The organism is Streptomyces tsukubensis (assembly GCF_003932715.1).
Lineage (GTDB): Bacteria > Actinomycetota > Actinomycetes > Streptomycetales > Streptomycetaceae > Streptomyces > Streptomyces tsukubensis.
In genome coordinates, this window is the sequence record NZ_CP020700.1 from 5003284 (window position 1) to 5117641 (window position 114358).

Consider the following 114358-nt stretch of genomic DNA (forward strand, 5'->3'; position numbering starts at 1 on the left):
CTCAGGAAGACATCGAGGCGGTCGTCCGGGAACTCAACGAGAACCCCGAGTGCACCGGCTACATCGTCCAGCTCCCGCTCCCCAAGGGCATCGACACCAACCGGGTCCTGGAGCTGATGGACCCGGCGAAGGACGCCGACGGGCTGCACCCCACCAGCCTGGGCCGACTGGTCCTCGGCGTGCCCGGGCCGCTGCCCTGCACCCCGTACGGCATCGTGCAGCTGCTGCGCCGCCACGGTGTGGAGATCAACGGCGCGAACGTGGTGGTCGTCGGCCGCGGCATCACCATCGGGCGGCCCATGCCGCTGGTGCTCACCCGCAAGTCGGAGAACGCGACCGTGACGCAGTGCCACACCGGTACGCGTGATCTGTCCGCGCATCTGAAGCAGGCGGACATCATCGTCGCCGCCGCCGGGGTGCCGCATCTGGTCAAGCCGGAGGATGTGAAGCCGGGCGCCGCGGTGCTCGACGTCGGCGTCAGCCGTGACGAGAACGGCAAGATCGTCGGAGATGTGCACCCCGGGGTCGCGGAGGTCGCGGGCTGGGTCGCCCCGAACCCTGGCGGCGTCGGCCCGATGACCCGCGCCCAGCTGCTGGTGAACGTGGTCGAGGCGGCGGAGCGCGCGGCCGACGCGGGGAACTGAGAGCGGAGGAGACCGGCCATGGCCGTACGGACGAACGACGACCGGGAGACGGGCGCGGGCACCGGCGATGGTGAGCGGCCGCCCGCGGCCGCCGACGGCCCGGCGCAGGACATCGGCGGCGACGGCAGCGGGGCGTCCGCCGCCGGCTCCGGGAGCAGCGGTACGGATCCGGGTCCCGGCCCCGATACGGACCGGGACGCTGCGGCTGCGGACGCCCCCTCCGGCGAGAGCCCGGACGGGACCTCCGGCGAGAGCGGCGGGACCTCCGGTGAAGCTTCCGGCGGGCCGTCCGGCGCAGGTGGCGAGGCCGCCGGGGCCGATGCCGATGCCGAGGCCGATACCGGGGGCGATTCCGATTCCGCGTCCGATTCGGGTTCCGGATCGGGGGCCGGGGGCGACAGCACCGGCAGCGGTACGGGCTCCTCCCGGCGTCCGCCCGCGCTGACCACGGACACCGCGCGGCCGGAGGGCGGCGGCCGGGCCGCACCCGGCGACGCCCCCGCCCCCGCCCGGCAGTGGCCGCTGCTCACCGTGCTCGGTCTGGTCGGTCTCGGTCTGGTGATCGTGGGCCTCGACCCGTTCCCCGAGGCCTCCCGGGTCGGCATGCTGCTGATCGGTCTCTCCCTGATCGGTGCCGCCGTGATGCGGCGGATGATCCCGTCGGTCGGCATGCTGGCGGTACGGTCCCGCTTCACGGACATGGCCACGTACGGCGTGCTGGGCACGGTGATTTCGCTGCTCGCGCTGATGGTGCAGCCCGAGCCGTGGCTCCAGGTCCCCTTCCTGGAGGACGTGGTCCACTTCCTCGTCGGCCGCGAGACCGACTGAGCGGAAGCCGCCGCCCGCGGTGCGGCGAAGACGCAGCCCCCGGCGCCCGCCGGCCTCGACGCGAGGACGGCGGGCGCCGCCGTGTTCCGTCTCCTCGCGGGCCGTTGCGACCTGTGGCAGGGCCGTGACGGTCACACCCCGGTGTGATCGTCGGTCCGGGATGGGAGACTGGAGCGCCGGACCGGAGGGCGCGCGGTACGGGGAGCCGCGCCGTCGCCGCGGGCGAGCCGCCGCCCGTTCCGGACCGCGACCGTGCGGGAGTGCCGGGGAGTAGGGGGTAGGACATTGCCTCAGTGGAAGGCGCTGCCGGAGGGGCTCGACCCGGACATCCGGGAGCTCACCGAGCAACTGCGCCGGATCGTCGACGGCAGCGGGCTCGATTTGGCCGGGCTCTCCGTCGCGACCGGCTTCGGCGTCACGTCGTGGGAGCGGTATCTCGACGGGCGGATCCTGCCGCCGCAGCGGGCCGTCGCTGCGCTCGCGGAGCGGACCGGAACCGGGATCGACGGGCTGACCTCCCTGCGGGCGCGGGCCGAACGGGCCTGGCACCGGCTGGAGGCGGGCCGGGACCGGGCGACGGAGCAGCTGAGGGTGGCGCGGACCCGGGAGTGGGCCTCGGTTCCCAAGCCCAAACCGGCGGCGGCATCGCCGTCCGTACCCGGGGCGCCCGCCGCCCCGGCCGCTGACCGGTCCGGTCCGGACCCGCTCGGCCCCGACCCGCTGGGCATGGACCCGCTGGGCATGGATCCGCTGGGCATGGATCCGCTCGGGCCGGAGCCCCTCGGATCGGGGTCTTCCGGCCCCGAGTCGGTCGGCCCGGCGACGACGAGTACCGGCATGCCCGCCGCGGGCGCGCGGTCGGCCGAGCATTCCGGGTCCTCCGGGAGTGCAGCGGGTGCCGGTGCGGACTCCGGGCCGTCCCCCTGGAACGCCGTGCTGATCGACGACGGCGGACCGGCGACCCCGCCGCAGGCCTTCGTCGTGCCCGAAGGAGGCGGCCGGGCGGCCGCGCGCCGGGCCCGGCGCGCCGCGGAAGCCGCCGCGGCGGCCGCCGCCGGAGGCCCCCCGCCGTCCGAGGCCGAGGCCACCACGCCCACCAGCGCGCCCGGTTCGGGTTCCGGTTCTTCCTCCGCTCCTGCCTCCGGCTCCGGTTCGGGTTCGGGTTCCGGTTCTGGTTCCCGGCCGGGCTCCGGGTCCTCCGGGCTCGACAAGCGGCGGATCGTGCTGTTCCTGTCCGGAGTCGCCGGGGCACTTGCACTGATCGTGGCGGCCGTCCTGTTCACCGATCTCGGTGCGACCGGCGGCAAGCCCACCGCCGGGGACCGCGACCGGACCGAGCCCGTGGCCAAGGTCCCGCCCTCGCCCTCCCGGAGCGCCGGCGGCAGTCCGTCCGCGCCCCCGGCGGGCGTCAAGTGCACCGGTGCGGAGTGCACGGGCAAGAACCCCGAGGACATGGGGTGCGGGGGTAACTACGCGCGGACGGTGTCCCAGGCGACCGTGGGCAAGGCCCGTATCGAGGTCCGGTTCAGCCAGGTCTGCCAGGCCGCCTGGGCCCGGCTGGTGGACGCGTCGACCGGCGACTCCGTCAATATCAGCGTCGGCGGGAAGGGCCGCCAGACCGGCACGGTCAACGGCGAGAGCGACGCCTACACCCCGATGACGGCGTCCGGCAGGGGCTCGGACGCGAAGGCGTGCGCCGAACTGACGAACGGCACCACGGCCTGCACGGTCGTCCAGTAGCCGGACCGGGGACGGAGCCCACCCGGACGGAGTGAGCAAGGCAACGAGGGGCTGGCGGATCGCGGCGGCACGGGTCGGATAGCCTGACCGCGGAGATGTCTCTTCACATCAAGATTCGTGCGGAGCGGCCCCGGCGGACCCCGGTCCGGTGCGTGCCGCCGACGCGGAGAAGGGTGTCGGGGAGGGATCCGACCCAGGGGCAGGACCCCCCACCGCCAGATGTCTTACGGAGATCGCCATGACCCGCACTCCCGTCAACGTCACCGTGACCGGCGCGGCCGGCCAGATCGGCTACGCGCTGCTGTTCCGCATCGCCTCCGGCCACCTGCTCGGCCCGGACGTGCCGGTCAAGCTGCGCCTTCTTGAGATCACCCCGGCCCTCGGCGCCGCCCAGGGCACCGCGATGGAGCTGGACGACTGCGCGTTCCCGCTGCTGCGCGGCATCGACATCACCGACGACCCCAACGTCGCCTTCGACGGTGCGAACGTCGCCCTCCTCGTCGGCGCCCGCCCCCGTACCAAGGGCATGGAGCGCGGTGACCTGCTGGAGGCCAACGGCGGCATCTTCAAGCCCCAGGGCCGGGCGATCAACGACCACGCCGCGGACGACATCAAGGTCCTCGTGGTCGGCAACCCGGCCAACACCAATGCGCTGATCGCCCAGGCGGCGGCGCCGGACGTACCGGCCGAGCGCTTCACCGCGATGACCCGCCTCGACCACAACCGGGCGATCTCGCAGCTGGCGGCGAAGACCGGTGCCGCGGTCTCCGACATCAAGCGCCTGACGATCTGGGGCAACCACTCGGCGACCCAGTACCCGGACATCTTCCACGCGGAGATCGCCGGCAAGAACGCGGCCGAGCTGGTCGACGACGAGGCCTGGCTGGCCGACACCTTCATCCCGACCGTCGCCAAGCGCGGTGCGGCGATCATCGAGGCCCGCGGCGCGTCCTCCGCCGCGTCCGCGGCGAACGCGGCCATCGACCACGTCCACACCTGGGTGAACGGCACCGCCGACGGCGACTGGACGTCCATGGGCATCCCGTCCGACGGCTCCTACGGCGTCCCGGAGGGCCTGATCTCCTCCTTCCCGGTCACCACCAAGGACGGCCGGTACGAGATCGTCCAGGGTCTGGAGATCAACGACTTCTCCCGCGGCCGTATCGACGCCTCGGTGCAGGAGCTGGCGGAGGAGCGCGACGCGGTCCGCGCCCTCGGCCTGATCTGAGCCTTCCCCATCGCGAACGGACCCCGGGTCCGGCACCGTCCCGGTGCCGGACCCGGGGTCCGCTGCGTACGGCCCCGCCACCCGTCGCGGCGGCGATCCGGAGCCGTCCGTTACGCGCCGTAGCCCTCGGGTGCCGGTACGGCGCGTTCCGCCGCACGGCTCGTGGACTCCCAGGCCCGCCAGGTCTCCAGGCGGGCCTCCGTGGTGCTCATGGCCACGTCGAACGCCAGGCCGCCCAGCAGCAGCCGCAGCGGCGGATCGTCGGACGCAACCAGCTCCATGACGGCCTCCGCGGCGAGTTCGGGAAGGCTGTCGCGGGAGGCCTCGGCGAACTGCTCCTGGAGTTCGGTGCGGAGGTCCGCATAGACGTCCAGCGGCTCCGTCATGGTCATGCCCTTGGTGTAGAGGCCGGTCCAGTAGCCGCCGGGTTCGACGATCGTCACCTTGACGCCGAACTGCGCGGTCTCGGCCGCGAGGGATTCGCTCAGTCCTTCCAGCGCGAATTTGCTCGCGCTGTACAGGCCGGTCAGGGCGAAGCCGCCGAGGGCGCCGATGCTGGAGATCTGCAGGATGTGCCCGCTGCGGCGGGCCCGCAGATGGGGCAGGACCGCCTGGCTGACCCAGAGCGCCCCGAAGAAGTTGGTCTCCAGCTGGGCGCGGGCCTGGTCCTCGGTGAACTCCTCGACCATGCCCATCGCCAGGAATCCCGCGTTGTTGACGACCACGTCGAGCCGGCCGAAGTGGGCGACGGCGCGGTCGACGGCCGCCACGACGGCGGCGCGGTCGGTGACGTCGAGGGGGAGGGCGAGCAGACGCTCCGGCCCGTACTTCTCGGCCAGTCCGTCCAGCGGTGCGATATCGCGGGCGACGGCGGTGACCCGGTCGCCTGCGGCGAGGGCGGCTTCGGCGAAGGCCCGGCCCAGGCCACGGCCGGCACCGGTGACGAACCAGACGCGGTCGGGGGAAGTGGTCACAGCGGGCTCCTTCGCGGTACACGAACCGACACCGAGACGGGGCGTCTCGTTTCGTGAGGGAGACGGTACGTCACGATCGGAAAGAAGGCAAGACGGATCGTCTCGTCTCGTCATATCGGCCGGGTGTGGACCACTCGCGGGAGGTGAAAGTTCTTTCATCGGGGGGCCGTGAGGGGAAGATCCGGCCGCCCCTTGTGGCCGGTCAGGCCCCCTGGCGTGCCCAAATGCCCCGGGATGGCAAAGAGGTGGGAATCACGGAGTAAAGGTCCAGACCTATTGACGGGTTGGTCTAGTCCTCTTAATGTCTCGTTCACCTCTACGGATCCGGCCCCGGCGCTGTGTGCACCCCGGGGCCAACGAGCCCACCCCCCATGCGAGTTGTGCAAGGCCGAACACCCTGCGTCCCCCGGAGGGATGCGGGCCCCCCACCAGGAGGATCCGAACGTGCTGTCCCCCCGACGAACGAGAGCGACGCTGTTCGCTGCCGGCGCCGCCGCCGTCGGCGGCCTGCTGGCGACGACGCTCTCGTCAGGCGTGTCCCAGGCCGCCTCACAGGAGAACTGTCGCCCCGAAGGGCTGTACTCGACGCCCGGCGTCAACGTCCCGTACTGCACGGTGTACGACACCGAGGGACGCGAGAAGATGGGCGCGGACCACCAGCGCCGCATCATCGGCTACTTCGCCAACTGGCGTACCGGCCAGGACGGCAGGCCCGCCTACCTCGCCAACAACATCCCGTGGGACAAGATCACCCACATCAACTACGCCTTCGCCGGCATCGACTCCGCCAACAAGATCAGCATTGGCGCGGCCGGACCGACGAACCCCAACACGGGGATGACGTGGCCGGGTGTGGCCGGTGCCGAGATGGACCCGGCGCTGCCCTACAAGGGCCACTTCAACCTGCTCAACAAGTTCAAGAAGCTCCACCCCGACGTCAAGACGCTGATCTCGGTCGGCGGCTGGACGGACAGCGGCGGCTTCTACAAGACCACCACCAACGCCGACGGCACGGTGAACACGGCGGGGATCAACACCTTCGCCGACTCCGCCGTCGAGTTCATCCGGCAGTACGGCTTCAACGGCGTCGACATCGACTACGAGTACCCGACGTCGATGAAGGACGCGGGCAACCCGGCCGACTGGACCGTGGCCAACGCCCGCCGCGCCGGGCTCAACAAGAGCTACAGCGTGCTGATGAAGACGCTGCGCGAGAAGCTCGACCGGGCCAGCGCCGCCGACGGCAAGCACTACCTGCTGACCATCGCGGCGCCGTCCTCCGGCTATCTGCTGCGCGGCATGGAGACGTACGAGACCGCGAAGTACCTCGACTACGTCAACATCATGTCGTACGACCTCCACGGCACGTGGAACGAGCACGTCGGCCCGAACGCCGCGCTGTACGACGACGGCAAGGACACCGAGCTGGCGCCGGTCTACGGCACCTCCCAGTACGGCGGCATCGGCTATCTGAACACCGACTGGGCCTACCACTACTTCCGTGGTTCGATGCCGGCCGGCCGGATCAACATCGGTGTGCCGACCTACACCCGCGGCTGGAAGAACGTCCAGGGCGGTACCGACGGCCTGTGGGGCAAGTCGGTCGCGAACTCCTGCCCGCCCGGTTCCGGTCTGACCAAGTGCGGTGACGGTGCCGTCGGCATCGACAACATCTGGCACGACAAGGACACCAACGGGCAGGAGGCCCCGGCGGGCTTCAACCCGATGTGGCACGCCAAGAACCTGGAGAAGGGGATCGTCCCCGACTACCTCCCCAAGTTCGGTCTGCCCGCGAACTCCACGCTCACCGGCACCTACGTCCGCAAGTACGACTCGACCCTGGTCGCGCCGTGGCTGTGGAACGCCCAGAAGAAGGTCTTCATCTCCACCGAGGACGAGCAGTCCATGACGGCCAAGGCCGACTACGTGGTCAACAAGGGCCTCGGCGGCACGATGATCTGGGAGCTGGCGGGCGACTACGACTACAACACCGCCAAGGGCCAGTACGAGCCCGGCTCGTCGCTGATCTCGCTGATGTACAACAAGTACAAGGCGGCCACCCCGTACGGCGTGAAGAAGTCCAACACCGCGCTGCCCACCGAGGCGATCAACCTCGGTGTCGAGTTCGGCGGCTTCCAGCTCGGGGACAACAACTACCCGCTCAGCCCCAAGCTGAAGATCACCAACAACACCACGGCCACCCTGCCGGGCGGTACGGAGTTCCAGTTCGACTACGCGACCTCCGCGCCGAGCAACGCCAAGGACCAGTCCGGCTTCAACTCCCGGATCGTCAGCAGCGACCACACGGGCAACAACGTGGGCGGTCTGAAGGGTGACTTCCACCGGATCGCGCTGAAGCTGCCGGCCTGGCAGACGGTGGCCCCGGGCGCCTCGGTCGAGCTGGACTTCGTCTACTACCTGCCGACCTCGACGCCGTCCAACTGGACCGTCACCTTCGGCGGCAAGACCTATGCGGTCGCGGGCGACCTGGCGCGCGGGACGACCGTCGTCGACCCGGGCAGCGGCGGCACGACCGGCACCACGGGCACTACGGGTACGACCGGCACCACGGGCACCACGGGTACGACCGGCACCACCGGAACGACCGGTGCGAACGGTTCGACCACCGGCGGCTGCACCGCCCCGGCGTGGGACCGGAACACCGAGTACCCCGCCAATTCGCAGGTCTCCCACCAGGGCAAGAACTGGAAGTCCAAGTGGTGGACGAAGGGCGACGAGCCCGGAACCAGCCAGTGGGGCCCCTGGCAGGACCTCGGTGCCTGCTGAACCCCTCCCCGTATGACAACTGAAGAGCTCCACTGATCAGCCCGGCGGCGCAGTCCCTGACCCTGCGCCGCCGGGTTTTTTCCTGCCCGCTTTCCAGGAGCGGGGACGGGGGCGGGGACCCGGGCGGGAACGCGCCGCCGGAGCTGCACGGAAGGTCAACTATCTGTGCACAAAAGGTCAAGTCGGCGCCGCGTATAGTCCGTAGACTATTTTCCGAACGGATCTCCACTGTTCGCCCGGGGAACGCCGGTCGTTCCCGGTCCGGTCACCCGTCGACCGGAACCGGGCCCGGGCCGGTGTTCCACGGTCCCCGTTCTCCGCCGACCGCGTTCGGCGGAGAACGGGCCACCGGGCAGTGGGATCCGTGCCGGGCGGTCCCGTCCCCGGCGGGGCATCAGCCGGAGAGCACCGACCTGAACTGGTCGAGACCCCAGTCGAGATCCTCCTTGGAGATCACCAGGGGCGGGGCGATCCGGATCGTCGAACCGTGGGTGTCCTTCACCAGCACACCCCGTTCCATCAGCTTCTCCGAGATCTGCCGGCCGCTGCCGTGGGCCGGGGCGATGTCGACGCCCGCCCAGAGTCCGCGGCCGCGCACCGCCTCCACCGCGCCGCCGCCGGTGAGCAGCCCCAGCTCGTGATGGAGGTGCTCGCCCAGTTCGGTGGCGCGCTGCTGGTACTCGCCGGTGCGCAGCATGGCGATCACCTCCAGCGCCACCGCGCACGCCAGCGGATTGCCGCCGAAGGTCGAACCGTGCTCACCGGGGTGGAACACCCCGAGGATCTCCCGCGACGACACGACCGCCGAGACGGGGACGATCCCGCCGCCCAGTGCCTTCCCCAGGATGTACATATCGGGGACGACACCCTCGTGCTCGCAGGCGAAGGTCCGGCCCGTGCGGCCCAGACCTGACTGGATCTCGTCGGCGATGAACAGCACGTTCCGTTCGCGGGTGAGCCGGCGGACGGTCGGCAGATAGCCCGGGGGCGGGACGAGTACCCCGGACTCGCCCTGGATGGGCTCCAGCAGAACGGCGACGGTGTTCTCCGTCAGGGCGTTCTCCAGCGCGGTCGGATCGCCGTACGGGACGATCTCGAACCCCGGGGTGTAGGGGCCGTAGTCCGCCCGGGCCTCGGGGTCCGTGGAGAAGCTGATCACCGTGGTGGTCCGGCCGTGGAAGTTGCCGGCGGCCACGACGATCTTCGCCCTGTTGTCGGGGACGCCCTTGACCCGGTAGCCCCATTTACGGGCCGTCTTCACCGCGGTCTCCACGGCTTCCGCGCCCGTGTTCATCGGCAGGACCATCTCCATGCCGCACAGTTCCGCCAGTCCGGTGCAGAAGTCGGCGAACCGGTCGTGGTGGAAGGCCCGGGAGGTCAGCGTGACCCGCTCCAGCTGGGCCTTGGCCGCATCGACCAGCCGACGGTTGCCGTGGCCGAAATTGAGCGCGGAGTACCCGGAGAGCAGGTCCAGATAGCGGCGGCCCTCCACATCGGTCAGCCAGACGCCGTCCGCGGTCGCCACGACGACGGGAAGAGGGTGGTAGTTGTGCGCGCTGTACGCCTCCGCGGTGGCGATGGCGGTCTCCGAAGCAGTCACGGGATCTCCGTTCTCCTGGCGAGCCGGGCGGCAGTACATCCGGACTTCCGGTACATCCGGTGGCGGGTGGGGTCGCCACCCCTCCTTCCTATGGTCACTCGCCGGTCGCCCCGGGAAACCTTTCACCGAGGTCATGCCTCGGGGGGTGTCCGCCGGGCCCGGTCGCTGCCGTCCGGGGGCGCTCTGGCATAGGCTGGCGTCAAGCGCGGCGACTGGCGTACGGGGAGCTCACCCCGAGGGAGCCGTGTGCGCAGGAGCATCACGAGGGTGCCGACCGCCTGGGTACCCCGGACCACTCGTGAGCCCGGAGGACACCATGACTCTTCCCCTGCCCCATCCCGCCCTTGCCGCGGCCGATCCGGAACTCGCCGGACTCGTCGCCGACGAGGAACTGCTCCAGGCCGCCACCCTGCGGATGATCCCCAGCGAGAACTATGTCTCCGGCGCGGTCCTGGAAGCCTGCGGCACCGTTCTGCAGAACAAGTACAGCGAGGGCTATCCGGGCCGCCGCTACTACGAGGGCCAGCAGATCATCGACCGGGTCGAGCGGCTGGCCGTGGACCGCGCCAAGGCCGTCTTCGGCGTCGAGCACGCGAATGTCCAGCCCTACTCCGGCTCCCCGGCCAATCTCGCCGTCTATCTCGCCTTCGCCGAGCCCGGCGACACCGTGATGGGCATGGCCCTGCCGATGGGCGGCCATCTCACCCACGGCTGGGGTGTTTCCGCCACCGGCACCTGGTTCCGCGGGGTCCAGTACGGAGTGCGCCGGGACACCGGGCTCGTCGACTACGACGAGGTCCGCGAGCTGGCCCTCAAGGAACGGCCGAAGATCATCTTCTGTGGTGGTACGGCTCTGCCGCGGACGATCGACTTCGCGGCCTTCGCGGAGATCGCCCGGGAGTCCGGGGCGCTGCTGGTGGCCGATGTCGCCCATATCGCCGGGCTGATCGCCGGTGGGGCGCACCCTTCGCCCGTGCCCCATGCGGATGTGATCTCCACGACGACCCACAAGACCCTCCGTGGTCCGCGCGGGGCGATGCTGATGTCCCGCGAGGAGCACGCCAAGGCCCTGGACCGCGCGGTCTTCCCCGGACTCCAGGGCGGCCCCCACAACCAGACCACCGCGGCGATCGCGGTCGCCCTCCACGAGGCGGCCCAGCCCTCCTTCCGCGACTACGCCCATGCCGTGGTGGCCAATGCCCGGGCCCTTGCCGATGCCCTGCTCACCCGGGGCTTCGATCTGGTCTCCGGCGGTACCGACAACCATCTGATCCTGATGGACCTGACCGGTCGGTCCGTGCCCGGCAAGGTCGCGGCCAAGGCTCTCGACCGGGCGGGGATCGTCGTCAACTACAACACCGTCCCCTATGACCCGAGGAAGCCTTTCGACCCCTCCGGGATCCGTATCGGTACTCCTTCTCTGACCTCCCGGGGTCTGGGGACCGAGCACATGGCGACGGTCGCCGAGTGGATCGACCGGGGGGTGACCGCGGCCGGGTCGGGGGACGAGGCCGCGCTCGCCGCCGTCCGCGCGGAGGTCGCCGAGCTGATGTCCGCCCATCCCGCGCCGGGTCTGACCGTCTGACCCCGGCTGCCCCGTTCCGCCGAGGGGCGGTGGGGCGCGGCGGCCGTCCGGTCCCCCGGACCGGGCGGCGGCCCGCGCTCCTTCGCGGACAGGGCCGATGGCAGGGCCCACGGCCGGGTCTACGGCTGGCCCTATGACCAGGGCTACTCCCCGGACTTCCCGCGACCCGGCAGTTTCCTCGGCACCACCGGCAGCGGCGACACCGGGGAGGGGCGCAGCAGCAGGGTCAGTGCTGCACCGACCGCCAGGCCCGGTATGGACCACCACCAGTTCTCCCCGATGCCCGGCGACGCCGAGGAGGACAGGGTGAGGGAGCCGGAGGGGGAGAGCGTTGTCGACGACGGGGACGGCTGGGTTGTCGGGGTCGGCTGGGTCCTTGAGGAGCCCGGCACCGCGCCCGCGCCCTTCGCCGGGCCCGTCGTCTCGGCCGGGCCGCTGCCGAGGCTCAGTCCCAGGGCGCGCAGCAGCCGACGCAGCCCGGGCCCGTCGTCGGGCCGGTGCCAGATGCCTTCGGCGGCCAGCCAGTCGCCGGTGTCCTTCGGCGTACCGGATGCGGATGCGGTACCGGCCCGGTCGACCTGGCTGTGGATCCACACATCCTTCGGGGCGGAGCCGAAGAAGACCCGGTCCGCCCGCCAGGCCCGCACATCGTGCAGGAACCAGGTCACCTGGACCGAGGGCAGTGACGGCTCCTCCGGATTCAGCCGGGGCGGCTGCTTCGTGGTCCCCCGGGGTGGGGAGTCCGCCCGCATCAGCCGGTGCAGATCCTCGTACTCCGTGCTGTCCATCCGCAGTGCCGTGGCCCGGCCCTGCGGATACTCGATGATCATGACGCTGGTCGGGCCGCCCGCGACCGCCGCCGGGGCGAACACCAGCCCCAGCGCCAGCACGGTCAGCAGCGCGGCGATGCGCCGCGCCCGTCGCAGTGCTCCCATCAGTCCCCCAAACGATGCGCCGGAGCGGCCGCTCCGCACCGGCTGTCGACTCTGATACACCGCCCGTCACCGATGCGTTCCCCTCTCCGGGAAGGAATTCCGGGCACTTCCCGGAGCGCGCCCACGGGCACCTGCGCTCATGGGGGAACCCGGAGGCCTCAGGTCACTAGGGCAGGGACTCCGCGATTCCGAGGGCCCGCTCCAGCGCGTCCGCTCCTTCCAGCCGGAGCGTGGTCCGTTCGTCCGGGGACATCCAGATCAGTGTCGGGCCCGCTGTCCGCCGCTGTTCCTCCCAGCGGTCGCTCTCCCGGTCGAGCAGGACGAGCCGGAGCAGATGCGGCCGGGCGAACCAGAGCCCGGTGCCGGATTCCCCGCCTCCGCCACCCACCTGCACCCACTGCGGCAGCTCGGCGCTCGTCTTGGCGAAGCCGGGGTCGAGCCGGGCCGGGAACTGGTCGAGCCGGGTGACTCGGCCGTCCGGTCCGCTCCAGCAGAGCGTCAGCACCGACCGGCCACCCGCGCCCGCGGTCACCGAGAACGCGTCCGGGGCCCCCAGCTCTTCCGGCACCAGTGCTTCGAACCCGGCCTGCCGCTCCGCCTCCGTCCGCGGCAGGGGCTGTCCGCATCCGGGCACTTCCGGTCTCCGTCCGCCGTCCGGCGAGCGGCTTCCCGGGTCGTACCGCACGTCGATCCCGCCGAAGTCGAAGCGGTCCACCCACTCCACGACCGAGGCCCGCACCGGGGGAGTGAGCGCCAGCGCCACCAGGGTCCCGGAGAGCGTGACCGCCAGGGCCCGCCGGTGCTGCCGCAGCCATCCGCGCAGCGGCCGGGCCCGCCCCGGCGGCTCGTGCTCGTACTCGTACTCCGGCTCGGCATCGGTATCGGCATCGGGCTCCGGATCGCGCAGTGTGCCGGGCAGGGCATCGGGCGCGAGGCCGGGAGACTGCCCGGCCAGGATGCTTGCCACCACCCGCTCCGCCATCGTCTCCCCGTCGACATCGGGGATCCGGATCGACCGGCCCAGGGCCCGCAGCTCGGCCTCCAGCAGAAGCTCCAGCCCGCTCCGCTCCGCACCGGACCCGCCCCCGGACGCCGTCCCGTCTCCGGAAAGGTCCCCGGAAAGGTCCCCGGTCCCGTCCCCGGAACGGCTTCCCGGCACACCACCCGCCGCGCCGTCCTCCCTGCCGTCATCCCCGCCGTCCGCCATCTGCCCCGGCTCGTCGTCCGGCATCCCGCTCACCTCCCCTCGCCCCGATCCGCTGCGCCTATCAGCCGGCCCAGCTTCGCCAGCGCCCGGCTCAGCCGGGATTTCACCGTGCCCCGCGGCCAGCCCAGCGCCTCCGCCGTCTCCGCCTCGTCCATTTCCAGCAGATAGCGGTACGTCACCACCTGCCGCTGCTCCTCGCTCAGCTCGCCGAGCGCCGCCGTCAGCTCCGCCCGCCGCTCCTCCGACTCCGCACTCACCGCCGGATCCGCCGATTCCGGTATCACCGGCCGGGGTCCCAGCAGCTGCGCCTCGCGCCCGGCCAGCGCCTGTCGCCGACCGGCCGAGCGCAGGGTGTTCCTCGTCTCATTGACCACGATCCGCAGCAGCCACGGACGGAATTCGGCGCCCGGCCGGAAGCCGTCCAGCGACTGGTAGGCCTTGAGGAACGCGCTCTGCACCACATCCTCCGCATCCGCCCCGGCGCCGAACGCCACCGCCGCACGCAGAGCGGCCTGCGTATGGGCGCGGACCAGCACCGCATACGCCTCCGGCTCTCCGGCGCGCACCCGGGCGATCACCGCGGTCGCGTCCAGGGCAGCCTCGTCCCCGCCCGCGCTCACGGGTCCCCGGCCTCCGGACGCGGACCGGTCGTCGGTTCCGACGGCGGTCCGTCCCCCCTCCCGTACGGTCACATCTTTCATACACCGGAGGCCGGAGATCGGTTCCGCACCTGAGAGAATGAGCGACATGGCATCCGTCCGACCTCGCGCCCTGTCCGGGATCCAGCCCACCGCAGGCTCGTTCCACCTCGGGAACTACCTCGGGGCGATCCGCCAGTACGTGGCGCTGCAAGAGACCCACGACGCCTTCTACATGGTCGTCGACCTGCACGCGATCACGGTCCCGCAGGATCCGGCCGAGCTGCGGGCGAACACCCGGCTCGCCGTGGCCCAGCTGCTGGCCTCCGGCCTGGACCCCGACCGCTGCACCCTCTTCGTGCAGAGCCACGTCCCGGAGCACGCCCAGCTGGGCTGGGTGATGAACTGCCTGACCGGCTTCGGCGAGGCGTCCCGGATGACCCAGTTCAAGGACAAGTCGGCCAAGCAGGGGGCCGACCGGGCCACGGTCGGCCTGTTCACGTACCCGATCCTCCAGGTCGCGGACATCCTCCTCTACCAGGCCGAGGCCGTTCCGGTCGGCGAGGACCAGCGGCAGCACATCGAGCTGACCCGCGATCTCGCCGAGCGTTTCAACGCCCGCTTCGGGGAAACGTTCACGGTCCCCGCGCCGCACATCGTCAAGGAGGTCGCCAAGATCTACGACCTCCAGGACCCGACCAGCAAGATGAGCAAATCGGCCTCCACCCCCAAGGGCCTGGTCAATCTGCTCGACGAGCCGAAGACCACCGCGAAGAAGATCCGGAGCGCGGTCACCGACACCGGGACGGTCATCAGCTTCGACCCCGTGGAGAAGGCGGGCATCAGCAATCTGCTGACCATCTACGCCACGCTCACCGGCCGGTCGATCCCGGAGCTGGTGAAGGAGTACGAGGGCCGGATGTACGGGGCCCTGAAGACGGACCTCGCCGAGATCGTCGTGGACTTCGTCACGCCGTTCCGGGAGCGTACGCAGGCATATCTGGACGATCCGGAAACGCTGGACTCGATTCTCGCCAAGGGCGCGGAGAAGGCCCGGGCGGTTGCTGCGGAGTCGCTGGCGACGGCGTACGACCGGATCGGCTTCCTGCCCGCAAAGCACTAACGGGCGCTGGCGGGCGCTGACGGGCACTGCCGGGCCGGCAGGCGCCGACGAGTCCTGACGGGCGCTGACCGGCCCCGACGGCCGCCGTCACCCGGGGCCGGGTCCGTCGGGACCCGGCCCGGCCGGAGCGCGGACGGGCCGGTACGGGCGGCCGGAGGCGGCTGCGCGGGCGGGTGCGCCGAGCAGGTGGTGGCCGTCTTCGGGGGCCGTTCGGCCCAATCGGTGGTGTGTTCTGCGTCTCTGGCCACATCCGCCGCACACCGGCCACACTGGCGGCGGAAACCACCGTGCCCACAGCGGTACGAAGCAGACATGCAGTCACGATGCGACGATGGACGGGAGAAAGACGTGGGGACCGTAACGCTCGGCGTTTCGATCGCGGTCCCGGAGCCGTACGGCAGCCTGCTCCAGGAGCGGCGTGCGGGCTTCGGAGACCCCGTCGCGCACTGCATTCCCACCCATGTCACCCTCGTCCCGCCGACCGTGGTCGACCGGTCCGCGCTCCCCGCGGTGGAGGCGCATCTGCGTGAGGCTGCGGCGGCGGGCCTGCCGTTCGTGATGCGCCTCTCGGGGACGGGTACGTTCCGCCCGGTGACCCCGGTCGTCTTCGTCCGGGTCGTCGAGGGCGCCGCGGCCTGCACCCGGCTCCAGGAGCGGATCAGGACCGGTTCGGGCCCGCTGGCCCGTGAGCTCCAGTTCCCGTACCACCCGCATGTCACGGTCGCCCATGCCATCGACGATCCGGCGATGGACCGGGCGCACGAGGAGCTGGCCGCCTTCGAGGCGTCGTGGACCTGCGGTTCGTTCTCGTTGTACGAGCAGGGCGGCGACGGGGTCTGGCGTCAGCTGCACGAGTACGCGTTCGGCAGCGGTATCGGATCGGTGCCGGCGCAGGGCTCGCCGGTGGACGAACCACAGCAGGTCGAGCCCGCGTCCAGCTCCTGAGCGGAGGGGGAGGGGGCTCGCGCCCCGAAAGCGCCCCGGAGGCGAACCGAGCCGCTGTCAAACAGGCAGCCGGCGGAACAGCGGGCGGGGTACGTGCCGGAGTGCCGACATCACCACGCGGAGCGTCCCCGGCACCCACACCAGCTCCGATCTGCGCCGCAGCCCCTGTTCCACGGCGAGTGCGACGGCTTCGGGCGTGGTGGACAGGGGTGCGTCCGGCAGTCCCGCCGTCATTCGGCTGCGGACGAACCCGGGGCGGACGACCATCACATGCACTCCCGTGCCGTGCAGTGCGTCCCCCAGCCCCTGCGCGAACGCGTCCAGCCCGGCTTTGCTGGAGCCGTAGATGAAGTTGGTGCGGCGGGCGCGCTCCCCGGCGACGGACGAGAGCACCACCAGCGATCCGTGCCCCTGGTTCTGGAGCGCGGTGGCGCAGACCAGTCCGGCGGAGACGGCTCCGGTGTAGTTGGTCTGGGCGACGCGTACGGCCGCGGCGGGGTCGCCCTCGTCGTTGGCCTGGTCGCCCAGCACTCCGAAGGCGAGCAGGACCATGTCGATGTCGCCGTCCGCGAACACCTTGCCGAGGATCTCCTCGTGCGCCGCCGGGTCCAGGGCGTCGAAGGGGACCGTGGTGACGTCGGCGCCGAGTGCGCGCAGCGAGTCCGCCGCCGTTTCGAGGTCGGGGGAGGGCCGGCCGGCCAGCCGGACGGTCCGGGTGCGGCGGGCGATCAGCCGCCGGGCGACGGCGAGACCGATCTCCGACGTACCGCCGAGGATCAGCAGGGACTGAGGGGCGCCGAAGGCGTCTTTCACGGGCGTGCTCCTTGAAGTGCGGTGCGGTGCGGTGCGGTCTCGTCGGAAAGAAACTCCCTAGAGGGAGAGGCGGCGGGACAGGTCCGAGGTGAAGACCCGGTCCGCTCCGGTACGGGCGCGCAGCGCGCGGAACTCGTCGAGCCGCGGGTACATGGCCGCGAGCGCCTCGGGCCGCACCCGTGAGTCCTTGGCGAGGTACACCCGGCCGCCCGCGCCCACCACCTCCTCGTCGAGTTCGTCGAGGAACGCTCCGAGCCCCGGCAGTCCGGCCGGGATGTCCAGCGCCAGCGTCCAGCCGGGCACCGGGAACGACAGCCAGCCCGGGTCGGATGCGCCGAACCGCTTGAGCACGGCGAGGAACGACGGGCAGCCGCGGCGGGCGATCCGCCGGACGATCCGGCGCAGTGTCTCCTCCTGTCCGTGTCCGACGACGAACTGGTACTGGACGAAGCCGTTCCGGCCGTAGACCCGGTTCCAGTGCGGCACCCCGTCCAGGGGGTGGAAGAACGCCGTGAGCCGCTGGAGCCGGCCGCTGCCCGCGCGGGGCGAGGTGCGGTACCAGAACTCGTTGAACAGCCCGACGGTCGCCCGGTTCAGCAGTCCGGGCGGTACGGCTGCCGGAGCCGGGGGCAGGGTCCCGGGGCGGAAGGCGAGCGGGGCGCGGCGGGCGCGGGCGGGCAGCGCCGCGAGCGGGGCGTGGTCGCCGCGGGTGATCACCGAGCGGCCGGTGGACCGGCCGCGGGCGAGCAGGTCGATCCACGCGACCGAGTAGCGGTGCCGTTCGGCGTCGGCGGCGAGCCGGGCGAGCACATCGTCGAGGTCGGTGGCGCGTTCGGTGTCGACCAGCATGTACGAGGTCTCCACCCGGTGCAGCCGGATCACCGCGGCGAGCACCACCCCGGTCAGTCCCATGCCGCCTGCGGTGGCGTCGAACAGGTCGGTGCCCGGGGTGACGGTCCGTACGCTGCCGTCGGGCAGGAGCAGGTCGAAGGCGCTGACGTGGCGGGTGAAGGCGCCGCTGACGTGGTGGTTCTTCCCGTGGACTGAGGCGCCGATCGCGCCGCCGACGGTGATGTAGCGGGTGCCCGGCGATACCGGCACGAACCAGCCCAGCGGCAGCAGCACTTCCATCAGCCGGTGCAGGCTGACCCCCGCGTCGCAGACGACGGTGCCGGCCGTCACGTCGATGGAGTGGATGCGGTCGAGGCCCGTCATATCGAGGACGCAGCCGCCCGCGTTCTGTGCCGCGTCCCCGTACGCCCGGCCGAGCCCGCGGGCGATTCCGCCGCGCGCCCCCCATTCGCGGACGGCGGCGGCCGCCTGCTCATGGGTGCGGGGGCGCCAGAGATAGGCCGTGGAGGGGGCGGTACGGCCCCAGCCGGTGACGGACACGAACGGGTCGTCGGCGTCGGTGGTGGGGGTGGTGCGGGTGTCGGCAGCCATACTCGTGACCGTATCGCCGCTTATGCCCGCATTTTTGGAGTGCCTCAGGGACTCGCCGGAACGGGTGATTAAACGAGTGTCAGCTCAGATTGACGTGAAAGTCGGCCCGCGGCCCAGAAGAGTCCCCCGTGCCTGCTGCGGCTCACGGGACCAGGAAGACAGGACCACGGGACGAGCGACGGGAAGGGGCGGCGGAGATGCGGTACGGGGACTCCCACGCGGACGGTACGGGCGGCGAGGCGCTTGGGGACCGTACGGACGGTGAGGCGCTCGCGGGCCGTACAGGCGGCGAGGCGCTGAGGGGCCGTACGGACGGTGAGGCGCTCGCGGACCGTACAGGCGGCGGAACGGCCGCGTACGGTACCGGAGACGCGTCCGCGGACCGGCGGCTGCTGGCCGCGCTGCGCGACTGCGGCGACCGTCCGGCCGTCGCCGCCGCGGCCCGCTCCCTCTCCTACGCGGGTGAGCACGCCGCGCTCTGGCTGGCCGCCGGTCTGACCGGCGCCGCGGCCGACCCGGCCCGCCGCTCCGCCTGGCTCCGGGCCACCGCCGCCGTCGCCGGGGCGCATCTGGCGAGCATGGCCGTGAAGCGGGTGGTACGGCGGCCCCGGCCGCCCGATGGCGGCGGTCGCGCGGCCCTCGTCCGTACCGCGGGACGGCACTCCTTCCCTAGCTCGCACGCCGCTTCGGCAGCGGCGGCAGCGGTCGCCTTCGGGGCGCTGCTGCCCCGTGGCGGCGGCCGCCGGCTGCTCCCGGCCGCCGTGGCGGCGGCGATGTGCGTGTCCCGGGTCGTCGTCGGTGTGCACTATCCGACCGACGTCCTCGCGGGAGCCCTGCTCGGCGGTCTCACGGCCCGCGTGCCCACCGTCACCCGCCCGCGCACCCCCACCAGCCGGAACGGGAGGCCCGTGTGACGACCGAACAGCAGGCCGTACCGGTGGCGCGGCCGGAGCCGCCGCGCGGCGGACCCGGGCCGTCCGCCGCCCGCGCGCCGGGCGCACGCACCGGGACCGCCGTCGGGCTCCTGCGGACCGCGCGCCCCCGCCAGTGGGTCAAGAACGTGCTGGTGGCCGCCGCGCCCGCAGCGGCCGGACAGCTCGCGTCACCCCGTACCGCCGGACAGCTCGTCATCGTCTTCACCCTCTTCACGGCCGCCGCCGCGGCCGTCTACCTGGTCAACGACGCCCGCGACGCCGAGGCCGACCGGGCGCACCCCGTCAAACGCCTCCGGCCGGTCGCCGCCGGAGACGTCCCGGTGCCCCTCGCCTATGCCGCCGGGGGGCTGCTCGGCGCCCTCGCCGTCGCCGGGGCGGCCGCGCTCTGCAATCCGATGACGAGCGCCCTGCTGGTCGCCTACCTGGCCATGCAGCTCGCCTACTGCATCTGGCTGAAGCATGTCCTCGTCGTCGATATGACCGTGGTGACCACCGGTTTCCTGATGCGGGCGATGATCGGCGGGGTCGCGCTCGGCATTCCGCTCTCCCGCTGGTTCCTGATCACCACCGGCTTCGGCGCGCTGTTCATGGTCGCGGCCAAGCGCTATTCGGAGGCCGTGCAGATGGAAGGGGCGGAGGGCGGCCGGGGGGCGTCGCGGGCGCTCCTGGGCGAGTACACCACCGGCTATCTGCGGTTCGTCTGGCAGCTTGCGGCCGGGGTCGCCGTGCTCGGCTACTGCCTGTGGGCGCTGGAGAGCGGCGGGGTCGCGCATTCGGCGCTGCTGCCGTGGCGCCAGCTGTCGGTGATCGCGTTCATCCTGGCGGTGCTGCGGTACGCCGTCTTCGCCGACCGGGGTGCCGCGGGGGCGCCCGAGGACGTCGTGCTGCGGGACCGTGCGCTGGCCGTCATCGGGCTGGTCTGGGCCGCGATGTACGGACTTGCGGTCGCCGACCTGTGACGGGGTAGGCGTAGCCCATGGATTGGTTGATCAGGCTTCCCGTCATCGGCCCGCTGGTCGTCCGGCTGATGCGGACGCATACGTGGCACACCTACGAGACCCTGGAGCGGGTGCACTGGACGCGGCTGGCCGCGGCCATCACCTTCCTCAGCTTCCTCGCGATGTTTCCGCTGATCAGCCTGGCGGTGGCGATCGGTGCCGCACTGCTCAGCCAGGACCGGCTGACCCGTCTCGAAGAGCGGATCGGCGATCAGGTGCCGGGCATCTCGGACCAGCTCGACGTCGGGGCCCTGGCCGCCAACGCGGGCACGGTCGGCCTGGTCTCCGGCGCCCTGCTGCTGTTCACCGGCATCGGCTGGGTGACCGCGATACGGGACTGTCTGCGGGCCGTGTGGGCGCTCGACGACGAGGACGAGGGCAATCCGTTCGTACGGAGGGCGAAGGACGCCGTCGTCCTCCTCGGGCTCGGCGCCACGGCCCTCGCGTCGTTCGCCGCCTCCGCGCTGGGAGCCTCGGCGGTCGGCTGGTCGGCGGACCGGCTGGGAGTCGACGGGGGCGGCCCCGGGAGCGTACTCCTGCGGATCGCGGCCATCGCGGTCGCGGTCGCCGCCGACTTCCTCATCCTGCTCTATCTGCTGACGCTGCTGCCGGGGGTGCAGCCGCCGCGCCGCAGGCTGGTGGTGGCCGGACTGATCGGGGCGGTCGGCTTCGAGGCGCTGAAGCTGCTGATCGGCGGGTACATCAGGGAGGTCGCGGGGCGGAGTCTGTACGGCGCGTTCGGGGTGCCCGTCGCGCTGCTGCTCTGGATCAACCTGACGGCGAAGCTGCTGCTGTTCTGCGCGGCCTGGACCGCGACGCGGGAGCCGGACGAACCGGATGAGGCGGGCAAGCGCACTGAGCCGGATAAGCCGGATAAAGCGGACGGCTGATTCTCCGTCTCCCCGGGGAGCCCGGACTCCGGGCTCCCCGCGCACCCGCCCGTCACCCCCTCAGGCCCGGCGTCGCGGCCAGCGGCGGTTCACCACCAACGCCCCGAAGGCCAGCACGACGAGCACACCGCCCGCGATCGCCAGGGCCGTACCCACACCCCCCGACGACTGCTCCTTCTCCTTCGCCTTGGCCGCCGCGGCGGTCCGGGCCCGTTCGGTCTGGTCGGAGTGCTTGTCGGGACCGGCTCCCACCGGCGGCTTGGCCGACCGGGGCGCGACCAGTTCACCGACCGGAGTGACCTTGCCCGCCGCCGCGAAACCCCAGTCCAGCAGGCGCGAGGTCTCCTTGTAGACGGCGTGCCGCTCACCGGAATCCGGGTTCATCACGGTGACGAGGAGCACCTTGCCGTTGCGCTCCGCGACTCCGGTGAAGGTCGCGCCCGCCTGCGACGTATTGCCGTTCTTGACCCCCGCGACACCCGGGTACGGGGCGACTCCGTCACCCGTGAGCAGCCGGTTCGTATTGGCGATCTCGAAGGTCTCGCGCTTTCCGCCGACCGTCCTCCCCGGGAACTCCGCCTCGGAGGTCGCCGCGTACTCCCGGAAGTCCTTCTTCTGCAGACCGCTGCGGGCGATCAGGGTGAGGTCGTACGCGGACGACACCTGGCCCGCCGCGTCATAGCCGTCCGGCGAGACCACCTGGGTGTCCAGCGCCTGGAGCTCCTCCGCGTGCGCCTGCATCTCCTGGACGGTCTTGTCGATGCCGCCGTTCATCGCGGAGAGCACGTGCACGGCGTCGTTGCCGGAGACGAGGAACACCCCGAGCCACAGATCGTGGACGGAGTACGTCAGCTCCTCCTTGATGCCGACCGCGCTGCTGCCGGAGCCCACGCCCTCCAGGTCCTGCCAGGTGACCTTGTGGGTGTCGGTCTTCGGCAGCTTGGGCAGCAGGGTGTCCGCGAAGAGCATCTTCATGGTCGAGGCGGGCGGCAGCCGCCAGTGGGAGTTGTGGGACGCGAGGACGTCACCGCTCTCCGCGTCCGCCACGATCCACGAACGGGCGCTCAGCCCGGACGGCAGGACGGGGGCGCCCGCGCCCAGCTTGACCTGGGTGCCCGGCGTGCCGAGAAGGGTGCCGCCGACCGTGGACATCGCGGCCGGGGGAAGGGGCTGCTTCCTGACCGGCTTGCCCTGCTGTCCCTTTCTGCCCTTCTGATCCGTCCGGTTCAGTCGGTTCGTCTGGTTTTTCTGGTTCGACCGGTCCGCGCCGACGGAATGTTCCCCGACGGACCGTTCCCCGACCGCGGCGCCGGCGGCGGAGTGCGCGGTCGCGGACGCCGGAGCGGCGATGAGCGCGGGCAACAGCGTCGCGGCGGCGGCCGTCAGGGCCGTCTTCTTCAGAACAGACACGGACGAGAAATTACCTGTCAGACGGGAAAATATGCTTGTCGGGCCGGTGAGTCGCCGGTACGGCCCCGGATCCGGCGCACCTGCGCGTGCCACCCGCCCGGGCGCGCCGCGACCCCGGAGGTCCACCCCGGCGGCCGCTCCGGATACTGGTCGTATGAAGCTCAGCCGCCGCGCCTCCTGGTTCCTGCTCGCCTTCGGCGCGTGGAGCTGGTTCATCTGGGTCTCTTTCGTCCGCAATCTGTGGAAGGACGGCAGCGGGCTCGCCTTTGACGACGCCGGTGATCCCACCGGCTACTTCTGGGTCCATCTGGTGCTTGCCATCACGTCGTTTCTTCTGGGGACGGCCGTGGGGATCATCGGGTTCCGCGGGGTCCGAGCGGTACGGCGGGATCCGGACAGCACCGGAACCGCCGACCGGACCGAGCCCCGGGTTCCCGCCGCGGCGCCGTCCGCGCCCGGCTCCGGCGACGGCCGCTGACGGCGACCGACGGCTCCGTACGGGTTTCCGCACGACCTCCGGTGATGATCATCTTCGGTGATGACCGCCGCCGGGCACCAGAGGCGCCCGCGGCGCGTTGAGATGCCCGGAGGGGCGACCGGAGCCGACCGGTCCCCCGGGGGTACGTGGCACGTGATGCACGTGATGCACGTGAAGCACGTAAAGAACAAGGGGAGCAGTCTGTGATCGTGGTCGTCCTGCTCGCGGTGGTCGCTGTGATCGCCGTGCTTGCGGCAGCGCACTGGTACGTCTGGCGGAGACTGGTCCGCGATCTGACCACCGTCCGGAAGGCCCGGATCGCCGGGGCGGTGGTGCTGACCGCCCTGCCGCTGATCTCCGTCGCCGCCCAGTTCTCGGCCCGCTCCGGTGTCCCCTTCACCGTGCAGCAGGTCCTCGCCTGGCCCGGCTTCCTCTGGCTGGCGGTGCTGCTGTATCTGGTGCTCTTCCTGGTGGCGGGGGAGGTCGTACGGTTCGTCTGGCTGCGGATCGCCGCGCGCCGCGACGCCGGGACCGCGACGGCGGCCACAACCACAACCACAGCCACAACCACGACAACAACCACAACCACAACCGCCGAACCGGTGACCGCCCCGGTCCCGGCCGCCGCCCCCGAGCAGCCTGCCCCCGGGCCCGCCACCACCGCCGCAGCGGTGGAAGCGCCGGCTGCCGGGACCCTGACCGCCGAAGCGCCGCCCGCCGGATCCGCGGCGCCCAATACCGCGGACCGGTCCGCCGCGCGCCCGGGCGGTGTGTCGCGGCGCATGTTCGTCTCCCGGGTCGTCGGCGGGGGAGCGGCCGCCGCTGCCCTGGGGACCGTCGGCGTCGGTACGTACAGCGTCCTCAACGGTCCGACCCTGAAGCGGGTCACCGTGCCGCTGGCCAAGCTGCCCCGCTCGGCCCACGGCTACCGGATCGCCGTGGTCAGCGATATCCACCTCGGTCCGATCCTGGGCCGGGCCCACACCCAGCGGATCGTCGACACCATCAACTCCGCGAACCCGGATCTGATCGCCGTCGTCGGCGATATGGTCGACGGCAGCGTCGCCGACCTCGGCCCCGCCGCCGAACCGCTGACCCAACTCCGCGCCCGGCACGGTTCCTTCTTCGTCACCGGCAACCACGAGTACTTCTCCGGCGCCGAGCAGTGGGTGGACCACGTCCGGGAGCTGGGACTGCGGCCGCTGGAGAACGAGCGGGTGGAGATCGCGGCAGGCTTCGACCTGGCCGGGGTCGACGATCCGGAGGGCGAGCGCGAGGGCAAGGGGCCCGACTTCGGCCGGGCGCTCGGCGACCGCGATCGCGGCCGTACCGCCGTACTCCTCGCCCACCAGCCCGTCGTCATCCACGACGCGGTGAAGCACGGCGTCGACCTCCAGCTCTCCGGCCACAGCCACGGCGGCCAGCTCTGGCCCGGCGAATACCTGGCCGCGCTGGCGAACCCGACCGTCGAAGGGCTGGAGCGGTACGGGGACACACAGCTGTACGTGACGCGGGGCGCGGGCGCCTGGGGACCGCCGGTCCGGGTGGGCGCCGATTCCGATATCACCGTGGTCCAGCTCGCCTCCCGCCAGGCCTGACGGGCGCGGCAGCGGCCGTCACCGGCGGGCCGGTCCTTCGTCGAAAAGGGCCGGGGCCGGGGCCGCCGGGAGGGTCACCGTCACCGCCAGGCCCGCTCCCGGGGCGGTCCGGATCCGTACCGTACCGCCGTGGACCTCGGCCACCGCCGCGACGATCGACATGCCCAGACCGCTGCCGGGCCCGCCCGTCCCCGCCCGGAAGAAGCGGTCGAAGATGCGTTCCGCGTCCGCCGGTGCCATCCCCGGCCCGTCGTCCGCCACCACCAGCCGTACCGTGCCGTCCGGGCCCGGACCCGCAGTCACCCGTACCGGCGTCCCGTCGGGCGTGTGGACCCGCACATTGACCAGCAGGTTTCCGACGAGCTGACGCAGCGACGGCTCATCACCGAGAACGACCGCGCCGCCCGCTGCGGCCACCGTCACCGGCCGCAGCGGCTGCTGGGCGCGGAGATCACCGGCCGCGTCGTGCGCCAGCCGCCCCAGGTCCACCGGCCCGAACCGGACCTCGGGCCGCTGGTCCAGCCGGGCCAGCATCAGCAGCTCCTCCACCAGCTTCGCCATCCGGTCCGCCTCCGTGTGCATCCGCGACAGCGCCCGCGTCCGGTCCTCCGGCGCCCGCAGCATCCCCCGCTCGTGCAGCTGGAGATATCCCCGGATCGACGACAGCGGCGTCCGCAGCTCGTGCGAGGCGTCCGCGACGAACTGCCGCAACTGCGCCGCACTGCGCTCGCGCGTCTCGAACGCCGACTCCACCTGGTGCAGCATCGCGTTCAGCGCCGTCCGCAGCTGTTCGATCTCCCCGACCGGATGCCGGCCCGGCGGGACCCGCCGGGTCAGATCGCCCTCCGCGATGGCCGACGCCGTCTCCACCATGTGCTCCAGCGGACGCACCAGATGCTTCGTGCTCATCATCGTGGCCAGCGCGAGCAGGACCAGCAGCACCGCCCCGGCTGCGGCGTCGACCTTCAGCGCCCGGCGGGTCGCGTCCTTCAGGGACTCGACGTCGGAGGCGAAGAGCAGCAGGGAATCGTCCGGGAGCCGGGCGGCGACGACCCGGTAGTCGGCGCCCGCGACCTCCACTCCGACGACCTTCTTCTCCGCGGCGAGCCCGGCCGGGTCCTGCACGGCCGCCGCCAGATCCAGCTGCCGGCCGGTCGGCGGGTGCCGGGCGAACTTCGTGGGCCGCAGCCCGGGGTCCAGCGCCACCAGAACGGTGTTCGGCACCGGCAGCAGGGAACTCGACTTCCCGGCCCCGGCCACATGCTCCAGCAGGGTCGACATCTCCTGGAACGATTCGATCTCCGCCTGGGTGAGACCGGTGCTCAGAATGGCCTCCCGGCCTGCCATCAGCTCCTGGTCGACCCGCTGGAGCAGATAGTGCTGCATCGCCAGCAGGCTGACCCCGGTCGCCACCACCACCCCGATCAGCAGCAGGCAGAGCGTGACCTTGGTCAGCTGGGTGCGCAGGGAGTGCCGCCAATCGCGCCCGGCCCCGGCCCGGCCCCGGCCCGGCCGCCGGCCGGCGGCCCACCCCCGGACCCGCGCCGGATGCTGTATCCGCTCCCACTGGTCCTCTTCGGGTCCGGTCCTCATGCGAGCCCGTATCCGAGACCGCGCCGCGTGGTGATCAACGGCGGTCCGAGCGGGGCCAGTTTCCGCCGCAGATAGCTGATGTACGTCTCGACCACCGTCGACTCCGCCGGATGCTCGTACTGCCACACATGCCGCAGCAACTGCTCCTTGGGCACCACACGCCCCGCGTTGCGCACCAGAAACCGCAGCAGGGCGTACTCGGTCGGGGTCAGCCGGACCGTGAGATCGCCGCGCCGGACCGTGTACGTGGTCTCGTCCAGCTCCAGATCCCGGTAGCGCAGCGGCGGCGGCACCGGCAGCAGATCGGCGGGCCGGGTCCGGCGCAGTACGGCCCCGATCCGGGCGACGACCTCGTCGACGTTGAACGGTTTGGTGATGTAGTCGTCGCCGTACCGCAGCGCCCCCACGATCTCCGCGGACGCGTCACGGGCGGTGAGGAAGAGCACCGCCGTCTCCGGGCAGCGGGCGCGCAGCTCGCCGCCGAAGGTCCGGCCGTCGCCGTCCGGCAGCATCACGTCGAGCAGGGCCGCGTCGGGCCGGGTCCGTTCGGTCAGCTGCCGGGCCTGCCGGAGGCTGCCCGCCGCCATCACGGCGAATCCGTGGTGGCGCAGGGCGATCGACAGGACGTCGGCGATGCCCGGTTCGTCCTCCAGGACCAGCACGGTCGCCCCGCCCACCGCCCCCGTCCGCTGCGCGTTCATGCCCGTACGCCCCCTTCCGCCGGTACCAACCGCCCTCAGTATCGGCGCGCACGGCCCCCGGCGGGGCCGCACAAGCTTGGAGTTACTTGAGAGTCGGGCCCGTACACCGCCGCGGGCCCGCGGTCCGGCCGATGCTGAAGCCACCCGGGGGACCGACCGCGGGACAGCGGAACAGCAGGACGACGGAACGGCGGAGGGAAGAACATCGTGGAGTCTCTGGCGCGCTGGTGCTACCGGCACAGGCTGGTGGTTCTGGTGCTGTGGGTGGTGGCGCTGCTCGGCCCGGGAGTGCTGAGCAGTATGAAGGGGTCGGACTACACCAACGACTTCAGCCTCCCGGACACCGACTCCCGCCGGGCGTACGACCTGATGGTCTCCGCGTTCCCGCATGCTTCGGGCGACCCGACGACGATCGTCTGGCGCACCGACGAGGGCTCGGCCCGCGATCCCGAGGTACGGGGGAAGCTGGAGCCCGTGCTCACGGAGATCGCGGGCATGAAGGGCATCGGCAGGGTCGTCAGCCCCTACACCCCGGCCGGGGCGAACGCGATCAGTGCGGACGGCCGGTCCGCGTACGCCACCGTCGTGTTCACGGAGCGCGCCGAGCAGGTGCCGAAGGAACTCGTCGAAGCCGTCATGGAGCGGGCCGAGGACGCCCGCGGCGACGGGCTGCGGGTCGAACTCGGCGGCCAGCCCATCGTGCACGCGGCCGGACCGCCGGGCGGCACGGCCGAGCTGGTCGGCATCGTGGCCGCCGCGATCGTGCTCTTCCTCGCCTTCGGTTCGCTGTTCGCGATGCTGCTGCCGCTGGTCACCGCCCTGTTCGGGGTCGGCATCGGGCTGATACTCACCGGGCTGATCAGCAACGGCACCGAGCTGGCGACCGTCGCACCGCTGATCGGCTCCCTCGTCGGGCTCGGCGTCGGTATCGACTACGCCCTCTTCATCGTGACCCGGCACCGGCGGGGGCTGCTGAACGGGCGGTCGCCGGAGGAATCGGCGGTGACCGCGCTCAACACCTCAGGCCGGGCCGTGCTGTTCGCGGGCGCCACGGTCTGCATCGCCCTCGCCGGAATGCTGGTCACCGGAATCGGCTTCCTCAACGGCATCGTCATCGCCGCGTCCCTGACGGTGGTGCTGAGCGTGCTGGCCGCCGTCACGCTGCTGCCCGCGCTGCTGGGGCTGCTCGGTATCCGGGTGCTCAGCCGCAAGCAGCGGCGGGCGCTGCAGAACACCGCGGCCGCCGGTGCCCCGCCCGCGTCCGGGACCGCCGGGGACCAGGCCCCGAGCGGTACCGCCGCCCGCTGGTCCACGTTCGTCGAACGGCGGCCCCGGGCCGTCGGAGCCGTGGCGCTGCTGGTGATGGCGGTCCTCGCGCTGCCGGTCCTCTCCCTCCGCCTCGGCGCCACCGACCACGGCAACCACCATGAGAGCACCACCACCCGGAAGGCGTACGACCTGCTCGCCGACGGCTTCGGACCGGGCTTCAACGGCCCGCTCCAGATCGTCGTCGAGGGTGCCAAGCCCGCCGAGGTGACCGCGCTGGCCGAGCGGGCGAAGGCCATGAAGGGGGTCGTACGGGCGGAGGTCGTGCCGGTGCCACCGGGTACGGGGGTCTCGGTGATCGCGGTCGTCCCGGCCACGGCGCCGCAGGACGTGGCGACCTACCGGCTGATCGACGACCTGCGGTCCGACGTCGTCGCACCGTCCGGGCTGACGGGCCATGTCGGCGGAGTGACCGCCGTCTTCAAGGACTTCGCGGAGATCACGACGGACCGGCTGCCGTACTTCGTCGTCACGGTCGTCGGCCTGGGCTGTCTGCTGCTGCTGATCGCGTTCCGCTCGCTGGGCGTACCGCTGCTGGCCGCCGTGATGAACCTGATCGCCGCGGCCGCGTCCTTCGGCGTGCTGGTGGCGGTCTTCCAGTGGGGCTGGGGGTCGGAGCTGATCGGCTTCGGCAAGGAGGGCCCGATCTCCGCCTTCCTCCCCGCGATCATGCTGTCGCTGCTCTTCGGCCTCTCGATGGACTACCAGGTGTTCCTGGTCAGCAGGATGCACGAGGAGTGGGTGCGCACCGGGGACAACGCCCGGGCGGTGCGGACCGGACTCACCGAGACCAGCCGGGTCATCAACTCCGCTGCCCTGATCATGATCTGTGTCTTCGCGGCCTTCGTCTTCAGCGGTGATACGGAGGCCGCGATGGTCGGCGCGGGGCTGGCCGCCGCCGTCGCCCTGGACGCCTTCGTCCTGCGGACGGCCCTGGTCCCGGCCGCCATGCACCTGCTCGGCCGGGCCAACTGGTGGCTGCCCGGCTTCCTCGACCGGATCCTGCCCCACTTCTCCGTGGAGCCGGGGGACCCCGGGGAGAAGCCGGGATCCCCGGTCCCGCGGCCGCGGCCCGGGGAGAAGGGCGACGACGCGGCCACGGCAGCTGAGCCGATGACCGTGGCGGGTGCCGAACGGCGTTAGCGGACGCCCCGGTTCACCGCCGGTGGAGGTGCAGGGGTACGGAGACGGGGGCGCCCGTCTCCGTACCCCCTTGCGCATGTCCTAGGCCCCCGGCTCCCCGTCCTGTACCGCTTCCGTATCCGCTGGGGGCTTCGCGGCCGTCCGCCGCGGGGACTTCTTCCGGTCCGCGGCCTCCCTGCGCGCCGCCACGCCCTGGGCCATCCCCGGCAGCAGGTCCGTCAGCATCTCGTGCATATCGACGACCAGACCCCGGAGTACCCGGAAGCGGGCCAGGACGATGCCCCGCGTGGTCAGCCGCGCCCCCTGGTCCGCCAGCCGCCTGCTCCGCTCGTGGCCGTCGGAGCGGTCGAAGACCCAGCACAGCACCAGGCCCATCTGCGAGAGCCACATCATCTCCGGCAGCAGTTCCCTCAGTTCGGCCGGGACCTTGGTCTTCGCCCCGGCCAGCACCTCGCGGTGGATCGCGATCGCCGCCTCCCGCGCGTCCTCGGACTCCGCGGAGAAGGGGCTGAGCGGGGAGTCGGGATCGGCCGCGTTCTTGAAGAACTGGGCCGCGAACTCGTGGTACGGCTCCGCCACGTCCAGCCAGGCGTTCAGCACTCCCGACAGCCGGGCCGCCAGATCGGTCTCGGTGTCCAGCAGCGGGCGTACGGCGGCCCGGTGCTCGGCCCCGATCCGGTCGTAGAACCCCTGGACCAGGTGCTCCTTGGACGCGTAGTAGTAGTACGCGTTCCCCACCGAGACCCCCGCCTCCTTGGCGATGGCCCGCATCGTGGTCCGGTCGTAACCGCGCTCCTGGAAGAGCCGCAGCGCGGTTTCGAGGATCAGGGTGCGGGTCTGTTCGCTCTTGGGCGCGGTGCTGGGGGAGTTCTTCCGGTCGGTCACGCTGACCGAGCCTAATCGGGCGGCAGGCAGCGGTCGTCACAGGGCGACCCCTCGCCGGACCTCTCGCCCGGGCCCCCGGCCTCGCCCCCGTCCGGTCCGCCGCCCGGTCCGTCGAGCCTGCGGCCGGCCGCCCCCGTGGACTCCCGGTAGGCGGAGGCGGCGAGCACGGCGGCCCGGATGAACGGTTTCCCGGCGGGGGAGGCCAGCCAGGCCGCCTTGTCCCGGTGGTCGGCCAGCGCCCACAGGCAGACCAGGAACGCGGCGTCGTCCGTATAGACCTGCCCGCCGTCCCCGACGACCGTGATCCGGCGCAGGGTGGCCTGGTGGTCGAGGCCGGGGAACAGCTCCCGCGCCAGGGCCGATCCGGCGGGCACCAGGTCCAGCGGTACGAGTTGGCGCTGCCGTACCAGCCAGTCCCGGACATGGGCGCAGAGTCCGCACTCCGCGTCGAAGAGGACGGTGAGCCGGTGGACCGGGACGCCCCGGCCGCCCCCGCGGCTCACCGCTCGGCCGGGGGCGCCGGCGGTCCCCAGCCCATCGGCCGGTTGCCGTACCCCGTCCAGCCCTGGGCGGCGACCGGCGGGACCGAATCGCGCTCCATCAGCCCGCGCCGCCGGATCTTGTTGAGGACGTAGACATTGGTCAGATGCAGCACCCCCAGGGCGAGCAGCACCACACCGAGCTTCACCGACAGGGCGTCGAACAGCTCCCGGGCATCGCGCACCGACCGGCCGATCTTCAGATAGAGGGCGACGAACCCCAGGTTGACCAGGTAGAAGCCGACCACCAGCAGATGGTTGACCGCATCGGCCAGCTTTTCGTCGCCGCCCATCACGTCCGAGAGGAAGATCCGGCCGTTGCGGCTGAGGGTGCGGGCGACCCAGATGGTCAGCGCGACGCTGATGGGCAGGTAGATCAGGTATCCGACGACGTTGAGGTCCATCCCCCGACCTTTCTGAACGTGTTCAAAATTGCCGACGAGGAAAAGGTAGCCCTCTTTTTGAACATGTTCAACGCGGAATGGAGGCTTCCGGAAAGGGGAGTTGGGAACGGCCCGGCGGGAGGGCGCCGGCCGTTCGGAAATGCCCGGGACCGCAGACGCGGGCCCGGGTAGAGTCCGGCCCGATGATCACTTATGACACGACCGGTGCCCCGGGCTCCGGACAGAACATCGTCCTGCTGCACTCCACGGTCTGCGACCGCCGGATGTGGGACGCGCAGTGGGAGACCCTCGCGGCGGCCGGACACCACCTGGTCCGTGGCGACTTCCGCGGCTACGGCAACAGCCCCTGCGCGGACGCGCCCTACAGCGACGCCGAAGACGTACTCGACCTGATGGACGCCGTGGGCATGGACCGGGCCGTCCTGGTCGGCGCCTCCTACGGCGGCCGGACCGCGCTGGAGATCGCCGTCCGGGCCCCCGGCCGGGTCTCCGGCCTGGCCCTGCTCTGCGCCGGGCTGCCCGGAGTCCCGGACAGCCCGGAGATGACCCGCTTCGAGGAGCGGGAGGTCGAACTCGTCGAGCGGGGCGACGTGGAGGAAGGCGCCCTCCTGACCGCCCGGACCTTCCTCGGGCCCGAAGCGGACGAGGCGGCCCTCACGTCCGTGGCGGCGATGCAGGAGCACGCCTACGGGATCCAGCTCGCCTCGGGCACCGAGCACTGGGGCGACGGTGACTACGACCCCGGGGCGCTGACCGCCCTGGACGTCCCCGCCCTGGTGGTCTCCGGCGCCCACGATCTGCCCGAATTCCTGGAGGCGGCGGACCGCCAGACGGCGCTGCTGCCGCTCGCCCGCCGGGAACACCTGCCGTGGGCCGGGCACCTCCCGGGCCTGGAGCGCCCGGACGAGATCACCGCCCTGCTGACGGGATTCCTCGCGGAGACCGCCCGCCGGACGGACTGACGCCCCGGGCCCTTCTCCGGCCCCCGGCCCCGGCCCCGGCCCCGGTCAGATCGCGCTGATCGACCGCGCGTAGTTCACCTGGCTCATGATGTGCTGGAAGGTGTGGGCGTTGTAGGCCGGGACCACCGTGGCATGGTGCAGACCGCCGCCGGTGACGGTGGTCTGGATGTAGCCGGTGGTCTTCTTCTCCTTGATGAGCAGGAGGAACAGCGACAGCAGACAGGTGAAGAGGGCGAGGACGACCGCCAGTGCGATGGCGTACGGCGGGATCTTCTCCTCCGTCCGGGACATGTCCGTGACGTTCCAGACCGAGCCCCGCAGCGGCATGTTCCCCGACGGAGTGACGACCGTGTCGTGCAGGACCGTGATGTCACCGATCGACACCAGGGGCACCCCGGCGCCCGCCATCCCCGCGGCGGCCGTTCCGGCACCCGCGGCCGGCCCGGCCGGAACCGGCATACCCGGCTGCGTCGGGTCGTAGCCGAAGGGGCCCGGATAGCCGTAGCCGGGTGCGGGATAGCCGTAGGCCGGCGTACCGGGCGGGGTGTCGGGACCCCACTGGTACTCCGGCTCGCCCGAGACGGGCGCCGGGCCGGGGTACGACTGCGGATCCGGGACCGTGCCCGGGTGCTGGTTCGGATCGGGCAGGTTCATGTCCGGTTCCCCGCTTCCCAGTGTTCGACTCGGTAGGAATCCTCCCAGGGCCTCCCCTCCGGGTGAAGGCCGTCCGGGCAACATCCGGGACATTTCCGGGACGGGTACGACGGAAGAGGTACGACGGGCCCGCCTCGCCCCGCCCCGACCGCCCCGGACCGGGACGCGGCGGAGGCCCCGTACCGCCCGCGGAAACGGGGGTACGGGGCCTCCGGCCCAACACGCTGTCAGTAGCGGCGGGTGATCAGCGCCCGCTTCACTTCCTGAATCGCCTTGGTGACCTCGATACCGCGCGGACAGGCGTCCGTGCAGTTGAAGGTCGTACGGCAGCGCCAGACGCCGTCCTTGTCGTTGAGGATCTCCAGCCGCTGCTCCCCGGCCTCGTCACGCGAGTCGAAGATGAAGCGGTGCGCGTTGACGATCGCCGCCGGGCCGAAGTACTGCCCGTCGTTCCAGAACACCGGGCACGACGTGGTGCAGGCCGCGCACAGGATGCACTTGGTGGTGTCGTCGAAGCGCTCCCGGTCCTCGGCGGACTGGCGCCGCTCCCGGGTGGGCTCGTTCCCCTTGGTGATCAAGAACGGCAAGACGTCCCGGTACGCCTGGAAGAACGGCTCCATGTCCACGACCAGGTCCTTGAGGACCGTCAGGCCCTTGATGGCCTCGACCGTGATCGGCTTCTCCGGGTTGATGTCCTTGATCAGCGTCTTGCAGGCGAGCCTGTTCTTGCCGTTGATCCGCATCGCGTCGGAACCGCAGATGCCGTGGGCGCACGACCGGCGGAACGTCAGCGTGCCGTCGAGGTCCCACTTGATCTTGTGGAGCCCGTCGAGGACCCGCTCCTTGGGGTCGATCTCCAGCTCGAAGTCCTCCCAGACCGCGTGCTCGGAGATCTCCGGGTTGAACCGGCGGATCCGGAACGTGACGGTGATGAGGTCCGAGGAGGCGGCCGCCTCCGCCTCCACCTTGTCCAGGGTCGGGGTAGCCATCAGTACTTACGCTCCATCGGCTGGTAGCGGGTCTGGACGACCGGCTTGTAGTCGAGCCGGACGGTCTCGGAGCCGTCCTCGCCGACCTCGCGGTACGCCATGGTGTGACGCATGAAGTTGACGTCGTCGCGGTTGGGGTAGTCCTCGCGGTAGTGACCGCCGCGGGACTCCTTGCGCGCCAGCGCGGACACGGCCATGACCTCGGCCAGCTCCAGCAGGTTGCCCAGCTCCACGGCCTCCAGCAGATCCGTGTTGAAGCGCTTGCCCTTGTCCTGGACGGACACGTTCTTGTAGCGCTCGCGCAGCTCGGCGATCTTCTCGACGGCCGTCTTGATGGTCTGCTCGGTGCGGAACACCATGACGTTGGCGTCCATGGTCTCCTGCAGCTCGCGGCGGATGTCCGCGACCCGCTCGTTGCCCGTGGACTCGCGCAGGCTCTCGACCAGGCCCTCGACGAACGAGGCCGGGTTCTCCGGCAGCTCGACGAAGTCGGCCTTCGCCGAGTACTCGGCGGCGGCGATGCCGGAGCGGCGCCCGAAGACGTTGATGTCGAGCAGCGAGTTGGTGCCCAGCCGGTTGGCGCCGTGCACGGAGACGCAGGCGACCTCGCCGGCGGCGTACAGGCCCGGAACGACGGTGGTGTTGTCGGCCAGCACCTCGCCCTCGACGTTGGTCGGGATGCCGCCCATCGCGTAGTGCGCGGTCGGCTGGATCGGAATCGGGTCCGTGTAGGGCTCGATACCGAGGTAGGTCCGCGCGAACTCCGTGATGTCGGGCAGCTTGGCGTCGAGCTGCTCCGGCGGGAGGTGCGTCAGGTCGAGGTAGACGTGGTCGCCCTCGGGACCGCAGCCGCGGCCCTCGCGGATCTCCGTGTAGATGGAGCGGGAGACCACGTCGCGGGAGGCGAGGTCCTTCATGACGGGCGCGTACTTCTCCATGAAGCGCTCGCCGTCCTTGTTGCGCAGGATGCCGCCCTCACCGCGGGCGCCCTCCGTGAGCAGGATGCCCATGCGCCAGATGCCCGTCGGGTGGAACTGGAAGAACTCCATGTCCTCCAGCGGCAGCCCGCGCCGGTAGCAGGCCGCCTGGCCGTCGCCGGTGAGGGTGTGCGCATTGGAGGTCACCTTGAAGAACTTGCCGGTGCCGCCGGAGGCGTAGATCACGGCCTTCGCCTGGAAGATGTGGATCTCGCCGGTCGCCAGCTCGTAGGCCACCACACCGGCGGAGTGCTTGACCCCGTCGACCTCGGTGATGAGCTGGTCGAGCACGTAGAACTCGTTGAAGAACTCCACGCCCTCCTTGACGCAGTTCTGGTACAGCGTCTGGAGGATCATGTGGCCGGTGCGGTCCGCGGCATAGCAGGACCGGCGGACCGGGGCCTCGCCGTGGTTGCGGGAGTGCCCGCCGAAGCGGCGCTGGTCGATGGTGCCGTCCGGGGTCCGGTTGAACGGCAGGCCCATCTTCTCCAGGTCGAGGACGGCGTCGATGGCCTCCTTCGCCAGGATCTCGGCGGCGTCCTGGTCGACCAGGTAGTCACCGCCCTTGACCGTGTCGAAGGTGTGCCACTCCCAGTTGTCCTCCTCCACGTTCGCCAGCGCGGCGGCCATACCGCCCTGCGCGGCGCCCGTGTGGGAGCGGGTGGGGTAGAGCTTGGTCAGCACCGCCGTACGGCTGCGCTTGGTGGCCTCGATGGCCGCGCGCATGCCCGCGCCACCGGCGCCGACGATGACGGTGTCGTACTTGTGGATCTTCATGAGGTGTCGTCAGCCCCGGCTCTAGCGGATGTTCGGGTCGAAGGTGAAGATCACCAGCGTGCCCAGCAGGATGGTGAACACCGTGGCGGTGTACAGCAGGCCCTTGAGCCACAGTCGCGTGTTCGGGCGCTCGGCGTAGTCGTTGATGACGGTACGCAGGCCGTTGGCGCCGTGCAGCATCGCGAGCCAGAGCATCAGCAGGTCCCAGACCTGCCAGAACGGGGACGCCCAGCGGCCCGCGACAAACGCGAAGCCGATCTTGGAGACGCCGCCGTCGAGGACCAGCTGGATGATCAGGTGGCCGATGACCAGGACGACGAGCACCACGCCGGACAGGCGCATGAACAGCCAGGCGGCCATCTCGAAGTTGCCGCGGGTGGAGCGCGGGGTCCGGCCGGTCCGCTTGCGCGGCGGCTCGATGAGCGGCGCCGGGTTGTCGACGTCGTATCCGTCGGACTGCGGACCCGTCTCGACGGGACCGATCGCGGAAGAGGTGTCAGCAGACATACCGGCGTCAGCCTCCGAAGACTTCGCGTGCGGCGTGACCGAGGACGGGGTACAGGGCGCCCGCCATCAGCACGATCCAGATGCCCATCACGGTCCAGAGCATCTGCTTCTGGTAGCGCGGACCCTTCGACCAGAAGTCCACGGCGATGACCCGGAGGCCGTTGAGCGCGTGGAAGAGGACGGCGGCCACCAGGCCGTATTCGAGCAGGGCGACGATCGGCGTCTTGTAGACGGCTACGACCTTGTCGTAGTCCTCTGGCGAGACGCGGACGAGAGCGGTGTCCAGCACATGAACGAACAGGAAGAAGAAGATGAGGACGCCGGTGACTCGATGAGCCACCCAGGACCACATTCCTTCCCGGCCGCGGTACAGCGTTCCAGCCGGCACGGAAGAACCCTCCGGGAGCGGGGACTGGGGCCTGCCGGCTTGGGTTGTCGGTCTGGCCCGGCCGGGTACGGTCCACCGGCCCCGGCCATCGTAGCGACGCTTTGTCGGTTCGTTCGCGCGGGGTCCTCCGGTGTGATCAAACCGGCAATCAAAGAGCCACGGACGGACTACGCCGACGGGGGGTGCGGGACGGTCCCGGAAGCCCTCTCCGGACGGGCGGCCGGGGGCGCGGGGCGGTGCCGGACGGCGGGCTGCCGGGCGGCTTCGGTCCGGTCGGGCGGAGTGCGGCCGTCCGGGGGAGGGGCGCGGATGGGCTGGGGATTTACCGGGCTTAACAGGCTTACCGGGCCTGGTTCGGGCTGCTCGGCGGGGTCACGGGTTCCCCGGGCGCGGCGGATCCACCGGACTCACGGGACTCATCGGACTCAAGGCACTCATCGGACTGACGCGACTCACCGGGTGCGGCGGCCCGGCACCGCGGGACCGCTCCACGGCCGCGGCTCCGGTTCCGTACCTCCGGCGGCGAGCTGCCGCAGCCGGGCCCGGGCGAGTCTGCGGAGCTGCTCGGCCGCGATCTCCCGCTCGTGCTCCGGTTCATGGGTCAGGCGGAGCCGGATGCCCGCGAGGACCTGGTCCACCTGCTCGTCCGGCCGGTAGCCGTCGAGGCTGATCACGAACGTGTGCCCGAATCTGGTCTCGTAGGCGTCCTGGGCGGCGGCCAGCGCCATCAGGACGTGCGGCCCCGGGGCGGCGTCCGGATGCGGGCCGGTGGGGTACTCGTCGGCCAGCGCCTCGGTCAGATCGCCGGGTCCGAGGTCGTAACTCGCCTCGTCGGCGGCGGCCAGCAGGGCCCCGGTGTCCGGGTACGGGCGGTGGGCGGCCACCCGCTCGGCCCAGCGGGTGCTGCCGCAGCAGGCGAGCAGCGCGGCGACGGCCTCCTCCTGCGGCGCCTGGTTGAGCCGGGTCACCCCCGGTGCGGTCCGGCGCCCGTCCGGCGCGCTCTCCGGTGGCCGTACGCCCCCGGCCGTCCGAATCTGGTGCGGAGCGCCGCCCGTGCCCCGGGACGCCCCGGTGTCCCGCGGTCCGCCCGCGGCCCGGGGGCTGCCGGTGGCCTGGGCGGGTAAGACCGCCCGGGGCCCCCGCAGGGCATCCGGCAGACCGGTCCCGGTTTCGGCGTCGCTGAACAGCGTGGGCTCCTCGGGGCGGAGAACGGCAGGGGGTGCCGTGAGCGTCATCGAGTGCTGGTGAGGGAGGGGCGAATGGGACACAACGCTATCCAGGTGTACGAGTGGACGTCCGACGGATGCGCGATTTTCACCCGGACGGGAGGGTTTCAGACCATGTGATGGACGGAACATGGGCAGATCTTGACGCTCCTGACTGAATGGACGACGACGAATGAACGGCCGTGGCGTGCACGGGCGACGGAGCGGCTGAGCGGGGTACGGACGGACGAGGCAGGAGGCGGCGGAGTGATAGGCAACGCGGGAGCCCCACGGATACGCGGCACGGCCCTCGGGGCCGTACTCCTCACCCTCGCCCTGGGCGGGTGCACGGAATCCGGAACAGCCGGCCCGGACTCCGGTACCGGAACCGCACGGACCTCCGCTTCACCGGTCTCCTCGCCGACGGTGCCGGGGCCGCCGTCGCCCGGTACGGATCCCCGGCGGGCCCTGTCGACGGCGCCCGCGACCGTGCCCGCCGTCGCCCGGCACGATCCCGCCCGCGGCCCCGGCTGGAAGCCCGGCCCCGGTTCCCGGGTCGTCGTCGCCCCGGGGGCCGGGCGGCTCGCCGACGAGGCCGGACTGCTCGCCCGGGAGCTGGGAATCCCGTACGCGGGCACCGCCCCCGTACGGACCGGTGACATCGAACTCGCGGTGGACGCGGAAGCCGCGGCCGGACCCGAGTCGTACACCATCAGGACCGGCGGCGGCCGGACCCTGATCACCGGCCGCGACGAGGCCGGCGCCTTCTACGGCACCCGGACCGTGAAACAGGCGCTGCGCTCCGGGGGAGCGGTCCCGGAGGGCACCGTCACCGACGCCCCGGCCCGTCCCCAGCGCGGGCTGATGGTGGACATCGCCCGCAAGCCGTTCAGCGCACGGTGGATAGAGGACCGGCTGCGCGAGGCCGCCGATCTGAAAATCAACCAGTTCGGGCTCCACTTCTCCGACGACCAGGGGTTCCGCATCGAGTCCACGACCCACCCCGAGGTCGTCTCGGCGGAGCGGCTGACCAAGGCCGAGGTCCGCCGGATCCTGGCGCTCGCCGCGTCCCTCCACATCACCGTGATCCCGGAGATCGACTCCCCGGGCCATCTCGGCGCGGTGCTGAAGGCCTATCCCGGACTCCGGCTGAAGGACGCGGCCGGACGGCCGGTGCCCGGTGCCGTCGATATCGGGAATCCGGCGTCCGCGCGGCTCGTCGACGAACTCCTCAGGGAGTACGCGGAGCTGTTCGACGGCCGCTACTGGCATCTCGGGGGCGATGAGTACCAGGCGCTGACGAGGAAGAACCCCGAGGCGTCCTTCCCGGCGCTGGCGGCCCTGGCCCGGGAACAGTACGGCCCCGCGGGGCGGGTGGCGGATCTGGCCACCCGGTGGGTGAACGACCGGGCGGCCGTGGTGCGCGCCCTCGGCCGGGTGCCCAAGGCGTGGAACGACGGCTTCTTCCGCGGCGGCCGGGTCGCCGTCGACCGGGACGTCCAGGTGGAGTACTGGACGGGCAAGGAGATCGGGGCCCGCCCGCCGGAGGAGTATCTGGAGGAGGGGCGTCCGGTGGTGAACCTCAACGACGAGTACCTCTACTACGTCCTCGGGGAACCCAACGACTTCACCTACCCCACCGGCCGGCGGATCTACGAGGAGTGGACCCCGCTGGTGCTGCGCGGCACCCGGCCGGTGCCCGGACGGTACGAGGGGCGGATACTCGGCGCCCGGTTCGCCGTCTGGTGCGATCTGGCGGGCGCGCAGACACCGGAACAGGTGGCCCGCGGAATCGCGCTGCCGCTGGCGGCGACGGCCCAGAAGGTATGGGACGAGCGGGCCCCGGCACGGAGCTGGCCGGAGTTCGAGACCCTGGCCCGGCGCGTGGCCGGATCCTGACCCCTGCGGAGGTCTGCTCCCGCCCTGCCGTACGGCTCCGAGGGCGGGCCGCCTCCGCGGGAGACACCGGTTGCGGGCACGCAGCCCCAGGTACGCAGGCCTTGCCTTTCCGGGCCGGTGCAGGACCGGGGCCGGTTGATGGTGCAAACGTCCGCTGCGGTTCGCGGGGCGTTCCCCCACCGGACGGCGGGGACCTCGTTTGGACGCCGAGCCGACCGGAGGCGTACCGTCCGCACACGCCCGTGGCCGGAAGACGACGTGTCGTCAGGGGAAACGGACGTGGTGTCGTCGTACCGCTGTTGCTCTCTGGGGGCCGGATCCATGACTCTCTGCTCCAACTGCCGACGGAACACCGCCGCGACCGCGCAGCACCGGTGCGAGCAGTGCGCGGCCGCCGCCGCGGTCGCCGGACAGCCCGCGGCCGCAGCGCGCGGAGACGGCGCCGCCCCCGCGTCCGCGCCCCTGGCCCGCCCGGTCAAGGTGCCCCGGGCGCTGGCGTACGCGGTGATCGTGCTGCTCTGCATCGGCGTATTCGTCGACCTCTTCGCGATCCGCTCCTCGTTGCTCATGTGGGAGGCAGCCGATGGCTTCCGGAATGCACCCCTCTCCGTCACCGAGGCGGACGCCGACCACGCGGACGCTGTCATGGCCGTGGCGATCCTGCTCAAGGGGCTGGCGCTCCTGGGCACCGGCATCCTCTTCATCGTGTGGTTCGCCGCGGCCCGCGGCACCGCAGCCCTCCTTGAGCCCCGTCTCACGCGCTGGGGCCGCGGCTGGGCCGTCGGCGGCTGGTTCATCCCCCTGGCCGGCCTGGTCATTCCGCGTCTTGTCGCAGGCGCCATCTGGGAGGCGAGCCGACGGAACCCGGACGAGGCCGGCGGAGCCCAGCGGTCGACGATCCTCACCCTCTGGTGGATCCTCTTTGTGTTCGGACTGCTGACCTGGCAGGTCAGCTTCCAGCGCTACCGCGAGGCATGGACGATCGACGAAGTGGCCTCCGGCGCCGGGTGGCTGCTGGCCGCCGGCATCATCAATATCGCCGCGGCCGTCCTGGCAATCGTCGTCGTACGGAAGATCACGAGCATGCAGTCGGAGAAGGCGGCCGCAGCTGTCAGGGACCAGTACTCGCCTCTGCCGCCCTGGCCGCCGCTGTCCCGTAACCGCTGACGCACCGCCGCGAGGCCGGGCCGGTGCCCGGCAGTGCGGGCCCGCCCGGGGGAGTGCGGGCCCACACCGCGTCCCCGGGGGCTCGAACGGAGCGTCACAAGGCATCCGCAAGCCACTCTCCGGGTGGCCCGAATGTAACAGAGCTCCGGCGTAAGTGTGTACGATCCGGGCCGAGTTGGCGGAGGAACAGGGGGTAAACCATCACCCCGCCCTCACCGGAGCGCCGCCCCGGCCCGTCCGGGCCATGGCGTTTCCCCCTCCGAAGAGAGTAGTTTGCGCCACCAGTGCGCTGATGGAGTGAGCGGCCGATGCCGCGAGGGGAGGCGTCCCGTGACGTCCGAAGGCCTGAGTGACCTGAGAGAACTCATGGTGCGTGCCGATGAACGCGCCCTGGCCGCGAGCGGGGTGGCCTGTCTGGAACGCTGCCTTCCGCTGCTGGGTGACGGGGCCGCGGGCCCGGAGGCGCTGCGCCCGCTGTGGGCCGGCCTCGCCAACGGCCCGGCCCACTGGGCCGTACGCCTCGCGGAGGCACGGGAGCTGCTGAAGGGCCCGCCGGAGCGCGACACCGGGGCGGGTGCGGACCCGGCGGAGGCGGACGACGCGGCCGGTATCGACGCGGCCGACGCCGTACGCGCCATGCTGGACACCGCCCCCGCCGCATGGTCGGCGGCCCCGCTGCGGGCCTGGGCGGGCGACTGCTCCGTCACCGCCCTCGCCCTCCACCGCCGCCTCGGCGCCGGCCCCCTCGACGACCCCGCGACCCCGGCCGTCGACCCGCTCTCCACGGGCGAGCTGCGACGGCAGATCCGGATGCTGCAACTGCTGGCCGCGGGCGAGGGCCCGTCCGGACTCCGCCAGGCCCTGAACGCGGCCACCGAGGGCCGCCGCGTCCTGGCCGCCGCCCTCTCCCGCCGCGCCCGCGGCACCGGCCGCGCCTGACCGGAAGCGGGGTGCGGGGATTCCCGGGGCCGCTCTCGGCTCCCGGCGAGTAACTCCAGTACGACGGATTCCGTCGAAGTCGATGTGTACAGAGGAGTCGGGGAAGCCTGCTGGGTGAGCCGGATGACGTCGATGGGCCTCTTCCCGGCCTGGCCGACCGCCGTGACGACCTCCTCGTCGTCGTCGATCTCTGCACCCTCTGCAGCATCTGATTCACAGATCTCTGCGGTGTCTGAGCCAGGCTTGGGCCGCTGCGTCCACCCGGGCCGTCCAGGGGTCGGACTCCCCGGCGGTGATCTCGGCCCAGAGGTTGGCGTTGGCCACGGCGAAGGCAGTGACGGCGGCATCCGGTGCGTTACGGAACGCGGGAACCCGCCGGGCCGTCCGTTCCGCTGCGAATGGTCGGTGCCGGCCGGCCGCGATGAGCCAGATGACCCAGTACGCGGCATCCAGCCAGGCGGCTCCGCGGGTGGCCCAGGCCCAGTCGACCAGTCGGGCCCGTCCATCGGCGACGATGACGTTCTCGTTGTTGAGGTCGGTGTGGCACAGGGTGTTCCCGCGGAAATGATCGAGGTCCGAGGCCGATTCCGCGTAGCTGCCGAGCCGTTGCTCGGCGAGACGCAGCTCAAGCCCCTCGTCGGCCTGCACGGTGGACAGGTGGGTCAGGAGACGAGCCACCAAGGGGAGGTCGACCGAGCCCGGACGGTAGTCGGCATGGTGTCCGTCGATCGCGTCGAAAACGTTCAGGTCCCAGCCGTCCGCGACCTCGCGCCAGCGGAGGCCCGGCCCGGCGGACTCGGCGACCAGTGAATTGATCGACGCTTCACGGGCCTGGGTCCATACCCGTGGATGGTCCGTACGCATTCCCTTGACGTAGAAAGCGCCCTGGGACGTGAGGACGCGAGCAGCGACATCGGAGTTGAGCCCGCCAGAGGCGTTGGTGATGCCGATGATGGGCCCGAGCCGCTGGGCGAGTGCGGTCAAACGGCCGACGGGCAGCTCTTCGAGAGGGACGCGCGCGGTAGCCACGAAGGCACCGTGCCACAAAGAGGGGCGCCGGGCCCGCCTTCCTGACGGGCCCGGCGCTGGTTGTCACCTTCAGTTGTAGGGGTTGTCGTCGCCACAGCCGGTGGCCGCGTCGGAGGCAAGTGCTTCGAGATCGTCGACAACGACGGCCTCAAGTGGCTCCTCGGCAGGAGGTGGAGGACTGCTGATCTCTAGAGAGAATGCCGTCATGCTCGGTCGTCCTTCCTTCCGTGTTGGCAGTACTTTTCGAGTGGTGCCTTCGCAGCCTGGAAAGCCTTGGCCATGGGGCGGCAGACCCGGCAGGTTCCCGAGAGCGTGCAGCCCCGGCACTCTCCGGTGCGAAGCATTTGGGCATCAGCGATGCCGGGAAGGCGCATCAGGCCGTGGACGCCTTCGCGCATGAGGTCGATCGGATTCTCGCGTCCGACCTTGCACATGGTGGCCTTGCCCCAGGGGTCGGCATGGAAGAAGGTGTGCCCTGCCGGGCAGCCGGTGAAGACGGGAGCGCGGTCACCATGACCAGGAGCCTGGGTAGCCAGCGGATCGGCCCGGCCGTCGTAGGTCGGCGAAATGCTCGCGTACTCCTTGTACGACCGTGCATATTCATGGGCGATCTTGCGCATGGCATCGAGTTCGTGAGTGTTGTCCTTGGTGACGACGAGCGCGATCTCGACAGCGATGCCGGCGTTCCGTGCTGCGCTCAGCCCGCGCATGACCAGGTCGAACGCTCTGGGTGTGCGAGTGACCGCTCTTGCGGATTCCTTGCTCGCGCCGTAGAGGGAGACCACGACCTTCTGCGGAGGGTGGGTGCACAGGAGGTCGATGATCTTTGGATCGTGAAGCCGCGATCCGTTGGTGAGCAGGTCAAGGAGCAGGCCGAGCCGAGACGCGTACGCCCAGGCGCGGTGGAAGTCACGGTCGATGGTGGGCTCGCCGCCGGTGAACTGGAGCCACAGGGCGCCCGAGTCCCGAATGATGTGCAGGAGCCGCTTCTTGTCGTCCCAGTTCAGGCCCTCGAAGACACGCTGCGCGAGGTAGCAGTGCTCGCAGTTGAAGTTGCAGCCCTTGTTGATCTCCCATGTGGCCCGGCTGTACCCAAGCACGGAGGAGGGCCGGATCAGGACGGTCTCGGCGGTTGCCTGCCCGCCGAGGTCGAGCCCCCAGGCGGCCTCGGCCTTGTCGGACAGCCATGCCGGGACCGGAGCCCGGCTCTCCGCTGCTGACTTCAGCGTGTGGAACTGCGCGGCGGGGAGCAGAATACCGCCGGGTGCTCCGGGGCGAGCCACGATGTACCGAGGGCCCTGCTGGGCCGCTATGAGCTGATGCACCGTTCGGGCTTCCTCTCGTGCGGGTACAGGCGGTTACACGTTGCTGCACGCAGGTTCGGAAACTGTGGTGGCAGGGGATGGGGTCAAGAGTCGAGGGAATCGGTGCGCTCGACATCGCGGTCCACCATGAATTCAAGTTCGGCAATGCAGTGTCGGCATGCGTACATAGCGGCTGTCCTGCCTGCTGCAGACACGGGGCCTATCCAGATCACGGGTACGCCCGGACGGCGGCAGTAGAGCCAGCAAAGTCCTGATTCCCAAAGGCGGCCGTCGAAGTTCCGAGAGTTGCCTGGCGGATCCAGGGCGGTTGCTCCCAGTTCCTGTGAGCTGTCGCGAGATGGCACGATCAGCATTCACGCTCAGTGGTAGGGGACGCGACCAGATCCGCCCACACGATCTTTCCCCAGTGGTGTTTCTCGCAGCCCCAGGCGTGGCTCAACTCTCCAATGATGCGGAGGCCGCGCCCCGTCACATCGTCCTCGCAGGAGGCGCGCTCCTCCGGTAGAGCGTGGGACTCGTCGGCCACGCCGATCCTCACGGTGCCCTCGCCACGCCGTTCCACGTCGAGTGTCAACCGATGGCATCTCGTGTGGCGGACGACGTTGGCCACGAGCTCGGTCACGACTTGCTTCCCGTCTTGCTCCAGCCCTGACAGACCCCATGCGCTCAAGGCGGTGCAGACCAGGGAACGGGCCTGGTGCGCAACGGCCGGCGAGAGGGGAAGGGGCCGGCTGTAACCGGGAGTGCCTACCGCCTTCGCGCGGAAGGTATCGGCTGGCCCCTCGCCTAACGGCGGCAGTGGGGTACTGCTTTGGCGCGTTGTCATGTCGGCCTCGGAAAGGGTCGAAGGGGTTTTTCGCTCTCAGATGCGGCCGGAAGCAGGGCCTACTGGGAGGGCGCCCCGGTGTCGGGGTTGCCCGCACGGGGAATCCGGCGATTCCGCAGAGTTACGGACCGTCATGACGAGTGTGCACGCGCAGAACGAAGGTCGCAAGCTTGGGGTATCAATCCCCAAGTAAAGTATGGTTGTTCGCATTCATGGGGTGCCCGAATGGTCGAGCTCCCCACCCGAGTGAAAGATTGCCGACCCCGTTTGCTTGTCGCCCGCACCCGGATGGGGACGTTCCGCACCCTCAAGGGGGTGCGAGATACCCGCCGGTTGAGAGACCATCAACCCAGCGAGAGAGTGAGTCCGCGATGCCGACCATCCCCCTGGTTCCAACTGTTCGCAGGCGAAGGCTCGGAAGCCAGGTTCGGCGCTACCGCAACGACGCCGGCATGAGCGCAGAAGCTGCGGCCAGGGCCATGGGCTGGGATCCGGGCAAGCTGTCGCGGATCGAACATGCCAAGGCGGCGCTTCAGCCGAAGGACGTCGCGCCTCTGCTCGCGCTCTACGGAGTGACCGAGGAAGGAGCGGTTGTCGCACTGGTGGCGATGGCGAAGGACGCAGGCAGGAAGGGCTGGTGGACCTCGTACAGCGATGTGGTGGCATCGTCCTACGCGGACCTCATCGCCCTGGAGGCGGATGCCGAGAGCATTCGAGAATGGTCGCCCTATCTCGTGCCCGGGCTACTCCAAACCCCTGCTTATGCTCGCGAAACCATTGCGGCGCACGCTCTTACTCGGACTCCGCAGGAGGTTCATGCCCTCTCGGAGGTCCGAGTGGCCCGGCAATCGGTCCTCAGCCGCCCGGGCGGTGAACCCCTGCGCTACGTTGCGGTCATCGGTGAGGCGGCCCTGCATCAGAGGTTTGCCAGTCGGCCGGAGACGATGCGAGACCAGATCCGGCGCCTCATCGAAACGACCGAGGTCCCCGGAATCACCATTCAGGTCATGCCGCTCGACGCCACGCCGCACCCGGGTGGAGCGGGCGGCTTCAGTCTCTTCGGGTTCGCCCCGCCCCTGCCCGGGGTCGTACAGATTGAGAATCTGAAGGGAACCAGCTACGCCGAAGGTGACGAGATCCGGTTGTTCGACGACGCCTTCGGGCGCATCGTCGGCGCCGCGTTGTCAACCGATGATTCGCTGGCTTTTCTGCAAGGAATGGAGAAGAGGTACTACAGATGAACAAGTCCAGGCCGGTGCTCCTCGCGAAGGATTTCCCCGAAGCCAAGTGGCGCAAGGCGAGTGCCAGTGCAGGTGAGGGGAACTGTGTCGAGGTTGCAGAGTGTTCAGCGAGTGGCATCGACCTGAGAGGTGTCATAGTTCGCGACTCGAAGAATTCGACCGGCCCTGTGCTTCTCTTTGATTCCGTTGCCTTCGCGGCCTTCATTGCCGGTTTCGCTCAAACCGACTGCTGCTCGGTTCCGCGCTCGTAGTCCGTTCGGTTCGTCGCCGACGCTGCTGGTGGTGCGCCCGTGACACCGGGGTGGGCCACCGGCAGCCGCGTGACGCGGTGCAGCTGCCCGGTCCGGACCGGGCGGCATCGCCGGATCGTCCGGCGGGGAGAGCCGAACCATGCGCAGACGAAACGTCCTTGCCGCCTCCGGCACCGCCGCGGTCGCGCCGTCGTGTCCTCGACCACCGCGAACGCCGCTGCCGTCGCGCCCCCGATCAACCCGAAGCTCACGACCCGCGACCCCCAGGCGTCACTGAACGCCCGGGCCGTAATCCGGGTTCGTCGCTCAAGGACTTCAGCCAGGTCCTCACCCAGGTCACGGGCCGGCGCCCCGGCGATGTCGCCGGCTACCCGCCCGCCACGATCACCACCGACCAGGCGTGGTTCGATCTGGTCGTCGACCGGGCCGCCGACACCCCCCAGTACCGGGCGCTCCTGGCTGACCTGGAGATACTCGCGGCCAACCTCTCCTACTTCGCCGCCTACGACATCCTGGTGCTGCTGCGCCCGTACCACGAGATGAACGGCGCCTGGTTCTGGTGGGGCGGCAAAACGCCGGCCTCCTACAAGAAGCTGTGGGCCATCACGTACGACTACCTCGTCAAGACCAGGGGCCTCCACAACCTGATCTTCGTCTGGTCCCCCAACGCCTGGACACCCAACGGGAACAACGTGCCCTGGAACTACTACCCGGGCGCGGATCGCGTGGACGTCGTCGCCGTCGACGACTACAACGCCCGGTACGGCTCCGGGGGCGGTACGCCCGAGAGTCCGGACTACACCAACATCTACTACCGGGGGCTGGCCGACTACGCCAAGCCCCGCATGCTCGCCGAGACCGGGTACGTCCCGATCACCGCCCGTACGGACACCGTCCCCGCCACCAACGCGCTCGACGCCAGCCCATGGGTGTGGAACGTCTGGGGGACTGGCTCACTTCAAGGAACTCGAACGCGGACGTCAAGGCCACCTACTACGCCGGCGGCCAGGTCCGGACCGGGGGATCCGGCACGGGCCACGGCCAGAACTTCGACTGGGGTTCGATCCACGCCCACTGACCCGGTCCGGGTGCCCGTACGTGTGAGACACCCCTCACGCGGTCGCGCCGCCGAGCGGGCCCGGGGAGCCGCGCCGGGCGCGGTCGGGCGACAGCGGTCCCGGGAAGGCCGTGGACGGCGGTCGGCGCAGGGGTCGCGCGATTGCCCGCCGGGCTGCCGGACAGGGCATCGCCGCAGGCCGGAGCCGTAGAAACACGGAGACGACCGGGACCACCACCCCCCACAGGAGAGGCCCCGGTCGTCGTCCGCAGGGTCCGCGGTACGGCCCCGTAACCCACTCTGCGCCGGGCGGGCCATTTCTGTCACAGCCCTTCCGTACAGACTCGTCCGGAATATTGTTGCAAGTTGTACAAACCATGGACGGGGCGCCTTGCCACGACGTAGCGTGCTGGTCTCGTAGGAGTGCTCAGGGCAGAGCGGTACAGCACTGACCAGCGAATCCGAACAGGTACAGGTAGAGGTTGTGCTGGGGGACGACGCGGAGCTGACCACCGCGGTGCTCGCGGCGCAGAACGGGGACGAGTGCGCGTTCCGTTCTGTGTACCGCGCGGTGCACCCGCGGCTGCTCGGCTATGTACGGACGCTCGTCGGCGAGCCGGACGCCGAAGACGTGACATCCGAGGCATGGCTGCAGATAGCCCGTGACCTCGGACGGTTCAGCGGCGACGCGGACCGGTTCCGTGGCTGGGCCGCACGGATCGCCCGCAACCGGGCGCTCGACCACATCAGGATGCGGGGCCGGCGCCCCGCCGTCGGCGGCGACGAGTCCGAGCTCACCGGGCGGGCCGCCGAATCCGACACCGCCGACGAGGCGATGGAGGCGCTCTCCACCGGGCACACCATGGCGCTCATCGCCCAGCTGCCCCAGGACCAGGCCGAGGCGGTGGTGCTGCGGGTCGTCGTCGGGCTCGACGCCAAGAGCGCCGCACACACCCTCGGCAAGCGCCCGGGGGCCGTCCGAACCGCCGCTCACCGCGGGCTGAAGCGGCTGGCCGAGCTGCTCGGCGCCGACGATGCGGAGGGCGTCAGTCCGGACCCCTCGGGGCAGCCGTCCGTTCCTTCCCGCCGGGCCGGGAAACCGTCCCACGGCGCCGCGCGCGCTCCCGCGGACCCGGCCGGGTCCGACGGGCTGAGCGCCTCGGCCCGCTCCGCCCCCGGCCGCGCCGACGGGGCTGTCCGCAGCCTCGACGGCGTACCTCCGCAGCGCAGCCGGGACCAGGGGGCGACGGCGTCCGCCGGTGTGACGCATTCCTGGTGGCGGACGCAGAAGGACATGTGATGGCCGACGACCGGAACGAGTGGCTCGACCAGGTGACGGCGGAGCGTCTGATGCGCGGCGAACCGGTCTGTAATTTCGGCGAGCTCGGCGAGCTCGGCGAACCCGCACGCGCCGAGGCCGCCCGGCTGGCCGGGGCGCTGCGTTCGGTCGCCGCCCCGGAGACCCGAGGCGCACAGCACCCCGGTGTCGAACTGCCCGGCGAGGCCGCCGCCGTGGCCGCCTTCCGCGCGGCGACCGCCGCCGGATCCTCCGACTCGGGAGTCGTCCGGCTGGCGCCCCGGGCTCCGGGGGCCGCCCGGGAACCGCGCAGATCCCGCCGGGCCGGATACCGGGGGAAGCTGAGCGCCCCGTTCCGGCTCGGGGTCGTGGCCGTCGTGGCCGGTTTCGCCTTCGGCGGGGTCGCCGTCGCGTCGGGAGCGGACTTCCTGCCCTCTCCCTTCGACGGAGCCGACCCCTCGGCGACGGGTACGTCCGTGTCCGCAGGGCCGGGCGAGCTGCCCGACGCCACCCCCCGTACCCCCGGCGGCCCGGCACCCGAGGGCGTACCGCCCGGCGTCACCGGAACGCCCAGTTCGTCCCCCGCGCGGCCGGTCGAGGGAACGGGCATCGGCGCCCCGCCGAAACCCGGAGTGAAGGGCGCCTCCGCCCAGCGGATGGTCAAGGCCTGCCGCGAATACCGGGCCGGGGCTCCCCGGCCCCAGGTGCGGGCGCTGCTGGAGCGGATGGCCAAGGACCCGGCGCAGGTGCCGGCGTACTGCGGGGCGGTACTGGCCGCCGGCGCGGATACCCATCCGGGCGCGGGCAGCGGTGTGAGCCGCGGCAGCCAGGGCCAGGCCAACGGCGCCGGAAACGGAAACGGAGCCGGTAACGCCAACGGCGGCGGCAAGGGCAAGGGCAAGAACAAGGGGAACGGGAAGGGCAAGGGGAACGGCGGCGGTCAGGGCGGTGCCCCGGGCGGCCTCCAGGGAATCCAGGGCGGGGGCACCGGTGCCCAGGACTCCCGGCCCGGAAACGGCAACGGAAACGGAAACGCCAACGGGCACGGCCGCGGCAACGGCGGACCGCCCCACCACCACGGCCGCGGCGGCGATCTCAAGGCCGGGCAGGGCGCGGGCGCACAGAGCACGACGGAGCAGTGGGGCGGGACCCCCGGCCGGACGGATACGACGAGCGGATCCGGCACCGGTACGGACGCGACCGGCAGCCCCGGCACCACCATCGCCCCCGTCGAGCTGCCGCCGACGATGCTGGTCTGACGGCCGCCACCCCGGGACCGGGGCCCCAACAGCCCCACCCCTCAACGGGAGTGACCACCCCTCCCACACGCCCCCGAGCTGCGATTTTCCGATGATGTTCGTGGTGCTGTGACATTTCCGAGCACCGTGGCGCTGTAGAGAGTGAGCCGACTGGTCATCGGCGAGCGCCATAAAGCCGGGGGTTCCCCCCGTACCTACGGCTTGGCGCACCGGCGCGGGCGGGACACGTTCCCCCGGTCCCGCCCGCGCCCCTTCTTCTCCCCTCCCGGATCTACGGTCACCAGTGGACGACGACCTTGTCGCCGGTGCGGACCTGGTCGAAGAGCGCGGCAACGGCCGCCCGGTCCCGGACGTTGACGCAGCCGTGCGAAGCCCCGCGATAGCCGTCGGCGGCGAATTCGGCGGAGTAGTGGACCGCCTGGCCGCCGCTGAAGAAGAGGGCGTACGGCATCGGGGTGTCGTACAGGGTCGAGACGTGGTCGCGGGACTTCAGGAAGACACTGAACACGCCTTCACGGGTCGGGGTGTACTGCGAGCCGACGCGGACGTCCATCGTCGACCGGACCGTGCCGTCCACGATCCACGACAGGGTGCGGGCCGTCTTGCTGATGCAGAGCACCCGGCCGTCGAGGCACCGCGGGTCCGGCTTCGCCTTCGGCTTGTCGACGGTCCTGCCGTCCAGTTCGGCCCGGGTCGGCCGCTTGGTCATACCGAGCAGTCTGTCCCAGGTGACCGTGGTGACGGAGCCGGTCGACGGCAGTCCCCGTTTGCCCTGGAAGCCACGGACCGAGGCGGCGGTGACCGTTCCGTAGAAGCCGCTGGGCCTGGTGTCGAACCAGCCGATCTGCGCCAGCCGGGCCTGAAGCTCACGCACCCGGTCACCCCGGTCGCCCTGCCGCATCAGCACCGCGCCGCCCGTCTCCCGCCTCTCCCCTTCCCCTTCTTCCTTCTTCCCCTTCGTCTCTGTCGTTCCGGGGGCAGGAGTGGGCCGTTCGGACGGTGTCGCGCTCTCGTCTCGGGGGCGGCCGTCGTCCGAGGGCGACGGTACGGCGGAGACCGCGTCGCCCGGGCCGGTGCCGGCCGCACCGGGCGGCCCGTCCGCGGCCCGGGCCGAGCAGCCCGTGGCGAGCGCGAGCACCGCGGTCGCGGCCAGTGTCCTGCGTACAACGGTCCTGCTCGTCATCCCGTCCCCCTGCGTCGCCGTACCCCGCCGTGCCCGCTGTGCCCCTGTGGTTTCCTCTTCCGAGGATGCCCGCCCGGCCTGCCGGGTTGCGGGTTCCCCAGCATCATGGGGACGACGGGACGGAAACGACACCCCGCGACCACTGAGGAAGCGACTCCGACCGAATCCATTCGGAATTCGATCGCATCAGGACGGTGGCGGTGGTGAACGGACGACCTGCGGACCGGAGGCGAGACGGACCATGGCACCTGCACACGCATCGGAGTCCGGGCTGCCGTTCGAGCCGGTGTACGGCCCCGAGGCCCTCGCTGACTGGGACCCGGCGGCCAGACTCGGCGTACCCGGCGGCTACCCCTTCACCCGCGGGGTGTACCCGACCATGTACACCGGCCGCCCTTGGACCATGCGGCAGTACGCGGGCTTCGGCACCGCCGCCGAGTCCAACGCCCGCTACCGGCAGCTGATCGCCGACGGCACCACCGGCCTGTCCGTCGCCTTCGACCTGCCCACCCAGATGGGCCACGACTCCGACGCCCCCCTCGCGCACGGCGAGGTCGGCCGGGTCGGGGTCGCCGTCGACTCCCTCGACGATATGCGGGAGCTGTTCGCGGGCATCCCGCTGGACCGGGTCTCCACCTCCATGACGATCAACGCCCCGGCCGCGCCGCTGCTCCTGCTGTACGAACTGGTCGCGGAGGAGCAGGGCGTACCCGGGGACCGGCTCGACGGCACGGTCCAGAACGACGTGCTCAAGGAGTACATCGCCCGGGGGACGTACATCTTCCCGCCGGAGCCGTCGCTGCGGCTGACCGCCGACACCTTCCGCTACTGCAGCGAAAGGCTGCCGCGGTGGAACCCGATCTCGGTCTCCGGCTACCACATGGCGGAGGCCGGGGCATCGCCCGTGCAGGAGGTGGCGTTCACCCTGGCCAACGCCGTCGCCTACCTCCGTACCGCGCTCGACGCCGGACTCACCGCGGACCGGCTCGGGCCCCGGCTGTCGTTCTTCTTCGTGGCCCGCACCACCTTCCTGGAGGAGGTCGCCAAGTTCCGGGCGGCCCGCCGGATCTGGGCCCGGATCATGCGGGACGAGTTCGGCGCCCGGCAGCCGAAGGCCTGGATGCTGCGGTTCCACACCCAGACGGCGGGCGTCCAGCTCACCGCCCAGCAGCCGGAGGTCAATCTGGTACGGGTCGCGGTCCAGGCGCTCGGGGCCGTACTCGGCGGCACCCAGTCGCTCCACACCAACGCCTTCGACGAGGCCATCGCCCTGCCCACGGCCCACGCGGCACGGCTCGCGCTCCGGACCCAGCAGGTGCTGGCGTACGAAACGGACGTGACCGCCACGGTCGACCCCTTCGCCGGGTCGTACGCGGTGGAGAGCCTCACCGACGCGGTGGAGGAGGCAGTCGTGGCCCTGATGGGCCGCATCGAGGAGCTGGGCGGGGCGGTCGCGGCCCTCCACCAGGGCTTCCAGACCGGGGAGATCGAACGGAACGCGTACCGCATCGCCCGCGAGACCGACAGCGGGGAACGGGTCGTCGTCGGCGTCAACCGCTTCCGCCTCGGGACGGCCGACGAGGAGCGGTCGTACGAGCCGCTGCGCGTCGACCCGGCCATCGAGAGCCGGCAGAAGGCCCGGCTGGCCGAGCTGCGGGCGGCCCGGGACGGCCGGGCGGTCACGGAGTCACTGACGGCGCTGCGCACGGCGGCCGAAGGCTCCGCGAACGTGCTGTACCCGATGAAGGAGGCGCTGCGGGCACGGGCGACGGTGGGGGAGGTCTGCAACACGCTCCGGGAGGTCTGGGGAGTCCACCGCCCGGCCGCCGGAACCTGACCCGGAACCCGCCCGGGCCCTGCCAGACCACCCCCCCGACCAGCCCGAAGAGAGTTGTCCACAGCCCTGACCGAATTTCGGACCCGTGTGCGAAACTGCTCGGCATGCTGGGTGTAACCGATCTTCCGACCTTCCTGGCGGGACTCGTCCTGATCGTCCTCCTCCCGGGGCCGAATTCGCTGTACGTGCTCTCCGTCGCCGCCCGCCGGGGCGTGCGTACGGGCTACCGCGCCGCGGCCGGGGTCTGGGCCGGGGACGCCGTGCTGATGGTCCTCTCGGCGGCGGGCATCGCATCCCTGCTGAAGACGAACGACCTGCTGTTCGGCATCGTGAAGTACGCGGGCGCGGGCTATCTCACCTGGCTGGCGTTCGGCATGCTGCGGGCTGCCTGGTCGATGTGGCGCGGCCGCTCGGAGCCCTCCCCGGAGGAGACCCGCGAGGAGGCGTCCCCCCAGCCCGCGGAGCGCCCGTTCCGCCGGGCCCTGCTGATCAGCCTGCTCAACCCCAAGGCGATCCTGTTCTTCATCGCCTTCTTCGTCCAGTTCGTCGACCCCGGCTACGCCTACCCGGCGCTCTCCTTCGCGGTCCTCGGCGGACTGGTGCAGATAGCCAGCTTCCTCTACCTCACCCTCCTGATATTCACCGGCACCCACCTGGCGGACGCGTTCCGCCGCCGCCGCAGACTCTCCGCGGGCGCCACCTCGGCGGCGGGCGCACTCTTCCTGGGCTTCGCGGTGAAGCTCACGCTGAGCAGCGCCTGACCCGGAGCCCGGAAGAACGCGGTCCTACGGCGAGTACTTCCACACCAGCAGCAGATACCCGCCGTACGCGGAGGACAGCAGTACCACCGCCCCCAGCACCGTGTACGCAGCCCGGGGGCGGGCCGTGGCCAGGGCCCTTGCCAGGGGGAAGAGCAGCGGGAAGGCCGGGAGCAGGAAGCGGGCCTTCGAGTGGAAGTAGCCCCCGCCGTCGAAGGTGGAGCCCCACCGCTCCTGGAGGCGGAAGTAGCCGTCCCAGCGGCCCGCGCGGTAGCCGACCCGGACGAACCAGAAGAACCAGCCCAGCGGGGCGATGAGGATCGCGGCGGCGAGCGCGGTCCGGCCGCCGGTCCCCCTCCGTACCGCCGTGAACAGAGCCCAGGCCGCGCAGAGCACCACCGAAACGAACGGTGGGAAGTCGGTCAGCCGTCGAGGCGGGCACCCAGGTCCAGAACCCGTTCCGGAAGGTAGGGCGAGGAGACCGGGACCCGCCAGCCCATCCGGCGTACATGGCAGACCAGGGCCAGCGCGTCGAGGTCGAGCACCGCGTGGTTCGTCTCGGCCCGGTCGCCGGGCGCATGACGCTCGCGATGCGCCTCCAGGGTGTCCGCGAGGGCCAGGGCGAAGCCCTCCCGGTCGCCCTCCACCACCTGGGAGAGCAGGACCACGGGCGGTGCGGGCCAGTGGTGCGGGTCGTAGCCGCCGGACGCCAGCGCCCGGTCCATCGCCGGGACCGGATCCGCGCCCCGCAGATAGTCGTGGAGGGCGGCCCCGTACGCCGCGACGGTCGTTACGGGGTCCTCCTCGGTGAAGACCCCGGGCTCCACCAGCACACACGCCGCCAGCGCCGCACGGTCGCCCGTGACCAGCGCCAGCGCCACCGCCTGTTTCCAGAAGCCGGGCTCCCCGGCCGCGTCGGGCCGGGCGGGCAGCAGCCGGGTGGTCCCCGCGACGGTGACCGGCAGTTCGCTCCCCTCCGGCGCCCGCGCCAGCCGGAACGCCCCCGCGCCCGCCTCCGCCGCGATCCGCAGGACCCCCGGAAGGCCCGGGTGCCGGCCCGAGGCGTCGGCCGCGACCCGGTGCAGGAAGACCGAGAGGAAGCCGTGCGTCAGATGCTTCAGCGCCTGCGCCGCCTCCGCCGGATGCTCCCGGGGATCGCGGAACCGGGCCAACTCCCGCCCCAAATAGTCCTCGAAGGCCGAGATGTCCTCGTTCCGCGCGTACGGATGCTCCGGCCGGTCCACCACCAGGGGCCCGGCGGCCAGCGCCGCCACCGCGTCGGAACACTTGTCCCGGCCGTACGCCTCCACCCGCCCCCGCCGCGGCCGGAAACCCGACACCGGACCGTACGGCAGATAGGCGGACTCCACCGCGGGCACCCAGCCCTTCCAGCGGACCGCCATCGCCGCGAGCGCTATCGCCTCCAGCGGGAGCAGCCCGGCGAGTGTGGGGCTCGCATACGACGCCTCCACCGCCCGGTGCTCCAGCAACTGCGCCGCCAGCGCCCGGGCGAACCCCGCCTCGTCGTCCGCCGCCAGCGCCCGCAGTGTCACCAGCGCCGCCCGGTACTGGCGGCCGAGGGCGGGGTCCGGGTCGAGCCGGTCGCAGAGCGCGGCGATCAGCCGGGCCCGCTCCGGTCCGGGTCTCGCCTCCGGCCCGCCCTCCGTATGTCCGTGGACGTGGATCAGCAGGGCATGGGCCAGCGCCACGTCCGGCCGGGCCTCGTGACCGGCCAGCGGGGCGGCCGTGGCGACGAAGAGCGGGCCGTGCTCGTCGGCGGTGCCCGCGATGTACGAGAGCAGGAACGCCGTCAGCCAGACACCGGGCCGCGCTGCCGCCGGGCGGCCGGGACCAAGACCGGGACCGAGGCCGGGTCCGGGACCAAGACCGGGACCGGGTCCGTCACCGGAATCCGGCGGATCCCCGATCACCGAACCCGTGTAGCCGATCCGGAACCCGCCGCCCCGGCCCGAGGCCAGCGCGACCGACCCGACCGCCGCAGCCGCCGCCGACTCCACGGCGGACCGGGCGTCCCGGTCCGTCAGCCCCGGGTGGGCGACCGAACGCGCCGCCGCATAGCCGAGCAGCGATTCGGCGACCAGCCGCCAGCCGTCCGCCGGACGCGGGCCCTGCTCCACCGCCCGTACGTCCCGGGCTATCCGCTCCGCGAATCCATTGAGCACCCCGGCCACCGCCGCCGGCTCGACCTCATGACGCTCGATGCGCATGGCCGCCGCCCCCCTGGCCTCCCGGCCCTCTGCCCCTGTGCGTGCTGTGCTGCCCGCCGCGCTTAGTGGATCTTGGTCAACAGCATAGGAAGGCAGCCGGATCCGGTGTCATCACGGGTGGCGCCACGGTCCGCACCGGCCCTTCCGGTCGCGGTCCGGCCACGATTCGGCCGCAGGTCGTACGGGCGTCCCAGCGGCGCTGTCCGGACCCGGACGGCCGGGTCATCCTGGGCGCTCCGGTGCGAGCGTCGAGGGGGACGACATGAAGGTACGACGGGGAATCGCCGCACTCTGCCTGGTGATCGGAGTGGGACTGACGGCGGGCGGCTGCTCGATGCCGTTCAAGTTCCTGGTCGCCGTGTGGATCGGCGAGGACGGCAAGCCGGTCGCGGAGATCCGGCCGTGCGAGGGGGACCGGGCGTACTCCCTGGCCCTGGGGAGCCGTCCGGACGTTGAACCCGCCACCGCGGGGACGCCCTCCGGGCCGGTCCCCGACGCCCTCCGTGAGACGTCCTGGCACGTGGGCCATCGGGACGGCGTCACCTCCGCCGTCTTCCCGCTGTTCTCACCCCCGGCTTCCTGGCAGGTGAGGGCGCGCGGGCCGCAGGAGCTGCGGCCGGGCTACCGCTACTCCCTGAAGTTCCGGTCCATCGAGGGGCGACGGTCCGCCTACGACGCCCGAGCCCGCTTCACCGCCGAAGACCTCGCCGGCCTGAAGCCGGGAGAAGTCTGGGACGGCGATGCGGTCACCCGGAAGGAGTTCGAGGAGCGGGCCGAGGAATCGTGCTGACCGGCCCCGCTGCCGGACCCGCCCTCAGCCCTCCTGCTCCGCCACCCCCCACGCCACCGCATCCACCAGCGTCGCGTTCCCCCCGCACACCACAAGCCCGATCCGGGCCTCCGCGCCGACGCGGTCGACCACCCGGCGGGCCGCGGGCAGCAGACAGCCCGCCGCCGGCTCCGTCCACAGCTTGGCGTGCTGTGCCATATCGGCGACGCCCCGCACCGCTTCCGCGTCGGAAACCACGATCACGTCCTCGACCAGCGCGGCCACATGGTCGTAGGTCAGCCGGGACACCGAAGGCGCACTGAGCGTCGTCACCAGCGACGACAGCTCGACCGGCACGGGGCCGCCCGCCGCCAGCGCCCGGGACATCGACTCGGCACCCGCCGTCTCGACGCCCCACACCCGGACCTCCGGGAGCAGCGCCTTCAGCGCCACCGCGACACCCGAGATCAGACCGCCGCCGCCGATGCTCACCAGGACGTCCGTGGGGGCCTGCGCGCCGCTCGCCGGAAGGTCCTCGGCGAACTCCAGCCCGACCGTGCCCTGCGCCGCGATCACCAGCGGATCGTCGAAGGGGTGCACCAGGGTCATCCCCTCGGTGCGCAACCGCTCCATCAGCGCGAACGCCTCCGGCATCGTCTCCGTGAGCCGGACCTGCGCGCCCGCCGCCTCCGCCGCCGCGACCGAGCGGGCCGAGGCCGTACGGGCCATGCAGACCGTGGCCTTGATATCGAGCATCCCGGCCGCCACGGCCACCGCCACGCCGTGGTTGCCGCCGCTGACCGCGACCACGCCCGCCGCACGCTGCGCGGCATCCAGGGACAGCAGCTTCGCCAGCGCCCCCCGGGCCTTGAAGGAGCCGGTGCGCTGGAGGAGTTCCAGCTTCGCGACGACGGGGACCCCGAGCAGATCCGAGAGCCCGGGGGAGACCACGGTCGGCGTGCGGACCAGCCGCCCCTCGACGAGCCGGGCCGCCGCGCGTACATCCTCGATGCCAATCATGGCGCCATCCTCGCACCGTCGCACCGAACGGAACCCATCCGTCCGGGACAGGCGAGCCGTTACCGGGGCATTACGGAGTATTCCGGGGCCGGCCCCGGGCCGTTCCCCGGGCCATTTCCCGTACCGTCCCGTCCCCGGGACATTCCCCGTGGCCTCCCGAGGCCCCCTGACCGTCCCCTGGCCGTCCCCGGACCGCCCCCGCGCCGTCTCCGGAGGCGGCCCGGACCGTCCCCCGGTACCGTCGGAAAGAGGCGTGAGCTTACCCATACGAGTGCGTAACCATGCGTGCGCGACTCTTTTTTCTTCCCCTATCAGGTTGAACTTTTGTTGATCAGTGGTCAGTTGACCCCCTCCTGGGCCTACTCTTCAACAGGTGAACCAACTGATGTCCCGAGAGTCCGAAGCCGATCTGCCCGGGAGCGTCTCACTGCCCGGCACGCTGCCCGAAGCCCTGCGCGCCGAGCTGATCGCGTTCCGCCGCGACCTCCATATGCACCCCGAGCTGGGCAACCAGGAGTTCCGCACCACCACCGCGATCAAGAACCGGCTCGAAAAGGCCGGGCTCGCGCCGCGCGTCCTGAGCATGGGCACCGGACTCGTCTGTGACATCGGTTCCTGGGACGGCGTGACGCCGATGCTGGCGCTGCGCGCCGATATCGACGCCCTGCCCATTCCCGATACCAAGACCTCGGTGGCGTACCGCTCCACGGTTCCGGACCGGGCCCACGCCTGCGGCCACGACGTCCACACCACGACGGTCCTCGGCGCCGGGCTCGTCCTCGCCGAGCTGGACCGCGCCGGGCTGCTGCCCGCCCCGGTCCGGCTGCTCTTCCAGCCCGCCGAGGAGGTGCTGCCGGGCGGTGCGCCGGACGCGATCGCCTCCGGTGTCCTCGACGGCGTCGGACGGATCATCGCGGTCCACTGCGACCCCAAGGTCGACGCCGGATACATCGGTCTCCGGCCCGGACCGATCACCTCCGCCTGCGACCGGCTGGAGATCACCCTCGACGGGCCCGGCGGCCACACCGCCCGCCCCCATCTCACCACCGACCTGGTCACCGCCGCCGCGAAGATCGTCACCGAGGTCCCGGCCCTGGTGGCCCGCCGGGTGGACGCCCGCTCCGGGCTCGCCGTGACCTGGGGCCGGATCGAATCCGGCCATGCCTGCAATGTGATCCCGCAGCACGCCGAGCTCTCCGGAACCGTACGGTGCCTGGACCTCGCGGCCTGGCGCGAGGCGCCCGATCTGGTGCACGCGGCGATCGACGAGGTCGCCGCCCTCCACCGGGCCAAATCGCAGATCGACTACATCCGCGGGGTCCCGCCGGTGGTGAACGACCCGGCGGTCACCGACCTCCTCCGGGCCGCCCAGTCCGCCCGCCGCGGCGCCCACACGGTCGAGGACACCGAGCAGAGCCTCGGCGGCGAGGACTTCTCCTGGTATCTGGAGCACGTACCGGGCGCCATGGCCCGCCTCGGCGTCCGCCGCCCCGGCGACACCGTCCGCCGCGATCTGCACCGGGGCGACTTCGACGTCGACGAGGAGTCGATCCGGGTGGGCGTCGAGCTGTTCACGGCGGCTGCCCTGCTGAACGCGCGCGAGGAGAAGGACGAGGAGGAGGGCGGAGAGTAGGGCGAAGAGCAGGAGGAGTAAGGACGACCGAGCCCCGCCGGGGAGGCCCGGAGCCGTCGATTTCCGGACACGTTGCGATGTGCGCCCCTTCGGCCCCGGCGGCCCCCCCGGGGCCCGTACACCCCCTGTCACTCCTCCGGCGCTCGCCGCACCCCCGTACCCCGCTCCGTCACCGCTCCGTCACCCTCCCGACCAGTGAACGCGACGATCCGATAACGACTCATGAACGGGTCTTTAACCGGCATCTACGCGCGTTACGATCGCGGCGAAACCAGCGCCGGAAGAGGCGCTTTCGGTCAGTCTCGAAGGGACCCTCCTCTTGCGCCGGGTATCCAAGATCACCGCCGCGGGCATCACGGCCGCGGCCCTCGCCCTCACGGCCACCGCGTGCGGCGAGTCCTCCACCGATTCCAGCTCCTCCAGCTCGTCCTCCAGCGGGACCGCGGGCAAGCTGAAGGTCGGCGCGGCGTACGACGTCGGCGGCCGCGGTGACAACTCCTTCAACGACTCCGCCGCGCGCGGCCTGGACAAGGCCAAGGCCGACCTGGGCGCCGAGGTCAAGGAGCTGACCGCCAAGCACGGCGAGACCCCCGCCGACCGCGAGGCGCGTCTGGTTTCGCTGGCCGAGGGCGGTTTCAACCCGGTCATCGCCGTCGGGTTCGCCTACAAGGACGCCGTCGACAAGGTCGCCGCCAAGTTCCCGAAGACCACCTTCGGTCTGGTCGACTCGGTCTCCGAGGCCAAGAACGTCGACAGCATCGTCTTCACCGAGGAGCAGGGCTCCTACCTCGCGGGTGTCGCCGCTGCGCTGAAGTCGAAGGACGGCAAGGTCGGCTTCATCGGCGGTGTCGACCTTCCGCTGATCAAGAAGTTCGCGGCCGGCTTCGAGCAGGGCGTCAAGGAGACCAAGCCGAGCGCCTCGGTCCAGATCCAGTACCTGACCACCGGCACCGACCTCTCCGGCTTCGGCAGCCCGGACAAGGGCAAGGCCGCCGCGCAGGGCATGCTCGACAAGGGCATCGACGTGGTCTACGCGGCCGCGGGCGGCTCCGGCGCCGGCGCCATCGAGGCCGTCGCCGCCAAGAAGGGCACCTGGGCCATCGGCGTCGACTCCGACCAGGCCAAGGACCCGGCCCTGTCGAAGTACGCCGCCTCCATCCTGACCTCGGTCGTCAAGAACGTCGACACCGGTGTCTTCGAGCTGTCGAAGTCCGTCAAGGACGGCAAGCCGCTGGTCGGCGTCCACACCTACTCCCTCGCGGAGAACGGTGTCAGCCTCACCACCACCGGTGACCACCTGAAGGACATCCAGGCCCAGCTCGACGCCGCGAAGAAGAAGATCGTCGACGGCCAGATCAAGGTCAAGACCACCATCTGACCGAAGCCGCCGATCAGGGTCCGGGGATGCGGCCGCACCGTTCCTCCGGGCCCTGATCCACGCGGTGTCCCATGAACTCCGCGGTGTTCCCGGCCCCTCCCGGGAGCACCGCTCAGGGGCCCTCAACGATTTGGTGGCGCTACGCGCGTAGCATCTACCGGCCGCCGTAAAGCACGGTAGTTTTCGCCACCACACCCCCGCCCGTCCCGCCCCAGCTCCTCCTCCGCTCCTGCCCAGGGAGAGTGCGCCATCAACGCGTCCAGCAGCCCCCATGCCGTAGAGCTCCGCGGCATCACCAAACGATTCCCCGGAGTCGTGGCCAACCACGACATCGACATCACCGTGCGCCGCGGTACCGTCCACGCCCTCGTCGGCGAGAACGGTGCCGGAAAGTCCACCCTGATGAAGATCCTCTACGGCATGCAGAAGCCGGACGAGGGCACCATCACCATCGACGGCGAGCAGGTCTCGTTCCACAGCCCCGGCGACGCGATCGCCCGCGGCATCGGCATGGTGCACCAGCACTTCATGCTCGCCGACTATCTGACCGTGCTGGAGAACGTGGTCCTCGGCTCCGAGAAGCTGTACGGCATCGGGGACCGGGCGCGCGCCAAGATCAAGGAGATCTCCGACGCCTACGGCCTCGGGATCCGCCCCGACGCGTACGTCGAGGACCTCGGCGTCGCCGACCGGCAGCGGGTGGAGATCCTCAAGGTCCTCTACCGCGGCGCCCGTACCCTCATCCTCGACGAGCCCACCGCCGTCCTGGTGCCGCAGGAGGTCGACGCGCTCTTCGACAATCTGCGGGAGCTGAAGGCCGAGGGCCTGACCGTCATCTTCATCTCGCACAAACTGGGCGAGGTGCTTTCGGTCGCCGACGACATCACCGTCATCCGGCGCGGCACCACGGTCGGCACCGCCGACCCGGCGAACACCACCTCCAAGCAGCTCGCGGAGCTGATGGTCGGCAGCGAGCTGCCGTCGCCGGAGACCCGGGAGTCGACCGTCACCGATGTCCCGATGCTCACCGTGGACGGGCTGCGGCTGACCGCCACCGACCCGGACGGCGTCGTCCGTGCCGTCCTCGACGGCATCGGCTTCACCATCCACAAGGGCGAGGTGCTCGGCATCGCCGGTGTGGAGGGCAACGGCCAGTCCGAACTGGTCGAGGCGGTCATGGGCATGCGGACCGCCGACACCGGCACCGTCACCCTCGACGGCGCCGACATCTCCCACACCCCGACCCGCAAGCGGCGCGAGGACGGCATGGCCGTCATCCCCGAGGACCGCCACCGCCACGGACTGCTCCTCGAAGCACCGCTGTGGGAGAACCGGATCCTCGGCCATGTCACCGAGAAGCCCAACAGCAAGGGCCCCTTCCTCGACATCAAGGCCGCCCGCGCCGACACCGAGCGGATCGTGCGCGAGTACGACGTCCGTACGCCCGGTATCGACGTCACGGCCGCCTCCCTCTCCGGCGGCAACCAGCAGAAGCTGATCGTCGGCCGCGAGATGAGCCACGACCCCAAGCTGCTGATCGCCGCCCACCCCACCCGTGGTGTGGACGTCGGCGCGCAGGCCCAGATCTGGGACCAGATCCGGGCCGCCCGCAGGGAGGGCCTCGCGGTGCTCCTGATCTCCGCCGACCTCGACGAGCTGATCGGCCTCTCCGACACCCTGCGGGTGATGTACCGCGGCAGGCTCGTCGCCGACGCCGACCCCGCGACGATCACCCCGGAGGAGCTGGGCTCGGCCATGACCGGTGCCGCCACCGGCCGTCTGGAGCACTCCGAAGACGGCGGCGACCAGACCCCCGCCGACGAGACCCCCAGCGCCGGGCGCGACACCGACGGGGGAGAGGACCGATGAAGAAGTTCGACAAGGAGCGGGTGCTCCTGGGGCTCGCCGCCCCCCTGCTGGCGATCGTGGTCGCCTTCCTGGTCACCGCGCTGGTGCTGACCGCGACCGGCAAGGAGCCGTTCAACGCCTTCAGCATCATGTTCGACTACGGCTCGAAGTCGGACAGCCAGGTCTACATCGTCAACAAGGCCACGACGTACTACCTCGCGGGCATCGCGGTCGCCATCGGCTTCCGGATGAACCTGTTCAACATCGGAGTCGACGGCCAGTACCGCCTCGCGGCCTTCTTCGCCGCGGCCCTCGGCGGCGCCCTGACCCTGCCGGGTCCGGTGCAGATCCCGCTGATCATCCTCTGCGCGATGCTCGTCGGCGCCATGTGGGCCGGTATCGCCGGTCTCCTCAAGGTCACCCGCGGCGTCAGCGAGGTCGTCTCGACGATCATGCTGAACGCGATCGCCACCGCGATCATCGGCTATCTGCTCCAGCAGGGCCGGCTCGGCCACCTCGACCAGGCCGGTACCAAGGTCTCCACCAAGCCGATCCCGGAGTCCTCCCGCTTCTTCGAGTTCCCGACCCAGCCCGCGCCCGTATGGGGCTTCATCGTGATCGCCGTGATCGTCGGTGTGGCGTACTGGTTCACCCTCGCCCGTACCCGCTTCGGCTTCGACCTGCGCACCGTCGGCCAGTCCGGCTCGGCGGCCCAGGCCAGCGGCGTGAACGTGAAGAAGATGGTCATCACGTCCATGCTGATCTCCGGCGCCGCCGCCGGTCTGGTCGGCATGCCGACGCTGCTCAACGACAGTCACGAGTACAGCGGCGACTTCCCGGTCGGCATCGGCTTCACCGGTATCGCCATCGCCCTCCTCGGCCGCAACCACCCGGTCGGCATCGCGCTCGGCGCCCTGCTCTGGGCGTTCCTGGAGCGCGGCAGCGGCCAGCTGGAGTTCCAGGGGTACGACAAGGAGATCGTCGGCGTCATCCAGGGCGTCATCGTCCTGTGCGTGGTCATCGCCTACGAAGTCGTACGGCGCTACGGCCTCAAGCGCCAGCAGCGGCAGGTCGGCGCCAAGCTGGCCGCCCAGGCCCGGGCCAACGGCACCGGCAACAACGGCAACGGCAACACCGACAAGCAGGAGGTGTCGGCGTGACCGCCACGGCGACCACGACTCCGCCGCCCGCCGCCCCCCGGGTGAGCGGCGGCAAGGGCGGACGCACCCGCCTCTCCTTCCCCATGATCCTGCTGATCATCGCGGGCGCGCTGGTCGCGATCTCCGCGGTACGGGTCATCACCGGGGCCGACGACATCACCTCCTCCGGCCTGATCAGCGCCTCCCTCGCGCTCGCCGTCCCGATCGGCCTCGCCGGTCTCGGCGGACTCTGGGCCGAGCGGGCGGGCGTCGTCAATATCGGCCTCGAAGGAATGATGATCCTCGGCACCTTCTTCGGTGCCTGGGCCGGCTGGCAGACCGACCCGTGGATCGGCGTGCTCGCCGGTGTGCTGGGCGGAATGTTCGGCGGACTGCTGCACGCGGTCGCCACCGTCACCTTCGGCGTCGACCACATCATCTCCGGTATCGCGATCAACATCCTGGCGCTGGGCATCACGACCTACTTCGCCAAGCTCTGGTTCAACAGCGGCGAGGCCGCGGCCAAGGGCGGCAGCCCCAAGCAGTCGCCGCCGTCGGACGATATCGCCACGGTGACCCTTCCCGGCCTCTCGGACCTCTTCAAGACCATCGAGAACAAGGAGTGGTTCTTCGTCTCGGACGTGGCGGGCATCCTCGGCGGTCTGGTCACCGATGTGTCGCTGCTGACGATCGTCGCGATCCTGCTCTTCGTCGGCACCTTCGCGGTGCTCTGGAAGACCGGCTTCGGACTGCGCCTGCGCTCCTGCGGCGAGAACCCGATCGCGGCCGAGTCCCTCGGCGTCAACGTCTACAAGTACAAGTACATCGCCGTGATCATCTCCGGTGGTATGGCCGGTCTCGGCGGCGCCTTCCTCTCCCTGGTCACCTCGCACATCTACAACGAGGGCCAGACCGGCGGCCGCGGCTATATCGGCCTCGCGGCGATGATCTTCGGCAACTGGCGGCCCGGCGGGCTCGCCATGGGCGCCGGTCTCTTCGGCTACGCCGACGCCCTCCAGCTCCGCAACGGCGGCCAGTCCGTGCACGCGCTGCTCCTGCTGCTCGTGGTCGTCCTCGTCGGCCTCGCGATCTGGAAGTACTACCGCAAGGCGTTCGTCCCGGCCGCGGTCAGCGCCGTGATCGGCGCGGCGGTCCTGGTCTGGTACCTCGGTACGGACACCGTCCCGACCGAGTTCGTCACCGCGACCCCGTACATCGTGACGCTGCTGGTCCTCTCGCTCTCCGCGCAACGGCTGAGAATGCCCAAGGCGGACGGTATGCGCTACCGCAAGGGGCAAGGCAAATGACGGCTCCGGCCGCCGGGCCGGACACGTTCGACTGGGAGCCCCTGCGGGTGCGGGCGCGTGAGGCGATGGCCCATGCGTACGTCCCGTACTCGGACTACCCGGTCGGCGTGGCCGCCCGCGTCGACGACGGCCGCACGGTCACCGGCTGCAATGTCGAGAACGCCTCCTACGGCCTCTCACTCTGCGCCGAGTGCGGGCTGATCTCCCAGCTCCAGCTCGGCGGCGGCGGCAGACTGACCCACTTCACCTGCGTCGACGGCCGGGGCGAGAGCCTCGTACCGTGCGGCCGGTGCCGTCAGCTGCTGTACGAGTTCGGGGGCCCCGAGCTGCTGCTCGACACCCCCGGGGGCATCGTGACCATGGCCGAGCTGCTGCCGCAGCCGTTCGGCCCGGCCCATCTGGCCTGAAGCAAGCGCGGCCCCCTCTCCGATTCTCCGGGGAAGGGGCCGCGCGGCCTTTTCCGGGCCCGTACGGCTGCCCCTGCCACCCGGCCCGCTCCGGCCGGCACCCCCGGCCATCCACCGCAGGCGGAACCCCTACCCCCAACACCCTCTCCGCCCCGCACCATCACGCACCACAGGAGGAACACCATGGACGCCATCTCCGTCATCCGCACCAAGCGCGACCGCGGCGAACTCTCCGGTGAGCAGATCGACTGGGTCATCGACGCCTACACCCGCGGTACGGTCGCCGACGAGCAGATGTCGTCCCTGGCGATGGCGATCCTGCTCAACGGCATGAACCGGACCGAGATCGCCCGCTGGACCGCCGCGATGATCGCCTCCGGCGAGCGCATGAGCTTCGACTCCCTCAGCCGCCCCACCGCCGACAAGCACTCCACCGGCGGCGTCGGCGACAAGATCACCCTGCCGCTCGCCCCGCTGGTCGCCGCCTGCGGCGCCGCCGTACCGCAGCTTTCGGGCCGCGGTCTGGGCCACACCGGCGGCACCCTCGACAAGCTGGAGTCCATCCCGGGCTGGCGGGCGCTGCTCTCCAACGAGGAGATGCTCCGGGTCCTCGACTCCACGGGCGCGGTGATCTGCGCGGCCGGTGACGGGCTCGCCCCCGCCGACAAGAAGCTGTACGCGCTCCGCGATGTCACGGGCACCGTGGAGGCCATCCCGCTGATCGCCTCCTCCATCATGTCCAAGAAGATCGCCGAGGGCACCGGCTCCCTGGTCCTCGACGTCAAGGTCGGCTCCGGCGCCTTCATGAAGAACCTGGAAGACGCCCGGGAGCTGGCGTCCACCATGGTCGCCCTCGGCACCGACAGCGGGGTCCGTACGGTCGCCCTGCTCACCGACATGTCGACCCCGCTGGGTCTGACCGCGGGCAATGCCCTGGAGGTCCGCGAGTCCGTCGAGGTCCTCGCGGGCGGCGGCCCGGCCGATGTCGTCGAGCTGACCCTCGCCCTGGCGCGGGAGATGCTCACCGCCGCCGGACTGCCCGACGCCGACCCGGCGAAGGCGCTGGCCGACGGTTCCGCGATGGACGTCTGGCGGCGGATGATCAGCGCGCAGGGCGGTGACCCGGACGCGGAGCTGCCGGTCGCCCGGGAGCAGCACGTCGTGACCGCCCCCGCCTCCGGTGTCCTCACCCGTCTCGACGCCTACGACATCGGTCTCGCCGCCTGGCGTCTGGGTGCGGGCCGCGCCCGCAAGGAGGACCCGGTGCAGGCGGGCGCCGGTGTGGAGCTGCACGCCAAGCCGGGCGACACCGTCACCGAGGGGCAGCCGCTGCTGACCCTGCACACGGACACCCCGGAGAAGTTCGGCTGGGCGCTGGAGCCCCTGGCGACGGCGTGCGACATCGCCCCGGCGGGCACGGCCTTCACCGCGAGCCCGATCGTGCTGGACCGCATCTCCTGACGGCCGATGAATCCGGGCCAGGTCTCCGGTCCATACCAGCGTGAAAGCGCCGGACATCGACGGATCGGGGACCGTGACCCATGTGCCCAAGCACCTCCACCACCAGCAGCAGCACCGAAGGCCCGGTGATCGTGCGGATCGCCGGGCGGGTGCTCCCCGCCGACGTACCGAGGCTCTGTACGGAGCTGAGCACCAAGCTCGGTAACAGGGCGGCGGGGGAGGCGGTGTGCGACGTACGGGAGCTGACGGGCGCCGATCTGACCACGGTCGACGCCGTCGCCCGGCTCCATCTCACCGCCCGCCGCCTCGGCTGCCGGCTGGTTCTGCGGGGCACCCCGGCCGAACTGCTGGCGCTGCTGCACCTGGTCGGCCTGGGCGCCCTCGCGCAGACCGGCTAGCCCTCCTTCGCGGGCTCCGGCTCCAGCCGGGCCGGGAGGTCGAAGAGGGGGAACCAGCGGTCGGTGTCGAGGAAGGAGTTGATCCCCGCGATCTTGCCGTCCCTGATGTCCATGACCATGAGCGCCCACGGCACATGCCCGCTGCCGTCCTCCGCCTCGTGGTAGTGGGCGAAGGCGGGCATGCCGTTGGCCACGGTCGGAACGAGGCGGGAGCCGCGGCAGACCGAGCCGACGCCGAGCATCCAGCCCACGATGTTCTCGTGGCCCTGGAGCCAGAGGTCGTAGGGCGGCATGGAGAGCGTGGCGTCGTCGTGGAGGACGGCGGTCAGCGCCTCCATGTCGTACCCCTCGAAGGCGGCGACATAGCGCTCCAACAGCTCCCGCTGCTCCTCGTCGAGCGGATCGGCGGGATCGGAGGCGGCGGGCGGGGATTCGGCGAGCGTGGCCCGGGCCCGCTGGAGCGCGCTGTTCACCGAGGCGACCGAGGTGCCGAGCAGCTCGGCGACCTCGGACGCCTTCCAGGACAGCACTTCGCGCAGGATCAGCACCGCGCGCTGCTTCGGCGGCAGATGCTGGAGGGCGGCGACGAACGCCAGCCGGATCGTCTCCCGCTCGACGGCGGTGTCCGCCGGGTCCCCGGCGGCGGGCAGCACCCGCCCGTCCGGCACCGGCTCCAGCCAGGTGGCTTCGGAACGGGCGGTGAGCTGCGCCTGGGCCACGGGCGTCGGACCCGACAGGTCCATCGGCCGGGCCCGGCGATTGCCCGCGTTCAGCATGTCGAGGCAGACGTTGGTCGCGATCCGGTACAGCCAGGACCGCAGTGACGAACGTCCTTCGAACTTCTCGACGCTCCGCCAGGCGCGGACCATCGTGTCCTGGACGGCGTCCTCCGCCTCGAAGGAGGAGCCGAGCATGCGATAGCAGTAGCCGGTCAGCTCCCGGCGGTACCGCTCCAGATCCGCTTCCAGGGTCTTCGTCCCGCCCCGGGAGCTCTCCCCGTCGCCCTTGTCCGTCGTTGCCAGATCACTCATCGGGTCCACCCCTGTACCCATCGGCTCCAGTACTGCGGAACCTACAGGAGGGCACCGACACCGCGGCTCAGGTTCCGGGCTTCTTGCCCCAGACGAAGACGTCGTCGCCGTTCCTCAGCATCGTCCAGTACTTCTTCGCGGCCGCCGGGGTCATATTGACGCAGCCGGCGGAGCCGGGCGGGCTGTAGATCGGCTTGGTGACGGAGTGGAACGCCTGCCCGCCGTCGAAGAACTGGGCGTACGGCATCGGCACCTTGTAGAGGCTGGAGAAGTGGTCGATGTTCCGCCAGTAGATCTTCTTCAGGCCGGTACGGGTCTCGGCGCCGTCCCGTCCGGTACGGATCGGAACCGGGCCGTACGCCAGCTTCTTGCCGTCCTGGATCCAGCTGAGCTGACGGGTCAGGTCGACACAGGCGATCCGGCCCTTGTTGGTCGGGCACGCGCCGGCCTTGTTCGGGTTGGTGCCCGCGGCCTTCTGCGCCAGCATCGTACTCATCGTCCGCCAGGTCACCGGGCCCGCGACCCCGTTGTTCGGGGTGATCCAGTGCTTCTTCTGGAAGGCGGTGATCGCCTTGCAGTCCGCCGACGACTGCTTCCCGTCGACCTTCAGCTTGAGGAACTTCTCGACCTGCTTCTGGTACGGCCCCGGCTTCGTCGAACACGAAGCGGCCTGCGCGGTGCCGGTCCCCATCACCATCGTCAGCGGAACGATCATTCCCGCGAGTCCCAGTGCGACGCCCGCGCGCCTGCGTGTCCGGGCCATGGTTGGTCCCCCCTCGAAATCCTTTGCAGCCGGCCTTTTTGGGCGGCTCGCCTGGTATGACGAGGACCAAGGGGGAGTAGTTGTAGGGAAAATGTCTCGGTTCGGGTACAGCGGGAGGCATCGGCCCGGAGGCTGCGTCCACAGCCCGCCGGACCGACGCCCGTTGAGTGCCCGCTCGGTGCCCGTTCAGTGTCCGCCGGTGGCGACCACCAGCGTGCGCCGGGTCGCCACCCGCGCCGCCCAACTGCCGTACGCGGTGAGCGAGACGACCCCGGTGACCGCGAGCAGCCCGAGGGCGACCGTGCCCGCCCAGCCCCCGGAGTGGAAGGCGATCGCACCCAGGGTGCCGCCGACGCTGCTGCCCAGGTAGTACGCCGACTGGTAGAGCGCCGATGCCTGCGCCCGGCCCGTGGTCGCGGTCCGGCTCACCGCGGACGAGGCGACCGCGTGGCCCGCGAAGAACCCGGCGGTGATCAGCACCAGCCCCAGCAGGACCGCCGCGAGCGACGCGGAGAGCGAGAGCAGCAGTCCGCCGGTGGTGGTGACGACCGCGAGGTACAGGGCCCCGCGCCGCCCCAGCCGGGCGACCAGCCGTCCGGCGCCGGCCGACGAGACCGTACCGACGAGATAGACCAGGAACACGGAGCCCACGACGCCCGGCGGGAGACCGAACGGCTCCTCCGTCAGCCGGTAGCCGATCATCGTGTAGACCGCGCCGAACACGGTCATGAAGAGCGCGCCGATCGCGTACAGCCGCAGCAGCAGCGGGTTCGACAGATGCCCGCGGACGGTGGACGCCAGGATCTTCGGGCTCACCGGGGACGGGGTGAAGCGCCGCGGCCGGGGGAGCAGTACCCGGAAGACCACCGCGGCGATCAGCGCCAGCACGCCCACCGCAGCGAGCCCGGCCCGCCAGCCGCCGAACTGGGCGGCCCAGCCGGTCACGATCCGGCCGCTCATCCCGCCGATGCTGTTGCCTGCGACGAACAGCCCGATCGCGCCGATCAGCGCCCGGGGCCGTACCTCCTCCGCCAGATAGGCCATCGCGGCGGCCGGAACACCCGCCAGCGCGGCGCCCTGGAGGGCCCGCAGCGCCACCAGCACCTCCAGGCTCGGCGCCAGGGGCACCAGCAGACCGAGGACGACGGCGACCGTCAGCGAGACGGTCATCAGGGTGCGCCGCCCGAAGCGCTCGGAGAGCGCGCTGAGCGGCAGGACGAAGAGGGCGAGCGCGCCGGTCGAGGCCGAGACCGTCCAGCTCGCGGCCGATGCCGTCACGCCGAAGTCGGCGGAGACGGCCGGCAGCAGTGCCTGCGTGGAGTAGAGGAGTGCGAAGGCCGCGACCCCGGCGGCGAAGAGCGCGAGGCTCATCCGGCGGTAAGCGGGCTCTCCGGGGGAGAGGGGCTCGGGGGAAGGCGGCTTCTGGGGCGACTGGGGTTCGAGGGCGCCCGCTACGGGAGCGGACGCCTCGGTACTGGCAGCAGGCATGTTTCGAACCTACGACCGCGGATTTCATGCGTCCAATGCATGAAACGCCGATAATCGTTCCCATGGTGCATGACCACAGTTCAGAGCAGTGGCTGTCACAGGGCAGTGACACAGAAGACATCTCGACGCTACTCGTCCGGCTGGTGCCGAGGCTCGCGTACTTCGCGGAGGTCGCCCGCCACGAGCATGTGACGCGGGCCGCGCAGGAGATCGGCGTACCGCAGTCGACGCTGTCGCGGGCGGTGGTCCGCCTCGAACGCGACCTGGGCGTCACGCTGTTCGCCCGCACCGGACGTACGGTCTCCCTCACTCCGGCCGGGCGGACCTTCTTCTCCTCCGTCGAACGGGCCCTCGCCGAGGTCGAGCGGGCGGCCGAATCGGTACGCGCCGACGCCGACCCGCGCGCGGGCAAGGTCGCCTTCGGCTTCCTCCACACCATGGGCTCCGAGACGGTCCCCGGGCTGCTCCGCGCCTTCCGCGCCGACCATCCGATGATCCGGTTCACCCTGGTGCAGAACTACGGCGAGGCGATGCTCGGCGGACTGCGCACCGGCGAACTGGACCTCTGTCTGACCTCCCCGGTGCCCGACGCCCCCGATCTCGTCAGCCGCCGCCTCGACGAACAGCGGCTGCGGCTGGTCGTCCCCGACGACCACCGGCTGGCGGGCCGCCGCCGGATCCGCCTCGCCGAGGCCGCGGACGACGTCTTCGTCACTCTCGAACCGGGGTACGGGCTCCGCCGGATCACCGACGACCTGTGCGCCCAGGCCGGATTCACTCCGAAGGTCGCCTTCGAGGGCGAGGAGGCCGAAACCCTGCGCGGCCTGGTGGCGGCGGGCCTGGGGGTGGCCCTGCTGCCGCCGCCCGCGGTGCCGCGCCCCGGGGTGGTCGAACTGACGGTCACGGCACCGCGCGCGGCCCGCGAGATCGGCCTCGCCTGGCTGGACGGCCACCCCGACACCCCGCCGGTGGCCGCGTTCAAAAAGTTCCTGCTCTCCCGCCGCGGCAGCCTCATCCCGACAACGGATCCGTGACGGCCCTGGGGACCGGGGGCGTTACGGGGCGCTGGGGCGTATGGGGGCGCTGGGGGCACCACCCACGCCGCCAGGCGTAGGTGGGGGTACCTCCCACGCCGCCGGGCGTAGGGGGAGGAACTGCGCGCTCAGCGCCGGACGGCCCGCGGTCCGGTACGAAACCGGTCCCGGCAGATGCGACCGCCGTAGCATGGGGGCGCTGGGGGTACTTCCCACGCCGCCAGGCGTAGGGGCGCGGGGAACTGCGCGCTCAGTGCCCGACGGCCCGCGGCCCGACATGAAACCGGCCCCGGCAGACGCGACCGCCCCCGGAGTCCCCGGCGCCCCGGCACGGCGCCCCGGCACGGCGCCCCGGCACGGCGCCCCGGCACGGCGCCCCGGCACGGCGCCCCGGCACGGCGCCCCGGCACGGCGCCCCGGCACGGCGCCCCGGCACGGCGCCCCGGCACGGCGCCCCGGCACGGCGCCCCGGCACGGCGCCCCGGCACGGCGCCCCGGCACGGCGCCCCGGCACGGCGTGCCGCACACACGGGGGCCGCGGGCCCGAGGCCCGCACCCCCTCCACCGCCGGAGGCTACGGTCGCAGGGATTTGCCGAAGCCCGCCGCCAGCGGCATCCGCAGGCCCAGCGGCGGCGGAGCCGCCAGCGCGTCCGCGACCGGGCGCGAGTACGGCTGCGGGAACAGCGAACCGATCACGAAGTCCACCGCCAGCGCCAGCACCTCCGCATGGTGCTGCCGCAGCGCATGCCCGTCCGTGTGCACCTCGAACCGGCATATGTCCCGGTTCACCTTCTTCGCCCGCTCCGCGAGCCGGTACGACAGATCCGGGCACGACCGCTCGTCGTTCGTCCCGTGCACGATCATCACCCGCCGCCCCACCAACTGCTTCACCGGCTCGGGCTCCGGCGCCTCGCAGGACTCCGCCGTCGGCAGCCATGGCGCCATCGCCAGTACCGAGGAGACCGCGGAGTGCCCGGCCGCCCGCAGTGCCGCCCGCCCCCCGAGCCCGTGCCCCACCAGGCACACCGGTACGTCCCCGTACTCCCGTACCACCTCGTCCGCCGCCCGGGCCGCATCCACCGCCAGCCCCGCCCGGTCGCCGTTCCAGCCCCGGCAGCCGTAGCGCACCGGCAGCACCAGCAGCCCCTCCGCCCGGCCCGCCCGGGCCAGCGCCCGGCCCAGCGGCAGCGTCGGCAGCAGCGCCCACGGCGAGTGGCCGCGTTCGGACTCCGGGACGCCGTCGGGCAGGACCAGCACCACCCCGCCGACCGTCGGCGGGACGGCCCGCCGCCCCCCGTACGCCCGGCCGAGCCGGGCAGCCGTCCGCCTCGCCGCGGCCGAGTCACGGCCGCCCGTGAGCCCCCGCTGCAGGGGCTGTGCGTGGTGTGTCACGGCAGAACAGTCTCAGAAGCCCGGGTGTACGCCACCCGTCCGCGCGATCACTGTTACATATCGGCCCGCAGGCCTCTACGCGCGTAGGACATCAGGCCGTACAGTGCCTGGATGACGAGCCAGCCCCTTATCACGCCCACCGCGGACCAGATCCGTCGCGCTCCGAAGGTGCTCCTCCACGACCACCTCGACGGCGGGCTGCGTCCCGGCACGATCATCGACATCGCCCGGGAGACCGGCTACACCCAGCTCCCCGAATCCGAGCCCGACAAGCTCGGCACCTGGTTCCACGAGGCCGCGGACTCCGGCTCCCTGGAGCGCTATCTGGAGACCTTCGCCCACACCTGCGCCGTCATGCAGACCCGGGACGCCCTGGTCCGCGTGGCCGCAGAATGCGCCGAGGACCTCGCGGAGGACGGCGTCGTCTACGCGGAGGTGCGCTACGCCCCCGAACAGCACCTGGAAGCCGGGCTCAGCCTCGAAGAGGTCGTCGAAGCCGTCAACGAAGGCTTCCGTCAGGGCGAGCGGACCGCCCGCGCCGCCGGACGGCGGATCAGGGTCGGCGCCCTGCTCACCGCCATGCGGCACGCCGCCCGCGCCCTGGAGATCGCCGAACTCGCCAACCGCTACCGCGACCACGGCGTCGTCGGCTTCGACATCGCGGGCGCCGAGGCCGGCTATCCCCCCACCCGCCACCTCGACGCCTTCGAATACCTCAAGCGCGAGAACAACCACTTCACCATCCACGCCGGCGAAGGCTTCGGACTGCCGTCGATCTGGCAGGCCCTCCAGTGGTGCGGCGCCGACCGGCTCGGCCACGGCGTACGCATCATCGACGACATCAAGGTCGACGCCGACGGTACGGTCCAGCTCGGCAGGCTCGCCGCGTACGTCCGCGACAAGCGGATCCCGCTGGAGCTCTGCCCCACCTCCAACCTCCAGACCGGCGCCGCAGCCTCCTACGCCGAGCACCCCATCGGGCTGCTCCGCCGCCTCCACTTCCGTGCCACCGTCAACACCGACAACCGGCTGATGTCCGGCACCAGCATGAGCCGCGAATTCGAGCTGCTGACCGAAACCTTCGGATACACGCTCGACGATCTCCAGTGGTTCACCGTCAACGCAATGAAGTCCGCGTTCATCCCTTTCGATGAACGCCTGGCGATGATCAACGACGTCATCAAGCCCGGCTACGCCGAGCTGAAATCCGAATGGCTGTTCCGGCAGACCGCCGCGACCAGCGAATCCACGCCCGACGGCAGCTGACCCGGCTTCGGCCCCGGCGGCCGGACCCGGCCGCCGACAGGGTGCCCGCCACTCGCCGCACGGCATAACCAGGCTGCGGAGCCGCTCGTTCTGGTCGGCGTGCGGGACGACCGGAACGACCGGGCCCAACCGCCCGGCCCCACCCGGCCGGCCGCACATCCCCGTACATCCATCGCGAGGAACCCCAATGAAGCAGTCCGCCGTCAAGACCCTCGGTGCCGCCGCGCTCGGCGTCGCCTTCGCCGCGGCCGCCGCGGGCACCGCCTCCGCGCAGCCCGCACTGTCCGACTCGGCGACCTCCCTCGACAGCATCACCGGCACCCTGCCGGTCCAGGAGGCCCTCACCAAGCTGCCGACCGGTGCGCCCGAGTCCCTCAGCGGCGCCCAGGGCGCCCTCACCGAGAGCGCGAGCACCCTGCCCGGCACGCTCCAGGGCGCGGGCCAGCGGGTCCTCGCCGGGGACATCGTCGGCGGCGACCCGCTCGCCGGCCTCCTCGGCGGTCTGCCGATCGGCAAGGCCCTGCCCGGCGGTGGCCTTCCCGGCGGTGGCCTTCCCGGCCTCAGCTGACCGGACCGCCACCCTCCCGCCGCCTCTTCCCCCTGTACGGCGCGGCAACAGGGGCGCACCTTCCGCCACTGCGGAGGTGCGCCCCTTCGGCATGTCACCAGGACGTGGCCGACGCCTTCGAACCCGGCAGGAACAGCCAGAGCGCCAGATAGACCAGGACCTGCGGGCCCGGCAGCAGACACGACGCCACGAAGATCACCCGCATGGTCGTGGCCGAGGTACCGAAGCGCCGGGCCAGCCCCGCGCACACCCCGCCGATCATGCGGCCCTCTCGCGGGCGGACCAGTGCGGACATGGTGGGCTCCTTCACAGCCGGAGAACGTTCCTTGTGTCCACCATCGTCACCCGGCAACACGGACAAAGCGTCGCTCTACGGGGCGATCCCGACCCTGGGAATCTTCGGGGTCGCCCCCTGCGGGACCTCCTCCGCAGGTACCGGGACCCCGACGACCGGCCGCCGGGCCGCCGCCCGCTCCTGCCTGCGCCGCAGCACCGCCCGGCACGCCGGAACCACCAGCAGATGCGCCAGCGCCACGCCCGCGGTGTTCAGCAGCAGCGAGTCCACGTCCATCACCCGGCCCGCGACCCCCGTCTGGAGCAGCTCGATGCCCAGCGAGATCAGCGCCCCGGCGGCGACGGTACGGATCAGCGAACCCAGGGTCGATACGTTGATGCTGCCGCCCGCCATCGGGAGCAGCACGCCCAGCGGCGCGAGCAGCAGCAGCCCGCCGCCGATCCGGCGGGTGGCCTCGGCGGCGCCCAGCTCCAGATCGGCCCTGATCCCCGCGAACACCTCAAGGTTCGCGGCGGCGACGAAGGGCACGTCGAGCGGGCGGAGAGCCAGCCAGCCGACGATCAGCAAATGCGCGACGAGGAGGATGCCTCCTGCGACACGAACGCGAACCCCGGCGCTACCTTGACGCTCCACACCTTCCAAGACGCGCACACCCCGCGCAACGGTTCCCCTCCCGGGGGGCCTCGGGGTGCGGGGCGCGCCGTTGGTGGTTTCGGTTGCGTGTCCGGCCGCGGGCGGCGTGTGGCTTGTCGCGCAGTTCCTCGCGCCCCTTGGTTGTCGGTCCTACCGCCCCTGCGGTGTGCGGGGTCTCTCGTGGTCGAGTCCCGTTACTCCGTGGGGTAGGCGCGGGGTCTTGTCGGGTGCGGCCGGGTCGTGGGCCTCCGGGCTCACCTCCTCGCCGGCGGCGATGCACCGCTCCAGGGGGAGCCGTGCTTGTCGCCACCGGCTGCGGGGGCGACCCTGCACCCCCCTCCGGAGATCACCCGACTTGTCCCCGGGGAGAACGAGTTCGCCCAGTCACCCGCCAGGGGGTGGGCCCGTATCCCGGGGTGTGCCTGTGCGCGGGGACTCCGGGATGGCGGCAAGCACCGTTGACGGCGGGTGTTGCGTGTCCGGCCGCGGGCCGCGGGTGGCTGGTCGCGCAGTTCCTCGCGCCCCTGAATACCCCCCGTGACGCGCGACTTCACCAGGGGCTTCGCGGCCTGATCATGCGGGGATCACGTGGGAGGGGGGTGCAGGGTCGCCCCCGCAGCAGGCTGCGACAAGACCGGACGCGCTTCGGGGCGGTGCATCGCAGTCTGCGAGGAGGTGAGCCCGGAGGCCACCGACCCACCCGCACCGACAAGGTCGGCGACCTACACCACGGAGCAACGGTCACCCAATCTTTGAGCCCCTCCGGCGTTTGAGGAGCAGGAGCGCCCGCACCTTGCGGGCAACCCCGCCCCCGGGGCCCGAGGCCCAGCGCAGGAGCACCCCGCACCCCGCGGGCAACACCCACCCCGGGCCGGGGCCCGAGGCCTTAGCGCCCCTCAGCGGGAGGCGACCCCGCGGGAGGCGACCCGGCCCGGGGCCGGGGACTTCGGGTGCGACTTCGTCGTTGCCGCGCAGTCGTACACCCTCGGTGCGTACCCGCCCGGCCCGCCCAGGACCACCCCGCCGCTCCCCGCCGCCGCCCGGCTCTCCGCCAGGGTGCACACGAGCTGCGACAGCGCCTCCGGGGGCAGATCCTCCGGCTGCCGGCTCAGCCGGTACGTGTCCTCGGGGTCGCCGTCCCGCGGTGCGGAGACCGTGATCGGCGGCCGGACGAAGGTCTGGAGCCCTGCCTCGCGCTCGGCCTGCGAGGGCTCCTTCTGCAACTCCGCCACGAGCGCGCGCGCCACCTGGAGCCCGCTGTCCGAGCTCTTCGCCACGGGCAGTTCCGCGGTTCGGTCGACGGCGACCAGTTGGGAGGCGCAGACCAGGTAGATCCGTACCGGCACGGCCTGCGGCCGGGTCTGCGATCCGCCTTCGCCGGTGACGGCGCACGGCATCCGGGAGGGGGCCGGGCCTCCGTCCACCGGTACTTGGGTGGGCCGGATCCCGCAGCCGCCGAGGAGCAGCGCGACCGCCGTGGCGCCGAGGAGGGCGGCGGTGCCCCGCCGGGTACCCGTTCGTGTCACCGTCCGCCGTCCTCTCCCGTGTCCGTACCGTCCGCGCGCCCGGGCGCGGCGCCCGTCGTCTCCGACGCGTCCCTCGGCAGCCGCAGGACGAACACCGCACCGTCGCCGTCCGGCGAGTTCGCCGCGGTGATCGTGCCGCCGTGGATATGCGCGTTCTCGACGGCGATCGAAAGACCGAGCCCGCTCCCTTCGGATCTCGGCCGGGACGCGCTCGCCTTGTAGAAGCGGTCGAAGACGTGCGGCAGGACGTCCTCGGGGATGCCGGGCCCGTGGTCGCGGACCTCGATGACGAGTTCCGCGCCGGTGCCGTCGGGGACTTCCGCCCCGGAGGCGGGGTCGACGGTGCGGATGGCGACCCGGACCGGTGATCCGCCGTGCTTGAGGGCGTTGCCGATGAGGTTGGCCAGGACGACGTCGAGCCGCCGCGGGTCGAGCCGGGCCATGATCCCGCGCTCCGCGTCGAGTTCGACCGCGTCCAGCCAGGCCCGGGCGTCGATGCACGCCGTGACCTGATCGGCCACATCGACCTCGTCCAGGACGACCTTGACCCGCCCCGCGTCGAACCGGCTGATCTCCATCAGGTTCTCCACCAGGCCGCCGAGCCGCTTGGTCTCGCTGACGACCAGGTTCACCGCGGGCGCGATCATCGGGTCGAGGGTGTCGACCTCGTCCTCCAGCACCTCCGCGACCGCGGTGAGCGCGGTCAGCGGGGTGCGCAGTTCGTGGGACATGTCGGCGACGAACCGCCGGCTCGACTCCTCCCGCGCGCTCATGTCCGCGACCTTCTTCTCCAGCGATTCGGCGGTCTTGTTGAACGTCCTGGCGAGTTCGGCCAGCTCGTCCGAGCCGGATACCTGGAGCCGGGTGTCCAGTTTGCCCTCTCCGAGTCTGCGCGCCGCGTCGCCGAGGCGCCGTACCGGCTTGAGCACCGTCGTCGCCGCGGCCTGCGCCAGCAGCGCGGAGCCCACGAGTGCGAGTGCGGTGGCGATCCCCAGCGACCAGGCCAGGGTGTTGAGGTCTTTGCTCTCCGATTCGAGGGATTTGAGCATGTAGCCCGTCGGCCCGCCGTTGGCGATCCGGCTGCCGCCGACGAGGTACGGCTTGCCCTCGTGGACGATCCGCTGCCAGTACAGGTGGTACTGGGTGGTGCTGCCGCCCGTCGTCTGGCGCTTGTTGACCTGCTCCCGGAGCCGTTCGGGTACGTCCTCGTAGGCGAAGACGCCCGGGTCGGACGCACCCACCAGCACCGGGTCGCCGTCGCCGCCGGAGACCAGCAGCACGCTGTAGCCGGCCTTGCCCTGGCTCATCTGCTCGGCGGTGCGCCGCAGATCGGGCTGTCCGGCGTGGAGCGGCAGGGAGGCCGCCCGGCTCTGCAGCTGTGCCCGGAAGTCGTCGATCGTGGAGTTCTGGGTACGGCTCAGTACGGCCTCGCGGTTGAGCCAGTACGCGATGCCCGACGCCGATACCGCCGCGGTCAGGGCGACCACGGCGAAGACGACGACCAGGCGCAACCGCAGACTGGTCCAGCGCAGACCGGCGACTATCGCACGCTTCGCGGCACCGGTCACCGCGCGGTACTCCCGTTCGCCGGCGTCACTGCGGGGCGTCCAGCCGGTAGCCCACTCCCCGGACGGTACGGATCAGTGTCGGCGAGGACGGCACGTCCTCCACCTTCGCCCGCAGCCGCTGTACACAGGCGTCGACCAGCCGGGAGTCCCCGAGGTAGTCGTGTTCCCACACCAGCCGCAGCAGCTGCTGCCGGGAGAGGGCCTGCCCGGGCCGCCGGCTCAGTTCCAGGAGCAGCCGGAGTTCGGTCGGGGTGAGCTGGAGGTCCTGACCGTTCTTGGTCACGGTCATCGCGGAGCGGTCGATCACCAGCGATCCGAAGGTCGCGGAGTCCGTCGACTCCCGTTCTCCGCGCCGCAGGACCGCCCGGATCCGGGCGTCCAGCACCCGGCCCTGGACCGGCTTCACCACATAGTCGTCGGCTCCTGACTCCAGTCCGACCACCACGTCGATATCGTCGCTGCGGGCGGTCAGCAGGATGATGGGCAACTGGTCGGTGCGGCGGATACGACGGCACACCTCGAAGCCGTCGATCCCGGGCAGCATCACATCCAGCACGATCAGATCGGGCCGCTGCTCACGGAGCAGCTTCAGGCCGTCCTCGCCCGTCGCCGCGGTGGCCACACGGTGGCCCTGGCGCGTCAGGGAGAGTTCGAGGGCCGTGCGGATGGCGTCGTCGTCCTCGATCAGCAACAGGAAAGGCACGGGGGCCATTCTGGCCCATGGCGGTCCCGGAGTTCGACCGGCACCGTACGCCCCCGCTTCCGGGCCTGCGCCCCCGCTCCCGTTCGGGCGTCCACACGCCCTCCGATGCGCCGTCGGCGCCCCCGGGAACCCCTGTGACAGGCCTGTGACAGTCGACGGACACCCTGATGAAGTCGCCTGGGCAAGCTTGTGCCCATCGGACGGAAGCCCGATGAGCGAACGGAACACTGACTCCACATCGACGGGGGGCGCGAGATGACGGCACTGCACGGAAGCACCGCCAGCGCAGTCACGACGCGCCTGCACGACGTCGTGATCCGGAGCGGTGAGAAGCCCGGCGCCGTGAACGGACGGGGGTGCGTTCGCGGCGCCGGACGGCAGCACAAGCCGTCGTACATGACGGTGGTCGGTGACACGGTGCCCGCGGCGGGGAGCCCCTCCCTGTCGGAGGCCGAGTTCACGGCGTACGTACAGGAGCGCCGCTCCTCCCTCTACGCCACCGCCTACCACCTGACCGGCGACCGGTTCGAGGCGGAGGACCTGCTGCAGAGCGCGCTGTTCTCCACCTACCGGGCGTGGGACCGGATCAGCGACAAGGCCGCGGTCGGGGGCTACCTCCGCCGCACCATGACCAATCTCCACATCAGCGCCTGGCGCCGGCGCAAGCTCAACGAGTACCCCACGGAGGAGCTGCCGGAGACGGCGAGCGACACCGACGCGATGCGGGGCACCGAGCTGCGGGCCGTGCTCTGGCAGGCGCTGGCCAGGCTCCCCGAACTCCAGCGCACGATGCTGGTCCTCCGCTACTACGAGGGCCGCACCGACCCGGAGATCGCGGACATCCTGGACATCAGTGTCGGCACGGTGAAGTCCAGCATCTGGCGGTCGCTGCGGCGGCTGCGCGAAGACCAGGCGCTGAGCTTCGGCCGTGACGAGGAAGAGTCCTTCGGCGAGCTGGTGGCCTGAAGGTACGGGGGAACGAGGGGGGCCGCCGGGTCGGGGGACACGGCGGTGCTGGGGGGCCGCGGAGCCGGGGGGCTCTGCGGAGATACGGGGTACGGGGGTACCACGGGGGAAGAGCGGGGCGTCGTGAAGAGCCCCGGAGCAACGGGATCGGACAGGCCGGGGGGTCTTGTCCGGTCCCGTTCGCGTGTTCCGGTGCCCCCGGTCCCGGGAAGACCGGCCGGACCACCCCTGTACAGGTCGCTACGCGCGTAGATATGCTCTCGTGGTGACCATGCCCCGTATCCATCCCGCCCTCGCCGACGTAACCGCGTCCGACCAGGCGCTCCGCAGGTTCCTGCACGGGCTGCCCGGAGTCGACCCCGTCGGGCTCGAAGCGCGCGCCGCCGCGCTCGGGACCCGGTCCATCAAGACGACGGCCAAGGCGTACGCCATCGACCTGGCCATCTCGATGATCGACCTGACGACCCTGGAAGGCGCGGACACCCCGGGCAAGGTCCGGGCGCTGGCCGCCAAGGCCGTCCATCCCGATCCGACGGACCGCGGGACCCCCGCGACCGCCGCCGTCTGCGTCTATCCCGACATGGTGGCCACCGCCAAGTCCGCGCTGAACGGTGCCGACGTCAAGGTCGCCTCCGTCGCCACGGCCTTCCCCGCGGGCCGTGCCGCCCTGGAAGTGAAGCTCGCGGACACCCGGGACGCCGTCGCCGCCGGGGCGGACGAGATCGACATGGTCATCGACCGGGGAGCGTTCCTCTCCGGCCGGTATCTGAAGGTGTTCGAGGAGATCGTCGCGGTCAAGGAGGCCTCGGGCCCGGCCCGGCTGAAGGTGATCTTCGAGACCGGTGAGCTGTCGACGTACGACAACATCCGCCGCGCCTCCTGGCTGGGGATGCTCGCGGGCGCCGACTTCATCAAGACCTCGACCGGCAAGGTCGCGGTCAACGCCACCCCGGCGAACACCCTCCTGATGCTGGAGGCGGTCCGCGACTTCCGCGAGCAGACCGGTGTCCAGATCGGGGTGAAGCCCGCGGGCGGCATCCGTACCACCAAGGACGCGGTCAAGTTCCTGGTCCTGGTCAACGAGACCGCGGGACCGGACTGGCTGGACCCGCACTGGTTCCGCTTCGGTGCCTCCAGCCTGCTCAACGATCTGCTGATGCAGCGCCAGAAGCTGGCGACCGGCCGCTACTCCGGCCCCGACTACGTAACGGTGGACTGAGCCCGATGACGAACCCCTTCAGCTACGCACCGGCTCCCGAGTCCCGGTCGATCGTCGATATCGCCCCCTCGTACGGACTGTTCATCGACGGCGAGTTCACCGAGGGCTCGGGCGAGGACCGCAACAAGACCCTCTCCCCGGCGACGGAGGAGGTGCTCGCCGAGTACGTCCAGGCCAATGAGGAGGACGTCGACCGCGCGGTGCGCGCCGCCCGCAAGGCGTTCGAGAAGTGGTCGGCGCTGCCGGGCGCGGAGCGCGGCAAGTACCTCTTCCGGATCGCCCGGATCATCCAGGAGCGCAGCCGTGAGCTGGCGGTCCTGGAGACCCTCGACAACGGAAAGCCGATCCGGGAGACCCGGGACGCCGATCTGCCGCTGGTCGCCGCGCACTTCTTCTACTACGCGGGCTGGGCGGACAAGCTCGGCCACGCGGGCTTCGGCCCCGACCCGAGGCCGCTGGGCGTCGCGGGCCAGGTCATCCCGTGGAACTTCCCGCTGCTGATGCTGGCGTGGAAGATCGCCCCGGCGCTGGCCACCGGCAATACGGTCGTCCTCAAGCCGGCCGAGACCACCCCGCTCTCCGCGCTGTTCTTCGCGGACATCTGCCGTCAGGCCGGACTGCCGAAGGGCGTCGTCAACATCGTCACCGGCGACGGCCGTACCGGGGCCGCGCTGGTGAACCACCCGGACATCGCCAAGGTCGCGTTCACCGGCTCGACCGCCGTCGGCAAGGCCATCGCCCGCCAGCTCGCCGGGACGGACAAGAAGCTCACGCTGGAGCTGGGCGGCAAGGGCGCCAACATCGTCTTCGACGACGCCCCGATCGACCAGGCCGTCGAGGGCATCGTCAACGGCATCTTCTTCAACCAGGGCCAGGTCTGCTGCGCCGGATCCCGGCTGCTGGTGCAGGAGTCGATTCAGGAGGAGCTGCTGGACTCCCTGAAGCGGCGGCTGTCCACGCTCCGCCTCGGCGACCCGCTGGACAAGAACACCGACATCGGCGCGATCAACTCGGCGGAGCAGCTGGCCCGGATCACCGCGCTGGCCCGCACCGGCGAGGCGGAGGGCGCGGAGCGCTGGAGCGCGCCCTGCGAGCTGCCCGCGTCCGGCTACTGGTTCGCGCCGACCCTGTTCACCGGGGTCACCCAGGCGCACACCGTCGCCCGGGACGAGATCTTCGGCCCGGTGCTGTCGGTGCTGACGTTCCGTACCCCCGACGAGGCCGTCGCCAAGGCCAACAACAGCCAGTACGGCCTGTCGGCGGGGATCTGGACGGAGAAGGGCTCGCGGATCCTGGCGGTCGCGAACAAGCTCCGGGCCGGGGTCGTCTGGGCCAACACCTTCAACAAGTTCGACCCGACCTCGCCCTTCGGCGGCTACAAGGAGTCGGGCTTCGGCCGCGAGGGCGGTCGCCACGGCCTGGAGGCTTACCTCGATGTCTGACCGTCTGAGCGTTTTCAAGACCTACAAGCTGTACGTCGGGGGCAAGTTCCCCCGCTCCGAGAGCGGCCGGGTGTACGAGGTGACCGACGCAAAGGGCACGTGGCTGGCGAACGCCCCGCTCTCCTCCCGCAAGGACGCCCGGGACGCGGTCGTCGCCGCGCGCAAGGCGTTCGGCGGCTGGTCGGGGGCCACCGCGTACAACCGCGGCCAGATCCTCTACCGCGTCGCGGAGATGCTGGAGGGCCGCCGGGAGCAGTACGTCCGCGAGGTCGCGGAGGCGGAGGGCCTGTCGAAGTCGAAGGCGGCTGCCGTCGTCGACGCGGCGATCGACCGCTGGGTCTGGTACGCGGGCTGGACCGACAAGATCGCCCAGGTCGTGGGCGGGGCGAACCCGGTCGCCGGCCCCTTCTTCAACCTCTCCACTCCGGAGCCGACCGGTGTGGTCGCCGTCGTCGCCCCGCAGGATTCGTCATTCCTCGGGCTGGTGTCCGTGATCGCCCCGGTGATCGCCACCGGCAATACGGCGGTCGTGGTGGCCAGCGAGAAGGCCCCGCTGCCCGCGCTCTCCCTCGGTGAGGTGCTCGCCACATCGGATCTGCCGGGCGGTGTGGTCAATGTCCTCTCGGGCCGTACGGCGGAGCTTGCGGCGCCCCTCGCCGCCCACCAGGACGTCAACGCCATCGACCTGACCGGCGCGGACGCGGCGCTCGCGAAGGAGCTGGAGATCGCGGCCGCGGACAATATGAAGCGGGTGCTCCGGCCGGGCCGGGCGGGCACCGACTTCGCCGCGGATCCGGGGACCGTACGGCTGACGGCCTTCCTGGAGACCAAGACGGTCTGGCACCCGACGGGTTCGCTGGGCGCTTCGGGCTCCTCGTACTGAGCCCGGACAGGGCCCCGGCGCCGCCGGGGCCCTGTCCGTATGGCTTAGAGCGGCAGAGCCTTGACCAGGCCGCCGATGACGGGCAGGTCCTGGAGTGCGGCGCCGTCGGCCAGCGGCCCGGTCACCAGATCCGTACCGATCGGCTTGAAGTCGGCGATCTGGGTGGCGACCCCGTTCGCCAGCGGGTCGGTGCCCGTGCCCGCCAGCGGGTTCAGCTGGTGCTCCTTCAGATAGGCGATGCCCAGTACGGAGTTGGTGAGCGCGTCCGTGACCCCGGCGCCGGGGCCCGACAGGGCGCTGTCGAGCGCCTCGCCGCCGACGGGGAGGGTCACCGGGGCTGCCTGGGCGGCGCTGCCCGTACCGAGCGCGGCTGCGAATGCGGCGACGGTCAGCCCGGCGCTCACGGCGAGGCGCCGGGAGGTGGTCGAGTGGGGGGTCTGGGATGTCATGGATTCCTGCCTGCGATCGCCTTGGGTGACGGTATCGGCACACAGCGTATTTGAAGGTGTGATTCCGGTTCCACCGCCCGCCCCGTGGGTCCCCTTCACGGGGCAATGCCTCACACTGGTGTTCCGTGACTGCCATCCCCGCCCAACCCTCGCCGACCACCCGTGTCCTGCTGCTCGCAGGCCCTTCCGGTTCCGGTAAGTCGTCCCTGGCCGCCCGGACCGGACTGCCGGTGCTCCGTCTCGACGACTTCTACAAGGACGGCGACGACCCCACCCTTCCGCTCGTCGAGGGCAGCGACGACATCGACTGGGACTCGCCCCGGTCGTGGGACGCGGACGCGGCGGTGGCCGCCGTCCAGGAGCTGTGCCGGACGGGGCGGACGGCCGTGCCGGTGTACGACATCTCCATCAGCGCCCGGGTCGGGCAGGACGCCTTCTCCGTGGGCCGGACGCCCCTGTTCGTCGCCGAGGGCATCTTCGCGGCGGACATCGTGGCCCGCTGCCAGGACCTCGGGCTCCTCGCGGACGCGATCTGCCTGCGCGGACGCCCCTCCACGACCTTCCGCCGCCGGCTGCTGCGCGATCTCCGCGAGGGCCGCAAGTCGGTGCCGTTCCTGCTGCGGCGGGGCTGGCGCCTGATGCGCGCCGAGCGGGGCATCGTCAGCCGTCAGGCGGGGCTCGGCGCTCATCCCTGCGGCCGGGACGAGGCCCTCGGGCGGGTCGCCGCGGCCGCCGCGGGCCGCCACCGCCCGGCGGCGGGCCCCGCCGGGACGGCCGGTGCGCCGGTCCCGCCGCCCGCGGGCGCCGCCCTGGCCCCACGTACGGCAGAATCGGACGTATGAGCAAGTCCGAGACCCCCACCGAGCCCACCTACGCCGACCGTGTCTTCCGGTCGCCCGCGGGCCTGGCCGGCGGTGTGCTGCTGCTGGCGCTGACGGTCTGGCTGGGCGCCGACGCCGTGATCCGGGGCTCCGGCCTGACGCCGCTCTTCGCCATCGCGGTCGTCCTCGTCATCGTTCCGGTGGTCGTCGCGTTCACGCTGCGCCCCGCGGTCTTCGTCAACGACGACCGGATCCGGATCCGGAACCCGTTCCGGACGGTCAGCGCGCCGTGGGGGCAAGTGGAGGGGGTCCGTTCCTCGTACTCCACGGAGATCGTCACCAAGGACGGTACGAAGTACCCGATGTGGGCGGTCCCGGTCTCGCTGCGCCAGCGCAAGCGCGCCACCCGGCAGCAGGAGAAGCGCGACCGCGACCTGAGCCGCGGCCGCTCGGTGGACCCGGCCAACCCGGTCACTCCCGCCCAGGCCGACCGCACGGTCGCCGAACTCCGCGATTTCGTCACCGCCCGCGGCGCCGCGCCGACCGCCCAGGGCGAGACTTCGGTGACCTGGGCCTACGAGCTGTTCCTCCCGCTGGCGGCGGGCGCGGTGATGCTGGTCGTCCTGTTCGCGGTGCGGTAGCTCTCTCCCCTGTACGGCGAGGTCCCCGTCCGGTTACCCGGGCGGGGACCGTGCCTTTTCCGGCGAGGTGCTCCCGCGCCGCTTCTCAGGCGCCCTCCGGTCGGGCGTGCCGGTGAGGTGCCCCGGCCCGCCCCCGGTCGGCCACCCAGACGGCCAGCGCGCAGGCCGCGAACCCGGCACCGAGGAGGCTGGAGCCCGGCCAGCCGTGGGCGGTGAAGACGGCGGTGGTCGCGGCCGCGCCCAGGGCGGAACCGAGCGCGTAGAAGACCATGTAGCCGCCGATGACGCTGCTGAGGCGATCCGGATGCGCGGCCGTCAGCAGGTGCTGGTTGCTCACGTGCACCGCCTGGACCGCGAAGTCGAGGAGCACGATCCCGGCGACCAGGAGCCACAGCGACCACGGCAGCTGCGCGATCGCCGCCCAGGAGAGGACGAGCAGCGCGAGCGCGAGCCCGGTCACCGGCACCGCCCGCCCCGCGTCCGCCCACCGCCCCGCGCGCGCCGCCCCGAGTGCGCCGACGAGACCGGCGAGGCCGAACAGTCCGATCCCGCTCTCGCCCAGCCGCCACGGCGTGTCCGTCAGCGGCAGGGACAGCCCGCTCCACAGGGTGCCGAACGACGCGAACAGGAAGAACGCGATGAGCCCGCGGCTCAGGAAGACGCGCTCCCCGAACAGTCCGCCCAGCGAGGCGACGGCCCGGACGTATCCCGCGGGCCTGCCGGGGCGTTCCTCCGGCGGCAGTACGGCGAGGACGAGGGCCGCGAGCCCGAACGACAGGGCCGCCAGTACGGCGTAGACGCTCCGCCAGCCCCACACCTCGGCGAGCGCGCCGGTCACGAACCGCGCGCCCAGGATGCCGACCACCACGCCCGAGGTCACGACGCCGATGTTCCGTCCGCGTTCGGCGGGCGGCGAGACCGAGGCGGCGTAGGCCACCGTGGTCTGGACGACGACCGCGAACAGCCCTGCCGTCGCGAGCCCCGCGAACGCCGTGCGGGCGCCGGGCGCCGTGGCCGTCAGGGCCAGGCCCGCCGCGGTGACCGCCAGCTGCACGGCGATCAGCCGCCGCCGGTCGGTCACATCGCCCAGCGGCACCAGCAGGATCAGCCCGGCCAGATAGCCGAACTGGCCGGCCGCGACGATCCACCCGGTGAACTCCGCCGGTACGCCCAGATCGCGTCCCATCGGCTCCAGAACCGGCTGCGCGGCATAGATGCCCGCCACCGCGACACCGCAGACCACCGCGAGGAGCAGCCGCAGCCGTGCGTCCATCGCGCTCACCCTCCAAATGAGTAGCGGAATGCAACTCATTGACCGTAGGGCATGATGGTTTCAATCTGCAACTCACCTGCGGCTCGCCCGCAGCTCATCCGCCACTCGACGGGAGTGTCATGCCGACTGCCGGTGCACGCGCCTCGAACCCCGACTGGACCGATCCCGAATGCCCCGTCGCCCGCACCCTCGACCTCGTCGGCGACCGGTGGAGCCTGCTCGTCGTGCGCGACGCGATGGACGGGGCACGGTCGTTCACCGAGTTCCAGCGGCGCACCGGCATCGCCCGCAACATCCTCAGCGACCGCCTCCGCAAGCTCACCGCCCACGGGCTCCTCGCCCAGCGCACCGCGCCCTCGGGCCGCCGTCAGGAGTATGTGCTCACCGACGCGGGCCGCGACCTCTTCCCGGTCGTCCTCACGCTCCGGCAGTGGGGGGAGCGTCACGCCTTCGCCCCCGGCGAGAGCCGTTCCGCCCTGGTCGACCGGCACGGCACACCCGTGCCGGAGCTGGTGCCGTCCGGCGCCGACGGCACGCCCCTCGACGCCGACACCACCGAGGTGCGGAAGGCCCGGTAGCTCCGGTGGAGGCCGGGCACCGGCTACGGCGGTCCCGGCCAGATCAGCAGCATGTAGGCGCTCAGCCAGGTCGACAGCAGACCGGCCGAGACCAGGACCACCAGCAGACGGTCCCGGGCCGCGCGGGCCAGGGAGACGGCCAGCGGCAGCAGCAGAGGGAAGGCCGGGAGGAGGAAGCGGGCGCGCGGGAAGTAGACGCCCGCACTGCCCAGCACGACCACCAGCATCGCACCCGTGAAGACCAGCAGCACCAGCGGCTGGCGGTCCGTCAGGGAGAGGACGTACATCACCACCGCCAGCACCAGACAGGCCGAGACCGCCAGCACGAACAGATGGGGGCGGGGTTCGTAGACGAGCTGCTGGCGCAGTTCCAGCAGGGTCGCCCGGCCGCCGTCCCACTCGTTCTTCCAGAGCCGCTGGACCGCGAAGTAGCCGTCCGGGCGGCCGACCCGGGCACCCACCCAGGCGACATAGCCCAGCCACCCCACGGGGGCCAGGAGCGCCCCTGCGAGCGCCCGTGGACACCGGGTCCGGCGGGCCGCCAGCAGGCCCGTCAGGGTGATCGCCGCCGCCAGGGCGATCCCCGTGGGGCGGGTGAGGCCCGCGAGGGAGGCGAGCAGTCCGGCGGCGACCCAGCGGTCGGTCAGCGCGGCGTACAGCGACCAGGCGCACAAGGCCGTGAACAGCGACTCCGTATAGCCGGTCCACTGCACCGCCGCGACCGGCAGCAGCCCCCACAGGACCGCCAGCAGCGTGCCCGTCCGATGGCCGTGCAGCCGTGCCCCGACCGCGTACACCCCCCAGGCGGCGACGAACGAGCAGCCGACCGCCAGCAGCAGGCCCGCCGAAGCGGGGGAGCCGGGCACGACCGCCGCGAGCCCTTTGACCAGCAGCGGGTAGAGGGGAAAGAAGGCGAGGTTGTTGGCGTTGACCGCGGTGCCCAGCTCGTCGGCGTAGCCGTGCGCCGCGATGCCCAGGTACCAGTTGGAGTCCCAGGACGTCGCCAGCGTCGGCCACACCCCGTGCCCCTTGGCGTGCGCCAGCTGTGCCAGGAACGCCAGCCCCGCCAGCCGTACCAGCAGATATCCCGCGAGCGCCGGGGCCGCCGCCCGCAGCGAGCGGAGCACCGAGCGCAGCACCGGCCCGCCGCGGGCCCCCGGCGCGGGGCCGCGGCCGGGCGCGGGCGGCGGGCGGGAGGCGGGGACGTACGCGCGCGCGGTCGCTGAGGAGGACAACGGCACTGCTCCTGGTGGCTCGGCGCGCCCCGGCGGACGCTACCGGCCCACCATTGCCCGGAGCGCGGCGGCCCGGGTGCGGTCCGCCGCGACGGCATAACAGGAATCACCCGTGCGGGGCAGCACGGGTGATTCCTGTACGAAATATGTTCCCTTACGGGTTCCCTTGCAGGTTCCTTTACGGATTCCTTTACGGGTCAGATGCCCGCGGCCGTCGCGAAGTCCGCCTTCAGCGCCGCCAGCACCTCCGCCGCCCGCACCCGTGCCGTCTCCAGGCCCGCGTGGTCACCGACCGGGACCACGACCTCCAGATAGCACTTCAGCTTCGGCTCCGTACCGCTCGGGCGGACGATCACCCGCGCCCGGTAGGCGCCGTCGAGGTGGTAGCGGAGGCCGTCCGTCGGCGGCAGCGCCTCGCTGCCCTCGGCCAGATCCTCCGCACGGGTGACGGCCAGACCGGCGAGCTCCGCCGGGGGCGCCGTCCGCAGCCGGGCCATCGCGTCCGCGATCACCCCGAGGTCCTCCACCCGGACCGAGAGCTGGTCCGTGGCGTGCAGCCCGTGCTCGACCGCCAGATCGTCCAGCAGGTCGGTCAGGGTGCGGCCCTCCTCCTTGAGGACCGAAGCCAGCTCGGTGATCAGCAGCGCGGCGGTGATGCCGTCCTTGTCCCGGACGCCTTCCGGGTCGACGCAGTAGCCGAGGGCCTCCTCGTAGCCGTACCGCAGACCGTCCACCCGGGCGATCCACTTGAAGCCGGTCAGGGTCTCCTCGTAGGGCAGCCCCGCCGCCTCGGCGATCCGGCCCAGCAGCGACGACGACACGATCGACTCGGCGAACGTGCCGCGCGCGCCGGAGCGGACCAGATGCGCCGCGAGCAGCGCCCCGACCTCGTCGCCGCGGAGCATCCGCCAGTCGCCCTCATGGGGGACGGCGACGGCGCAGCGGTCGGCGTCCGGATCGTTGGCGATCACCAGATCGGGCCGCTCCCGGCGGGCGGCCGCGAAGGAGAGGTCCATCGCGCCCGGCTCCTCCGGATTGGGGAACGCGACCGTCGGGAACGCCGGATCGGGATCGGCCTGCTCGGCGACGGGTACGGGGGCGGGGAAGCCCGCCCGCGCGAACGCCGCCTCCAGCACCGGCCGGCCCACGCCGTGCATCGCCGTGTAGACCGTCCGGGCGGTGCGCGGCGAGCCGGGCGTCAGGACCGCGTCCGTACGCTCCAGATACGCGGCGAGCACCTCGTCGCCCAGGATCTCCCAGCCGGAGCCCGCGAGCGGCACGTCGTGCAGGCTCGCCACCGCGTCGATCTCCGCCGCGATCCCGCTGTCCGCGGGCGGCACGATCTGCGAACCGTCGCCCAGATACACCTTGTAGCCGTTGTCGCGCGGCGGGTTGTGGGAGGCCGTGACCTCCACCCCGGCGACCGCGCCCAGCTGCCGTATGGCGAAGGCGAGGACGGGCGTCGGCAGCGGCCGCGGCAGGACGGCGGCCCGCAGGCCCGCCCCGACCATCACGGCCGCCGTGTCCCGGGCGAAGTCGGCGGACTTGTAGCGGGCGTCGTAGCCGACGACGACCAGCCCGTCGCCCTGCCCCTCGGCCTTGAGATAGGCGGCGAGACCGGCGGCCGCGCGGATCACGACCGCCCGGTTCATCCGCATCGGCCCGGCGCCCAGCTCGCCCCGGAGCCCGGCGGTGCCGAACTGGAGCGTGCCGGAGAAACGCGCCGCGAGGGCGGCCGGGTCGCCGCCCTCCCTGACGCCGTCGAGGAGCTTCGCCAGCTCCTCGCGGGTGTCGGGGTCGGGGTCCTCGGCGAGCCAGCTCTCGGCCCGCCCGATCAGGTCCTCAAGGTCCCGGTCGAGATCCTGCTGCACGGTCGGATCAGCCTCTCGTCGCGTCGGTCGGGTGGGTCGGGCTCAGATCCGGGACAGTACCCGGGTCAGCAGCTCGCCCATCCGGGCCGCCGAGTCACGGCCGGCCTGGAGGACCTCTTCGTGGTTGAGGGGCTCGCCCGACATGCCCGCCGCCAGATTGGTGACCAGGGAGATGCCCAGCACCTCGGCGCCCGCCTCACGGGCCGCGATGGCCTCCAGGACGGTCGACATGCCGACCAGGTCGCCGCCGATCGTCCGGACCATCCGGATCTCGGCGGGGGTCTCGTAGTGCGGGCCGGTGACCTGCACATAGACACCCTCCTCCAGGGAGGGGTCGATCTCCTTGCAGAGCGACCGCAGGCGCGGCGAGTACAGATCGGTGAGGTCGACGAAGTTCGCGCCGACGATCGGGGAGGTGGCGGTGAGGTTGATGTGGTCGCTGATCAGGACCGGCTGGCCGGGGCGCATGCCCTCGCGGAGCCCGCCGCAGCCGTTGGTCAGGACGACCGTCTTGCAGCCCGCGGCGACCGCGGTCCGCACCCCGTGGGCGACGGCGGCGACGCCCCGGCCCTCGTAGTAGTGCGTACGGCCGAGGAAGACGAGGGCGCGCTTGTCGCCGATGCGGTACGAGCGGACCCGGCCGCCGTGCCCCTCGACGGCGGGCGGCGGGAAGCCCGGCAGCTCGGTGACCGGGAACTCGGCCTCGGGCGCGCCGAGCGCCTCGGCCGCCGGGGCCCAGCCGGAGCCCATCACGAGGGCCACGTCGTGGGACTCGGCACCGGTCAGCTCGCGCAGCCGCGCGGCGGCGGCGTCCGCCAGGTCGTGGGGGGCGGCGGCACCGCCGTTGAGGTCCGGATTCACATGTGCGTTCACGCGAATGAGGGTAGCCGCAGATTCCCTACGCGCGTAGATGATGGAGGTACGGACACCCGGATCGTTGTCTTGTCGTTTCCGACGAACGGATGGCGAACGGACGGCGAACGGGTGACAAACGGGTGACAGTGCGACGGCGAACGGGGGACGAACGGGCCCCCGGGGGTCAGCAGGGGCGCTTGCGCAGCTCCATCACATAGTCGTGCGGCGCGCCCGCCGACTCCGCGGCATCCGCCAGCTCCCCCAGATAGCGGGCCGACGGCAGCCCGCCCTCGTAGCCGTTGAGCACGTACACCCAGGCCGGCTCCTCGCCGTCCAGGGTGTGCACCCGCACCCGCATCCGCCGGTAGATGTCGAGGCCGACGCCCTCCCAGCGGTCCATCGAGTCCTCGTCCATCGGGGCGATGTCGTAGAGCGCGACGAAGACCTGGGACCGCGGGGCCTCCACGATCGTGGCCAGCGCCCCCTCCCAGCCCATCTGCTCGCCGCCGAACGTGAGCCGCCAGCCGTTCAGCCAGCCCGTGCCGCGCAGCGGGGAGTGCGGGGCGCGGCGGGTCATCAGCCGCGCGTCGAGGTTGCCGGCGTACGCGGCGTAGAGCGACATGGGTTCGAGGGTACGGGAGGGGCACGGGTGGCCGCTTTTCCGAACGGGGACGGGTTCTTCCGGGCGGGTTCTCCGGCCGGTGCCCGGGCGGTGTCCCGGGCGGTGTCCCCGACCGTGCTTTGAACGGTGTTCCGGCCGGTGTTCCGGACGGCCCCGGGGCGCCCCGCCCGGACGCACCGCCGGGCCTTTCCAGGGCGTTCCCGGGCCTTTCCGGCAGCCGGGGGAGCGGTCGCGGGACAATCCGTGGCCCGGGCACGGAGCAGGTTGAAGCGTGCGGGACAATGGGGTACGTACTCCAGTCCGGCGGGACGCACCACGGGGCCCGCCCGGCAGGCGCACCGGCCCACCCACCCGTACCCGGCAGCAACGAGAGCGCGAGGCGTAACCCCAGTGACCCGGATCGTGATCATCGGCGGCGGACCCGGCGGATACGAGGCGGCCCTGGCGGGCGCCCAACTCGGCGCGGAGGTGACCGTCGTCGACTGCGACGGCCTCGGCGGCGCGTCCGTCCTGACCGACTGCGTGCCCTCGAAGACCCTCATCGCGACCGCCGAGGTGATGACCACCTTCGACTCGTCGTACGAGGAACTCGGCATCATCATCGCCGACGACACCCCGCCCATGGAGCAGTCCGCCCGGGTGACCGGCGTCGACCTCGGCAAGGTCAACCGGCGGGTGAAGCGCCTCGCGCTCGCCCAGTCCCACGACATCACCGCCTCCGTCACCCGCGCGGGCGCCCGGGTGCTGCGCGGCCGGGGCAAGCTGGAGGGCCGGCAGGCCGCCGACGGCTCCCGTACCGTCGTCGTCACCGCGGCCGACGGCACCGAGGAGCGGCTCACCGCCGACGCCGTCCTGATCGCCACCGGCGGCCACCCGCGCGAGATCCCCGACGCCCTCCCCGACGGCGAGCGGATCCTCAACTGGACCCAGGTCTACGACCTCGACGAACTCCCCGAGGAACTGATCGTCGTCGGCTCCGGCGTCACCGGCGCCGAGTTCGCCGGTGCCTATCAGGCGCTGGGCTCCCGGGTCACCCTGGTCTCCTCCCGCGACCGGGTGCTCCCGGGCGAGGACCCCGACGCGGCGGCCGTCCTGGAGGACGTCTTCCGGCGCCGCGGTATGAACGTCATGGCCCGCTCCCGCGCCGAGTCCGCCAAACGCGTCGGCGACCGGGTCGAGGTCACCCTCGCCGACGGCCGGGTCATCTCCGGTACGCACTGCCTCATGGCGGTCGGCGCCATCCCCAACACCGCGGGCATGGGCCTGGAGGAGGCGGGCGTACGGCTCAAGGACTCCGGCCACATCCTGACCGACAAGGTCTCCCGTACCAGCGCTCCCGGCGTCTACGCGGCCGGAGACGTCACGGGCGTCTTCGCCCTCGCGTCCGTGGCCGCCATGCAGGGCCGGATCGCGATGTACCACTTCCTCGGGGACGCGGTGCAGCCGCTGAACCTGAAGACGGTCTCGTCGAACGTCTTCACCGACCCCGAGATCGCGACCGTCGGCTACACCCAGGCGGACGTCGACGCCGGGCTGATCGACGCCCGGGTGGTCAAGCTGCCGCTGCTGCGCAACGCCCGCGCGAAGATGCAGGGCATCCGGGACGGCTTCGTCAAGATCTTCTGCCGGCCGGGCACCGGGATCGTGGTCGGCGGCTGTGTCGTCGCCCCCCGCGCCAGTGAACTGATCCACCCGATTTCGATCGCGGTCGACAACAATCTGACCGTCGAGCAGATCGCGAATGCGTTCACCGTCTACCCCTCGCTGTCGGGGTCGATCGCCGAGGTCGCGCGCCAGCTCGCCACCCGCAAGGTGTCGGGCGAGAGCTGACGGCCCGCCGTCACGGGCAGGTGCCGGGCCCTCCGGGGCCCGGTTCCGCCCCCGGCGCCGATCAGCTTCCGGCCAACGGGCGGTCAAGTGCGGGCCTCCCTATACCACTTATCGGCATAGCGCGAGCGCAATACTTGGCAATCGGTGCATAGAGCTGAAAATCGTCGGCGCGGCACGTTACTGTCAGTTTTGTGTTCGCTGCTGAACGTCGCCAACTGATCCTTGAAATGGTGCGGGCCAACGGAGCCGTGTCGCTCCGGGAACTCGCCCGGGTCGTCCAGACCTCCGAAGTCACCGTCCGCCGGGACGTCCGTGCGCTGGAGGCCGAGGGCCTCCTCGACCGCCGCCACGGCGGAGCGGTACTGCCGGGCGGATTCACCCGCGAATCCGGCTTTCCGCAGAAGTCCCTCTCCGCCACCGCCGAGAAGACGGCCATCGCCGATCTCGCGGCGAGCATGGTCGGCGAGGGCGAGGCGATCGTCGTCGGCGCGGGGACCACGACCCAGGAGCTGGCCCGGCGGCTCGCCCGGGTCCCGGGCCTGACCGTCGTCACCAACTCCCTGCTGGTGGCCCAGTCACTGGCCCACGCCAACCGGGTCGAGGTCGTCATGACCGGTGGCACCCTGCGGGGCTCCAACTACGCGCTCGTCGGCAGCGGTGCCGAGCAGTCCCTCCAGGGGCTGCGGGTCTCCCGGGCGTTCCTCTCCGGCAGCGGTCTCACCGCCGAGCGCGGGCTGTCCACATCCAATATGCTCTCCGCCAGCGTCGACCGGGCGCTGGTCCAGGCGGCGGCGGAGGTCGTGGTCCTCGCCGACCACAGCAAGCTCGGCGCCGACACCATGTTCCAGACCGTGCCGACGGACGTCATCACCCGGCTGGTGACGGATGCGCCGCCCGAGCACGACGAACGCGCCGCGACGGAGCTGCAGGCACTGGCGGACCAGGGCGTCCAGATCGCGGTCGCGGGCTCGCCGTCCGGCGCGGGCACCGACACCGAGCGCGGCCCCCGCCGTGACGTTCCGCTCCCGGGCCAGCGCAGGACGCGCGGCGGCGCGGGCCCGACGAGGTTCACCGCGGCGGCGCTGGAGCGGGATGCGCTGGGCGGCGGCGGGGGAATGGAACGAAGCGCCCGCGTCGCGGACATGCGCCGCCGCTAGGGCCTTGGGGGGTGCGGGGCTGCGTCTGCCGGGTGCGGTGTCGTTGCCGACCGCGCGCCGTCGGTGGTTTCTCGCGCAGTTCCGCCCCCTATGCCTTCGGCAATGGGGGGACCCCCAGCGCCCCTTTCTTGTTCTCTTCGCTCCTGTGGGGTGCGGGTCCTCCGGTGGTCGGGTCCCGTTACTCCGTGGGGTAGGGCACCGGTCTTGTCGGGTGCGGCCGGGTCGGTGGCCTCCGGGCTCACCTCCTCGCCGCGGGCGATGCACCGCCCCGAAGCGCGTCCGGTCTTGTCGCCCACGGCTGCGGGGGCGACCCTGCACCCCCCTCCGGAGATCACCCCGACTTGACCCCGGGGGACAAGGAGTTTCCTCGGTTACCCGCCACGGGGTGGATGCGTACCCGGGGACTGCCCTCCCCGGGGGTTCCGGGATCGCGGCGAGCGCCGTTGACGGCGGGTGTTGCGTGTCCAGCCACGGCGTGAGGGGGGAACGCAACCTGAGCGAACTCCTCCCCCCCCCGGGTACAGGAAGAGCCCGCCAGGTCGCATGAAACCTGGCGGGCCCTTTCCGTAGCCCACGGGCCGGGGCGCACGCCCCCGGCCCGCCGTCAGTCCTTGATTTCGCAGATCATCGCGCCCGACGAAATCGCCGCGCCGACCTCCGCGCTCAGGCCCTTCACCGTGCCCGCACGGTGCGCGTTCAGCGGCTGCTCCATCTTCATGGCCTCCAGGACCACGATCAGGTCGCCCTCGTTGACCTCCTGGCCCTCCTCGACCGCGACCTTCACGATCGTGCCCTGCATGGGCGAGGCGAGGGTGTCGCCGGAGGCGGCCGCGGCGGAGCGCTTGGCCGCGCGGCGCTTGGGCTTCGCCCCCGCCGCCAGGCCCGTACGGGCCAGGGTCATGCCGAGATGGGCCGGGAGGGAGACTTCGAGGCGCTTCCCGCCGACCTCGACGACGACCGTCTCGCGGTCCGGCTCCTCCTCCGCCTCGGCGTCGGCGGGCGCCGCGAACGCGGGGATCTCGTTGACGAACTCGGTCTCGATCCAACGGGTGTGCACCCGGAAGGGGTCGCTGGTGAAGGCCGGGTCGACGACGACCGCACGGTGGAACGGGATGGCGGTCGCCATGCCCTCCACCTGGAACTCGGCGAGCGCCCTGGCCGCCCGCTGGAGCGCCTGCTCCCGGGTGGCGCCGGTGATGACCAGCTTGGCCAGCAGGGAGTCCCAGGCCGGGCCGATGACACTGCCGGACTCGACGCCCGCGTCCAGCCGGACGCCGGGGCCGGACGGCGCGTCGAAGAGGGTGACCGTGCCGGGCGCCGGGAGGAAGTTGCGGCCCGGGTCCTCGCCGTTGATCCGGAACTCGAAGGAGTGACCGCGGATCGCTGGGTCGTCGTAGCCCAGCTCCTCGCCGTCGGCGATCCGGAACATCTCACGGACCAGGTCGAGGCCGGTGACCTCCTCGGTGACCGGGTGCTCCACCTGGAGACGGGTGTTGACCTCCAGGAAGGAGATCGTGCCGTCGAGACCGACGAGGAACTCGACCGTACCCGCGCCGACGTAGCCGGCCTCCTTGAGGATGGCCTTCGAAGCGCGGTACAGCTCGGCGTTCTGCTCGTCCGTCAGGAACGGCGCCGGCGCCTCCTCGACCAGCTTCTGGTGACGGCGCTGCAGGGAGCAGTCACGGGTTGACACCACCACGACATTGCCGTGCTGGTCGGCCAGGCACTGGGTCTCCACATGCCGCGGCTTGTCCAGATACCGCTCGACGAAGCACTCGCCGCGGCCGAACGCGGCGACCGCCTCGCGGACCGCGGAGTCGTACAGCTCCGGGACCTCTTCGAGGGTGCGGGCCACCTTCAGACCGCGGCCGCCGCCGCCGAACGCCGCCTTGATGGCGATCGGCAGCCCGTTCTCCCGGGCGAAGGCGACGACCTCGTCGGCGCCGGACACCGGGTCCGGAGTGCCGGCCACCAGCGGGGCACCCGCACGCTGGGCGATATGACGCGCGGCGACCTTGTCCCCCAGATCGCGGATCGCGGACGGCGGCGGACCGATCCACGTCAGCCCGGCGTCGATGACGGCCTGGGCGAATTCGGCGTTCTCGGAGAGGAAGCCGTACCCGGGGTGGATCGCGTCGGCACCGGAGTCCTTCGCGGCCTGGAGGACCTTCCCCATGTCCAGATAACTGGCCGCCGGGGTGTCACCGCCCAGGGCGAACGCCTCGTCTGCCGCGCGGACGTGCAGGGCGTCCCGGTCCGGGTCGGCGTAGACGGCTACGCTTGCGATTCCGGCGTCCCGGCAGGCACGGGCGACGCGGACAGCGATTTCGCCTCGGTTGGCGATGAGCACCTTGCGCACGATGTGGCTCCCTCCTTGAAACAAGCCGAGTTTAGGGACTGCCGACACGGCCGTTCGACCCGTCCCCTAGGGTGAGCTTGCCCACACGGAGCGTGATTCCAGGCTCGTTCGAGTCGCGAAATCCCTTGTCGCACCACGGTACGACGGGTTGCTTCCTCCAGACAGTAGCCCCCGTATGTGGCACAGGTCTCTGTCAGTGGGGCCAGCCGGGCAACCCGTTTCTTTGTGGAGTCCCTACGAATGGCGGAATGATTCTTTTCATTCTCCGAGGTGGGGCCGAGTGTGTCGCGCGATCGGGGACGGGCCGGGGGTGAACCGGGGGCGCGGGCCGGGGGTGTGCCTGCGGTGTGCCTTCCCGCGCGACTCTTCTCCGCGCCCCGGCGCGACCGGCCGACCCGGCGCGCGCCGGGGCGCTTCCGGGCGCTGCGCCATGCGGGTCCCGTACCGACGGCCTGTGCAGCCGTCCCGTACCGCCGGCCCGTCAGGACCAGAAGTCGGTGACCGAGTGGCCCAGCTCCCCGAGGAGCGTCCGCAGCAGCGGCATCGAGATGCCGATGACATTGCCGTGGTCGCCGTCGATCCCGTTGATGAACGGCGCCGAACGGCCGTTGAGCGTGAACGCGCCCGCCACGTGCAGGGGTTCCCCGGTGGCGACGTACGCGGCGATCTCCGCGTCCGACGGCTCCCCGAACCGGACCGTGGTCGACGCGGTGGCCGAGGCGATCCGGCCGGTGGCCGTGTCCGTGACGCAGTGGCCCGTGCGCAGCACCCCGGAGCGGCCCCGCATCGCCTTCCAGCGGGCCGTCGCCTCCTCCGCGTCCGCGGGCTTGCCCAGCGCCTCGCCGTCCAGGTCCAGTACCGAATCGCAGCCGATCACCAGGGCGCCGGCGACCTCGGGACGGGCGGCGACGACCGCGGCCTTCGCCTCCGCGAGTACCAGTGCCAGCTCGGCGGGGGTGGGGGCGCTCAGGGCGTCCTCGTCGACTCCGCTGACGATCACCTCGGGGTCGAGACCGGCCGCGCGCAGCTGCCTCAGCCGGGCGGGCGAGGCGGAGGCGAGGACGAGGCGGGGTGCGGGGGTACGGGGGGTGGCGTGGGCGGTCATGCGGCCATCGTAGGCGCGGTGCCGCGCCGGGTTACCCCGTTCGGCGCAGGCCCGCCACTATCACCGCAGGCCCACCACGATCATCCCCAGCACCATGGCCAGCGCGAGCAGGACGCCCGCGCGGCGCAACATGGCCTGCGTCTCGCGCAGCTCCTCGGGGGGTTCGTTCTCCGGGTCGGACCACAGCATGCTCCCGATCCTGCCGGTCGCCCCCGGGGTTACGCATGAGTACGAGTACTCAACCGGGCCCCGGGAGACCCGTCGCATCTCAGGAGGCGCGTACGCCTCAGGAAGGCCAGTACGTCCGCGCCCAGGCGTGCGGTCCCGGCGCCGGGCGCGGTGTCCGGGTTACCCGGGCCGGGGACGACCACTCCGAGGACGGGGGCGGGGGCGCCCCCTCCGCGCCGCCGCTCACCCGGGCGCGGACCACGGCCAGTGCCGCGGCCAGCTCCTCGGGCGTCGGATTGCCCCGTACGATCCTGATCATCATGGCGGCCCCTCCGGGCGGACGGCACTGTTTCGCGGACTCCACGGATACGGCTCAGAGCGGGATGTTGCCGTGCTTCTTCGGCGGCAGGCTCTCCCGCTTGGTCCGCAGATGCCGCAGCCCGCGCACGATCTGCGCCCGGGTGTCCGACGGCACGATCACCGCGTCGATATAGCCGCGCTCCGCCGCCGTATAGGGGTTCAGCAGCGCGTCCTCGTACTCCGCGATCAGCCGGGCCCGGGTCTCCTCCTGCGCCTCCGCGTCACCCGCCTCGGCGATCGCCCGCCGGTGCAGGATGTTGACCGCGCCCTGGGCGCCCATCACCGCGATCTGCGCGGTCGGCCAGGCGAGGTTGAGATCGGCGCCCAGATGCTTGGAGCCCATCACGTCGTACGCGCCGCCGAACGCCTTGCGGGTGATGACGGTGATCAGCGGGACCGTCGCCTCGGCATAGGCGTAGATCAGCTTCGCGCCGCGCCGGATGATGCCGCCGTACTCCTGGTCGACACCCGGCAGGAAGCCGGGGACGTCGACGAAGGTCAGCACGGGGATGTTGAACGCGTCGCAGGTGCGGACGAAGCGCGCCGCCTTCTCCGAGGCGTCGATGTCGAGGCAGCCAGCGAACTGGAGCGGCTGATTGGCGACCACTCCCACCGGATGGCCCTCGACCCGGCCGAAGCCGGTCAGGATGTTCGGCGCGAACAGCGACTGGGTCTCCAGGAACTCCCCGTCGTCGAGGACGTGCTCGACGACCGTGTGCATGTCGTACGGCTGGTTGGCGCTGTCCGGGATCAGCCCGTCCAGCTCCCGGTCCTCGTCCGTGGGTGCCAGCCCGGTCTCCTCGGGGAAGGCGGGCGGCTCGGAGAGGTTGTTCGACGGCAGATAGGACAGCAGTGACTTCACGTACTCGACGGCGTCCTTCTCGTCCGCCGCCATATGGTGCGCCACACCCGACGTCGTGTTGTGGGTACGAGCGCCGCCCAGCGCCTCGAAACCGACGTCCTCGCCGGTCACCGTCTTGATGACATCGGGACCCGTGATGAACATATGGGACGTCTGATCGACCATCACCGTGAAGTCGGTGATCGCGGGCGAGTAGACGGCGCCGCCCGCGCAGGGGCCGACGACCAGGGAGATCTGCGGGATCACCCCGGAGGCATGGGTGTTGCGGCGGAAGATCTCGCCGTACATCCCGAGGGCGCTCACCCCTTCCTGGATGCGCGCGCCGCCGGAGTCGTTGATGCCGATAACGGGACAGCCGGTCTTCAGCGCGAAGTCCATCACCTTGACGATCTTCTGGCCGTAGACCTCGCCCAGCGCCCCGCCGAAGACGGTGAAGTCCTGGGAGAAGACGGCGACGGGACGGCCGTCGACGGTGCCGTAGCCGGTGACGACGCCGTCGCCGTACGGACGGGTCCGCTCCAGGCCGAAGTTGGTGGACCGGTGCCGTACCAGCTCGTCGAGTTCGACGAACGAGTCCTCGTCCAGGAGCAGGCCGATCCGCTCCCGCGCGGTCAGCTTCCCCTTCGCGTGCTGCTTCTCCACGGCCCGCGCCGAACCGGCGTGCACCGCCTCGTCGCTACGGCGCCGCAGATCCGCGATCCGGCCCTCGGTGGTGTGGCTGTCGTGCTGCTGTTCCGGCTCAGACATCGGGAAGCGGCTCCCTGGACGCGGACGAGGACCGGCGAAGGATCGGCGGGACTCGACGAGAACTGAAGGGGACTGGTGAGAACGGACGGCGGAGGGGTCGGGCACCGGGGGGTGGCAACTCGTTGCCGTCGGCTACCGGCTCGTAGCGTATCGGCGTGCCTACGCCCGCGCAGTGCGGCGTACGACACACCTACCCTGGCTTGCATGACGTCTGAGAATGCGCCAGGAAACACCAATGGAACCCGGTTCGCGGGGGCGGTGGGCGCGGGCGGCCGCTGGGGCGATCTGGACCGGCCGCCCCTGAACGCGGCCGCGCTGCGCCGGGCGGTGGTGCGGCCCGGGGGGCTGTGGACCTCCCTCGACGTCGTGCCGTCGACCGGCTCCACCAACGCGGACCTCGTCGCCCGGGCGCCCGGCAGCCCGGAGGGGGCCGTCCTGGTCGCGGAGGAGCAGACGGCCGGACGGGGGCGGTTGGACCGGCGGTGGAGTGCTCCCGCCAGGTCCGGGCTGTTCTTCTCCGTACTGCTGCGGCCGGGTCCGGACGTTCCGGTCGAGCGCTGGGGGTGGCTGCCGCTGCTCGCGGGCGTCGCGGCAGCGACGGGGCTCAGCCGGGCCGCCGGTGTCGATATGTCCCTCAAATGGCCCAATGACCTGCTGGTGACGGTCGACGGCGAGGAGCGGAAGACGGGCGGCATCCTGGCCGAGCGGGCCGGTGGGGCCGAGGACGGCGCGGTGGTCGTCGGGATCGGGATCAATGTGACCCTGCGCGCCGCGGAACTGCCCGTTCCCACGGCGGGCTCGCTGGCGCTGGCCGGAGCGGTGGGCACCGACCGCGATCCGCTGCTGCGGGCGGTGCTGCGGTCGCTGGAGCGGTGGTACGGCGACTGGCGCGCGGCGGGCGGCGACCCCATCGGCTCGAATGTGCAGGGGGCATATGCCGCAGGTTGTGCGACGCTGGGCCGTACGGTCCGTGCCGAGCTGCCCGGCGGCCGCGAGCGGACCGGCGAGGCCGTCGCCCTCGACGGTGACGGACGGCTCGTCCTGGCGCTGGAGAACGGGGAGCGGCTGGCCGTCGGCGCGGGCGACGTGGTGCATCTGCGCCCGCTCCCGCCCCGGTGAGAGCTTCCCCGGGGCGGTGCTCCGGCGATCCGGCCGCGGTACGGACGGCGGGGGCGCCGCGGGCGGTCCACGCACCCGGGCGGGTGCCCTTCCGCGCCGATGGCGGGCGGGTGAACCGGAACCGCCGCGGGGACGTGAGCCAGGGCACATCTGCCGTATCGTTGAGGCGATCGAGCGACAGATCGGCAGGGCAGTTGCGCAGGGAAAGGGCAGGAGGCGGCTGGTGACCGTCGACGACACCACTTCCGGCGCGGGCGCGTCCGACGGGTCCGGGACCGGTTCGGGAGCCGGGCGATCCGGCGGCTCCGGTGCTTCCGGCCGGCCGGACGGCTCCGGTACGGGCCGTTCCGGCGGCTCCCCGGCCTCCGCCGCCGCGTCCCGGTCGGGCGCAGGCGCAGGCGCCGTGCATCCGACCCCCCTGCACGCCGTCGACCACACCGCCGAACCCACCGACGACCCCCTCGCCATCCGCCTCGAACAGCTCATCCTCGGCGCCGAGCGGCGCTACACCCCCTTCCAGGCGGCCCGGACCGCCGGGGTCTCCATGGAGCTGGCCTCCCGCTTCTGGCGGGCCATGGGCTTCGCCGACATCGGCCAGGCCAGGGCCCTGACCGAGGCCGACGTCCTGGCCCTGCGCCGGCTGGCGGGCCTGGTGGAGGCCGGGCTTCTCAGCGAGCCGATGGCCATCCAGGTGGCCCGCTCCACCGGCCAGACCACCGCCCGGCTCGCGGAATGGCAGATCGACTCCTTCTTGGAAGGCCTGACCGAGCCGCCCGAACCGGGCATGACCCGTACCGAGGTCACGTACCCGCTGATCGAACTGCTGCTGCCGGAGCTCCAGGAGTTCCTCGTCTACGTCTGGCGGCGCCAGCTCGCTGCGGCCACCGGACGGGTCGTCCAGGCCGCCGACGACGAGGAGATGGTCGACCGGCGGCTCGCCATCGGCTTCGCCGACCTCGTCGGCTTCACCCGGCTCACCCGCCGTCTCGAAGAGGAGGAGCTCGGTGAACTCGTCGAGATCTTCGAGACCACGGCCGCCGACCTGGTCGCCGCGCACGGCGGACGGCTCATCAAGACCCTCGGTGACGAGGTGCTCTACGCGGCCGACGACGCGGGCACCGCCTCCGAGATCGCACTCCGGCTCATCGACGCGATGAACCACGACGACGCGATGCCCTCCCTCCGGGTCGGGCTGGCCTTCGGCACGGTCACGACCCGGATGGGCGATGTGTTCGGCACGACGGTCAACCTCGCGAGCAGGCTGACGTCGATAGCGCCGAAGGACACCATCCTGGTGGACGGCGCGTTCGCGCTGGACCTGATCAGGGCCGGGGACGCGCCCAAGTCCGAGACACAGGCGGCGGAGGAGGCGGCGACGGCCGAGAAGGAGGGCGAGCCCCCGCCGCCGTACCGCTACGCCCTCCAGCCGATGTGGCAGCGGCCCGTCCGGGGGCTCGGGATCGTCGAACCGTGGATGCTGTCGCGGCGTACGTGACGGGCCGCCGTGCCCGGAGCGGGTTCCGGTCCGTTGTGAGCGGGTAGGCGCGGTCCGGGTCGGCGGCGGGCGCGGCCCCGGCGGGCCGGTCGCGGTCTTGCGGGGGCGGGCAGGAGCCCGCATATGATCCCGTGAACCGTCGTTAACCGGGCCCGAGCGGTCCACGGGAGGGTGTCGGATGTCCGTACCGCCGTCGGATGGCGCGCAGTTCCCACTGGCCCCGTCGTTCCTGTCGGCGGACCCGCCGGACTCCCCGGCCTCCTCGGTGCCCGTCGTCGAAGGGCCGTTCGAGCAGCGTTTCGGGGAGTTCGTCGTCGTACGGACGCACGGCCATGTCGCCGAACTCGTCCTCGACCGGCCCGCGTCGATGAACGCGGTCTCCGCCGCGATGGCCCGCTCCATCGCCGCCGCCTGTGCCGCGCTCGCAGAGGACCGCGACGTCCGGGTGGCCGTCCTGACCTCCACCCACGACCGCGCCTTCTGCGTCGGCGCCGACCTCAAGGAGCGCAACGGGCTGAGCGACGCGGACCTGATGCGCCAGCGCCCGATCGCCCGCGCCGCGTACACCGGTGTGCTCGAACTGCCGATGCCCGCGATCGCCGCCGTCCGCGGCTACGCCCTCGGCGGCGGCTACGAACTCGCCCTGGCCTGCGATGTGATCGTCGCGGACGCGACCACCGTGGTGGCCCTGCCCGAGGTCTCCGTGGGCGTCATCCCCGGCGGCGGCGGTACGCAGCTGCTGCCGCGCCGGGTCGGCGCCGCCCGCGCCGCCGAGCTGGTGTTCACCGCTCGTCGGGTGGCCGCGGACGAGGCATTCGCCTTGGGGCTGGTGGACCGCCTCGCGGAGGGTGACGGCGACGCCAGGACGGAGGCGCTGGCGCTGGCCGACCGGATCGCCGGGAACTCCCCGGTCGGACTGCGGGCCGCGAAACGGGCACTGCGGCTGGGGCAGGGGCTCGACCTGCGGGCCGGTCTGGAAGTCGAGGACGCGGCCTGGCGCACGGTCGCCTTCTCCGGGGACCGTGCGGAAGGTGTCGCCGCGTTCAACGAGAAGCGGAAGCCGGAGTGGCCCGGCGAATAACCCGACCGCGCCCGTCACTCTGAGTCCCCCCCCAGTAGTGCCATATCGTCCTAAATCGGTCATGGGTCTTTAAGCTGGGGTGATGGCTGAGGATCAGCGGCTGCGGGCCGTAGTGGCACTGGCGCAGGCGATGGCGGCCGCGCAGACTCCCCGGGAGTTCTGGAGCGCGGCCGCGCTGGGCGCCTGCGCCGCCCTGGACGGCTCCTTCGCCGCGCTGTCGGTCTGGGAACGGGAGCTGGGCCGGCTGAAGGTACTGGTGAACGCGGGGGAGCGGACGCCGGACGAGGAGGAGTTCCCCGAGGCGGAGACCTACCCGGTCAACCGCTTCCCCGAGATCACCGAATTCCTGCACGAACGGTGGGCGGGCGGCGGGGAGCCGGAAGCCTGGGTCGAGACCGCGGAGTCCGGGGGCGTACCCGGGTTCGCGGCGTTTCCGGTGCCGGGCTCACCGGGGACGGGTCCGGTTCCCGGGGGCGTCGGGCCCGTGACCCCTGTTGGGGCCCGGCCCCCGGGCGGGTGGGCCGAGCCCGGACGGGACTCCGTCGTACCCGAGTACGGGCCCGCACCCGCGCCCGCCCGCGGCTACCGGCACCCCTCCTTCCCCGTCGGAACCGGCGGCCCGCGCGGCCGGGCGGCGGGCCTCCGGCGGCGGCGGCGCGGCTGCTGCGTCGTCGCGCCGATCGTGCTCCACGGGCGGGCCTGGGGCGAGCTGTACGTGGCCCGGCCCGTCGGCGCGCCCGTCTTCGGCCGCGACGAGGCCCACTTCGCGACCGTCCTCGCCGCCGTCGTCGCCGCGGGGATCGCCCAGACCGAACGCCTCGAAGAGGTACGGCGACTCGCCTTCACCGACCCCCTCACCGGTCTGGCCAACCGGCGCGCCGTCGACACCCGGCTCGACGAAGCGCTCGAACGGCACCGCACCGACGGCACGGTCGTCAGCCTCGTCGTCTGCGACCTCAATGGGCTCAAGAGCGTCAACGACACCCTCGGGCACGCCGTCGGAGACCGCCTGCTGGAACGGTTCGGCTCGGTGCTCTCCCTGTGCGGGGCGATGCTGCCGGACGCGCTCGCCGCGCGGCTCGGCGGCGACGAGTTCTGCCTGGTGTGCGTCGGGCCCGGCGCCGACGAGGTGGTGCGGGTCGCCGGTGAACTCTGCGTGCGGGCCGCGGAGCTGGAGCCCGGGGAGGGGGTGGCCTGCGGGGTCGCCTCCACGGGGGACCCGATCGGGGAGATCCCCACCGCCCGGCGGCTGTTCCGGCTCGCGGACGCGGCGCAGTACCGGGCGAAGGCGGCGCGCTCCGCGAAACCGGTGGTGGCGGGGCGGGACGGGGCGGTGCTGCGGCTGGCGGACACGCCGGTACGCCACGCCCGGGAGCGCCGGGCCTTCCGGGGGGTGGAGGGCCCTACTCCCCCGGAGGCACCTTGAGGCCTCGGGCCCCGGCCCCGGTCCCCCGGGGGTGGCGTTTCCCGCGGGGTGCGGGCTGCTCCTGCGCCTCAATCGCCGGCGGGGCTCAAAGATGGGTGACCGTTGCTCCGTGGTGTAGGTCGCCGGTCCTGTCCGGTGCGGGTGGGTCGGTGGCCTCCGGGCTCACCTCCTCGCGGCCTGCGATGCACTGCCCTCCGGCAAACCGTGCTTGTCGCAGGTCCACTGCGGGGGCGACCCTGCACCCCCCTCCCACGTGATCCCGACCTGTCCATGAACCAAGGCCCCGGGAGTTGTCGCGCGTCACCGGGGAGGGGGAACTCTCCTGATCACCGCCCGGGGAGATATCCCCTTCTCGGGGCACAGGCACCCCCTGATTGCGGGCACCCCTTGCCGGGTGACCGGGCGGACTCCTTGTCCCCGGGGTCAAGTCGGGGTGATCTCCGGAGGGGGGTGCAGGGTCGCCCCCGCAGCAGGCTGCGACAAGAAGGGATGCGCTTCGGGGCGGTGCATCGCAGTCTGCGAGGAGGTGAGCCCGGAGGCCCACGACCCGGCCGCACCCGACAAGACCCCGCGCCTACACCACGGAGTAACGGGACCCGACCACCGGAGGGGCCGCACACCGCAGGGGCGGTAGGACCGACAACCAGGGGCGCGAGGAACTGCGCGACAAGCCACACGCGGCCCGCAGCCGGAAACGGCCCCAGGCGCAGGAGCCCGCACACCGCAGGGACCCCGCCACCAAGGGCCCGTGACCCCGTGACATGTGTCAATTCAGTCCGTACGCTGCTGAATATGGATATGCATACCGTCGTGGTGGGGACGTCCGGTACCAGCTCCGCCGATGTCGTCGCCGTCGCCCGGCACGGCGCCCGCGTCGAGATCTCCCCCGAGGCCACCGCCGCCCTCGCCGCCGCCCGCGCCGTCGTGGACACGCTCGCCGCCAAGCCCGAGCCCGTGTACGGCGTCTCCACCGGGTTCGGTGCGCTCGCCACTCGCCATATCGGGCCCGGGCTCCGCGCCGCGCTCCAGCGGAACATCGTGCGCTCGCATGCCGCGGGGATGGGCCCGCGGGTGGAGCGGGAGGTGGTGCGGGCGCTGATGTTCCTGCGGCTGAAGACGTTGTGTTCGGGGCATACCGGCGTGCGGCCGGAGATCGCGGAGACCATGGCGGCGGTGTTGAACGCCGGGATCACCCCGGTGGTCCACGAGTACGGTTCCCTCGGCTGCTCCGGGGATCTCGCGCCGCTCTCGCACTGTGCGCTGGCCCTGATGGGCGAGGGGGATGCGGAGGGCCCCGACGGGGAGGTGCGGCCCGCGGGTGAGCTGCTCGCGGCCCATGGCATCGGCCCGGTGGAGCTGCGGGAGAAGGAGGGGCTGGCGCTCCTCAACGGCACCGACGGCATGCTCGGCATGCTGCTGCTGGCGCTGGACGATCTGCGGCGGCTGTACAAGAGCGCCGACATCACGGCCGCGCTCAGCCTCGAAGCCCTGCTGGGTACGGAGCGCGTTCTGGCGCCGGAGCTGCACGCGATCCGTCCGCATCCCGGTCAGGCGGTGGCCGCCGCGAACATGGCGGCGGTGCTGAAGGGGTCCGGGCTGACGGGTCACTATCAGCAGGACGAGGCCCCGCGGGTCCAGGACGCCTACTCGGTCCGGTGCGCACCGCAGGTGGCGGGTGCGGGCCGGGACACGCTGGACCATGCGCGGCTGGTGGCGGACCGTGAACTCGCCGCGGCGGTCGACAATCCGGTGGTCCTCCCGGAGGCCGGCCGGGTGGAGTCCAACGGCAACTTCCACGGTGCGCCCGTGGCGTACGTCCTGGACTTCCTCGCCATTGCCGCCGCGGATCTGGGTTCCATCGCGGAGCGCCGTACGGACCGGCTGCTGGACAAGAACCGCAGTCATGGTCTGCCGCCGTTCCTCGCCGACGATCCGGGTGTCGATTCGGGGCTGATGATCGCCCAGTACACCCAGGCCGCGCTGGTTTCGGAGCTGAAGCGGCTCGCCGTTCCGGCGTCCGTCGACTCCATCCCGTCCTCTGCGATGCAGGAGGACCATGTGTCGATGGGCTGGTCGGCGGCGCGGAAGCTGCGGACCGCGGTGGATGCGCTGGGGCGGATCATCGCCGTGGAGCTGTATGCGGCGACCCGGGCGATCGAACTGCGGGACGGGCTGGTGCCCGCCCCCGCTTCGGCGGCCGCCGTGGCGGCGCTGCGTGCCGCGGGTGTCGCGGGCCCGGGGCCGGACCGGTTCCTGGCGCCCGATCTGGCGGCGGCGGAGGGCTTCGTCCGCGACGGCGGTCTGATCGCGGCGGTGGAGCGGGTCACGGGCCCGCTGGGCTGAACCGCCGGGATCTGTGCGGGTGCGACGACCCCCGGGGCAGCGACGGCCCCGGGGCGGCCCCCGGGGTCGGGGGCCGGGGGCCGGGGCTACGCCGGGTCGGACGGGGAGTGCCCGCGCCGTACCGCATAGGTGACGAAGGAGATGCCGACCGTCAGGAAGGCGGCTCCGCCCAGCAGGTACGGGGTGGTGTCGATGCTTCCGGTATCGGCCAGGCGCAGGGGCGCGGCGACTGTGCTCCCGGTGTCCCCGAGGCTCGCGGTACTGCTGTAACCCCGGTCGGCCGGGGGCCGTTCGGTGGTCGCGTTCGCGGACGGGACGAACCACAGCGCACAGAGCAAAGACCCCGCTGCGGCGGCGGTCACCAGTGGTCGTGGGGCAAGGGACACGGACGCGATCCTCCTTGAGGCATCGTCGAGTTGGGTGTCGTTCGAGCGGTGCGCCGATGCTAGTGAAAGCCTGCCGGGGGACGAAATCCGGCCCCGGGGCGATGGGTAGGACGCGTTGTGCCGCCCGTGCGTTCCGGGTACGGCGCTCCGACCGGGGCACGTCACCGACCGTGGCCGCTTTGTGAGGTCCCTGTGACTGCCCGTTGTCACCCCCGGTCTGTACGGTGGAGGCCGTACCCGCGTCGGATGATCGGATGAGGGGTACCGGCCGCGGCGTACCGTGGCACTCGGGGCCGCCGGTCGTGGCGGCCCGCGCCGGCCGGGCGGATCGCGAGTGGTGTGCACCACATCACCGAACGTATGTGGAACCAATACCCCCGGAACAGATGTGTTCCCCGGAGTCCGGCTCATGGGGACAGGGGACAGGCGACGATGGAGATGCGTGTGATGACGGACAGCAAGCGGCGCAGGGGTCTGATGGTCGCGTCCGCTGTGCTCGGTGGTGTGATGGTCCTCTCCGCGTGCAGCGGGGACGGCGACAAGAACAGCGGCGGTGGCACCGACGCCGGCAAGAAGTCCCAGGCCCAGGTCGACGAGGCTGCCGCGAAGCAGGTCTCGAAGGCCCGAATAGCCATCGAGCCCAAGAACGGCACCGCGAACGCCGGTATCAACAATGCCAAGGTCACCGTCGCCGACGGTTCCCTGACCGAGGTCAAGATGGTCACCTCCGAGGGCACGCCGGTCGAGGGCGCGATCTCCGCCGACGGCAAGAGCTGGGCCCCCGCCAAGCCGCTCAAGCGCTCGACGACGTACAAGGTCACCGCCTCCGCCAAGGACGACAAGGGCCTGGTCGCCTTCGAGAACGGCTCCTTCACCACGGTCTCCCCGGGCAACAGCTTCATCGGCCGCTTCACGCCGGAGGACGGGCAGACCGTCGGCGTCGGCATGCCGGTGTCCATCAACTTCGACAAGCCCATCAAGGACCGCAAGGCCGTCCAGTCCGGGATCACCGTGACGTCCACGGGCGGCCAGGAGATCGTCGGCCACTGGTTCCACGGCCAGCGGCTCGACTTCCGTCCCGGGCAGTACTGGAAGGAAGGCTCGACCGTCACCCTGAAGCTGGCCCTCGACGGGGTCGAGGGCGCCCCGGGTGTCTTCGGCGTCCAGCAGAAGACGGTCACCTTCAAGATCGGCCGCAATCAGGTCTCCACCGTCGACGCGAGCTCGAAGCAGATGGTCGTCACCCGGAACGGCAAGACGATCCGTACGATCCCGATCTCCGCGGGCGCCCCGGCCACCCCGACGTACAACGGTCAGATGGTGATCTCCGAGAAGTTCAAGGAGACCCGGATGAACGGGGCCACCGTCGGCTTCACGGACTCCGACGGCAAGGGCGAGTACGACATCAAGGACGTGCCGCACGCCATGCGGCTCTCCACCTCGGGCACCTTCATCCACGGCAACTACTGGGGCGCCGACTCCGTCTTCGGCGGCCAGAACACCAGCCACGGCTGTGTCGGCCTCAACGACAAGAAGGGCGCCAACGACCCCAACCAGCCCGGTGCCTGGTTCTTCAACAGCTCGATGATCGGTGACGTCGTCATCGTGAAGAACTCCAAGGACAAGACGATCAAGCCGGACAACGGTCTGAACGGCTGGAACATGGACTGGGCGTCCTGGAAGGCCGGTTCGGCGGCCTGACGCGCTTCGTACGGCACAAGACAGGAGGGGGCGGCACCCGTGGCGGGTGCCGCCCCCTCCTGCCGTACCCCGGTCTCCTGCCGTACCCCGGTCTCCTGCCGTACCCCGGTCTCCTGCCGTACCCGGTCTCAGCAGCCCGGGTCGTCCGCCCACGGCAGCCTCGGCCGGTACGGCGATCCGATCCGGTACTCCCCGGCCTTCTCCACGGTCAGCCTGGTGAACTCGCCCTCCGGCTCCAGACAGGCCCCGGGCGCCCGCAGCCACGGCGAATGCGCCACCTTGACCGTCACCGACCCGGCCGCGGGCATCCGTACCACCAGCTCGGCCCGGTCCTGGCGGACCACCTGCGCGGGTGCGGACACCAGCGGCACCGGCTCCGCCACCCGGTACACCGACCAGTGCGCGTCCCGCCACACCCGCTTCAGATACGACGGTCCGCCGCGCACCAGCGCCGCCTCCGCCTCGGCGGGCCCGTCCGGGCGGCCGTGGTGCAGCACGACGAAGCCGACGGCCCAGCGGTCCAGCCAGGCGCGGTAGGTCTCCGCGTCCAGCGACCCGTCGTAGAAGAGCCGCCCCCGCTCCACGTCCAGCTGACGGTTCCAGCCGCGGGCCATGTTGACGTGCGGGGCGAGCACGGTCGCCTCGCGGTGGTTACGGGCCGGGACGACCTCGACCCGGGTCCGGTCCGCACCGAGCCGCTCCAGCTCCCGCACCACCCCGTCGGTGTTCTTCGCCCAGGCCGGCACCTTGTTGGAGACGACGAGATCGTCCTCGGTCTTGTCGATCAGCCAGTTGGTGAGCAGGCCCAGCGCCACCGCCAGCACCACGGGCGGCACCAGGACCCGGGGTGCCCGCTGCCGCCAGGAAGCGGCCAGGGCCGCCAGCCCGCCCGCGGCCGTCACGGACGCGATTACCGCCGCCATCAGCACCGGCGGCCCCGCCAGCCCCACCAGCCGCTCCACATTGCGGCCGATGGGGGACGGTGTGAAATAGGTCAGGACGGTGCCGAGGGCGTAGATCCCGGCCCCCCACCGCACCAGCCGCCAGCCGCGGTCCCGCGGCGCCGCCAGCACGACCACCGCCGACATCCACAGCGGCATCCAGAGCTTGTTGGACTGCATCGGCATCTCGCCGCCGAAGGGGAACAGCACCGTGGTGACGCCCACCACCAGGGCGGGCGGCACCAGCAGCGCGACGGCCGGACGCCACTGCCGCTCCAGGAGGTACGCGGCGCCCACGACCACCAGGAACAGCCCGGCCACCGGGCTCGCCGCCGTCGCCAGCGCCGCGGTCGGGGCCGCGATCCACGTCCGCCGTGCGTACAGGACCGCGACCAGTCCGATCGCGACGCCCAGCGCGAACGTGGTCCGCCCGGAGGCGATGTTCGCCCAGAGCGCGAACGCCCCCAGGAGCGCGGGCAGCAGCGGATACCGCACCCCGCTCCGTACGAAGATCAGCGACAGCACCCAGGTCGCGCCGAGCCCGGCGAGCACCGAGACCGCCCGCACCCCGAGCAGCGCCATCAGCGGCGGGGCCAACAGGCTGTAGTTGGCGGTGTGGGTGCCCCCGTACCAGGAGAGGTTGTACGCGGCCGAGGGATGCGCCTCGGTGAAGCCGGTCCACGCCAGCTGGGCCGCCAGATCGCCGCCGCCGGTCGCCAGCCAGCCCGCCCACAGAAGGTAGAACGGGAGGGCCGCGCCGGTGACGGCGAGCGGCACCCGCAGGACGGACCACCGCCCTGCGGCGCCGGCCGTCCTGCCGCCGTCCCGGGCGGTCGATATCTCGGTGCGGGCGGCCGTGGTCGGGTCGGCCGCCGTCTGCTGTTCGCTGATCCCCACGCGTACGACCCTAACCGTGCCCCGGGACCGGATCCGCCGGGCGCCCGGACCGCAGCTCCAGCCGCTCCCCGCCGAAGCCCGCGCGGAACCGCCGGTCGTGGGAGACGGCGACCACCGCGCCCTCGTACCGGCCCAGCGCCTCCTCCAGCTCCTCGACCAGGCTCAGCGCCACATGGTTCGTCGGTTCGTCCAGCACCAGCAGATCGGCCGGGCGCACCACCAGCCGCGCCAGCGCGAGCCGCCGCTGCTGCCCGACGGAGAGCGCGCCGACCGGGACCGCGAGATCCGCGGACCGGAAGAGCCCGAGGTCCAGCAGCTCGCCCTCGTACTCGTCCGGATGGCCCGGCCGGCCCGCCGCGTAGGCGTCGAGCAGCGGTTTCGCCGGTGCGGTGGGCGGCAGCTCCTGCGGCAGATAGCCGACCCGGACCCGCGCGGGGCGGTGCACGGTGCCGCCGTCCGGCCGCAGCTCCCCGGCCAGGATCCGGAGCAGGGTCGTCTTCCCGGCCCCGTTCGGGCCGGTCACCAGGAGCCGGCCGCCGGACTCGATACGGAGCGCGGCGATCCGCAGCCGGTCGGCGACGACGACCTCGGTCAGTTCGGTGACGGGACCGCGGGGCGCGACGGTGTCCTCCGGGGCCGGGGCCGGGGCCGGGGCCGGAGCCGGAGCCGGAGCCGGAGCCGAGGCCGGAGCTGGGGCCGAGGCCGGAGCTGGGGCCGGAGCCGGGGCGCCCTCCTGGACCTGAACCGGGGCCGGAGGCCGTACCGCCTCCGCCGAGGTCACCGGCGCGGCCCGGAAGCGCAGCGGCTCCGGCGGGGCCGCAACCGGTTCGCGGCGCAGTCGCTCAAGGCGCTGCCGGGCCGCCCGCACCTGGCCGGACAGTTTGGCCTCGTGCGATCTGCGGTGCTTGCCGAAGCCCTGGCCCGGATCCTTACCGCTGGTCGCCAGCCGCTGCCCGGCCGCCGCGACCTGCTCCTCCGTCCTGGCCAGCTCGTCGACGTACTCCTCGTACTCCTGCTCCCGGCGCCGCCGGGCCGCCGCCTCCGCCGTGCGGTAGCCCGCCCAGCCGTCCCCGTACCGGCCGACCGACCGGGTGTCCCGGTCGACCTCCAGCACGGTCGTGGCGACCCCTTCGAGGAACGCCCGGTCATGGGTGACCGCGACGACCGTGCCGCGGTGCGCCCGCAGCCGGTCCTCCAGCCAGGCGACGGCGCGCCGGTCGAGGTGGTTCGTCGGCTCGTCGAGCAGCAGCAGCTCGGGCCCCGCGGCGAGGACGCAGGCGAGCGCGAGCCGGGACCGTTCGCCGCCGGACAGCGTGCCCAGCGTCCGGTCACGGCCCAGGGCGCCGACGCCGAGGCCGTTCAGGGCCGCGTCGACCCGGGCGTCGGCCTCGTAGCCGCCGCGCTCCTCGAAGGCGGTGAGCAGTTCGCCGTACGCGGTCAGCTCCGCCTCGCCGGGATCGGCCCCGAGCCGCTCCCCGGCCGCGCCGAGCCGCCGCTCCAGCTCCCGCAGCCCGGCGAGGGCCGCGTCGACGGTGTCCTGGACGGTGTGGTCGGGGCCCAGGCCGGGGAAGGTGCGGTCGAGGGTCTGGGCGAGATGCCCGGTGCCGCCGGGCGCGACGGCGGTGATCTCCCCGCCGTCGGGGGTGTCCTCGCCCGCGATCAGCCGGAGCAGGGTGGACTTCCCGGAGCCGTTCTCGCCGATGACGGCCGCGCGCTCGCCGGGGCGGACGGTGAAAGAGACCTGGTCGAGGAC

At 71.8% G+C, this 114358-nt stretch carries 101 protein-coding genes, 1 pseudogene and 1 riboswitch (2 of these 103 running past the window's edge); of the genes and pseudogenes, 52 read left to right on the forward strand and 50 right to left on the reverse strand.

Translation table 11 applies throughout. The annotated features are described in order from the left end of the window. The 4 genes from B7R87_RS20670 to B7R87_RS20685 form a co-directional block, all read left to right on the forward strand. Positions 1 to 644, forward strand: partial view of a bifunctional methylenetetrahydrofolate dehydrogenase/methenyltetrahydrofolate cyclohydrolase gene (locus tag B7R87_RS20670; protein WP_006347125.1) — the 3' portion only. 220 nt of this gene lie to the left of the window's left edge; only the last 644 of its 864 coding nucleotides appear in the window; the start codon falls outside the window, past its left edge; the stop codon is at positions 642 to 644. 18 nt (positions 645 to 662) lie between these two features. Then, positions 663 to 1472, forward strand: a complete 810-nt coding sequence (locus tag B7R87_RS20675; RefSeq protein WP_130584887.1) for a DUF3017 domain-containing protein — start codon at positions 663 to 665, stop codon at positions 1470 to 1472. Positions 1473 to 1757: 285 nt separating this feature from the next. Then, on the forward strand, positions 1758 to 3212 hold the full coding sequence (locus B7R87_RS20680; protein WP_157997795.1) for a helix-turn-helix domain-containing protein: 1455 nt from the start codon (positions 1758 to 1760) through the stop codon (positions 3210 to 3212). Positions 3213 to 3450: 238 nt separating this feature from the next. After that, positions 3451 to 4440, forward strand: coding sequence for a malate dehydrogenase (locus B7R87_RS20685; protein ID WP_006347121.1), 990 nt, complete (start codon positions 3451 to 3453; stop codon positions 4438 to 4440). A gap of 110 nt (positions 4441 to 4550) precedes the next feature. Here the strand turns inward: B7R87_RS20685 and B7R87_RS20690 are convergent, their stop codons facing one another. Continuing rightward, positions 4551 to 5414, reverse strand: coding sequence for an SDR family NAD(P)-dependent oxidoreductase (locus tag B7R87_RS20690; RefSeq protein WP_006347120.1), 864 nt, complete (start codon positions 5412 to 5414; stop codon positions 4551 to 4553). A gap of 414 nt (positions 5415 to 5828) precedes the next feature. Between B7R87_RS20690 and B7R87_RS20695 the strand changes: the two genes are divergently transcribed. Further along, the gene (locus B7R87_RS20695; protein ID WP_006347119.1) at positions 5829 to 8201 is read left to right on the forward strand and encodes a chitinase C-terminal domain-containing protein; all 2373 of its coding nucleotides are present in this window, start codon (positions 5829 to 5831) and stop codon (positions 8199 to 8201) included. Positions 8202 to 8595: 394 nt separating this feature from the next. Here B7R87_RS20695 and rocD read toward each other — a convergent pair whose 3' ends face one another. After that, positions 8596 to 9840, reverse strand: coding sequence for an ornithine--oxo-acid transaminase (rocD, locus tag B7R87_RS20700; protein WP_006347118.1), 1245 nt, complete (start codon positions 9838 to 9840; stop codon positions 8596 to 8598). 159 nt (positions 9841 to 9999) lie between these two features. Beyond that, positions 10000 to 10092, forward strand: a riboswitch (ZMP/ZTP riboswitch). 25 nt (positions 10093 to 10117) lie between these two features. Here rocD and B7R87_RS20705 point away from each other — a divergent pair. Next, complete coding sequence (locus B7R87_RS20705; RefSeq protein WP_006347117.1) at positions 10118 to 11386, forward strand: serine hydroxymethyltransferase; 1269 nt, start codon at positions 10118 to 10120, stop codon at positions 11384 to 11386. A 143-nt stretch (positions 11387 to 11529) separates the two neighbouring features. Here B7R87_RS20705 and B7R87_RS20710 read toward each other — a convergent pair whose 3' ends face one another. The 3 genes from B7R87_RS20710 to B7R87_RS20720 all read right to left on the reverse strand — a co-directional run bounded on the left by B7R87_RS20710 (position 11530) and on the right by B7R87_RS20720 (position 14277). After that, complete coding sequence (locus tag B7R87_RS20710; RefSeq protein WP_006347116.1) at positions 11530 to 12321, reverse strand: hypothetical protein; 792 nt, start codon at positions 12319 to 12321, stop codon at positions 11530 to 11532. A 166-nt stretch (positions 12322 to 12487) separates the two neighbouring features. Further along, a complete protein-coding gene (locus B7R87_RS20715; RefSeq protein WP_006347115.1) occupies positions 12488 to 13552 on the reverse strand; it encodes a hypothetical protein in 1065 nt (354 codons plus the stop codon). A gap of 5 nt (positions 13553 to 13557) precedes the next feature. Beyond that, on the reverse strand, positions 13558 to 14277 hold the full coding sequence (locus B7R87_RS20720) for an RNA polymerase sigma factor (protein ID WP_006347114.1): 720 nt from the start codon (positions 14275 to 14277) through the stop codon (positions 13558 to 13560). Here B7R87_RS20720 and trpS point away from each other — a divergent pair. Together trpS and B7R87_RS20730 are read left to right on the forward strand one after the other, a co-directional pair. Then, on the forward strand, positions 14276 to 15289 hold the full coding sequence (gene trpS / locus B7R87_RS20725) for a tryptophan--tRNA ligase (RefSeq protein WP_006347113.1): 1014 nt from the start codon (positions 14276 to 14278) through the stop codon (positions 15287 to 15289). The two genes, B7R87_RS20720 and trpS, sit on opposite strands and share 2 nt — an antisense overlap. 348 nt (positions 15290 to 15637) lie before the next feature. After that, positions 15638 to 16234 (forward strand): 2'-5' RNA ligase family protein, encoded by a 597-nt coding sequence (locus B7R87_RS20730; protein ID WP_006347112.1) that lies wholly within the window; start codon positions 15638 to 15640, stop codon positions 16232 to 16234. A 57-nt stretch (positions 16235 to 16291) separates the two neighbouring features. Here B7R87_RS20730 and B7R87_RS20735 read toward each other — a convergent pair whose 3' ends face one another. Further along, positions 16292 to 17047 (reverse strand): decaprenylphospho-beta-D-erythro-pentofuranosid-2-ulose 2-reductase, encoded by a 756-nt coding sequence (locus tag B7R87_RS20735; RefSeq protein ID WP_006347111.1) that lies wholly within the window; start codon positions 17045 to 17047, stop codon positions 16292 to 16294. A gap of 57 nt (positions 17048 to 17104) precedes the next feature. Next, complete coding sequence (locus B7R87_RS20740) at positions 17105 to 18490, reverse strand: FAD-binding oxidoreductase (protein WP_130584885.1); 1386 nt, start codon at positions 18488 to 18490, stop codon at positions 17105 to 17107. 389 nt (positions 18491 to 18879) lie between these two features. Between B7R87_RS20740 and B7R87_RS20745 the strand changes: the two genes are divergently transcribed. From B7R87_RS20745 to B7R87_RS20755, 3 genes are read left to right on the forward strand one after another with little or no spacing between them, the layout of a single operon-like run. Next, positions 18880 to 19404: a phosphatase PAP2 family protein gene (locus tag B7R87_RS20745; RefSeq protein ID WP_233169073.1), complete on the forward strand. Its 525-nt coding sequence runs from the start codon at positions 18880 to 18882 to the stop codon at positions 19402 to 19404. Beyond that, positions 19401 to 20384 carry a decaprenyl-phosphate phosphoribosyltransferase gene (locus B7R87_RS20750; RefSeq protein WP_391115976.1) on the forward strand — a complete coding sequence of 328 codons (984 nt, stop codon included), beginning with the start codon at positions 19401 to 19403 and terminating at the stop codon, positions 20382 to 20384. The genes B7R87_RS20745 and B7R87_RS20750 overlap by 4 nt, the downstream gene beginning before the upstream one ends. Before the next feature lie 17 nt (positions 20385 to 20401). After that, on the forward strand, positions 20402 to 21313 hold the full coding sequence (locus tag B7R87_RS20755; protein ID WP_040914723.1) for a YihY/virulence factor BrkB family protein: 912 nt from the start codon (positions 20402 to 20404) through the stop codon (positions 21311 to 21313). A 60-nt stretch (positions 21314 to 21373) separates the two neighbouring features. Here the strand turns inward: B7R87_RS20755 and B7R87_RS20760 are convergent, their stop codons facing one another. Further along, positions 21374 to 22723, reverse strand: coding sequence for a D-alanyl-D-alanine carboxypeptidase family protein (locus B7R87_RS20760; RefSeq protein WP_006347105.1), 1350 nt, complete (start codon positions 22721 to 22723; stop codon positions 21374 to 21376). Positions 22724 to 22877: 154 nt separating this feature from the next. On the opposite strand from B7R87_RS20760, the pseudogene B7R87_RS20765 reads away from it, so the two are divergent. Together B7R87_RS20765 and B7R87_RS20770 are read left to right on the forward strand one after the other, a co-directional pair. After that, positions 22878 to 23108, forward strand: a pseudogene (locus tag B7R87_RS20765) (SCO4848 family membrane protein); the annotation flags it as partial. Positions 23109 to 23404: 296 nt separating this feature from the next. Further along, on the forward strand, positions 23405 to 24799 hold the full coding sequence (locus tag B7R87_RS20770; protein WP_006347103.1) for a metallophosphoesterase: 1395 nt from the start codon (positions 23405 to 23407) through the stop codon (positions 24797 to 24799). 18 nt (positions 24800 to 24817) lie between these two features. On the opposite strand, the gene B7R87_RS20775 is transcribed toward B7R87_RS20770, so the two are convergent. Further along, complete coding sequence (locus tag B7R87_RS20775; RefSeq protein ID WP_130584883.1) at positions 24818 to 26392, reverse strand: sensor histidine kinase; 1575 nt, start codon at positions 26390 to 26392, stop codon at positions 24818 to 24820. Next, the gene (locus B7R87_RS20780) at positions 26389 to 27093 is read right to left on the reverse strand and encodes a response regulator transcription factor (RefSeq protein ID WP_006347101.1); all 705 of its coding nucleotides are present in this window, start codon (positions 27091 to 27093) and stop codon (positions 26389 to 26391) included. Before B7R87_RS20780 ends, B7R87_RS20775 begins: the two co-directional genes overlap by 4 nt. 207 nt (positions 27094 to 27300) lie before the next feature. Between B7R87_RS20780 and B7R87_RS20785 the strand changes: the two genes are divergently transcribed. Continuing rightward, positions 27301 to 29562, forward strand: coding sequence for an MMPL family transporter (locus B7R87_RS20785; RefSeq protein WP_006347100.1), 2262 nt, complete (start codon positions 27301 to 27303; stop codon positions 29560 to 29562). An 81-nt stretch (positions 29563 to 29643) separates the two neighbouring features. Here B7R87_RS20785 and B7R87_RS20790 read toward each other — a convergent pair whose 3' ends face one another. From B7R87_RS20790 to B7R87_RS20800, 3 genes are read right to left on the reverse strand one after another with little or no spacing between them, the layout of a single operon-like run. Further along, positions 29644 to 30447, reverse strand: coding sequence for a TetR/AcrR family transcriptional regulator (locus B7R87_RS20790; RefSeq protein WP_006347099.1), 804 nt, complete (start codon positions 30445 to 30447; stop codon positions 29644 to 29646). Positions 30448 to 30458: 11 nt separating this feature from the next. Further along, entirely contained in the window at positions 30459 to 30950 is a 492-nt protein-coding gene (locus B7R87_RS20795) for a thiol-disulfide oxidoreductase DCC family protein (protein ID WP_006347098.1), read from the reverse strand. After that, positions 30947 to 31390 carry a hypothetical protein gene (locus B7R87_RS20800; RefSeq protein WP_006347097.1) on the reverse strand — a complete coding sequence of 148 codons (444 nt, stop codon included), beginning with the start codon at positions 31388 to 31390 and terminating at the stop codon, positions 30947 to 30949. The genes B7R87_RS20795 and B7R87_RS20800 overlap by 4 nt, the downstream gene beginning before the upstream one ends. Before the next feature lie 182 nt (positions 31391 to 31572). On the opposite strand from B7R87_RS20800, the gene B7R87_RS20805 reads away from it, so the two are divergent. Beyond that, positions 31573 to 32352 carry an alpha/beta fold hydrolase gene (locus tag B7R87_RS20805; protein ID WP_006347096.1) on the forward strand — a complete coding sequence of 260 codons (780 nt, stop codon included), beginning with the start codon at positions 31573 to 31575 and terminating at the stop codon, positions 32350 to 32352. 45 nt (positions 32353 to 32397) lie between these two features. Here B7R87_RS20805 and B7R87_RS20810 read toward each other — a convergent pair whose 3' ends face one another. From B7R87_RS20810 to B7R87_RS20835, 6 genes are all read right to left on the reverse strand, one after another. Further along, positions 32398 to 33006, reverse strand: a complete 609-nt coding sequence (locus tag B7R87_RS20810) for a hypothetical protein (RefSeq protein WP_006347095.1) — start codon at positions 33004 to 33006, stop codon at positions 32398 to 32400. A gap of 227 nt (positions 33007 to 33233) precedes the next feature. Continuing rightward, positions 33234 to 33995, reverse strand: coding sequence for a succinate dehydrogenase iron-sulfur subunit (locus B7R87_RS20815; protein WP_006347094.1), 762 nt, complete (start codon positions 33993 to 33995; stop codon positions 33234 to 33236). Then, complete coding sequence (sdhA, locus tag B7R87_RS20820; protein WP_006347093.1) at positions 33995 to 35749, reverse strand: succinate dehydrogenase flavoprotein subunit; 1755 nt, start codon at positions 35747 to 35749, stop codon at positions 33995 to 33997. The genes B7R87_RS20815 and sdhA overlap by 1 nt, the downstream gene beginning before the upstream one ends. 21 nt (positions 35750 to 35770) lie before the next feature. Continuing rightward, a complete protein-coding gene (locus B7R87_RS20825) occupies positions 35771 to 36256 on the reverse strand; it encodes a succinate dehydrogenase hydrophobic membrane anchor subunit (RefSeq protein ID WP_006347092.1) in 486 nt (161 codons plus the stop codon). 7 nt (positions 36257 to 36263) lie between these two features. Next, positions 36264 to 36644 carry a succinate dehydrogenase, cytochrome b556 subunit gene (gene sdhC / locus B7R87_RS20830; RefSeq protein WP_078902167.1) on the reverse strand — a complete coding sequence of 127 codons (381 nt, stop codon included), beginning with the start codon at positions 36642 to 36644 and terminating at the stop codon, positions 36264 to 36266. Between the two features lie 452 nt (positions 36645 to 37096). After that, complete coding sequence (locus tag B7R87_RS20835; RefSeq protein ID WP_006347090.1) at positions 37097 to 37879, reverse strand: 2-oxo-4-hydroxy-4-carboxy-5-ureidoimidazoline decarboxylase; 783 nt, start codon at positions 37877 to 37879, stop codon at positions 37097 to 37099. 237 nt (positions 37880 to 38116) lie between these two features. Between B7R87_RS20835 and B7R87_RS20840 the strand changes: the two genes are divergently transcribed. From B7R87_RS20840 to B7R87_RS20850, 3 genes are all read left to right on the forward strand, one after another. Continuing rightward, on the forward strand, positions 38117 to 39748 hold the full coding sequence (locus B7R87_RS20840; RefSeq protein ID WP_130584935.1) for a beta-N-acetylhexosaminidase: 1632 nt from the start codon (positions 38117 to 38119) through the stop codon (positions 39746 to 39748). A gap of 321 nt (positions 39749 to 40069) precedes the next feature. Continuing rightward, positions 40070 to 40915 (forward strand): DUF4328 domain-containing protein, encoded by an 846-nt coding sequence (locus B7R87_RS20845; protein WP_130584882.1) that lies wholly within the window; start codon positions 40070 to 40072, stop codon positions 40913 to 40915. 330 nt (positions 40916 to 41245) lie between these two features. Continuing rightward, positions 41246 to 41854 (forward strand): hypothetical protein, encoded by a 609-nt coding sequence (locus tag B7R87_RS20850; RefSeq protein ID WP_233168887.1) that lies wholly within the window; start codon positions 41246 to 41248, stop codon positions 41852 to 41854. 213 nt (positions 41855 to 42067) lie between these two features. Here the strand turns inward: B7R87_RS20850 and B7R87_RS20855 are convergent, their stop codons facing one another. The 4 genes from B7R87_RS20855 to B7R87_RS34415 form a co-directional block, all read right to left on the reverse strand. Further along, positions 42068 to 42883 carry an aminoglycoside phosphotransferase gene (locus B7R87_RS20855; RefSeq protein ID WP_040914716.1) on the reverse strand — a complete coding sequence of 272 codons (816 nt, stop codon included), beginning with the start codon at positions 42881 to 42883 and terminating at the stop codon, positions 42068 to 42070. Between the two features lie 69 nt (positions 42884 to 42952). Then, the gene (locus tag B7R87_RS33155) at positions 42953 to 43090 is read right to left on the reverse strand and encodes a hypothetical protein (RefSeq protein ID WP_164516007.1); all 138 of its coding nucleotides are present in this window, start codon (positions 43088 to 43090) and stop codon (positions 42953 to 42955) included. Beyond that, the gene (locus B7R87_RS20860) at positions 43087 to 44208 is read right to left on the reverse strand and encodes a radical SAM protein (protein WP_006347085.1); all 1122 of its coding nucleotides are present in this window, start codon (positions 44206 to 44208) and stop codon (positions 43087 to 43089) included. The genes B7R87_RS33155 and B7R87_RS20860 overlap by 4 nt, the downstream gene beginning before the upstream one ends. 346 nt (positions 44209 to 44554) lie before the next feature. Next, positions 44555 to 45034 carry an ATP-binding protein gene (locus tag B7R87_RS34415; RefSeq protein ID WP_063838388.1) on the reverse strand — a complete coding sequence of 160 codons (480 nt, stop codon included), beginning with the start codon at positions 45032 to 45034 and terminating at the stop codon, positions 44555 to 44557. 371 nt (positions 45035 to 45405) lie between these two features. On the opposite strand from B7R87_RS34415, the gene B7R87_RS20870 reads away from it, so the two are divergent. The 5 genes from B7R87_RS20870 to B7R87_RS20890 all read left to right on the forward strand — a co-directional run bounded on the left by B7R87_RS20870 (position 45406) and on the right by B7R87_RS20890 (position 50139). After that, complete coding sequence (locus B7R87_RS20870; protein ID WP_040914709.1) at positions 45406 to 46275, forward strand: helix-turn-helix domain-containing protein; 870 nt, start codon at positions 45406 to 45408, stop codon at positions 46273 to 46275. Further along, entirely contained in the window at positions 46272 to 46526 is a 255-nt protein-coding gene (locus B7R87_RS20875; RefSeq protein ID WP_078902164.1) for a DUF397 domain-containing protein, read from the forward strand. The genes B7R87_RS20870 and B7R87_RS20875 overlap by 4 nt, the downstream gene beginning before the upstream one ends. A 158-nt stretch (positions 46527 to 46684) precedes the next feature. After that, on the forward strand, positions 46685 to 47794 hold the full coding sequence (locus tag B7R87_RS20880) for a glycoside hydrolase family 26 protein (RefSeq protein ID WP_157997796.1): 1110 nt from the start codon (positions 46685 to 46687) through the stop codon (positions 47792 to 47794). 273 nt (positions 47795 to 48067) lie between these two features. Next, positions 48068 to 48883 (forward strand): RNA polymerase sigma factor, encoded by an 816-nt coding sequence (locus tag B7R87_RS20885; RefSeq protein ID WP_130584879.1) that lies wholly within the window; start codon positions 48068 to 48070, stop codon positions 48881 to 48883. Next, entirely contained in the window at positions 48883 to 50139 is a 1257-nt protein-coding gene (locus tag B7R87_RS20890; RefSeq protein ID WP_130584878.1) for a hypothetical protein, read from the forward strand. Before B7R87_RS20885 ends, B7R87_RS20890 begins: the two co-directional genes overlap by 1 nt. A 277-nt stretch (positions 50140 to 50416) precedes the next feature. On the opposite strand, the gene B7R87_RS20895 is transcribed toward B7R87_RS20890, so the two are convergent. Then, entirely contained in the window at positions 50417 to 51322 is a 906-nt protein-coding gene (locus B7R87_RS20895) for a L,D-transpeptidase family protein (protein ID WP_006347079.1), read from the reverse strand. Between the two features lie 241 nt (positions 51323 to 51563). On the opposite strand from B7R87_RS20895, the gene B7R87_RS20900 reads away from it, so the two are divergent. Next, positions 51564 to 53159, forward strand: coding sequence for an acyl-CoA mutase large subunit family protein (locus tag B7R87_RS20900; protein WP_006347078.1), 1596 nt, complete (start codon positions 51564 to 51566; stop codon positions 53157 to 53159). A gap of 104 nt (positions 53160 to 53263) precedes the next feature. Continuing rightward, complete coding sequence (leuE, locus tag B7R87_RS20905; protein ID WP_006347077.1) at positions 53264 to 53920, forward strand: leucine efflux protein LeuE; 657 nt, start codon at positions 53264 to 53266, stop codon at positions 53918 to 53920. A 24-nt stretch (positions 53921 to 53944) separates the two neighbouring features. Here leuE and B7R87_RS20910 read toward each other — a convergent pair whose 3' ends face one another. Both B7R87_RS20910 and B7R87_RS20915 read right to left on the reverse strand, forming a co-directional pair. Next, positions 53945 to 54316: a hypothetical protein gene (locus B7R87_RS20910; protein WP_006347076.1), complete on the reverse strand. Its 372-nt coding sequence runs from the start codon at positions 54314 to 54316 to the stop codon at positions 53945 to 53947. Positions 54317 to 54339: 23 nt separating this feature from the next. Next, complete coding sequence (locus B7R87_RS20915; RefSeq protein ID WP_006347075.1) at positions 54340 to 56145, reverse strand: immunity 49 family protein; 1806 nt, start codon at positions 56143 to 56145, stop codon at positions 54340 to 54342. Between the two features lie 262 nt (positions 56146 to 56407). Here B7R87_RS20915 and B7R87_RS20920 point away from each other — a divergent pair, with 262 nt between their 5' ends. Beyond that, positions 56408 to 56935, forward strand: coding sequence for a hypothetical protein (locus B7R87_RS20920; protein ID WP_006347074.1), 528 nt, complete (start codon positions 56408 to 56410; stop codon positions 56933 to 56935). Between the two features lie 24 nt (positions 56936 to 56959). Here B7R87_RS20920 and B7R87_RS20925 read toward each other — a convergent pair whose 3' ends face one another. Further along, positions 56960 to 57934: a pyridoxal-phosphate dependent enzyme gene (locus tag B7R87_RS20925; protein ID WP_006347073.1), complete on the reverse strand. Its 975-nt coding sequence runs from the start codon at positions 57932 to 57934 to the stop codon at positions 56960 to 56962. A gap of 385 nt (positions 57935 to 58319) precedes the next feature. On the opposite strand from B7R87_RS20925, the gene B7R87_RS20930 reads away from it, so the two are divergent. The 8 genes from B7R87_RS20930 (at position 58320) to B7R87_RS20965 (ending at position 67505) form a co-directional block, all read left to right on the forward strand. Next, positions 58320 to 59567, forward strand: coding sequence for an amidohydrolase (locus B7R87_RS20930; protein WP_006347072.1), 1248 nt, complete (start codon positions 58320 to 58322; stop codon positions 59565 to 59567). Positions 59568 to 59886: 319 nt separating this feature from the next. Continuing rightward, positions 59887 to 60945 (forward strand): BMP family lipoprotein, encoded by a 1059-nt coding sequence (locus tag B7R87_RS20935; protein ID WP_006347071.1) that lies wholly within the window; start codon positions 59887 to 59889, stop codon positions 60943 to 60945. 249 nt (positions 60946 to 61194) lie between these two features. Then, a complete protein-coding gene (locus B7R87_RS20940) occupies positions 61195 to 62814 on the forward strand; it encodes an ABC transporter ATP-binding protein (protein ID WP_040914699.1) in 1620 nt (539 codons plus the stop codon). Then, positions 62811 to 63953 carry an ABC transporter permease gene (locus B7R87_RS20945; RefSeq protein ID WP_006347069.1) on the forward strand — a complete coding sequence of 381 codons (1143 nt, stop codon included), beginning with the start codon at positions 62811 to 62813 and terminating at the stop codon, positions 63951 to 63953. Before B7R87_RS20940 ends, B7R87_RS20945 begins: the two co-directional genes overlap by 4 nt. Next, the gene (locus B7R87_RS20950; RefSeq protein WP_006347068.1) at positions 63950 to 65239 is read left to right on the forward strand and encodes an ABC transporter permease; all 1290 of its coding nucleotides are present in this window, start codon (positions 63950 to 63952) and stop codon (positions 65237 to 65239) included. Before B7R87_RS20945 ends, B7R87_RS20950 begins: the two co-directional genes overlap by 4 nt. Continuing rightward, the gene (locus B7R87_RS20955) at positions 65236 to 65646 is read left to right on the forward strand and encodes a cytidine deaminase (RefSeq protein WP_006347067.1); all 411 of its coding nucleotides are present in this window, start codon (positions 65236 to 65238) and stop codon (positions 65644 to 65646) included. The genes B7R87_RS20950 and B7R87_RS20955 overlap by 4 nt, the downstream gene beginning before the upstream one ends. Positions 65647 to 65829: 183 nt before the next feature. Then, positions 65830 to 67107 carry a thymidine phosphorylase gene (locus tag B7R87_RS20960; RefSeq protein WP_006347066.1) on the forward strand — a complete coding sequence of 426 codons (1278 nt, stop codon included), beginning with the start codon at positions 65830 to 65832 and terminating at the stop codon, positions 67105 to 67107. 80 nt (positions 67108 to 67187) lie between these two features. Then, complete coding sequence (locus B7R87_RS20965) at positions 67188 to 67505, forward strand: STAS domain-containing protein (RefSeq protein WP_006347065.1); 318 nt, start codon at positions 67188 to 67190, stop codon at positions 67503 to 67505. Here the strand turns inward: B7R87_RS20965 and B7R87_RS20970 are convergent. The 3 genes from B7R87_RS20970 to B7R87_RS20980 form a co-directional block, all read right to left on the reverse strand. Continuing rightward, positions 67502 to 68536: a sigma-70 family RNA polymerase sigma factor gene (locus B7R87_RS20970; RefSeq protein ID WP_045852889.1), complete on the reverse strand. Its 1035-nt coding sequence runs from the start codon at positions 68534 to 68536 to the stop codon at positions 67502 to 67504. The genes B7R87_RS20965 and B7R87_RS20970 overlap by 4 nt on opposite strands. A 67-nt stretch (positions 68537 to 68603) precedes the next feature. Continuing rightward, a complete protein-coding gene (locus tag B7R87_RS20975; protein WP_006347063.1) occupies positions 68604 to 69299 on the reverse strand; it encodes a L,D-transpeptidase family protein in 696 nt (231 codons plus the stop codon). A 186-nt stretch (positions 69300 to 69485) separates the two neighbouring features. After that, positions 69486 to 70787, reverse strand: a complete 1302-nt coding sequence (locus B7R87_RS20980; RefSeq protein WP_040914695.1) for an MFS transporter — start codon at positions 70785 to 70787, stop codon at positions 69486 to 69488. A 62-nt stretch (positions 70788 to 70849) separates the two neighbouring features. Here B7R87_RS20980 and B7R87_RS20985 point away from each other — a divergent pair, with 62 nt between their 5' ends. Next, positions 70850 to 71821, forward strand: coding sequence for a LysR family transcriptional regulator (locus B7R87_RS20985; RefSeq protein WP_078902160.1), 972 nt, complete (start codon positions 70850 to 70852; stop codon positions 71819 to 71821). Between the two features lie 574 nt (positions 71822 to 72395). Here B7R87_RS20985 and B7R87_RS20990 read toward each other — a convergent pair. Next, positions 72396 to 73082, reverse strand: a complete 687-nt coding sequence (locus tag B7R87_RS20990; protein ID WP_130584934.1) for an alpha/beta hydrolase — start codon at positions 73080 to 73082, stop codon at positions 72396 to 72398. A 243-nt stretch (positions 73083 to 73325) separates the two neighbouring features. Here B7R87_RS20990 and B7R87_RS20995 point away from each other — a divergent pair, with 243 nt between their 5' ends. Next, positions 73326 to 74480 (forward strand): adenosine deaminase, encoded by a 1155-nt coding sequence (locus B7R87_RS20995; protein WP_040914684.1) that lies wholly within the window; start codon positions 73326 to 73328, stop codon positions 74478 to 74480. 187 nt (positions 74481 to 74667) lie between these two features. After that, entirely contained in the window at positions 74668 to 75048 is a 381-nt protein-coding gene (locus B7R87_RS21000) for a hypothetical protein (RefSeq protein ID WP_006347059.1), read from the forward strand. Between the two features lie 94 nt (positions 75049 to 75142). On the opposite strand, the gene B7R87_RS21005 is transcribed toward B7R87_RS21000, so the two are convergent. The 5 genes from B7R87_RS21005 to afsQ1 form a co-directional block, all read right to left on the reverse strand. Beyond that, positions 75143 to 75343, reverse strand: coding sequence for a PspC domain-containing protein (locus tag B7R87_RS21005; protein ID WP_006347058.1), 201 nt, complete (start codon positions 75341 to 75343; stop codon positions 75143 to 75145). Between the two features lie 75 nt (positions 75344 to 75418). Beyond that, a complete protein-coding gene (locus tag B7R87_RS21010; RefSeq protein WP_040914682.1) occupies positions 75419 to 75976 on the reverse strand; it encodes a VanZ family protein in 558 nt (185 codons plus the stop codon). Between the two features lie 896 nt (positions 75977 to 76872). After that, positions 76873 to 77502 (reverse strand): hypothetical protein, encoded by a 630-nt coding sequence (locus B7R87_RS21015; protein ID WP_006347056.1) that lies wholly within the window; start codon positions 77500 to 77502, stop codon positions 76873 to 76875. Continuing rightward, positions 77499 to 79070, reverse strand: a complete 1572-nt coding sequence (locus B7R87_RS21020) for a sensor histidine kinase (protein WP_006347055.1) — start codon at positions 79068 to 79070, stop codon at positions 77499 to 77501. The genes B7R87_RS21015 and B7R87_RS21020 overlap by 4 nt, the downstream gene beginning before the upstream one ends. Positions 79071 to 79095: 25 nt before the next feature. Then, positions 79096 to 79773 (reverse strand): two-component system response regulator AfsQ1, encoded by a 678-nt coding sequence (gene afsQ1 / locus B7R87_RS21025; RefSeq protein ID WP_006347054.1) that lies wholly within the window; start codon positions 79771 to 79773, stop codon positions 79096 to 79098. A gap of 255 nt (positions 79774 to 80028) precedes the next feature. Between afsQ1 and B7R87_RS21030 the strand changes: the two genes are divergently transcribed. The 4 genes from B7R87_RS21030 to B7R87_RS21045 all read left to right on the forward strand — a co-directional run bounded on the left by B7R87_RS21030 (position 80029) and on the right by B7R87_RS21045 (position 84283). Further along, positions 80029 to 80739, forward strand: a complete 711-nt coding sequence (locus tag B7R87_RS21030; protein WP_006347053.1) for a SigE family RNA polymerase sigma factor — start codon at positions 80029 to 80031, stop codon at positions 80737 to 80739. Positions 80740 to 81010: 271 nt separating this feature from the next. Continuing rightward, complete coding sequence (gene deoC, locus B7R87_RS21035; protein WP_040914689.1) at positions 81011 to 81958, forward strand: deoxyribose-phosphate aldolase; 948 nt, start codon at positions 81011 to 81013, stop codon at positions 81956 to 81958. Positions 81959 to 81963: 5 nt separating this feature from the next. After that, positions 81964 to 83400 carry an aldehyde dehydrogenase family protein gene (locus B7R87_RS21040; protein ID WP_006347051.1) on the forward strand — a complete coding sequence of 479 codons (1437 nt, stop codon included), beginning with the start codon at positions 81964 to 81966 and terminating at the stop codon, positions 83398 to 83400. After that, a complete protein-coding gene (locus B7R87_RS21045; protein WP_006347050.1) occupies positions 83393 to 84283 on the forward strand; it encodes an aldehyde dehydrogenase family protein in 891 nt (296 codons plus the stop codon). The genes B7R87_RS21040 and B7R87_RS21045 overlap by 8 nt, the downstream gene beginning before the upstream one ends. Positions 84284 to 84327: 44 nt before the next feature. Here the strand turns inward: B7R87_RS21045 and B7R87_RS21050 are convergent, their stop codons facing one another. After that, the gene (locus tag B7R87_RS21050) at positions 84328 to 84732 is read right to left on the reverse strand and encodes a hypothetical protein (protein ID WP_006347049.1); all 405 of its coding nucleotides are present in this window, start codon (positions 84730 to 84732) and stop codon (positions 84328 to 84330) included. 125 nt (positions 84733 to 84857) lie between these two features. Between B7R87_RS21050 and B7R87_RS21055 the strand changes: the two genes are divergently transcribed. Further along, entirely contained in the window at positions 84858 to 85574 is a 717-nt protein-coding gene (locus B7R87_RS21055; protein WP_233168890.1) for an ATP-binding protein, read from the forward strand. Further along, on the forward strand, positions 85571 to 86194 hold the full coding sequence (locus B7R87_RS21060) for a PH domain-containing protein (protein WP_006347047.1): 624 nt from the start codon (positions 85571 to 85573) through the stop codon (positions 86192 to 86194). Before B7R87_RS21055 ends, B7R87_RS21060 begins: the two co-directional genes overlap by 4 nt. An 85-nt stretch (positions 86195 to 86279) precedes the next feature. Here B7R87_RS21060 and B7R87_RS21065 read toward each other — a convergent pair whose 3' ends face one another. After that, the gene (locus B7R87_RS21065; RefSeq protein WP_006347046.1) at positions 86280 to 87467 is read right to left on the reverse strand and encodes an MFS transporter; all 1188 of its coding nucleotides are present in this window, start codon (positions 87465 to 87467) and stop codon (positions 86280 to 86282) included. A 119-nt stretch (positions 87468 to 87586) separates the two neighbouring features. Here B7R87_RS21065 and B7R87_RS21070 point away from each other — a divergent pair, with 119 nt between their 5' ends. After that, a complete protein-coding gene (locus tag B7R87_RS21070; protein WP_006347045.1) occupies positions 87587 to 88045 on the forward strand; it encodes a winged helix-turn-helix transcriptional regulator in 459 nt (152 codons plus the stop codon). A gap of 23 nt (positions 88046 to 88068) precedes the next feature. Here the strand turns inward: B7R87_RS21070 and B7R87_RS21075 are convergent, their stop codons facing one another. The 4 genes from B7R87_RS21075 to B7R87_RS21090 all read right to left on the reverse strand — a co-directional run bounded on the left by B7R87_RS21075 (position 88069) and on the right by B7R87_RS21090 (position 92628). Continuing rightward, positions 88069 to 89280 (reverse strand): hypothetical protein, encoded by a 1212-nt coding sequence (locus B7R87_RS21075; protein ID WP_233168892.1) that lies wholly within the window; start codon positions 89278 to 89280, stop codon positions 88069 to 88071. A gap of 197 nt (positions 89281 to 89477) precedes the next feature. Continuing rightward, positions 89478 to 91151: a phospho-sugar mutase gene (locus B7R87_RS21080; RefSeq protein WP_006347043.1), complete on the reverse strand. Its 1674-nt coding sequence runs from the start codon at positions 91149 to 91151 to the stop codon at positions 89478 to 89480. Between the two features lie 42 nt (positions 91152 to 91193). Then, a complete protein-coding gene (locus tag B7R87_RS21085) occupies positions 91194 to 92012 on the reverse strand; it encodes a purine-nucleoside phosphorylase (protein ID WP_130584931.1) in 819 nt (272 codons plus the stop codon). A gap of 178 nt (positions 92013 to 92190) precedes the next feature. After that, complete coding sequence (locus B7R87_RS21090) at positions 92191 to 92628, reverse strand: gamma-glutamylcyclotransferase (RefSeq protein ID WP_006347041.1); 438 nt, start codon at positions 92626 to 92628, stop codon at positions 92191 to 92193. Between the two features lie 390 nt (positions 92629 to 93018). On the opposite strand from B7R87_RS21090, the gene B7R87_RS21095 reads away from it, so the two are divergent. Together B7R87_RS21095 and B7R87_RS21100 are read left to right on the forward strand one after the other, a co-directional pair. Further along, entirely contained in the window at positions 93019 to 94458 is a 1440-nt protein-coding gene (locus tag B7R87_RS21095) for an NAD(P)H-quinone dehydrogenase (protein WP_006347040.1), read from the forward strand. 227 nt (positions 94459 to 94685) lie between these two features. After that, the gene (locus tag B7R87_RS21100) at positions 94686 to 95615 is read left to right on the forward strand and encodes a DeoR/GlpR family DNA-binding transcription regulator (RefSeq protein ID WP_006347039.1); all 930 of its coding nucleotides are present in this window, start codon (positions 94686 to 94688) and stop codon (positions 95613 to 95615) included. A gap of 604 nt (positions 95616 to 96219) precedes the next feature. Here B7R87_RS21100 and B7R87_RS21105 read toward each other — a convergent pair. The 5 genes from B7R87_RS21105 to B7R87_RS21120 all read right to left on the reverse strand — a co-directional run bounded on the left by B7R87_RS21105 (position 96220) and on the right by B7R87_RS21120 (position 101216). Beyond that, on the reverse strand, positions 96220 to 97974 hold the full coding sequence (locus B7R87_RS21105; RefSeq protein ID WP_006347038.1) for an acetyl/propionyl/methylcrotonyl-CoA carboxylase subunit alpha: 1755 nt from the start codon (positions 97972 to 97974) through the stop codon (positions 96220 to 96222). 481 nt (positions 97975 to 98455) lie between these two features. Continuing rightward, positions 98456 to 99079, reverse strand: a complete 624-nt coding sequence (locus tag B7R87_RS21110; RefSeq protein ID WP_006347037.1) for a Maf family protein — start codon at positions 99077 to 99079, stop codon at positions 98456 to 98458. 60 nt (positions 99080 to 99139) lie between these two features. Further along, the gene (mmpB, locus tag B7R87_RS34160; RefSeq protein WP_006347036.1) at positions 99140 to 99268 is read right to left on the reverse strand and encodes a morphogenic membrane protein MmpB; all 129 of its coding nucleotides are present in this window, start codon (positions 99266 to 99268) and stop codon (positions 99140 to 99142) included. 97 nt (positions 99269 to 99365) lie between these two features. Next, positions 99366 to 99566: an acyl-CoA carboxylase epsilon subunit gene (locus tag B7R87_RS21115; RefSeq protein WP_040914669.1), complete on the reverse strand. Its 201-nt coding sequence runs from the start codon at positions 99564 to 99566 to the stop codon at positions 99366 to 99368. 54 nt (positions 99567 to 99620) lie between these two features. Continuing rightward, entirely contained in the window at positions 99621 to 101216 is a 1596-nt protein-coding gene (locus tag B7R87_RS21120; protein ID WP_006347034.1) for an acyl-CoA carboxylase subunit beta, read from the reverse strand. Positions 101217 to 101420: 204 nt separating this feature from the next. Between B7R87_RS21120 and B7R87_RS21125 the strand changes: the two genes are divergently transcribed. The 5 genes from B7R87_RS21125 to hutH all read left to right on the forward strand — a co-directional run bounded on the left by B7R87_RS21125 (position 101421) and on the right by hutH (position 108680). Next, the gene (locus tag B7R87_RS21125; protein WP_130584877.1) at positions 101421 to 102335 is read left to right on the forward strand and encodes a biotin--[acetyl-CoA-carboxylase] ligase; all 915 of its coding nucleotides are present in this window, start codon (positions 101421 to 101423) and stop codon (positions 102333 to 102335) included. Positions 102336 to 102738: 403 nt separating this feature from the next. Then, entirely contained in the window at positions 102739 to 103830 is a 1092-nt protein-coding gene (locus B7R87_RS21130) for an adenylate/guanylate cyclase domain-containing protein (RefSeq protein WP_045852888.1), read from the forward strand. Between the two features lie 178 nt (positions 103831 to 104008). Continuing rightward, entirely contained in the window at positions 104009 to 104911 is a 903-nt protein-coding gene (locus tag B7R87_RS21135; RefSeq protein ID WP_006347031.1) for an enoyl-CoA hydratase/isomerase family protein, read from the forward strand. Positions 104912 to 104990: 79 nt separating this feature from the next. After that, on the forward strand, positions 104991 to 106337 hold the full coding sequence (locus B7R87_RS21140; protein ID WP_391115953.1) for a GGDEF domain-containing protein: 1347 nt from the start codon (positions 104991 to 104993) through the stop codon (positions 106335 to 106337). Between the two features lie 798 nt (positions 106338 to 107135). After that, positions 107136 to 108680, forward strand: a complete 1545-nt coding sequence (gene hutH, locus B7R87_RS21145) for a histidine ammonia-lyase (protein WP_130584930.1) — start codon at positions 107136 to 107138, stop codon at positions 108678 to 108680. Positions 108681 to 108766: 86 nt separating this feature from the next. Here the strand turns inward: hutH and B7R87_RS21150 are convergent, their stop codons facing one another. After that, on the reverse strand, positions 108767 to 109066 hold the full coding sequence (locus B7R87_RS21150; protein WP_040914659.1) for a hypothetical protein: 300 nt from the start codon (positions 109064 to 109066) through the stop codon (positions 108767 to 108769). 432 nt (positions 109067 to 109498) lie between these two features. Here B7R87_RS21150 and B7R87_RS21155 point away from each other — a divergent pair, with 432 nt between their 5' ends. Next, positions 109499 to 110767, forward strand: a complete 1269-nt coding sequence (locus B7R87_RS21155) for a L,D-transpeptidase (RefSeq protein WP_006347026.1) — start codon at positions 109499 to 109501, stop codon at positions 110765 to 110767. Positions 110768 to 110895: 128 nt separating this feature from the next. Here the strand turns inward: B7R87_RS21155 and B7R87_RS21160 are convergent, their stop codons facing one another. Beyond that, on the reverse strand, positions 110896 to 112605 hold the full coding sequence (locus B7R87_RS21160; protein ID WP_006347025.1) for a hypothetical protein: 1710 nt from the start codon (positions 112603 to 112605) through the stop codon (positions 110896 to 110898). A 10-nt stretch (positions 112606 to 112615) separates the two neighbouring features. Beyond that, positions 112616 to 114358, reverse strand: partial view of an ABC-F family ATP-binding cassette domain-containing protein gene (locus B7R87_RS21165; RefSeq protein ID WP_006347024.1) — the 3' portion only. The gene runs 117 nt beyond the window's last position; only the last 1743 of its 1860 coding nucleotides appear in the window; its start codon lies beyond the right edge, outside the window; it ends in the stop codon at positions 112616 to 112618.

Excerpts from the sequence above, each read along its gene's own strand:
- B7R87_RS21110 (WP_006347037.1), bottom strand. The coding sequence starts at position 99,079 with ATGACCGCCCACGCCACCCCCCGTACCCCCGCACCCCGCCTCGTCCTC.
- B7R87_RS20945 (WP_006347069.1), top strand. The coding sequence starts at position 62,811 with ATGAAGAAGTTCGACAAGGAGCGGGTGCTCCTGGGGCTCGCCGCCCCC.
- B7R87_RS20915 (WP_006347075.1), bottom strand. The coding sequence starts at position 56,145 with ATGCGCATCGAGCGTCATGAGGTCGAGCCGGCGGCGGTGGCCGGGGTG.
- B7R87_RS20890 (WP_130584878.1), top strand. The coding sequence starts at position 48,883 with ATGGCCGACGACCGGAACGAGTGGCTCGACCAGGTGACGGCGGAGCGT.
- B7R87_RS21070 (WP_006347045.1), top strand. The coding sequence starts at position 87,587 with ATGCCGACTGCCGGTGCACGCGCCTCGAACCCCGACTGGACCGATCCC.
- B7R87_RS20870 (WP_040914709.1), top strand. The coding sequence starts at position 45,406 with ATGCCGACCATCCCCCTGGTTCCAACTGTTCGCAGGCGAAGGCTCGGA.
- rocD (WP_006347118.1), bottom strand. The coding sequence starts at position 9,840 with ATGTACTGCCGCCCGGCTCGCCAGGAGAACGGAGATCCCGTGACTGCT.
- sdhA (WP_006347093.1), bottom strand. The coding sequence starts at position 35,749 with ATGAAGATCCACAAGTACGACACCGTCATCGTCGGCGCCGGTGGCGCG.
- B7R87_RS34415 (WP_063838388.1), bottom strand. The coding sequence starts at position 45,034 with ATGACAACGCGCCAAAGCAGTACCCCACTGCCGCCGTTAGGCGAGGGG.
- trpS (WP_006347113.1), top strand. The coding sequence starts at position 14,276 with ATGGCATCCGTCCGACCTCGCGCCCTGTCCGGGATCCAGCCCACCGCA.
- B7R87_RS20975 (WP_006347063.1), bottom strand. The coding sequence starts at position 69,299 with ATGGCCCGGACACGCAGGCGCGCGGGCGTCGCACTGGGACTCGCGGGA.
- B7R87_RS20960 (WP_006347066.1), top strand. The coding sequence starts at position 65,830 with ATGGACGCCATCTCCGTCATCCGCACCAAGCGCGACCGCGGCGAACTC.
- B7R87_RS21060 (WP_006347047.1), top strand. The coding sequence starts at position 85,571 with ATGAGCAAGTCCGAGACCCCCACCGAGCCCACCTACGCCGACCGTGTC.
- mmpB (WP_006347036.1), bottom strand. The coding sequence starts at position 99,268 with ATGCTGTGGTCCGACCCGGAGAACGAACCCCCCGAGGAGCTGCGCGAG.
- leuE (WP_006347077.1), top strand. The coding sequence starts at position 53,264 with ATGCTGGGTGTAACCGATCTTCCGACCTTCCTGGCGGGACTCGTCCTG.
- B7R87_RS20815 (WP_006347094.1), bottom strand. The coding sequence starts at position 33,995 with ATGGCTACCCCGACCCTGGACAAGGTGGAGGCGGAGGCGGCCGCCTCC.
- B7R87_RS20835 (WP_006347090.1), bottom strand. The coding sequence starts at position 37,879 with ATGACGCTCACGGCACCCCCTGCCGTTCTCCGCCCCGAGGAGCCCACG.
- B7R87_RS21100 (WP_006347039.1), top strand. The coding sequence starts at position 94,686 with ATGGTGCGGGCCAACGGAGCCGTGTCGCTCCGGGAACTCGCCCGGGTC.
- B7R87_RS20705 (WP_006347117.1), top strand. The coding sequence starts at position 10,118 with ATGACTCTTCCCCTGCCCCATCCCGCCCTTGCCGCGGCCGATCCGGAA.
- B7R87_RS21120 (WP_006347034.1), bottom strand. The coding sequence starts at position 101,216 with ATGTCTGAGCCGGAACAGCAGCACGACAGCCACACCACCGAGGGCCGG.
- B7R87_RS20875 (WP_078902164.1), top strand. The coding sequence starts at position 46,272 with ATGAACAAGTCCAGGCCGGTGCTCCTCGCGAAGGATTTCCCCGAAGCC.
- B7R87_RS20995 (WP_040914684.1), top strand. The coding sequence starts at position 73,326 with ATGACGAGCCAGCCCCTTATCACGCCCACCGCGGACCAGATCCGTCGC.
- B7R87_RS21050 (WP_006347049.1), bottom strand. The coding sequence starts at position 84,732 with ATGACATCCCAGACCCCCCACTCGACCACCTCCCGGCGCCTCGCCGTG.
- B7R87_RS21090 (WP_006347041.1), bottom strand. The coding sequence starts at position 92,628 with ATGTCGCTCTACGCCGCGTACGCCGGCAACCTCGACGCGCGGCTGATG.
- B7R87_RS21135 (WP_006347031.1), top strand. The coding sequence starts at position 104,009 with ATGTCCGTACCGCCGTCGGATGGCGCGCAGTTCCCACTGGCCCCGTCG.
- B7R87_RS20970 (WP_045852889.1), bottom strand. The coding sequence starts at position 68,536 with ATGAGTGATCTGGCAACGACGGACAAGGGCGACGGGGAGAGCTCCCGG.
- B7R87_RS20985 (WP_078902160.1), top strand. The coding sequence starts at position 70,850 with ATGGTGCATGACCACAGTTCAGAGCAGTGGCTGTCACAGGGCAGTGAC.
- B7R87_RS20775 (WP_130584883.1), bottom strand. The coding sequence starts at position 26,392 with ATGAGGACCGGACCCGAAGAGGACCAGTGGGAGCGGATACAGCATCCG.
- B7R87_RS20800 (WP_006347097.1), bottom strand. The coding sequence starts at position 31,390 with ATGGACCTCAACGTCGTCGGATACCTGATCTACCTGCCCATCAGCGTC.
- B7R87_RS20720 (WP_006347114.1), bottom strand. The coding sequence starts at position 14,277 with ATGTCGCTCATTCTCTCAGGTGCGGAACCGATCTCCGGCCTCCGGTGT.
- B7R87_RS20805 (WP_006347096.1), top strand. The coding sequence starts at position 31,573 with ATGATCACTTATGACACGACCGGTGCCCCGGGCTCCGGACAGAACATC.
- B7R87_RS20755 (WP_040914723.1), top strand. The coding sequence starts at position 20,402 with ATGGATTGGTTGATCAGGCTTCCCGTCATCGGCCCGCTGGTCGTCCGG.
- B7R87_RS20780 (WP_006347101.1), bottom strand. The coding sequence starts at position 27,093 with ATGAACGCGCAGCGGACGGGGGCGGTGGGCGGGGCGACCGTGCTGGTC.
- B7R87_RS20925 (WP_006347073.1), bottom strand. The coding sequence starts at position 57,934 with ATGATTGGCATCGAGGATGTACGCGCGGCGGCCCGGCTCGTCGAGGGG.
- B7R87_RS20895 (WP_006347079.1), bottom strand. The coding sequence starts at position 51,322 with ATGACGAGCAGGACCGTTGTACGCAGGACACTGGCCGCGACCGCGGTG.
- B7R87_RS20930 (WP_006347072.1), top strand. The coding sequence starts at position 58,320 with ATGTCCCGAGAGTCCGAAGCCGATCTGCCCGGGAGCGTCTCACTGCCC.
- B7R87_RS20920 (WP_006347074.1), top strand. The coding sequence starts at position 56,408 with ATGAAGGTACGACGGGGAATCGCCGCACTCTGCCTGGTGATCGGAGTG.
- hutH (WP_130584930.1), top strand. The coding sequence starts at position 107,136 with ATGCATACCGTCGTGGTGGGGACGTCCGGTACCAGCTCCGCCGATGTC.
- B7R87_RS20825 (WP_006347092.1), bottom strand. The coding sequence starts at position 36,256 with ATGTCTGCTGACACCTCTTCCGCGATCGGTCCCGTCGAGACGGGTCCG.
- B7R87_RS33155 (WP_164516007.1), bottom strand. The coding sequence starts at position 43,090 with ATGACGGCATTCTCTCTAGAGATCAGCAGTCCTCCACCTCCTGCCGAG.
- B7R87_RS21125 (WP_130584877.1), top strand. The coding sequence starts at position 101,421 with ATGACGTCTGAGAATGCGCCAGGAAACACCAATGGAACCCGGTTCGCG.
- B7R87_RS21000 (WP_006347059.1), top strand. The coding sequence starts at position 74,668 with ATGAAGCAGTCCGCCGTCAAGACCCTCGGTGCCGCCGCGCTCGGCGTC.
- B7R87_RS20980 (WP_040914695.1), bottom strand. The coding sequence starts at position 70,787 with ATGCCTGCTGCCAGTACCGAGGCGTCCGCTCCCGTAGCGGGCGCCCTC.
- B7R87_RS20685 (WP_006347121.1), top strand. The coding sequence starts at position 3,451 with ATGACCCGCACTCCCGTCAACGTCACCGTGACCGGCGCGGCCGGCCAG.
- B7R87_RS21030 (WP_006347053.1), top strand. The coding sequence starts at position 80,029 with ATGACGGCACTGCACGGAAGCACCGCCAGCGCAGTCACGACGCGCCTG.
- B7R87_RS20675 (WP_130584887.1), top strand. The coding sequence starts at position 663 with ATGGCCGTACGGACGAACGACGACCGGGAGACGGGCGCGGGCACCGGC.
- B7R87_RS20810 (WP_006347095.1), bottom strand. The coding sequence starts at position 33,006 with ATGAACCTGCCCGATCCGAACCAGCACCCGGGCACGGTCCCGGATCCG.
- deoC (WP_040914689.1), top strand. The coding sequence starts at position 81,011 with ATGCCCCGTATCCATCCCGCCCTCGCCGACGTAACCGCGTCCGACCAG.
- B7R87_RS21065 (WP_006347046.1), bottom strand. The coding sequence starts at position 87,467 with ATGGACGCACGGCTGCGGCTGCTCCTCGCGGTGGTCTGCGGTGTCGCG.
- B7R87_RS21040 (WP_006347051.1), top strand. The coding sequence starts at position 81,964 with ATGACGAACCCCTTCAGCTACGCACCGGCTCCCGAGTCCCGGTCGATC.
- B7R87_RS21045 (WP_006347050.1), top strand. The coding sequence starts at position 83,393 with ATGTCTGACCGTCTGAGCGTTTTCAAGACCTACAAGCTGTACGTCGGG.
- B7R87_RS20845 (WP_130584882.1), top strand. The coding sequence starts at position 40,070 with ATGACTCTCTGCTCCAACTGCCGACGGAACACCGCCGCGACCGCGCAG.
- B7R87_RS21115 (WP_040914669.1), bottom strand. The coding sequence starts at position 99,566 with ATGATCAGGATCGTACGGGGCAATCCGACGCCCGAGGAGCTGGCCGCG.
- B7R87_RS21005 (WP_006347058.1), bottom strand. The coding sequence starts at position 75,343 with ATGTCCGCACTGGTCCGCCCGCGAGAGGGCCGCATGATCGGCGGGGTG.
- B7R87_RS21155 (WP_006347026.1), top strand. The coding sequence starts at position 109,499 with ATGGAGATGCGTGTGATGACGGACAGCAAGCGGCGCAGGGGTCTGATG.
- B7R87_RS20955 (WP_006347067.1), top strand. The coding sequence starts at position 65,236 with ATGACGGCTCCGGCCGCCGGGCCGGACACGTTCGACTGGGAGCCCCTG.
- B7R87_RS20715 (WP_006347115.1), bottom strand. The coding sequence starts at position 13,552 with ATGCCGGACGACGAGCCGGGGCAGATGGCGGACGGCGGGGATGACGGC.
- B7R87_RS20710 (WP_006347116.1), bottom strand. The coding sequence starts at position 12,321 with ATGGGAGCACTGCGACGGGCGCGGCGCATCGCCGCGCTGCTGACCGTG.
- B7R87_RS20740 (WP_130584885.1), bottom strand. The coding sequence starts at position 18,490 with ATGGCTGCCGACACCCGCACCACCCCCACCACCGACGCCGACGACCCG.
- B7R87_RS20900 (WP_006347078.1), top strand. The coding sequence starts at position 51,564 with ATGGCACCTGCACACGCATCGGAGTCCGGGCTGCCGTTCGAGCCGGTG.
- B7R87_RS20695 (WP_006347119.1), top strand. The coding sequence starts at position 5,829 with ATGCGGGCCCCCCACCAGGAGGATCCGAACGTGCTGTCCCCCCGACGA.
- B7R87_RS20965 (WP_006347065.1), top strand. The coding sequence starts at position 67,188 with ATGTGCCCAAGCACCTCCACCACCAGCAGCAGCACCGAAGGCCCGGTG.